This window comes from Achromobacter sp. SIMBA_011 (assembly GCF_046535435.1).
Taxonomy (GTDB): domain Bacteria; phylum Pseudomonadota; class Gammaproteobacteria; order Burkholderiales; family Burkholderiaceae_B; genus Achromobacter; species Achromobacter dolens.
Genome location: NZ_JAWRWN010000003.1, coordinates 225,657 through 337,495, shown reverse-complemented (window position 1 = coordinate 337,495; position 111,839 = coordinate 225,657). Strand labels below are relative to the sequence as shown.

At 66.7% G+C, this 111,839-nt stretch carries 109 protein-coding genes (1 of these 109 only partly in view); 76 read left to right on the top strand and 33 right to left on the bottom strand.

Annotation, left to right across the window (positions count from 1 at the left end; translation table 11 throughout):
- Window positions 1-10: 10 nt before the first annotated feature.
- Window positions 11-748, top strand: a complete 738-nt coding sequence (locus SB816_RS14655; RefSeq protein ID WP_410547217.1) for an IclR family transcriptional regulator — start codon at window positions 11-13, stop codon at window positions 746-748.
- Between the two features lie 79 nt (window positions 749-827).
- Here SB816_RS14655 and SB816_RS14650 read toward each other — a convergent pair whose 3' ends face one another.
- The 4 genes from SB816_RS14650 to SB816_RS14635 form a co-directional block, all read right to left on the bottom strand.
- Complete coding sequence (locus SB816_RS14650; protein WP_410547216.1) at window positions 828-1,994, bottom strand: acyl-CoA dehydrogenase family protein; 1,167 nt, start codon at window positions 1,992-1,994, stop codon at window positions 828-830.
- A complete protein-coding gene (locus SB816_RS14645; protein ID WP_054502831.1) occupies window positions 1,994-3,226 on the bottom strand; it encodes a CaiB/BaiF CoA transferase family protein in 1,233 nt (410 codons plus the stop codon). The genes SB816_RS14650 and SB816_RS14645 overlap by 1 nt, the downstream gene beginning before the upstream one ends.
- The gene (locus SB816_RS14640) at window positions 3,223-4,194 is read right to left on the bottom strand and encodes a Bug family tripartite tricarboxylate transporter substrate binding protein (protein ID WP_054502830.1); all 972 of its coding nucleotides are present in this window, start codon (window positions 4,192-4,194) and stop codon (window positions 3,223-3,225) included. Before SB816_RS14640 ends, SB816_RS14645 begins: the two co-directional genes overlap by 4 nt.
- Window positions 4,195-4,272: 78 nt before the next feature.
- Window positions 4,273-4,689, bottom strand: coding sequence for a cupin domain-containing protein (locus SB816_RS14635; protein WP_410547215.1), 417 nt, complete (start codon window positions 4,687-4,689; stop codon window positions 4,273-4,275).
- Between the two features lie 164 nt (window positions 4,690-4,853).
- Between SB816_RS14635 and folC the strand changes: the two genes are divergently transcribed.
- The 4 genes from folC to purF are packed head-to-tail and all read left to right on the top strand — an operon-like array spanning window position 4,854 to window position 9,070.
- Window positions 4,854-6,164: a bifunctional tetrahydrofolate synthase/dihydrofolate synthase gene (gene folC / locus SB816_RS14630; RefSeq protein ID WP_410547214.1), complete on the top strand. Its 1,311-nt coding sequence runs from the start codon at window positions 4,854-4,856 to the stop codon at window positions 6,162-6,164.
- A 21-nt stretch (window positions 6,165-6,185) separates the two neighbouring features.
- A complete protein-coding gene (locus SB816_RS14625) occupies window positions 6,186-7,031 on the top strand; it encodes an SPOR domain-containing protein (RefSeq protein ID WP_144658135.1) in 846 nt (281 codons plus the stop codon).
- The gene (locus SB816_RS14620) at window positions 7,031-7,519 is read left to right on the top strand and encodes a CvpA family protein (RefSeq protein ID WP_006385208.1); all 489 of its coding nucleotides are present in this window, start codon (window positions 7,031-7,033) and stop codon (window positions 7,517-7,519) included. Before SB816_RS14625 ends, SB816_RS14620 begins: the two co-directional genes overlap by 1 nt.
- Window positions 7,520-7,549: 30 nt before the next feature.
- Window positions 7,550-9,070 carry an amidophosphoribosyltransferase gene (purF, locus tag SB816_RS14615; protein ID WP_006385207.1) on the top strand — a complete coding sequence of 507 codons (1,521 nt, stop codon included), beginning with the start codon at window positions 7,550-7,552 and terminating at the stop codon, window positions 9,068-9,070.
- A gap of 265 nt (window positions 9,071-9,335) precedes the next feature.
- On the opposite strand, the gene SB816_RS14610 is transcribed toward purF, so the two are convergent.
- Entirely contained in the window at window positions 9,336-10,232 is an 897-nt protein-coding gene (locus tag SB816_RS14610) for an oxidoreductase (protein ID WP_410547213.1), read from the bottom strand.
- Window positions 10,233-10,307: 75 nt separating this feature from the next.
- Between SB816_RS14610 and SB816_RS14605 the strand changes: the two genes are divergently transcribed.
- From SB816_RS14605 to SB816_RS14575, 7 genes are all read left to right on the top strand, one after another.
- The gene (locus SB816_RS14605) at window positions 10,308-11,192 is read left to right on the top strand and encodes a MurR/RpiR family transcriptional regulator (protein ID WP_410547212.1); all 885 of its coding nucleotides are present in this window, start codon (window positions 10,308-10,310) and stop codon (window positions 11,190-11,192) included.
- A gap of 7 nt (window positions 11,193-11,199) precedes the next feature.
- Complete coding sequence (locus tag SB816_RS14600; RefSeq protein ID WP_175189840.1) at window positions 11,200-12,060, top strand: DMT family transporter; 861 nt, start codon at window positions 11,200-11,202, stop codon at window positions 12,058-12,060.
- 111 nt (window positions 12,061-12,171) lie between these two features.
- Window positions 12,172-13,104: a LysR family transcriptional regulator gene (locus SB816_RS14595; protein ID WP_054502824.1), complete on the top strand. Its 933-nt coding sequence runs from the start codon at window positions 12,172-12,174 to the stop codon at window positions 13,102-13,104.
- 241 nt (window positions 13,105-13,345) lie between these two features.
- Window positions 13,346-15,358, top strand: a complete 2,013-nt coding sequence (locus SB816_RS14590; protein ID WP_410547266.1) for an FUSC family protein — start codon at window positions 13,346-13,348, stop codon at window positions 15,356-15,358.
- Window positions 15,348-15,542, top strand: a complete 195-nt coding sequence (locus tag SB816_RS14585; protein ID WP_054502823.1) for a DUF1656 domain-containing protein — start codon at window positions 15,348-15,350, stop codon at window positions 15,540-15,542. Before SB816_RS14590 ends, SB816_RS14585 begins: the two co-directional genes overlap by 11 nt.
- Window positions 15,535-16,464, top strand: coding sequence for an HlyD family secretion protein (locus SB816_RS14580; RefSeq protein WP_054502822.1), 930 nt, complete (start codon window positions 15,535-15,537; stop codon window positions 16,462-16,464). The genes SB816_RS14585 and SB816_RS14580 overlap by 8 nt, the downstream gene beginning before the upstream one ends.
- 10 nt (window positions 16,465-16,474) lie before the next feature.
- A complete protein-coding gene (locus SB816_RS14575) occupies window positions 16,475-17,896 on the top strand; it encodes an efflux transporter outer membrane subunit (RefSeq protein WP_410547211.1) in 1,422 nt (473 codons plus the stop codon).
- Between the two features lie 32 nt (window positions 17,897-17,928).
- Here the strand turns inward: SB816_RS14575 and SB816_RS14570 are convergent, their stop codons facing one another.
- The 6 genes from SB816_RS14570 to map form a co-directional block, all read right to left on the bottom strand.
- Window positions 17,929-18,429, bottom strand: a complete 501-nt coding sequence (locus SB816_RS14570; RefSeq protein ID WP_054502820.1) for a M48 family metallopeptidase — start codon at window positions 18,427-18,429, stop codon at window positions 17,929-17,931.
- Window positions 18,430-18,433: 4 nt separating this feature from the next.
- A complete protein-coding gene (locus SB816_RS14565) occupies window positions 18,434-19,048 on the bottom strand; it encodes a nucleotidyltransferase family protein (RefSeq protein WP_231132846.1) in 615 nt (204 codons plus the stop codon).
- Window positions 19,035-19,517, bottom strand: coding sequence for a disulfide bond formation protein B (locus SB816_RS14560; RefSeq protein WP_054502818.1), 483 nt, complete (start codon window positions 19,515-19,517; stop codon window positions 19,035-19,037). Before SB816_RS14560 ends, SB816_RS14565 begins: the two co-directional genes overlap by 14 nt.
- Window positions 19,518-19,583: 66 nt before the next feature.
- Entirely contained in the window at window positions 19,584-20,297 is a 714-nt protein-coding gene (locus tag SB816_RS14555; RefSeq protein WP_054431130.1) for a MarC family protein, read from the bottom strand.
- Between the two features lie 75 nt (window positions 20,298-20,372).
- The gene (locus tag SB816_RS14550) at window positions 20,373-22,979 is read right to left on the bottom strand and encodes a [protein-PII] uridylyltransferase (RefSeq protein ID WP_054502817.1); all 2,607 of its coding nucleotides are present in this window, start codon (window positions 22,977-22,979) and stop codon (window positions 20,373-20,375) included.
- Between the two features lie 19 nt (window positions 22,980-22,998).
- On the bottom strand, window positions 22,999-23,820 hold the full coding sequence (map, locus tag SB816_RS14545; protein ID WP_054502816.1) for a type I methionyl aminopeptidase: 822 nt from the start codon (window positions 23,818-23,820) through the stop codon (window positions 22,999-23,001).
- 821 nt (window positions 23,821-24,641) lie between these two features.
- Here map and rpsB point away from each other — a divergent pair.
- From rpsB to SB816_RS14460, 17 genes are all read left to right on the top strand, one after another.
- Entirely contained in the window at window positions 24,642-25,391 is a 750-nt protein-coding gene (gene rpsB, locus SB816_RS14540) for a 30S ribosomal protein S2 (RefSeq protein WP_054502815.1), read from the top strand.
- A gap of 181 nt (window positions 25,392-25,572) precedes the next feature.
- A complete protein-coding gene (tsf, locus tag SB816_RS14535; protein ID WP_049074268.1) occupies window positions 25,573-26,451 on the top strand; it encodes a translation elongation factor Ts in 879 nt (292 codons plus the stop codon).
- Window positions 26,452-26,548: 97 nt separating this feature from the next.
- A complete protein-coding gene (pyrH, locus tag SB816_RS14530; protein ID WP_006394495.1) occupies window positions 26,549-27,265 on the top strand; it encodes a UMP kinase in 717 nt (238 codons plus the stop codon).
- Window positions 27,266-27,280: 15 nt separating this feature from the next.
- Window positions 27,281-27,841 carry a ribosome recycling factor gene (frr, locus tag SB816_RS14525; RefSeq protein WP_049074267.1) on the top strand — a complete coding sequence of 187 codons (561 nt, stop codon included), beginning with the start codon at window positions 27,281-27,283 and terminating at the stop codon, window positions 27,839-27,841.
- Between the two features lie 166 nt (window positions 27,842-28,007).
- On the top strand, window positions 28,008-28,772 hold the full coding sequence (uppS, locus tag SB816_RS14520; protein WP_054502814.1) for a polyprenyl diphosphate synthase: 765 nt from the start codon (window positions 28,008-28,010) through the stop codon (window positions 28,770-28,772).
- Window positions 28,773-28,836: 64 nt separating this feature from the next.
- The gene (locus tag SB816_RS14515; RefSeq protein WP_054502813.1) at window positions 28,837-29,694 is read left to right on the top strand and encodes a phosphatidate cytidylyltransferase; all 858 of its coding nucleotides are present in this window, start codon (window positions 28,837-28,839) and stop codon (window positions 29,692-29,694) included.
- Window positions 29,691-30,890 carry a 1-deoxy-D-xylulose-5-phosphate reductoisomerase gene (locus tag SB816_RS14510; RefSeq protein ID WP_054502812.1) on the top strand — a complete coding sequence of 400 codons (1,200 nt, stop codon included), beginning with the start codon at window positions 29,691-29,693 and terminating at the stop codon, window positions 30,888-30,890. The genes SB816_RS14515 and SB816_RS14510 overlap by 4 nt, the downstream gene beginning before the upstream one ends.
- Before the next feature lie 71 nt (window positions 30,891-30,961).
- A complete protein-coding gene (gene rseP / locus SB816_RS14505) occupies window positions 30,962-32,293 on the top strand; it encodes an RIP metalloprotease RseP (RefSeq protein ID WP_054502811.1) in 1,332 nt (443 codons plus the stop codon).
- 53 nt (window positions 32,294-32,346) lie between these two features.
- Window positions 32,347-34,692 carry an outer membrane protein assembly factor BamA gene (gene bamA, locus SB816_RS14500; RefSeq protein ID WP_054502810.1) on the top strand — a complete coding sequence of 782 codons (2,346 nt, stop codon included), beginning with the start codon at window positions 32,347-32,349 and terminating at the stop codon, window positions 34,690-34,692.
- Window positions 34,693-34,802: 110 nt separating this feature from the next.
- Complete coding sequence (locus tag SB816_RS14495) at window positions 34,803-35,363, top strand: OmpH family outer membrane protein (protein ID WP_054502809.1); 561 nt, start codon at window positions 34,803-34,805, stop codon at window positions 35,361-35,363.
- A gap of 14 nt (window positions 35,364-35,377) precedes the next feature.
- Window positions 35,378-36,475, top strand: a complete 1,098-nt coding sequence (gene lpxD / locus SB816_RS14490) for a UDP-3-O-(3-hydroxymyristoyl)glucosamine N-acyltransferase (protein WP_054502808.1) — start codon at window positions 35,378-35,380, stop codon at window positions 36,473-36,475.
- 71 nt (window positions 36,476-36,546) lie between these two features.
- A complete protein-coding gene (gene fabZ, locus SB816_RS14485) occupies window positions 36,547-37,002 on the top strand; it encodes a 3-hydroxyacyl-ACP dehydratase FabZ (protein WP_006385190.1) in 456 nt (151 codons plus the stop codon).
- Window positions 37,003-37,797: an acyl-ACP--UDP-N-acetylglucosamine O-acyltransferase gene (gene lpxA / locus SB816_RS14480; protein ID WP_054502807.1), complete on the top strand. Its 795-nt coding sequence runs from the start codon at window positions 37,003-37,005 to the stop codon at window positions 37,795-37,797.
- Window positions 37,794-38,990, top strand: coding sequence for a lipid-A-disaccharide synthase (gene lpxB, locus SB816_RS14475; protein WP_054502806.1), 1,197 nt, complete (start codon window positions 37,794-37,796; stop codon window positions 38,988-38,990). Before lpxA ends, lpxB begins: the two co-directional genes overlap by 4 nt.
- Window positions 38,977-39,585, top strand: a complete 609-nt coding sequence (gene rnhB / locus SB816_RS14470; RefSeq protein ID WP_054502805.1) for a ribonuclease HII — start codon at window positions 38,977-38,979, stop codon at window positions 39,583-39,585. Before lpxB ends, rnhB begins: the two co-directional genes overlap by 14 nt.
- Complete coding sequence (locus SB816_RS14465; protein WP_054502804.1) at window positions 39,582-40,370, top strand: TrmH family RNA methyltransferase; 789 nt, start codon at window positions 39,582-39,584, stop codon at window positions 40,368-40,370. Before rnhB ends, SB816_RS14465 begins: the two co-directional genes overlap by 4 nt.
- 82 nt (window positions 40,371-40,452) lie before the next feature.
- The gene (locus tag SB816_RS14460; RefSeq protein ID WP_054502803.1) at window positions 40,453-40,881 is read left to right on the top strand and encodes a hypothetical protein; all 429 of its coding nucleotides are present in this window, start codon (window positions 40,453-40,455) and stop codon (window positions 40,879-40,881) included.
- A 73-nt stretch (window positions 40,882-40,954) separates the two neighbouring features.
- Here the strand turns inward: SB816_RS14460 and SB816_RS14455 are convergent, their stop codons facing one another.
- Window positions 40,955-41,782, bottom strand: coding sequence for a pyruvate, water dikinase regulatory protein (locus SB816_RS14455; RefSeq protein ID WP_054502802.1), 828 nt, complete (start codon window positions 41,780-41,782; stop codon window positions 40,955-40,957).
- A gap of 192 nt (window positions 41,783-41,974) precedes the next feature.
- Between SB816_RS14455 and ppsA the strand changes: the two genes are divergently transcribed.
- Window positions 41,975-44,338 carry a phosphoenolpyruvate synthase gene (gene ppsA, locus SB816_RS14450; RefSeq protein ID WP_054502801.1) on the top strand — a complete coding sequence of 788 codons (2,364 nt, stop codon included), beginning with the start codon at window positions 41,975-41,977 and terminating at the stop codon, window positions 44,336-44,338.
- 187 nt (window positions 44,339-44,525) lie between these two features.
- Here the strand turns inward: ppsA and SB816_RS14445 are convergent, their stop codons facing one another.
- Complete coding sequence (locus tag SB816_RS14445) at window positions 44,526-45,368, bottom strand: bifunctional transcriptional activator/DNA repair enzyme AdaA (protein WP_410547210.1); 843 nt, start codon at window positions 45,366-45,368, stop codon at window positions 44,526-44,528.
- 111 nt (window positions 45,369-45,479) lie between these two features.
- Complete coding sequence (locus SB816_RS14440) at window positions 45,480-46,217, bottom strand: glutamine amidotransferase (RefSeq protein WP_410547209.1); 738 nt, start codon at window positions 46,215-46,217, stop codon at window positions 45,480-45,482.
- A 156-nt stretch (window positions 46,218-46,373) separates the two neighbouring features.
- Here SB816_RS14440 and SB816_RS14435 point away from each other — a divergent pair, with 156 nt between their 5' ends.
- The 3 genes from SB816_RS14435 (at window position 46,374) to SB816_RS14425 (ending at window position 49,108) form a co-directional block, all read left to right on the top strand.
- Complete coding sequence (locus SB816_RS14435) at window positions 46,374-46,814, top strand: NfeD family protein (RefSeq protein ID WP_006394517.1); 441 nt, start codon at window positions 46,374-46,376, stop codon at window positions 46,812-46,814.
- Window positions 46,815-46,964: 150 nt separating this feature from the next.
- Complete coding sequence (locus SB816_RS14430) at window positions 46,965-47,891, top strand: SPFH domain-containing protein (protein ID WP_006385179.1); 927 nt, start codon at window positions 46,965-46,967, stop codon at window positions 47,889-47,891.
- A 26-nt stretch (window positions 47,892-47,917) separates the two neighbouring features.
- Window positions 47,918-49,108, top strand: a complete 1,191-nt coding sequence (locus SB816_RS14425; protein WP_064524476.1) for a GGDEF domain-containing protein — start codon at window positions 47,918-47,920, stop codon at window positions 49,106-49,108.
- Between the two features lies 1 nt (window position 49,109).
- Here SB816_RS14425 and smpB read toward each other — a convergent pair whose 3' ends face one another.
- The gene (smpB, locus tag SB816_RS14420; RefSeq protein WP_006385177.1) at window positions 49,110-49,577 is read right to left on the bottom strand and encodes an SsrA-binding protein SmpB; all 468 of its coding nucleotides are present in this window, start codon (window positions 49,575-49,577) and stop codon (window positions 49,110-49,112) included.
- Window positions 49,578-49,681: 104 nt separating this feature from the next.
- On the opposite strand from smpB, the gene SB816_RS14415 reads away from it, so the two are divergent.
- From SB816_RS14415 to SB816_RS14375, 9 genes are all read left to right on the top strand, one after another.
- Window positions 49,682-50,116 (top strand): type II toxin-antitoxin system RatA family toxin, encoded by a 435-nt coding sequence (locus SB816_RS14415; RefSeq protein ID WP_006385176.1) that lies wholly within the window; start codon window positions 49,682-49,684, stop codon window positions 50,114-50,116.
- The gene (locus tag SB816_RS14410; protein WP_410547208.1) at window positions 50,106-50,453 is read left to right on the top strand and encodes an RnfH family protein; all 348 of its coding nucleotides are present in this window, start codon (window positions 50,106-50,108) and stop codon (window positions 50,451-50,453) included. Before SB816_RS14415 ends, SB816_RS14410 begins: the two co-directional genes overlap by 11 nt.
- A gap of 209 nt (window positions 50,454-50,662) precedes the next feature.
- A complete protein-coding gene (locus SB816_RS14405; protein WP_410547207.1) occupies window positions 50,663-51,817 on the top strand; it encodes an acyl-CoA dehydrogenase family protein in 1,155 nt (384 codons plus the stop codon).
- The gene (locus SB816_RS14400) at window positions 51,814-52,989 is read left to right on the top strand and encodes an enoyl-CoA hydratase/isomerase family protein (RefSeq protein ID WP_064524479.1); all 1,176 of its coding nucleotides are present in this window, start codon (window positions 51,814-51,816) and stop codon (window positions 52,987-52,989) included. The genes SB816_RS14405 and SB816_RS14400 overlap by 4 nt, the downstream gene beginning before the upstream one ends.
- A gap of 80 nt (window positions 52,990-53,069) precedes the next feature.
- Window positions 53,070-53,960: a 3-hydroxyisobutyrate dehydrogenase gene (gene mmsB, locus SB816_RS14395; RefSeq protein ID WP_372416292.1), complete on the top strand. Its 891-nt coding sequence runs from the start codon at window positions 53,070-53,072 to the stop codon at window positions 53,958-53,960.
- A gap of 1 nt (window position 53,961) precedes the next feature.
- Window positions 53,962-54,399, top strand: a complete 438-nt coding sequence (locus tag SB816_RS14390) for a PaaI family thioesterase (RefSeq protein WP_175167440.1) — start codon at window positions 53,962-53,964, stop codon at window positions 54,397-54,399.
- 58 nt (window positions 54,400-54,457) lie between these two features.
- The gene (locus SB816_RS14385; RefSeq protein ID WP_410547206.1) at window positions 54,458-55,147 is read left to right on the top strand and encodes a VIT family protein; all 690 of its coding nucleotides are present in this window, start codon (window positions 54,458-54,460) and stop codon (window positions 55,145-55,147) included.
- A 13-nt stretch (window positions 55,148-55,160) separates the two neighbouring features.
- Complete coding sequence (locus SB816_RS14380) at window positions 55,161-55,667, top strand: DUF523 domain-containing protein (protein WP_054502791.1); 507 nt, start codon at window positions 55,161-55,163, stop codon at window positions 55,665-55,667.
- Window positions 55,657-55,983, top strand: a complete 327-nt coding sequence (locus SB816_RS14375; RefSeq protein ID WP_054502790.1) for a hypothetical protein — start codon at window positions 55,657-55,659, stop codon at window positions 55,981-55,983. Before SB816_RS14380 ends, SB816_RS14375 begins: the two co-directional genes overlap by 11 nt.
- Before the next feature lie 99 nt (window positions 55,984-56,082).
- On the opposite strand, the gene SB816_RS14370 is transcribed toward SB816_RS14375, so the two are convergent.
- Entirely contained in the window at window positions 56,083-56,604 is a 522-nt protein-coding gene (locus tag SB816_RS14370) for a hypothetical protein (RefSeq protein WP_064524484.1), read from the bottom strand.
- Between the two features lie 114 nt (window positions 56,605-56,718).
- Window positions 56,719-57,189, bottom strand: coding sequence for a hypothetical protein (locus SB816_RS14365; RefSeq protein ID WP_064524485.1), 471 nt, complete (start codon window positions 57,187-57,189; stop codon window positions 56,719-56,721).
- A 103-nt stretch (window positions 57,190-57,292) separates the two neighbouring features.
- On the opposite strand from SB816_RS14365, the gene SB816_RS14360 reads away from it, so the two are divergent.
- Window positions 57,293-57,853, top strand: a complete 561-nt coding sequence (locus SB816_RS14360) for a TetR/AcrR family transcriptional regulator (RefSeq protein WP_231132919.1) — start codon at window positions 57,293-57,295, stop codon at window positions 57,851-57,853.
- Between the two features lie 61 nt (window positions 57,854-57,914).
- Here SB816_RS14360 and SB816_RS14355 read toward each other — a convergent pair whose 3' ends face one another.
- A complete protein-coding gene (locus tag SB816_RS14355) occupies window positions 57,915-58,934 on the bottom strand; it encodes a tripartite tricarboxylate transporter substrate-binding protein (RefSeq protein WP_054502786.1) in 1,020 nt (339 codons plus the stop codon).
- Between the two features lie 190 nt (window positions 58,935-59,124).
- On the opposite strand from SB816_RS14355, the gene SB816_RS14350 reads away from it, so the two are divergent.
- Window positions 59,125-60,183 (top strand): serine hydrolase domain-containing protein, encoded by a 1,059-nt coding sequence (locus SB816_RS14350; RefSeq protein WP_175189831.1) that lies wholly within the window; start codon window positions 59,125-59,127, stop codon window positions 60,181-60,183.
- A gap of 171 nt (window positions 60,184-60,354) precedes the next feature.
- A complete protein-coding gene (locus SB816_RS14345) occupies window positions 60,355-61,365 on the top strand; it encodes an aldo/keto reductase (protein ID WP_054502886.1) in 1,011 nt (336 codons plus the stop codon).
- A gap of 40 nt (window positions 61,366-61,405) precedes the next feature.
- Here the strand turns inward: SB816_RS14345 and SB816_RS14340 are convergent, their stop codons facing one another.
- Both SB816_RS14340 and SB816_RS14335 read right to left on the bottom strand, forming a co-directional pair.
- Window positions 61,406-62,740 (bottom strand): MFS transporter, encoded by a 1,335-nt coding sequence (locus SB816_RS14340; RefSeq protein WP_144658120.1) that lies wholly within the window; start codon window positions 62,738-62,740, stop codon window positions 61,406-61,408.
- Window positions 62,741-62,807: 67 nt separating this feature from the next.
- A complete protein-coding gene (locus SB816_RS14335; protein ID WP_410547205.1) occupies window positions 62,808-64,460 on the bottom strand; it encodes a GMC family oxidoreductase in 1,653 nt (550 codons plus the stop codon).
- A 205-nt stretch (window positions 64,461-64,665) separates the two neighbouring features.
- Between SB816_RS14335 and SB816_RS14330 the strand changes: the two genes are divergently transcribed.
- A complete protein-coding gene (locus tag SB816_RS14330; protein WP_054502782.1) occupies window positions 64,666-65,505 on the top strand; it encodes an IclR family transcriptional regulator in 840 nt (279 codons plus the stop codon).
- Between the two features lie 20 nt (window positions 65,506-65,525).
- On the opposite strand, the gene SB816_RS14325 is transcribed toward SB816_RS14330, so the two are convergent.
- From SB816_RS14325 to SB816_RS14315, 3 genes are read right to left on the bottom strand one after another with little or no spacing between them, the layout of a single operon-like run.
- On the bottom strand, window positions 65,526-66,827 hold the full coding sequence (locus SB816_RS14325; protein WP_410547204.1) for an MFS transporter: 1,302 nt from the start codon (window positions 66,825-66,827) through the stop codon (window positions 65,526-65,528).
- Window positions 66,824-67,846, bottom strand: a complete 1,023-nt coding sequence (locus SB816_RS14320) for a class I SAM-dependent methyltransferase (protein WP_144658119.1) — start codon at window positions 67,844-67,846, stop codon at window positions 66,824-66,826. The genes SB816_RS14325 and SB816_RS14320 overlap by 4 nt, the downstream gene beginning before the upstream one ends.
- A 22-nt stretch (window positions 67,847-67,868) precedes the next feature.
- Window positions 67,869-69,932 (bottom strand): TonB-dependent receptor, encoded by a 2,064-nt coding sequence (locus SB816_RS14315; RefSeq protein ID WP_410547203.1) that lies wholly within the window; start codon window positions 69,930-69,932, stop codon window positions 67,869-67,871.
- 211 nt (window positions 69,933-70,143) lie between these two features.
- On the opposite strand from SB816_RS14315, the gene SB816_RS14310 reads away from it, so the two are divergent.
- Window positions 70,144-71,064: a helix-turn-helix transcriptional regulator gene (locus SB816_RS14310; protein WP_410547202.1), complete on the top strand. Its 921-nt coding sequence runs from the start codon at window positions 70,144-70,146 to the stop codon at window positions 71,062-71,064.
- 36 nt (window positions 71,065-71,100) lie between these two features.
- Here the strand turns inward: SB816_RS14310 and SB816_RS14305 are convergent, their stop codons facing one another.
- The 3 genes from SB816_RS14305 to SB816_RS14295 form a co-directional block, all read right to left on the bottom strand.
- Window positions 71,101-72,276, bottom strand: a complete 1,176-nt coding sequence (locus SB816_RS14305; protein ID WP_410547201.1) for a low temperature requirement protein A — start codon at window positions 72,274-72,276, stop codon at window positions 71,101-71,103.
- Window positions 72,277-72,376: 100 nt separating this feature from the next.
- Window positions 72,377-73,822 (bottom strand): MFS transporter, encoded by a 1,446-nt coding sequence (locus SB816_RS14300; protein ID WP_410547200.1) that lies wholly within the window; start codon window positions 73,820-73,822, stop codon window positions 72,377-72,379.
- A 50-nt stretch (window positions 73,823-73,872) separates the two neighbouring features.
- Window positions 73,873-74,301 carry a VOC family protein gene (locus SB816_RS14295; protein WP_144658114.1) on the bottom strand — a complete coding sequence of 143 codons (429 nt, stop codon included), beginning with the start codon at window positions 74,299-74,301 and terminating at the stop codon, window positions 73,873-73,875.
- Window positions 74,302-74,565: 264 nt separating this feature from the next.
- Between SB816_RS14295 and SB816_RS14290 the strand changes: the two genes are divergently transcribed.
- The 11 genes from SB816_RS14290 to SB816_RS14240 all read left to right on the top strand — a co-directional run bounded on the left by SB816_RS14290 (window position 74,566) and on the right by SB816_RS14240 (window position 85,508).
- Window positions 74,566-75,456 carry a nitrilase family protein gene (locus SB816_RS14290; RefSeq protein WP_116792273.1) on the top strand — a complete coding sequence of 297 codons (891 nt, stop codon included), beginning with the start codon at window positions 74,566-74,568 and terminating at the stop codon, window positions 75,454-75,456.
- A 39-nt stretch (window positions 75,457-75,495) separates the two neighbouring features.
- Window positions 75,496-76,662 carry a substrate-binding protein gene (locus tag SB816_RS14285; RefSeq protein WP_410547199.1) on the top strand — a complete coding sequence of 389 codons (1,167 nt, stop codon included), beginning with the start codon at window positions 75,496-75,498 and terminating at the stop codon, window positions 76,660-76,662.
- Window positions 76,663-76,716: 54 nt separating this feature from the next.
- The gene (locus SB816_RS14280) at window positions 76,717-77,550 is read left to right on the top strand and encodes a branched-chain amino acid ABC transporter permease (protein WP_410547198.1); all 834 of its coding nucleotides are present in this window, start codon (window positions 76,717-76,719) and stop codon (window positions 77,548-77,550) included.
- Entirely contained in the window at window positions 77,543-79,444 is a 1,902-nt protein-coding gene (locus SB816_RS14275; RefSeq protein ID WP_336236128.1) for a branched-chain amino acid ABC transporter ATP-binding protein/permease, read from the top strand. Before SB816_RS14280 ends, SB816_RS14275 begins: the two co-directional genes overlap by 8 nt.
- On the top strand, window positions 79,441-80,151 hold the full coding sequence (locus SB816_RS14270; protein ID WP_026384366.1) for an ABC transporter ATP-binding protein: 711 nt from the start codon (window positions 79,441-79,443) through the stop codon (window positions 80,149-80,151). Before SB816_RS14275 ends, SB816_RS14270 begins: the two co-directional genes overlap by 4 nt.
- Window positions 80,152-80,204: 53 nt before the next feature.
- Complete coding sequence (locus SB816_RS14265; RefSeq protein WP_410547197.1) at window positions 80,205-81,365, top strand: transporter substrate-binding domain-containing protein; 1,161 nt, start codon at window positions 80,205-80,207, stop codon at window positions 81,363-81,365.
- A gap of 2 nt (window positions 81,366-81,367) precedes the next feature.
- Window positions 81,368-82,021: an ANTAR domain-containing response regulator gene (locus SB816_RS14260; RefSeq protein ID WP_372416324.1), complete on the top strand. Its 654-nt coding sequence runs from the start codon at window positions 81,368-81,370 to the stop codon at window positions 82,019-82,021.
- On the top strand, window positions 82,018-83,511 hold the full coding sequence (locus SB816_RS14255; RefSeq protein ID WP_410547196.1) for a M81 family metallopeptidase: 1,494 nt from the start codon (window positions 82,018-82,020) through the stop codon (window positions 83,509-83,511). Before SB816_RS14260 ends, SB816_RS14255 begins: the two co-directional genes overlap by 4 nt.
- 110 nt (window positions 83,512-83,621) lie before the next feature.
- Window positions 83,622-84,029 carry a carboxymuconolactone decarboxylase family protein gene (locus SB816_RS14250; RefSeq protein WP_026384362.1) on the top strand — a complete coding sequence of 136 codons (408 nt, stop codon included), beginning with the start codon at window positions 83,622-83,624 and terminating at the stop codon, window positions 84,027-84,029.
- A 9-nt stretch (window positions 84,030-84,038) separates the two neighbouring features.
- Window positions 84,039-84,647: an LON peptidase substrate-binding domain-containing protein gene (locus SB816_RS14245; RefSeq protein WP_372416329.1), complete on the top strand. Its 609-nt coding sequence runs from the start codon at window positions 84,039-84,041 to the stop codon at window positions 84,645-84,647.
- Between the two features lie 36 nt (window positions 84,648-84,683).
- Window positions 84,684-85,508, top strand: coding sequence for a hypothetical protein (locus SB816_RS14240; RefSeq protein ID WP_006386271.1), 825 nt, complete (start codon window positions 84,684-84,686; stop codon window positions 85,506-85,508).
- 24 nt (window positions 85,509-85,532) lie between these two features.
- Here the strand turns inward: SB816_RS14240 and SB816_RS14235 are convergent, their stop codons facing one another.
- Window positions 85,533-86,072: a hypothetical protein gene (locus SB816_RS14235; protein WP_343719080.1), complete on the bottom strand. Its 540-nt coding sequence runs from the start codon at window positions 86,070-86,072 to the stop codon at window positions 85,533-85,535.
- An 86-nt stretch (window positions 86,073-86,158) separates the two neighbouring features.
- Between SB816_RS14235 and SB816_RS14230 the strand changes: the two genes are divergently transcribed.
- From SB816_RS14230 to SB816_RS14200, 7 genes are all read left to right on the top strand, one after another.
- The gene (locus tag SB816_RS14230; RefSeq protein WP_410547195.1) at window positions 86,159-86,779 is read left to right on the top strand and encodes a hypothetical protein; all 621 of its coding nucleotides are present in this window, start codon (window positions 86,159-86,161) and stop codon (window positions 86,777-86,779) included.
- A gap of 101 nt (window positions 86,780-86,880) precedes the next feature.
- On the top strand, window positions 86,881-87,216 hold the full coding sequence (locus SB816_RS14225; RefSeq protein ID WP_410547194.1) for a Rap1a/Tai family immunity protein: 336 nt from the start codon (window positions 86,881-86,883) through the stop codon (window positions 87,214-87,216).
- Between the two features lie 243 nt (window positions 87,217-87,459).
- A complete protein-coding gene (locus SB816_RS14220; RefSeq protein ID WP_410547193.1) occupies window positions 87,460-89,082 on the top strand; it encodes a methyl-accepting chemotaxis protein in 1,623 nt (540 codons plus the stop codon).
- A 158-nt stretch (window positions 89,083-89,240) separates the two neighbouring features.
- On the top strand, window positions 89,241-89,810 hold the full coding sequence (locus SB816_RS14215) for a cysteine hydrolase family protein (RefSeq protein ID WP_241076779.1): 570 nt from the start codon (window positions 89,241-89,243) through the stop codon (window positions 89,808-89,810).
- Window positions 89,811-90,070: 260 nt separating this feature from the next.
- On the top strand, window positions 90,071-90,256 hold the full coding sequence (locus SB816_RS14210) for a hypothetical protein (protein ID WP_063568803.1): 186 nt from the start codon (window positions 90,071-90,073) through the stop codon (window positions 90,254-90,256).
- A 125-nt stretch (window positions 90,257-90,381) separates the two neighbouring features.
- Window positions 90,382-91,359: a cation diffusion facilitator family transporter gene (locus tag SB816_RS14205; protein ID WP_410547192.1), complete on the top strand. Its 978-nt coding sequence runs from the start codon at window positions 90,382-90,384 to the stop codon at window positions 91,357-91,359.
- Between the two features lie 24 nt (window positions 91,360-91,383).
- On the top strand, window positions 91,384-91,935 hold the full coding sequence (locus SB816_RS14200; RefSeq protein ID WP_410547191.1) for a cytochrome b: 552 nt from the start codon (window positions 91,384-91,386) through the stop codon (window positions 91,933-91,935).
- 69 nt (window positions 91,936-92,004) lie between these two features.
- On the opposite strand, the gene fabF is transcribed toward SB816_RS14200, so the two are convergent.
- Window positions 92,005-93,276: a beta-ketoacyl-ACP synthase II gene (gene fabF, locus SB816_RS14195; RefSeq protein ID WP_410547190.1), complete on the bottom strand. Its 1,272-nt coding sequence runs from the start codon at window positions 93,274-93,276 to the stop codon at window positions 92,005-92,007.
- Between the two features lie 107 nt (window positions 93,277-93,383).
- Here fabF and SB816_RS14190 point away from each other — a divergent pair, with 107 nt between their 5' ends.
- Together SB816_RS14190 and SB816_RS14185 are read left to right on the top strand one after the other, a co-directional pair.
- Window positions 93,384-93,965, top strand: a complete 582-nt coding sequence (locus SB816_RS14190) for a TetR/AcrR family transcriptional regulator (protein ID WP_410547189.1) — start codon at window positions 93,384-93,386, stop codon at window positions 93,963-93,965.
- A gap of 91 nt (window positions 93,966-94,056) precedes the next feature.
- Window positions 94,057-94,986 carry an AbiJ-NTD4 domain-containing protein gene (locus tag SB816_RS14185; protein ID WP_410547188.1) on the top strand — a complete coding sequence of 310 codons (930 nt, stop codon included), beginning with the start codon at window positions 94,057-94,059 and terminating at the stop codon, window positions 94,984-94,986.
- Window positions 94,987-95,352: 366 nt separating this feature from the next.
- On the opposite strand, the gene SB816_RS14180 is transcribed toward SB816_RS14185, so the two are convergent.
- The 3 genes from SB816_RS14180 to SB816_RS14170 all read right to left on the bottom strand — a co-directional run bounded on the left by SB816_RS14180 (window position 95,353) and on the right by SB816_RS14170 (window position 99,018).
- Complete coding sequence (locus tag SB816_RS14180; protein WP_410547187.1) at window positions 95,353-96,138, bottom strand: reverse transcriptase domain-containing protein; 786 nt, start codon at window positions 96,136-96,138, stop codon at window positions 95,353-95,355.
- A gap of 1,216 nt (window positions 96,139-97,354) precedes the next feature.
- A complete protein-coding gene (locus SB816_RS14175) occupies window positions 97,355-98,503 on the bottom strand; it encodes a hypothetical protein (RefSeq protein ID WP_410547186.1) in 1,149 nt (382 codons plus the stop codon).
- Window positions 98,485-99,018, bottom strand: a complete 534-nt coding sequence (locus tag SB816_RS14170) for a hypothetical protein (protein ID WP_410547185.1) — start codon at window positions 99,016-99,018, stop codon at window positions 98,485-98,487. Before SB816_RS14170 ends, SB816_RS14175 begins: the two co-directional genes overlap by 19 nt.
- 451 nt (window positions 99,019-99,469) lie before the next feature.
- On the opposite strand from SB816_RS14170, the gene SB816_RS14165 reads away from it, so the two are divergent.
- From SB816_RS14165 to SB816_RS14125, 9 genes are all read left to right on the top strand, one after another.
- A complete protein-coding gene (locus SB816_RS14165) occupies window positions 99,470-99,799 on the top strand; it encodes a hypothetical protein (RefSeq protein ID WP_410547184.1) in 330 nt (109 codons plus the stop codon).
- Between the two features lie 119 nt (window positions 99,800-99,918).
- Window positions 99,919-100,599: an RraA family protein gene (locus tag SB816_RS14160; RefSeq protein WP_410547183.1), complete on the top strand. Its 681-nt coding sequence runs from the start codon at window positions 99,919-99,921 to the stop codon at window positions 100,597-100,599.
- Window positions 100,596-101,849, top strand: a complete 1,254-nt coding sequence (locus SB816_RS14155) for an aminotransferase class I/II-fold pyridoxal phosphate-dependent enzyme (protein WP_410547182.1) — start codon at window positions 100,596-100,598, stop codon at window positions 101,847-101,849. Before SB816_RS14160 ends, SB816_RS14155 begins: the two co-directional genes overlap by 4 nt.
- A gap of 72 nt (window positions 101,850-101,921) precedes the next feature.
- Window positions 101,922-102,743, top strand: a complete 822-nt coding sequence (locus tag SB816_RS14150) for an ABC transporter substrate-binding protein (protein WP_063568650.1) — start codon at window positions 101,922-101,924, stop codon at window positions 102,741-102,743.
- A 16-nt stretch (window positions 102,744-102,759) separates the two neighbouring features.
- Complete coding sequence (locus SB816_RS14145) at window positions 102,760-103,449, top strand: amino acid ABC transporter permease (protein ID WP_410547181.1); 690 nt, start codon at window positions 102,760-102,762, stop codon at window positions 103,447-103,449.
- Window positions 103,442-104,131, top strand: a complete 690-nt coding sequence (locus SB816_RS14140; protein ID WP_410547180.1) for an amino acid ABC transporter permease — start codon at window positions 103,442-103,444, stop codon at window positions 104,129-104,131. The genes SB816_RS14145 and SB816_RS14140 overlap by 8 nt, the downstream gene beginning before the upstream one ends.
- A gap of 25 nt (window positions 104,132-104,156) precedes the next feature.
- Window positions 104,157-104,891 (top strand): amino acid ABC transporter ATP-binding protein, encoded by a 735-nt coding sequence (locus SB816_RS14135; RefSeq protein ID WP_054502760.1) that lies wholly within the window; start codon window positions 104,157-104,159, stop codon window positions 104,889-104,891.
- An 87-nt stretch (window positions 104,892-104,978) separates the two neighbouring features.
- Complete coding sequence (locus tag SB816_RS14130) at window positions 104,979-105,941, top strand: LysR family transcriptional regulator (RefSeq protein WP_410547179.1); 963 nt, start codon at window positions 104,979-104,981, stop codon at window positions 105,939-105,941.
- Window positions 105,942-106,473: 532 nt separating this feature from the next.
- A complete protein-coding gene (locus SB816_RS14125) occupies window positions 106,474-109,473 on the top strand; it encodes an autotransporter outer membrane beta-barrel domain-containing protein (protein WP_410547178.1) in 3,000 nt (999 codons plus the stop codon).
- Window positions 109,474-109,607: 134 nt separating this feature from the next.
- Here SB816_RS14125 and SB816_RS14120 read toward each other — a convergent pair whose 3' ends face one another.
- Both SB816_RS14120 and prs read right to left on the bottom strand, forming a co-directional pair.
- Window positions 109,608-111,299 (bottom strand): nicotinate phosphoribosyltransferase, encoded by a 1,692-nt coding sequence (locus SB816_RS14120; protein ID WP_410547177.1) that lies wholly within the window; start codon window positions 111,297-111,299, stop codon window positions 109,608-109,610.
- A gap of 20 nt (window positions 111,300-111,319) precedes the next feature.
- Window positions 111,320-111,839, bottom strand: partial view of a ribose-phosphate diphosphokinase gene (gene prs / locus SB816_RS14115; protein WP_144658096.1) — the 3' portion only. 323 nt of this gene lie beyond the right edge of the window; the window shows 520 of its 843 coding nt (coding positions 324-843); the start codon falls outside the window, past its right edge; its stop codon occupies window positions 111,320-111,322.

Sequence of the window (111,839 nt, the reverse complement as noted above, 5' to 3'; positions counted from 1 at the left end):
GGATCGGGCAATGAGTGTCAAGACGGCGTTGCGAGTCATCGAAATCATCGAAACCTATGCCCGGGAAAAGCGCGCACTGCCCCTGTCGGAACTGGCCCGGCTGCTGGACGTGCCGGTATCGAGCTGCCTGGCCCTGATCCGCACCCTGACCGGCCTGGGCTATCTCTACGAAACCGGCCGCCGCCAGGGCTACTACCCAACCGGGCGCCTGTTGGCGATGGCGCAACGCATCGCCGGCGCCGATCCGGTGCTGGACCGGGTCTATCCGAGCCTGGTTGAATTAAGGGACGCAACCCGGGAAACCGTCGTATTCGCCAAGTTGACGCAGGACGGCCGGGTGGTCTACCTGGACGTGCTGGATTCGCCGCACACGATCCGATACGCGCCGGTTGCCGGCGAGTTCAAGGACGTACACGCCAATTCGCTGGGCAAGGCGCTCATGTCCCTGATGGATGAGCCGGCCCGTGACGCGCTGCTCGGCAGCGGCCCCTTGACGCGCTACAACGAGCGCACGCTGGTTACGCGCGAAGCGGTGCTGCAGGATCTGACGCTGTCGCGCCAGCGCGGCTGGTTCATGAACAGCGGCGAGTCGATTCCCGACGTCGGCGCCATCGCCTGGCCGGTGACGCTCTCGGGCGAGCACTATGCCATCTCCGTGGGCGGCCCCATCTACCGGATCGAGCCGTGCCAGGAGGAATACGCCCGCATCCTGCGGGCGGCGTGCACCGGGCTGGAACAGCAGTCCTGAGAGGGCCCCGGGGGCGGCGCGCAAGGCGCGTGGCCCGGGCGGCCGGCGCGTCCGGCGTGCGCGCCGGCCAGCAGGGGCCTCAATAGGACTTGGGCAGGCCCAGCACCTTTTCCGCGATAAAGCACATGATCAGTTGCGGGCTGACCGGCGCGATGCGCGGGATGAAGCTCTCGCGCAGCAGGCGTTCCACGTGATATTCCTTGGCGTAGCCCATGCCGCCCAGCGTCATTACCGCGGTCTGGCAGGCGTTGTAGCCGGCCTCGGCCGCCAGGTACTTGGCGGCGTTGGCGCTGGGGCCGCAGGGCTGGCCGGCGTCATACAGGCTGGCGGCCTTGAACACCATCAGGTCGGCCGCCTCCAACTGCATCCAGGCCTGCGCCAGCGGGTGCTGGATGCCCTGGTTCTGGCCGATCGGCCGGCCGAATACATGGCGCTCGCCGGCGTAGCGCACCGCGCGCTCCAGGGCGGCGCGGCCGATGCCGACCGCCTCGGCCGCGATCAGGATGCGTTCCGGGTTCAGGCCATGCAGGATGTACTCGAAGCCGCGGCCTTCCTCGCCGATGCGGTCCGCCAGCGGGATCCGCAGGCCGTCGATGAACAGCATGTTCGAGTCCACCGCCTTGCGGCCCATCTTCTCGATTTCACGCACCTCGACCTTGCCGCGGTCCAGGTCGGTGTAGAACAGCGACAGGCCCTGCGTCGGCTTGGCCACCTCGGACAGCGGGGTGGTACGCGCCAGCAGCAGCATCTTGTCGGCCACCTGGGCGGTCGAGATCCAGATCTTGCGGCCATGCACCACGTACTCGTCGCCCTGGCGCACGGCGCGGGTGCCGAGCTTGGTGGTGTCCAGGCCGGCGTCGGGCTCGGTGACGGCGAAGCAGGCCTTCTGTTGACCGGCGATCAGCGGCGGCAGCCAGCGGGCGCGCTGCTCGTCGTTGCCGAACACGACCACGGGATTGAGGCCGAAGATGTTCATGTGCACGGCCGACGCGCCGGTGAAGCCCGCGCCCGAGGCGGCGATGGTCTGCATCATCAGCGCGGCCTCGGTCATGCCCAGGCCGGCGCCGCCATGCTCCGGCGGCATGGCGATGCCGAGCCAGCCGTCGCGCGCCAGGTCGGCGTGCAGGGGTTCGGGGAAGCCGCCGTCACGGTCGCGTTCCAGCCAGTATTCGTCGGGATAGCGGGCGCAGATGCGGGATACTGCGTCGCGCAGCGCCAATTGATCGGGGGTGAATGCAAAGTCCATCAGTCGGTTCCATCCTGGGTGATGCGATTGGCAAAGAGCGCGTCGATGCCGGCGGGGTCGTAGCCGGCCTCGGCCAGCACTTCGCGGCTGTGCTGGCCCAGCGTCGGCGCCGGGCGCCGGATGGCGGTCGGCGTGCCCTGGTAGCGGCCGAGGGGGGCGGGGGTGCGCAGGCGGCCCTCGGTCGGGTGCTGGTGGTCCTGCACGAAGCCGGTGGCGGCCAGGTGCTCGTCCTGCAGCAGGTCGTCGACCGTGTAGAGCTGCGATGCGGGGATGTCGGCGTCCGCCAGCTCGCGCAGCCAGTCCTGGCTGGCGCGGGTGCGGATCACGTCGGCGACGAAGGCGTAGACCTCGTCGATATGGGCGGCGCGGGCGCCGTGGGTGTGAAAGCGCGGATCCTGCGCCAGTTCCGGCTGGCCGATCAGCGCGAAGAAGTTGCGCCAGTGCTTGTCGTTGTAGATCAGCAGGCAGATGTAGCCGTCGGCGGTGGCGTAGGGCCGGCGGTGCGGCGCCAGCAACCGGGCGTAGCCGGTGGGGCCGAGCGGCGGTTCGAAGGTGGCGCCGCCCAGGTGGTCGCCCAGCACCAGGTGCGCCATGCCTTCGAACATCGGGATCTCGACCTGCTGGCCCTGGCCGCTGGCGCGGGCGTGCAGCACCGCCGACACCAGCGCGATGCCCACATGCAGGCCCACGGCGCGGTCGGCCAGCGTCAGCGGCGCGTAGCGCGGCACGTCGCCGCTCTGCTGCGCCGCCAGCGCGGCGATGCCGGTCTGGCCCTGGATCAGGTCATCGTAGGCAGGCCGGCCGGCGTAGGGGCCGGCCTCGCCGAAGCCGTAGGCGCCCAGGTAGACGATGCGCGGGTTGCGCGCCGCCACCGCCTCGTACGACAGGCCCAGGCGCGCCATGGCCTGGGGGCGGATGTTGTAGAGCAGGGCGTCGCAGGTCTCGGCCAAGCGCAGGCAGGCCTCGCGGCCTTCCGGCGTCTTCAGGTCCAGCACCACCGAGCGCTTGTTGCGGTTCAGGTGCAGGTACAGGTGGCCCATGCCCGGGTTGCGCATCGGGCCGACGGCCCGCATGTTGTCGCCGGCGGGCGACTCGACCTTGATGACGTCGGCGCCCAGGTCGGCCAGCACCTGGGTGGCGTAAGGACCCATCACAACCGAACTGAGGTCCAGGATGCGTACGCCGGACAGGGGGCCGGCGGCCTGCGGGGATGCGGCGGCGGACATTGTCATTGCTGCTCGATCCCCGCGTCGCGGATCAGTTTGCCCCACAGGTCGCGTTGCTCGCCGACGAACTGGCCGAAGGCCTCGGGCGAACTGGAAAACGCGTCAAAGCCCAGGCCCGCCAGGCGCTTGCGCACGTCTGGCTTGGCCACCACCTGCTTGATGGCGTCGTTGAGCTTGGCCACCACCTCGGGCGGCATTCCGGCCGGGCCGAAGTAGCCGTTCCACGAATTCAGGTCGAAGTCCGGCACGCCCGACTCGGCCATGGAAGGCAGGTCCGGCACGATCGCGCTGCGCTCGGCGGTGGACACCGCCAGCGCCCGCAACTGGCCCGACTGCACGAACGGCAGGCCGGACGCCAGGTCGGTGAACATGAAATCGACCTGGCCGCCGACTACGTCGGTCAGGCCTTGCGGCGTGCCTTTATAGGGCACGTGCAGGATGTCGATCTTGGCGCGGTTGGCCAGGGTGGCGCCGGCGACGATGCCGGTGCTGTTGCCGCTGGCGTAGGTGATGCGGCCGGGGTGCTGGCGCGCGTCGGCGACCAGGTCGGCCACGGTCTTCCACGGCCGCTTGGGATTGACGACGAGGATGAAGGGCAGGTTGCCGCCGCGCGCGATGGGGGTGAAATCCTTGACCGGATCGTAGGGGATGTTCTTCATCAGCCAGGGGGCGGCCGAATGCGAGGTATTGGTGGTCACGAACAGCGTGTAGCCGTCCGGCCTGGCGCGCGCCACGTAGCTGGCGGCGATGGTGGCGTTGGCGCCGGGCTTGTTCTCCACCACGATCTGCTGGCCCAGGATGGTCGACAGTTCGGCGCCGAAGATACGGCCGACCGCATCGGTGCCGGAGCCGGCGGGGAACGGCACGATCAGGGTGATGGGTTTGTTCGGATAGTCCGCGGCGTGTGCCGCTGGCAGGGCCAGGGCGATGGCGCCGCCGACCAGGGTGGCGCCCAGCAGGCGTAGTAGTCGCATGGTTTGTCTCCAGGGGGATGCGAAGCGGGCGCGGCTTCTGCGGCCGCTGCCCGGGATGGGCCGGTCTCCGTGGCGCCTTCAGGCGCCAGCGGTCGATGCGGGGAAACCGCGGATCACGCGGTCCGGGGATTCCTCGTAAGGCGGCGTGTAGATCACCAGCAGCCGCGCGGGCTCGTCGCTGGTCACGGTGAATACGTGCGGAATGTCCGGCGGGAAATAGCAGCAGTCGCCCGGGCTCATGTCGGCCCATTCGTCCCCGACCTGCGCGCGGGCGCTGCCCGACAGCAGGTAACAGACCTGCTCGATGCCCGGGTGGGCGTGCGGCAGCGCGCCCTGGCCTTTGTCGATCACGCCCAGCAGCACTTCCACGCCGCGCGAGCCCACCGTGTCGGGGCCGATCAGGCGGCGGTTGAGGGTGCCGGTATGGTTGGCCGGGTGGTAGCCGGGCACCTCGGCCTCGCGGACCAGCCAGGCGGGGGTTTTGCGCTGCGTCATGTCTCATCCTTGTTAGTTTTCATATGTGAATTCATTTTCATGTATGAGAAAAACATCGGCAAGCGGGTTTTCCCGGCGATCCCGCGGCGTCCCAGGGGGATTAGGGAAAACACCGGGCATGCGCTGCTAAAATCATGGGCTGTTCACCTTTGCGATCCCGCCTCATGCCTTCCGCACTCAAGCCCGCCGCCGGCGCCACCCTGTCCGATTGGCTGCAGTACCTGGAATCGATCCACGCCACCGCGATCGACATGGGCCTGGAGCGCGTGCGGGAAGTGGCTGCCCGGATGAACCTGGAACTGCCGGGCGTGAAGTTCGTGGTGGGCGGGACCAATGGCAAGGGCTCGACCTGCGCGATGCTGGAGTCGATCCTGCTGGCCGCGGGTTACAAGGTCGGGCTATACACCTCGCCGCACCTCATCGATTTCAACGAGCGCGCGCGCGTCAATGGGCAGATCGCCTCGGACGAGGCCCTGATCGAGCAGTTCATCGCGGTCGAGGCCGCGCGCGGCGAGACGTCCCTGACGTACTTCGAATTCACCACGCTGGCCATCCTGCGCCTGTTCTCGCAATCGCGGCTGGACGCGGTGGTGCTGGAAGTCGGCCTGGGCGGCCGCCTGGACGCCGTCAACATCATCGATGCCGACTGTGCCATCGTCACCAGCGTCGACCTGGACCACATCGAGTACCTGGGCGACACGCGCGAGAAGATCGGTTTCGAAAAGGCCCATATCTACCGCGCCGGCCGGCCGGCCATCTGTGCCGATCCGGTGCCGCCGCAGTCGCTGCTTGATTACGTCGAGCAGATCGGCGCCGACCTGTGGCTGTTCAGCCGCGACTACAACTATTCCGGCGACCGTCAGCAGTGGGCCTATGGCGGCCGCGAACAGCGCCGCAGCGCGCTGGCCTATCCCGCGCTGCGCGGCGCCAACCAGTTGCTGAACGCGTCGGCGGCCCTGGCCGCGCTGGAATCGGTGCGCGACCGCCTGCCGGTGCCGCAGCAGGCGGTGCGCCAGGGCCTGTTGCAGGCCTCGCTGCCCGGCCGTTTCCAGATCCTGCCGGGCCAACCCACGGTGATCCTGGACGTGGCGCACAACCCGCATGCGGCCGCGGTGCTGGCCCAGAACCTGGATAACATGGGTTTCCATCCGTATACCTACGCGGTGTTCGGCATGCTCAACGACAAGGACCTGGCGGGTGTGCTGGCCAAGATCGGCACGCGCATCGACCACTGGTTCTGCGCCGGCCTGCCGGGACCGCGCGGCGGCTCCGGCGAACACCTGGCCGAACGGGTCGCGGCCGGCCTGCCAGCCGCGCCCGCCGGGGCCGAGGCGCCGGGCGTCTCGGCCTACGCCGATCCCGCCCAGGCCTTTGCCGCGGCGCGCGAACGGGCAGGGGAGAATGATAGAATCGTGGTGTTCGGATCATTTCTCACCGTGGCCTCGGTTTTGCAGTCTCTGGGTCGCAAGGCGTAGGCAAGAGCGGCATAGGCAAACATGGGTTTTTTCAAACGCAAGGATCCTGCCGACCAGGCGCAACCCTCCAAGCGAGCGGCCGTGCCGAGCGAGGTTCAGGCGGCCGAGTTGCGCGGGCGCGCCCGTCGCCGGCTCGCGGGCGCCATCGCATTGGTGCTGGCGGCCGTCATCGTCCTGCCGATGGTGCTGGATTCCCAGCCGACGCCCGTGGCCGACAACATCCCCATCAAGGTGCCTGAACGCACCACGCCATTCCAGCCGCAGGTGAGCGAGCCGCAGGCGACCGCGCCCGCCGCGCCGGCGCAAGGCGCCACGCCCGGCGAGTCGTCCGGTGTCGCGACGCCGCCGCCTGTGACCTCGCCGCAAGCCGCCGCGCCGCAGGCCGCGACGCCGTCCACCACGACGCCGCCGCCGGTCACGACGCCGCCCGCCACGACCCCGCCCGCGGCCACGCCGCCCGCGACCGCCACGCCGCCGCGCACCCCGCCGCCCAAGCCCGAACCCAAGCCCGAGCCGAAGCCGGCCACGCCCAAGCCCGAGACCCGCTCGGACGACGGCGCCCGCGCCCTGGCGTTGCTCGAAGGCCGTTCCGCGCCCGCCGCGACGCCGGCGCCCAAGCCGCAGGCCGCCAAGGGCAATTTCGTGCTGCAGATCGCCGCCTACACGACGTCCGAGGACGCCCAGTCGCGGCGCAGCAAGCTGCATCAGGCGGGCGTCACCAACGCGTTCGTCGAGCAGGCTTCCATCGGGGGCAAGCAGCAGTACCGTCTGCGGGTGGGGCCGTTCCCCTCGCGCGAGGCGGCCCAGGCGGCCCAGGCGCGGTTGCGCACCCTGGGCTATGACAACGGTTTCATCGCCGCCCAGTAGTGACCGGCTTCGACTTCGTCGTGCTGGCCATCCTGGTGGTATCGGGTGTGCTGGGCCTGGTGCGCGGCCTGCTCAAGGAAGTGCTGTCGCTGGTCGCGTATCTGCTGGCCTTCGTGGCCGCGATCTGGTGGGGGCCCACGGTCTATACCTGGCTGGAGCCCTATATCGAAACAACGCTGCTGCGCATGGGTGTCTCGTACGCGGTGGTCTTCATTATCGTGCTGCTCGGCGTGGGGTTGGTCAACATGACGCTTGCCGCCTTGATCCGCAGCACCGGGCTGAGCCCGGCCGATCACGGCCTGGGCGGCATGTTCGGACTGGCCCGGGGGCTGCTCATCGTGCTGGCGCTGGTCGCCGCCGCCGGCTATACGCCGTTGCCGCAGGAGCCGTGGTGGCAGGACGCCATGTTTTCGCATTCGGCCATCGAGGCCATCAAACATATCAAGACGTGGCTGCCGCCGTCCCTGGCGACATGGCTGCCGTATTGATTAGCTTCACATCAACCAGGAAATCTCACCATGTGTGGAATCGTAGGGGTCATCGGGCGCGGGCCGGTCAACCAGCTGCTCTATGACAGCTTGCTGCTGTTGCAGCATCGCGGGCAGGATGCCGCGGGCATCGCGACGTCGCAAGGCAACCAGTTCAATATGTACAAGGCGCACGGCCTGGTGCGCGACGTATTCCGCACGCGCAACATGCGTGCCCTGCCGGGCACCTCGGGCGTGGGCCAGGTGCGTTATCCCACCGCCGGCTCCAGCGCCAGCGAGGAAGAGGCCCAGCCGTTCTACGTCAACGCCCCGTTCGGCATCATGTTCGCCCACAACGGCAACCTGACCAACTGGCGCGAGCTGCGTGAATCGCTCTACCGCGTCGACCGCCGCCACATCAACACCAATTCCGACTCGGAAGTGCTGCTGAACGTGCTGGCCCACGAGCTGCAATCGGCCGCCAGCGGCGTCTCGCTCGATGACGACGCCATGTTCCGCGCCGTCGCCGCCGTGCACAAGCGCGTGCGTGGCGCCTACGCCGTCGTGGCGCAGATTTCCGGTTACGGCCTGCTGGCGTTCCGCGATCCCAACGGCATCCGTCCGCTGTGCATCGGCCGCCAGGAAACCGACGAAGGCGTCGAGTGGATGGTGGCCTCGGAATCCGTGGCGCTGGAAGGCAGCGGTTTCGCCTTCGTGCGCGACGTCGAGCCGGGCGAAGCGGTGTTCGTCGACCTGGACGGCCGCTTCGTCAGCCGCCAGTGCGCCGACAATCCGCAACTAGTACCCTGCATCTTCGAATACGTCTACTTCGCCCGTCCCGATTCGCTGATCGACGGCGTGTCGGTGTACGACGCGCGCCTGCGCATGGGCGAGTACCTGGCCGACAAGGTCGCGCGCAACATGCGCCTGGGCGACATCGACGTGGTCATGCCGATCCCCGATTCCTCGCGTCCGGCCGCCATGCAACTGGCCGCGCGCCTGAACCTGGACTACCGCGAAGGCCTGATCAAGAACCGCTACGTCGGCCGCACCTTCATCATGCCCGGCCAGGCCGTGCGCCGTAAATCGGTGCGCCAGAAGCTCAATGCCATCGGCATGGAGTTCAAGGGCAAGAACGTGCTGCTGGTGGACGACTCCATCGTGCGCGGCACCACCAGCCGCGAGATCGTCGACATGGCGCGCGCCGCCGGCGCCAACAAGGTGTACTTCGCCTCGGCCGCGCCTCCGGTGCGCTTCCCCAACGTCTACGGCATCGACATGCCGACGCAGAGCGAACTGATCGCCACCGGCCGGAGCGACGAGGAAATCGCCCGCGCGATCGGCGCCGACAGCCTGGTCTACCAGGACCTGCACGACATGCAGCAGGCGGTGCGCGACCTCAACCCGAAGCTCTCGCGCTTCGAGGCGTCGTGCTTCGATGGCGAGTACATCACCGGCGACATCACCGCGGAATACCTGGCTCGCCTGGGCCAGTCGCGCGCGGAGTCGGGCGACGGCGAAGGCGCCAGCGGCCTGCAGTTCAACATGGGCTATGCCGCCAACGACGCCTGAGTTCGACGCGCTCCATGCCAAAGCCGCTCCCCGGGGAGCGGCTTTTTTTTGTTTCACGATGACGCTGTCATCGCGCGCCTGACGCGGCTGAGAAAACGCCGGTCAGCGGGCAGGCAGGCACCGGTCGCCAACAAATTTCATGCCGCCAGGGGATCACGCGTTCGATACTGCCGAACAGAGAGGCGATCGCCATGCCGGGCAAAGAAGACGCCTGCGCCAAGAGCGAGGAGGAAACCGAGCGATAGCGAGAGCATGGGCGGTAACGTCAGCCTGGGCCGTCGCTCGCGGCCGCGAGCAGCGGCACCAGGATGTCGCTGATCGGCGTCGGAACGCCATGAACCCGGCCGCGACGCGCGATGATGCCGTTGCGGATATCCCATTCCAGTGGCCGGCCTGCTTCCCGGTCAGTGAGGATGGAGGTGCCCATGTCGGCAGGGGCCAACTGGAATTTGCCTAGGATCTCTTGCGATACTTCCTCGCCGAGTTCAATGCCCTCTGCGCGTGCCACGGCCAGGCATTCGCGCAAATAGGTCAACGCCAGCCCGGCAATGTCGGCGCGGCTGAACATGCCCGAGCGACGATGCGTGAGCGCCATGAGGCCCGCCACCGCGTTCTGCAACAGCTTGCGCCAGGCGAGCGCGCTGAAGTTTTCCGCCAAGTCCACGGCGCACCGCGTGCCTTGCAGTGCCCGCGCCACGACACGCGCGGCAGCCGTGTCTGGCAGAGTCAGGCGTGCCTCGCCGCGCAGGCGGACCGAGCCATCGGATTGCGCTTGGGCCGGAAACCACACGACAGCGGGAACGATGTGCCCGCTTGGCACGTGTGAGCGAACCTTCTCCACCTGTTCGATCCCGTTCTGCAAGACGCACACCACGGTTTGCGGCCCGACCAGCGCGGCGAGCCAGTCTGCGGCCGCCTCGATCTGCGTGGCCTTGACTGCCAGAAACACAAGATCAGCCGGGCGAGTGATCTGCTTCGGACTCGTGCGAACCGGGCCGGGGACGCTGATGGAGCGGCCGTCTTCCAGCAGCGTCAGGTGATCGCGGGGAGTCCGTCCACACAGCAAGGGCGTGCAGTCGATCTCATGCAGCATCGCCGCGACCGTGGTGCCGATCGCACCGGGCCCCACGATGGCGACAGCAGTGTTGATTTCAGTGTTCATGAAAGCGGATTCCTTTAACGCCATCTGTGCATGGGGCCGTTGTGCCCCTCATGCGGTGCATGTAATATATTACCTATGAATAGAGATAATGGTAATTCTATTACGGAAGGCGAGCGCCGATTGCAGCAATGGATCGGCAGCATTCAAGCGCGAAGCGGCGACCTCGCCGCGAGCGAGGCGAAGGTTGTCGATCTGCTGCTCACCGATCCTTTGTTTGTTGGCGTCAGCACGACCGCTCAGGTTGCCGCCCAGGCCGGCGTTTCGCCGCCAACGGTGATCCGCGCGGCGCGTGCGCTTGGGTTCAGCGGCTTTGCCGAGCTGAAGATCGAGATAGCCCGTGCCCGCGGCACAGCCCGGTTCTTCGCTCCGCCCGAAGTGCTCAGCGCGGATGCGACGTCGGGCTCCGTGCTGGAAACCTCCATCCGTGCCGGCGCCGACGCACTCACTGCGCTGGGCGGGGCCATCGAACTCCCTGCGCTGGATAAGGCCGTGGGTTTGATCCAGCGCGCGCGGCAGGTCTTTGCGTTCGGTGCCGGCCCTTCCTCGACGGTGGCCGCCGATGCTGTTTTCCGTCTGCGCGCGGTCGGCGTGATGACGGTAGGCATCACCGATCACTTGTCGGCCATGATTGCGGCGCGGCTCCTGGGCGCCGAGGACGTCGTCATCGCCGTCAGTTCGACTGGCCGCACGTCATCCACGCTTGCCGTTGCCGATGCGGCGTCATCGGCCGGCGCCTCGCTGATTGCCATCACCAACCAGTACGACACGCCTTTGGCAGCCCTCGCGGACGTCGCGCTTGTCGTCGGCGGCGCGCCGCTACCGGCACAGATGGCCGCTGCGGCAAGCCGGTTGGCCCAACTCGTCGTGCTTGACGCGCTGGTCGCCACCCTCGCGCTGCGCGATCCAGATCGCAGCCGCCTGGCCGAGCGGGCAGGCATTGATCTGCCTGACATTTCCTGATGCCCTGATGCAGCCCGACACCATTGCCATGGTTCTTGCCGCAGCGGTAGCGCATGCGGTGTGGAACCTGGCGTCGAAGTACAAACAGGGGAACACCTTGCTGTTCGTCTGGGCGTACAGCTTCGCGTCGACACTGTTGTGGATCCCTATCGCGGTCGGTCTCATGGCGCACGGGCTGCGGACGATGGATGGGCAGCTCGCGATGGCCGCGGCTGTTTCGGCGGCATTGCACATCGCGTACTCGCTGACCTTGCAGGCCGGCTACGATCGCGCCGATCTTGGGGTGGTTTATCCGATCGCGCGTGGCACGGGGCCGGTGCTGACGATGCTGTTCGCGATTCTCGTTCTGGGCGAGCGGCTGAACGTCGTCGCGGTGTTCGGCGCGCTCCTGGTCGTTTCAGGCGTGCTTGTCGTCACTGGCAACCCATTCCGCAGCGGCAGTCCCCGTCCACTCCAGGGGATGCTCTGGGGGGCCGCCACGGGTGCCACCATCGCCAGCTACACCCTCTGGGACAGCTACGCGGTCACGTCACTGCATGTCGCGCCAGTGAGCTACTACGCGGGAACGCTTCTGCTGCAAAGCCTGGCTCTGACACCGGGCGCGCTGCGGCATCGGCGGCACATGCCCGCGGCACTTCGTGCCAATGCCGCGCCTATTCTCATTGTGGCTGTCTTCTCCCCACTGGCCTACATCCTGGTGCTGAACGCCATGCAGGCGGCTCCCATTGCGCTCGTCGCCCCCTTGCGCGAGTCGTCCATCATCGTCGGTTCCCTCTTCGCGTATCTGATCTTTCGTGAGGGCCATCTCGCGCGCCGCGTCGTGGGTGCGGGCATCGTGCTGATCGGAATCGTGGCGATCAGTCTGTAATGCCTGTTGTTCATCAGTTGATGATGAACGGAATACAGGCTTGCCGTTGAATGCTTCATTCGCTATTCGGAAGAGCCTATGATTGCATGAAGGTAAATCATAGGGCCAGCCATGTCGCGTCCTGATCTCAATCTCCTGCTGGCGCTGGATGCGCTGCTCGACGAGGGCAGCGTCATCGGTGCCGCGCGCCGCATGCATCTGAGCGCGCCAGCGATGAGCCGCACCTTGGGCCGTATCCGTGAGGCGTTGGGCGACCCGGTGTTCGTCCAGGTCGGCCGCAAGCTCATACCCACGCCCAAGGCTCTGGCAATGCGTGAGCAGGTGCGGCTGGCGGTCGAACAGGCCTCGCAGGTGTTCGCTGCCGATGCCGAGATCGACCTGAAATCGCTGGATCGGCGTTTCAGCGTCCGCGCCACCGATGAGTTCGTGAGCATCCATCTGGGTCATCTCCTGGATGCAATGGCACGGGACATGCCGCGGGCGATGCTGCGCTTTTCGCCAGAGGAGGACGATGTGGACGAGGAGGCGCTGCGCAGCGGCCGCATCGACCTGTTCATCAGCGCCTCGCGCAAGCTCGGACCGGAAATTCGGGTTCAAGCCCTGTTCACCACGACGTTCGTGGGCGTCGCGCGCGTCAATCATCCCATCTTCGACGAAGAAATCACGCCCGAGCGCCTCACGCGCTGGGAGCACATCAACGTGTCGCGGCGTGGCAAGGCCGCCGGGCCGGTCGATGCCGCACTGGAGGCGCAGGGGCTGCGCCGACACGTCGCCCTGGTGCTGCCCAATCCGTACACGGCGCTGTTCGCATTGCAAGATTCGGATCTGCTGTTGCCGTTGCCCCGGCATCTGGCCAGTACCGCGCTGTCGGCGGGCTTGCGTATTCGCGTGTTCGACCTGCCGACACCGCTGGAAACGGTGCTGCTGACCCAGGCCTGGCACCCGCGCCTTGAAGGCGATCCGGCCCATCAATGGCTGCGGCAGACCATCCATACGCTTTGCAACGAGGACCACGCGCAGGCCGCCAAGCGCGTCAAGCCCTGACCAAGCGCCGCGCTATGCGTGCGTTTTGAGCAATCATCCGAGTGCAATAAATTCACTTTTAGCAATGCTCAGCCTTGCCTACAGTGACGCGTATTGATCACTGTGGAAGGGTTGCATCGTGCATTCGGCTAACGTGCCTGACGCGGATTCAGGCGCCTCTTTACGCCGCTCTCGGCTTCGGGAGGGCTTGACGCATGGCCTGCCTTATCTCGATCTGACCACCCCGCGGGCGACCTATGTGATGCGTTCGCTCCTGGCCGCCTGCCTGGCCTTGGTGGTGGCCTATCTGCTGGAACTGCACGCGCCCTACGCGGCGGCTTCCAGCGTGCTGCTGGTCATCAACCCCGTCCAGGGAGGCGTGATGGGCAGGGGGGTGTGGCGCGTACTGGGCACGCTGATCGGCATGCTGGCGGCCTTCGTGCTGATGAGCGCCTTCGGCCAGATGCCCTGGCTGTTCCTGCTCGGTTTCGGCCTGTGGCTGGGGGTGTGCGTGGTGGGCATGACCCTGCTGCGTCATTTCCGGGCCTATGGCGCCGCGCTGGCGGGCTATACCGTGGGCCTGGCGGCCTACGGCGCCATGCAGCACCCGGAGCGCACCTTCGACCAAGTAATGGGACGCGGGGCATCCGTGATGATCGGCGTGGTCTGCCTGGCGCTGGTCTCGGCTCTCTTCAGCAGCCGCAGCGTGCACAGCCGCCTGGCCGCGGCGCTCGACCGTCTTGCGGTCGCCACGGCGGGAGTGCTTGCGACGCATCACCAGGCCATTCAAGGCAGCGACGCCGCAGAGGCCAAGCCCCTCGATGCCGGACGGCGCTCTCTCATCACCGAGGTCTATGGCGTGGACGATCTGCTGGCGCTGGGCAAGGCCGAATCCGCCGACCTGGCCCATCGTGCCGGCACGGTGCGGCAGGTAATGGTGTCGTTGTTTTCCGCTCTTGTGGGAGGTGCGCCGCCCCTGAGCGGGCAAAGCGCCAGTCTCGCTGCACTGAGAGCGTTGCGGCCGGACTGGGAAAGGGCATGGCGGGAGGTGGGCCAGTCGCTGGCGCAGGAGCCTGGCTCGGCCGGAAGAGCGCGTGCCATCCGGCTGTTGACCGACCTGCGCGCCCGGCTGGTGGCCGCGCTCACCGCCACCTCGTTCGACGACGCCTCCGAGCAGGCCACACTAATGATCGCGGGCGATCGCTTGCTCGAGCAACTCGACGATTACCAGCAAGCCCTCGAAGGCAACGAGCGTTTCCACCAACCCAGGCCGACGGCGGCGCGCGTGTCCGTGCCATTCCACCGCGACACGGTGGCAGCCCTTCAGAACGGCGTACGCGCTTTGTTGACCGTGCTGATGGGCGGCGCCTTCTGGATCGCCACCGGCTGGACGGAAGGCAACATGATGCTGGCGGGGTTGGCGGCGGCCTGCGCGCTGCTGTCCACCGCGCCCAATCCCGCGCTGGGTGCGGTCGAATTCATCAAGGGCACGGTGGCCGCCGTGGCGATGGCCTTCCTGTGCACCTTCATCGTGCTGCCTCACATCTCGGGCCTGCCGCTGCTGCTGGTGATCCTGAGCCTGTTCTGGCTGCCCGGTGTGTATGCCACCACGATGCCGCGCCATGCCTTGGCGGGCGTGGCCTACCTGGTGGCGTTCACGACGCTGGCGGCGGCTGACAACCCGATGCGCTACGACTTTGCGCTGTTCCTCAATGGTGCCGTCGCCTGGGTCCTGGCGACGTGTTTCACGCTGCTGGGCTTCAGGATCGTGCTGCCGCGCAACGGGGCTCGCGACGTCACGCGCCTGCGCCAGCGCATCCGCGACGCGGCGCTGGGCGCCTTGGGCGGCGACCCGGCAGACGCGTCGGCCTGGCAATGGCGCCAGCAGCATCGCATCGCGCAACTCGGCGCCTTGCTCAAAACGCAGCCGCAGGCGATGGATCGTGCTATTGCCCGGGCGCTGACCAGCCTGCATCTGGGCCGGGAAGTCCTGCGCCTGCGACGCTGGCTTGGCCAGGCGCCCCAGGACGCCGAGTGGGCGCGCTTGGCGGCACGCGCGCTGCGCCATATGCGCCAGCGGGCCGGTGATCCGCTGCGGGCCGCGCGCCATGCCCGCCGCGCGGCGGCCTCCTTGGCGCGTTTGCCGGCGCGGTCCGGCGCCTCGATGGATGACGCGCGGCGCGTGACAGCCGTGCTGCTCGACATCGCCGCGCTGCTGGAGCGCCATGCAAACGACGCTCAGTCCCCCTCTGGAGGCCAAACCCATGCTCAGTGAATTCTCGTTGGCGGGCATCTACCTGCCGCCCTTCTTTGCCTACGCCTGCCTGGCTCTGCCGATCTATCTGGGCCTTCGGTTCGTGCTGGCGCGCAGCGGGATGCTGCGCTGGGTGTGGCATCCAGGCCTGTTCGAGTTCGCCCTTTCCCTTTGCCTTGTTTCCCTGTTGGTGCTTTATGTCTGAACGTTCATTTCCCGCCCGGGGCCTGCTGCGGGCAGGACTCACTCTCGCAGTGGTCGTTGCCGCGGGGTTCCTGGTCAGCGCGCTGTGGCGTGCCTACGTCGTCGCCCCATGGACCCGCGATGGCCGCGTCAGCGCGCAGATCGTGCGCATCGCTCCCGAAGTGTCAGGCACCGTCGCCGAAGTCTCGGTCGCGGACGACCAATACGTCAATCGGGGTGAGGTGCTCTATCGCATCGACAATGCCAGCTTCACGCTGGAATTGGCCCAGGCCGAGGCGCGGCTGGCAGCGGCCGAGGCATCCCTGCGCCAGAAAACCGAGGAGGCGCGGCGGCGCCGGGGCATGGAAAGCCTGGTGCCTGCCGAGGACATCCAGCGGGCGAATCAGGCCGTTGCCATTGCCCAGGCCGAACTGCGCGGTGCGCGGGTCGCCGTGGACAGGGCGAAGCTGGATCTGGCGCGTACCGAACTGCGTGCGCCGACCGATGGCTACGTCACGCGCCTGCGCTTGAACAAGGGCGACTACGCCGTGGCGGGCCAGCCGAACCTCGCCCTGATCGACGCCCACAGCTTCTGGATCACCGGCTATTTCGAGGAAACCAAGCTGCGCGGCATCCAGCCCGGCGCGGCAGCGCGCATCCGCCTGATGGGCTTCGACCAGGTATTGCCAGGGCGGGTAGCCAGCATCGGGCGTGGCATCGCCGATAGCAACCAGCAGGCCGACGCACAGGGTCTGCCGAGTGTGGAGCCCAGCTTCAGTTGGGTCCGGCTGGCGCAGCGCATTCCCGTGCGCGTCGAGTTCGAGCATGTCCCGCGCGAGGTCGTGCTGGCCGCCGGCATGACCGGCAGCATTGAGGTCACGCCTTCCGCAGGCACGCCGGTCCCGCAGGGCCGGCTGATTTCGCTGCTGCACCGCTGGATGTGAGGACAAAGCCATGCATGCACCCGTCCCTCGCACGCCGCCGCGCCTTCGACAGGCAATGCTGGCCTCGCTGTTGGCGGCCCTGACCGGCTGCACCGCCGTGGGTCCGGACTACCACCCGCCGGTGCTGGACGTGCCCAAGCACTGGATCGAGGCCGACGCCGCCATGTCCGATGGCGACCATGATGGCCTGCGTTCCTGGTGGCGCGCCTTCCAGGATCCCTTGCTCGACCGCCTGGTCGATCAGGCCCTGACACATAACCAGGACCTGGATATTGCCTTGGCGCGCCTGCGTCAGGCCCGCGCCGAACGCGTGCAGATCGCCTCGGCCGCCATGCCTGAAATCTCGGTCGGCGCCGCCGGCGAGGCCGTGCGCGGCAGCAAGGCGCTCGGCGCGCAGCCCGGCGGGCAGGCACGAACCTGGCGCCTGGGATTCGATGCCAGTTGGGAGCTGGACCTATTCGGCGGCACGCGCCGGGCGGTCGAGGCCGCCGATGCCGGCATCCAGGCGCTGGCGGAGGACCATCGCGCGCTGCAAGTGAGCCTGGTGGCCGAACTGGCATCCGATTACGCCGGGCTGCGCGCCGCGCAACTGCGTTTGGCCATCGCGCAGGACAATATCCGCACGTTGGCCGAAGCCGAGCGCTTGGCCGAATGGGCGCACCGCAGCGGCCTGGGCACGCTGGCCGACGTCACCCAGGCCCGCGCCGAGCGCGAAGCGGCCGAGGCGCTACCACCTCTGCTGGATGCGGACATCGCCCGTTTCAGCCATGCCATCGGTGTGCTGACGGGCGGATTTCCCGGCGATTGGCATGCCGACCTCGCAACGCCCGCGCCCGTTTTGCCCATGCCGAAAGACTTGCCGCTGTCACTGCCTTCGGACCTCATTCGCCAACGCCCCGACCTGCGTGCGGACGAACGACGCCTTGCCGCCGCCACCGCGCAGATCGGCGTGGCCGAGGCCGCGCGCTTTCCCTCGTTCCGCATTCCCCTGGGGTTCGGCACCACCGCCAGCGTTATCCACGACCTGTTCTCGGGCGCCAGCCTGGCGTGGTCGGCGGCGATGCAAGGCAGCCAGTCCCTCTTCGACGCCGGCCGCGCGAAGGCAGGCGTGACGGCGGCGCAGGCCAACGCCGACGCCGTGCGGCGCGTCTACGAGCGGGACGTGCGTGCGGCCTTGCGTGACGTGGAAGACGCCTTGACGGCATGGACCAGCGAGCGCCAGCGGCAAGCCGCGTTGCAGAAGGCCGCAGCCGATAGCCAACAGGCCCTGCAACAGGCGACCCGGCTCTATGCGCGTGGGTTAAGCGCCTACCTGCCGGTGCTGCTGGCCCAGCGCAGCCTGAACCAGGCGCGCGAGTCGCTTGCCCTCAGTCAACTGGCGCAGTTGCAAGCAGGCATTGCCTTGTACAAGGCGCTGGGCGCGGGAGGGTAGGGCACGGCATTGCTGCCTCATTCTTGCTGGCCTCACCACAGGCTCTCGCCGCTGGCCTCCAGGTGGGTCAGGTACAGCCGCAGGTCGAATTCATACTGGTGATACTGCGGCTCCATCAAGCGGCACAGGTTGTAGAAGGCCTTGTTGTGGTCCTTCTCCTTCAGGTGCGCCAGTTCGTGCACCGTGATCATCTTCAGGAATTCCTCCGGCACCGTCTTGAACAGCGTGGCCACGCGGATCTCGTGCTTGGCCTTGAGCTTGCCGCCCTGGACCCGCGAGATGAACGTATGCTGGCCCAGGGCGTGCTGGATCACGTGGATCTTGCTGTCGAAGGCGATCTTGCTGAGCGGCGCGCCGTTGCGGATGTAGGTGTTCTTCAGGTCCACCACGTAGTCGTACAGCGCCTTGTCGGTGCGCACGCCATGCGCGCCGGCGGGATAGCGGGCCCGCAACGCCGGCCCGAGCTTGCCCTGGTCGAGCAGCGCGCGAGCCTGTGCCAGCAGCGTTTCCGGATAGCCGGTCAGGTATTTCATCGCGTCAGGAAAGAGGCAGGTGCCGCACACGCAGGCGCGGCCATTTTTCGGTGTAGCGCTTGGCCCGCAGCCGTTGGGTGTAGAGGGCGGGGTCGCGCAGTCCGGGGCTGGGCCGCAGCACCAGGTCGAACAGGTCCTCCAGGCCGTGCGGCGCCAGGATGCGCAGGTGATCGCCGGCGTCCAGCGATACGCCGATACAGGTGGCGGTCTCCGGCCAGGTGGCGATGCCGGCCGCCAGCGACGCCAGCGGGGGCGGCGCAATGCCGCCGTCGCGGCGCCACAGGTGGACCCGCGCCTGGTTCACCACCTCCCAGGGCGCGTCCGGCGCGGCGCCGCGCAGGCGGTGCGCGATAGCGGCCTCTCGCTCCGCCGTCAGATCCGCGGCGTCGAAATAGACGAAGTCCACATCCGCGGGCGCATGACTGTCCGGCGGCAGGTCGTGCAGATGGTTCCAGACCAGCGTGCGGACCACGCCCGCCCCCAGGCACCATTCGGCCAGGCCGCAATCACGCGCGGCGCGCAGCCACCGCATCAGCGGTGCGTGATCGCGGACCAGGGCGCGCAGGCGTTCGGCGTGGGGCGCTTCCAATGGCGAGGCGTGCGGCTCAGGCGCGGCCACGGCCGAACGCCGCGGCCAGCGCCATGACCAGCAGGATCACGAACAGCGCCAGGCTCCACAGCGCATACTCGATGCCCAGCACCGGCACGACCGCGTCCATGCAGGTGGCGTAGATGCCGAACAGCCACGGCACGCTGCCGTCCAGGCCGATGCCGGTCATGAAGCGGTCGGCGAAAGTCTGGTCGCACGACAGCATCTTGGCGGCCACGGTGTACTGGTACCAGGCCGCGGCGATGCCGCTGATCGACAGCAGGGCGGCCAGGGACGCGCAGATGCGCGTCAGCGCGCGGCCGCCGCCGAAACCGCCGATCAGGGCGATGACGCCGATCACCAGGTAGATCAGGCGCTGCATCACGCACCAGGCGCAAGGCGGCATGTCGAAGACGTACTGGGAAATCAGGGCGATGCCGACGGCGCCGAAGCTGAAAAGGGCGATCAGGCGGAGCAGGCGTTCTGAACGAGAAGTCATGGTTGTTGCAAGGTAAGGGGTTCGCGGGGCGGGGCCCCGGGGGATGGCCGGTCCGGCCGCCAGGCGTTAGGCCTTGGGAATCGGAATTGGTTGCATGACCTGCTGCAATACCCCCAGCAGCAGCTCGCGCGAGCCTTCCCAGAAGATCTGCACGCCCAGGCACAGCATGATGAAGGCCGACATGCGCATGAAAACGGCGGTGCCATTATCGCCCAGCCGGTGCAGCATCTGCGCCGCAAAGCGCAGGCAGACGTACAAGGTCAGCGAAACGACCACGATGCCGGGAATCGAACCCCCCAGGCGCAGCAGGCTCAGCACGTGGTTCTGGTCGCGCAGCGACACGCCTACCGTGATGGCCGCGGCGATCGAGCCGGGACCGCAACTGATGGGAAAGGTCAGCGGGTAGAAAGCGCGCGCCTTGGCCATTTCCGGGGTGAAGGATTCGGCCATGCGGGCCACGCGCTCGGTGTCGGCATCGGGGGAATTGACCAGGCGCCAGGCGCTGGCGATGACCAGCATGCCGCCGCCCACCCGCACGATCGACAGCGAAATGCCGAAAAAGCTCAACAGCACGTTGCCGGCGACCATGGCGACGATGAGCATCAGGCCGACGTTGACGGCGACGCGCTTGGCCAGCACCGTGCGGGTGGCGGACGAGGCGCCTTCGGTCAGGGACAGGAAGATGGGCGCGATCGCCGGCGGGTTCAGAAACGGCAGCAGCGTCGCCAGCGCGAAAAAGAAGCTGGTTCCCAGCACCCGCAGGTATTCGTTTAGCTCCATCGCACGGTATCGCCAAGCCGAAAACCGGATTGTATGCGGTCGGCGGCTGTCTGGCGATGGGGCGCCGGTCCGGCTTCAGGCGGCCTGTTGCCGGACCTCGTCGCCGGCCAGCGCATCGAGGATGTCGCGCTCGAACTGCATCTGGCTGCGCGGCCGCGTCAGCGTCGCGCCATCGACGATGAAGACGTCTTCCACGCGGTCGCCCAGCGTCATGATCTTGGCCATCAGCAGGTTCACTTCATGCTGGGCGAAGACCCGCGCCAGGGCGTGCAGCAGGCCGGGGCGGTCGGTCGCGGTGACCGACAGGCGCCACGAGGTGCTGCGCTCGTCCGGCTGCAGCTCGGCCTGCGGCATGATCGGGAACACCCGCGACATGCGCGACTGGCGGCCGCGGCCGTAGTAGCCGCCGCGGGCGGCGGGGGCCTGGGCGGCCGTCTTGGCGTCCTTCAGGCGCTCGGCCAGCTCGTGCTCGACCAGCGTGGCCTGCGCGCGCAGGTCGCTGGCGCCTTCGGGCAGCAGCACGATGAAGCTGTCCAGCGCCCAGCCGTGGCGGGTGGTGTGGATGCGGGCGTCCTGCACCGACAGCGACTTGGCGTCGAAGTAGCCGCAGATGGCCACGAACAGGTCGGGCACGTCGCGCGTGTAGACCATGATCTGCAGGCCTTCGCCCTGTTCGGTGGGGCGGGCGCGCACCACCGCGTGGGCCGGCGCCACCTGGTGGTACAGGTGGCGCGTATGCCAGGCGATATCGGAGGCGTCGTGGCGCAGGAAGTAGGCCACGTCGAGCTGGCTCCAGAACGCTTCGCGCGCGTCGTCGCGCAGGCCCGCCAGGCGGGTCAGGCGCGCGGCCTCCTCGCGGCGTTCGGTCAGGACGGTGTGGGCGTCGGCATGGGCGCCGCCCAGCGCGGCCAGGGTCAGCTTGTACAGGTCCTCGAGCAGCTTGCCCTTCCAGGCGTTCCAGACCTTGGGACTGGTGCCGCGGATATCGGCCACTGTCAGCAGGTATAGCGCGGTCAGGTGGCGTTCGTCCTTGACCGTGGCGGCGAAGTCCTGGATCACGGCGGGATCGGACAGGTCGCGCTTTTGCGCCACGGCCGACATCAGCAGGTGCTGGCGCACCAGGAATTCAACCAGCTTGGCGTCTTCCGGCTCCATGCCATGGTCGTGGGCGAACTTGCGCACCTCGCGCGCGCCCAGCTCGGAGTGGTCGCCGCCGCGGCCCTTGGCGATGTCATGGAACAGCGCCGCGACGTACAGCAGCCAATGGCGGTCCAGGCCGGCGATCAGTTGGCTGGCCAGCGGATATTCCTGGGCGTGCTCGGGCATGGTGAAGCGGCGCAGGTTGCGCACCACCGCCAGCGTGTGCTGGTCCACCGTGTAGGCGTGGAACAGGTCGTGCTGCATCTGGCCGACGATGCGGCGGAATACCGGCAGGTAACGCGGCAGGATGTTCAGCATGGTCATGCGGCGCAGCTCGTGCACGACGCCGCGCGGCTGCTGCAGGATCTGCAGGAACAGCTTGCGGTTGACCGGGTTGCGGCGGAACTGCGCGTCGATGCGATGGCGCGAGTGCCAGATGGCGCGCAGTGTGCGCGCCGACATGCCGGTCAGCTCGGGATGCTGCTGCATCACCAGGAAGGCGCGCAGCAACAGCGTCGGGTTGCGCTCGAAGCCGTCGTCGCGAATGATGTCGAGGCGGTCGCGCAGGTTGCGGAAATCGTCGTCGATGTCGCGCGCATCGCTGTCGGGGCGCGGGAACAGGCGTTCCTCGATGTTCTGCACCAGGATGCCGTTGAGCTGCGTCACCAGGCGCGCGGCCCAGTAGTAGCGCTGCATCAGCAGTTCGCTGCCGCGCCGGGTGGCCGTGGCGTGGATGCCGTAGACCTCGGCCAGGGCCGGCTGCAGGTCGAACAGCACGCGGTCCTCGCGCCGCTTGGCCAGCAGGTGCAATTCGATGCGCAGGCGCTTGAAAGCCTGTTCCGCCTTGCGCAGGTCGCGCGCCTCGGACGGGGTCAGCAGACCGGCCTGCGCCACCGCGCGCCAGTTCTCGCCGAAGCCGGCCGCGCGCGCCATCCACAGGATCACCTGCAGGTCGCGCAGGCCGCCGGGCGATTCCTTGCAATTGGGTTCGAGCGCATAGGGCGTGTCCTGGTAGCGCGCGTGGCGCTGCTGCATCTCGACGCGCTTGGCGCGAAAGAACGCGCGCGCGTCCAGTCGCGACTGGGTGGCGGCCTCGAACTTTTTCATCAGCGCGCGGCTGCCGGCCAGCCAGCGCGATTCCAGCAGCGCGGTTTCCACCGTGATGTCGGCGTCGGCCTCGCGCTCGCAGTCCTCGATGGTGCGCACGCTGTGGCCGGGCTCCAGGCCCAGGTCCCAGAGCGAGGCGACCAGTTGCTCGATGGCGGATTCGTCGTCGGCGGTGGGGGCGTGCGGCAGCAGGATCAGCAGGTCGACGTCCGAGTGCGGATACAGTTCTCCGCGGCCGTAGCCGCCCACCGCGGCCAGCGTGGCGCCGGCGGGCAGGGGATAGTGCTTGACCAGGTCGCGCAGCGCCGCGTCCACGATGCGGCGCAGTTCGCCCAGCAACGTGTCGGGGCGTTCGTGCTCGCGGAACTGGGCCACCGCGGCGCGCCGGGATTCCTGGATGCGTTCGCGCAGGGTGCTGAGAATGTCGGCGGTCATGGTGGCGGACGGGCCGGGGTCAGACGGCGGGGATGACGATCGGTTCGGTGATGAAGGCAGGCGGCTTGGGCATGCCGGGCGACAGGGTCAGGACCTCGTAGCCGGTGTCGGTGACGCACACAGCATGCTCCCATTGCGCCGACAGGCTGTGGTCGCGCGTCACGACCGTCCAGCCGTCGGACAACTGGCGGATCTCGCGGCGGCCGGCGTTGATCATGGGCTCGATAGTGAACAGCATACCCGTCACCAATTTCACTCCGGTGCCCGGCTTGCCGTAGTGCAGCACTTGCGGGTCTTCGTGAAAGCGCTGGCCGATGCCGTGGCCGCAGAACTCGCGCACCACCGAAAAGCCGTTGGACTCGGCATGCTTCTGGATGGCGTTGCCGATGTCGCCTAATGTGGCCCCGTTTTTGACCTGCTGGATGCCTTTCCACATGCACTCGAAGGTGATGTCGGTCAGGCGGCGCGACAGGATCGACTGCTCGCCCACGGCGTACATGCGGCTGGTGTCGCCGAACCAGCCGTCCTTGATGATGGTGACGTCGATGTTGAGGGAGTCCCCGTTTTTCAAGGCCTTGTCGCCCGGGATGCCGTGGCACACCTGGTGATTGACCGAGGTGCAGATGGCGCCAGGGAAGGGCGGGTAGCCGGGCGGGGCATAGCCCACCGTGGCGGACTTCACCTTGAGTTCGTCGGTCAGGTATTCCAGGCAGAGGCGGTCCAGTTCCCCGGTGGTGACGCCAGGCTTGACGTAGGGGGTGATGAAATCGAGGACTTTGGCGGCGTCCTGGCAGGCCGCGCGCATCTTGGCCAGGTCGGCCGGATTGGTAATGGTGCCCATGGAATGACTGACGAATCTCGCTTGAATGTCTGCTTGAAAGAATAGTAGAATTATAGGCTTCCCTAAAATTTTGGGGAGCAATCTGGGTAGCGGCAAGCGCCGATCCCGGCGGGTGGGGATGGAATCTTCCAGGCCACCCGGTTGGTTGTCTGATTTGGTACGTTGGGCCACACCGCTTCTTGTGAGATCGGTGGCGGGCTTCGGAGTTTCATCGCAAGCGAAGGTTGTGGTGGGGGTTCGGGCCAGTCGCCAGGTTCCGGGAAGCACGGCGGCACAGCGGACGAGAGCAGGCGGCGGGCCGGGGCGGGCGGGGGGCTTGCATCGACACAGGCCGGGGCGCTGAGTGCTCGCAAGCCCGGTCACGTTTTCGAGCAGCGATGCAGGTTCAAGGTGGCTGCCGGCTTAAGTTCTTGGAAGGTTTCCAGTTCCTGGAGGTTTTCCTGAAGAGCCGCCCCCGGCGACTGATGCGCGCAATGGTTGAAAAGCCATGGCGCGAATGAACTGGATTTCGCTGCCAACAAAACAGGTCCGGGTGCGCTGGAAGAAACTGCCAGGAATTTCCTGGCGGGTCGGACGGCGCGATGCGTGCAAGCGGCGCCAGGCGCTTCGTCGTGGCGGCCGTCTGGGTTTATCGCGGCAGCGTGGCAGCAAGGCGCGCAGGGTACATGCCCGGCACGTCGGAGTAGTGCGGCAGTGATCGGCCGGCCCGGTTAAAATTCTGTTCATCCCGCAGGTGCGGGAAATCGCGCGCAACACCACCCAGGGTGTCAGCCACAGGCTGATGCAGGTGCGGCGCAAGAAATCAACCCTTGGAGAAAGTTATGTCTTTGATGCGCGAAATGCTGGAAGCGGGTGTCCACTTCGGTCACCAGACCCGCTACTGGAACCCCAAGATGGCCCCCTTTATCTTCGGCCATCGCAACAAGATTCACATCATCAACCTGGAAAAGACGGTTGATAAGTACCAGGAAGCCACCAAGTTCGTGAAGCAGCTTGCTGCTCGCGGTGGCAACATCCTGTTCGTCGGCACCAAGCGCGCCGCCCGTGAGCTGGTCGCCGCCGAAGCCGCCCGTTGCGGCATGCCCTACGTCGATGCCCGCTGGCTCGGCGGCATGCTGACCAACTTCAAGACGGTCAAGACCTCGGTCAAGCGCCTGAAGGACATGGAAGCCGTGGTCGCCGAAGGCGGCGCCGAGCGCATGATCAAGAAGGAAGGCCTGCTGTTCCAGCGCGAACTGGAAAAGCTGAACAAGTCGATCGGCGGCATCAAGGACATGAACGGCCTGCCCGATGCCATGTTCGTGATCGACGTCGGCTACCACAAGATCGCCATCGCCGAAGCCAAGACCCTGGGCATCCCCGTGGTCGCCGTGGTTGACACCAACCACTCGCCCGACGGCATCGACTACGTGATCCCCGGCAACGACGACTCGGCCAAGGCCATCGCGCTGTACGCCAAGGGCATCGCCGACGCCGTGCTGGAAGGCCGCGAACAGAACCTGAACGGTCTGGTCGAGGAAATCGGCGAAGGCCAGGAAGAGTTCGTCGAAGTGCAGGACAACCAGGCCTAAGCCTGCTGTCATGTCCGGCGGTTAGTGTCAGGGGGCGGTCGCGGAATGCGGCGTGCCCCCGCCTCGCCGGCAGTGCGAAGGCGGACTCCCGCCTTCCTCATCCGCAGCTTGCGGACGTCTCATCGAATCACACCAATGCCCCGGCCCGCCGGGGCATGTCTTAGCAAAATTTGGAGCTAACATGGCTGAAATTACCGCCGCCCTGGTCAAGGAACTGCGCGAAAAGACCGATGCGCCCATGATGGAGTGCAAGAAGGCCCTGACGGAAGCCGAAGGCGACCTGGCCCGCGCTGAAGAGATCCTGCGCGTCAAGCTGGGCAACAAGGCCAGCAAGGCTGCCGCTCGCGTCACGGCCGAAGGCCTGATCGGCCTGTTCATCTCGGCCGACGCCAAGCAAGGCGCCGTCATCGAAGTGAACTGCGAAACCGACTTCGTTGCCAAGAACGACGACTTCGTCGCCTTCGTCAACAAGCTGGCCGAGCTGGTCGCCACCCAGAACCCCGCCGACGTGGCCGCCCTGTCGGCGCTGCCCTACGGCGACGGCACCATCGAATCGACCCGTACCGCCCTGATCGGCAAGATCGGCGAAAACATCTCGATCCGCCGCTTCGAGCGCATCCAGACCCCGAACGCGCTGGCCAGCTACGTGCACGGCGGCAAGATCGGCGTGCTGGTGGAATACGCCGGCGCCGAGGAAGTGGGCAAGGACCTGGCGATGCACATCGCCGCGACCAAGCCGAAGGCCCTGAACGCCGACGGCGTGAACCCGGCCGACATCGCCGCCGAACGCTCGGTCGCCGAGCAGAAGGCCGCCGAATCGGGCAAGCCGGCTGAAATCGTCGCCAAGATGGTCGAAGGCTCGGTGCAGAAGTTCCTGAAGGAAGTCACGCTGCTGTCGCAACCTTTCGTCAAGGACGACAAGAACACCGTCGAACAGATGCTCAAGGCCAAGGGCGCCTCGATCACCAAGTTCGTGCTGTTCGTCGTCGGCGAAGGTATCGAGAAGAAGACCAGCGACTTCGCCGCTGAGGTTGCCGCCGCCGCCGCCGGCCGCGCCTGATCTCGGGGTAGTCCTTACAGGCCGGCGCTAGATATTTTCTAGTCCGGCCTATTTCTTGTCTTACACTTTCGTCGGAATGTTCTTCGGGATATCACCTATGAGCAGCAGATCATACAAACGGGTTCTTCTCAAACTTTCCGGCGAGGCGCTGATGGGCGACGATGCATTCGGCATCAATCGCGCCACCATCGTCCGCATGACCGATGAGATCGCCGAAGTCGCCGCCACTGGCGTCGAGCTGGCCATCGTCATCGGCGGTGGCAACATCTTCCGTGGCGTCGCCCCGGGTGCGCAGGGCATGGACCGCGCCACCGCCGACTACATGGGCATGATGGCCACCATCATGAACGCGCTTGCCCTGCAGGACGCGCTCAAGCACAAGGGTATCGACACCCGCGTGCAGTCGGCCCTGAACATCGACCAGGTCGTCGAACCGTACATCCGCCCCAAGGCCCTGCGTTACCTCGAAGAAGGCAAGGTCGTCATCTTCGCCGCGGGCACCGGCAACCCCTTCTTCACGACCGACACCGCGGCCGCCCTGCGTGGCGCCGAGATCGGCGCGGAGATCGTGCTGAAGGCCACCAAGGTCGACGGCATCTACAGCGCGGATCCCAACAAGGATCCTTCCGCCACGCGCTACGCGCGCATCAGCTTCGACGAGGCCATCGTCCGCCGCCTGGAAGTCATGGACGCCACGGCGTTCGCCCTGTGCCGCGACCAGAAGCTGCCGATCAAGGTGTTTTCGATCAATAAGTCGGGCGCGCTCAAGCGCGTCGTCAGCGGCGAAGACGAAGGCACGTTGGTACACGTTTAAAGAAAAGGAAAATCCATGAGCGTCGCAGAAATCCGCAAATCCGCCGAAGCCAGGATGGCCAAGTCGCTTGACACGCTCAAGACCAACCTGGCCAAGATCCGCACGGGCCGCGCCCACACCGGCATCCTGGACCACGTGCAGGTCGAGTACTACGGTTCGCCCGTGCCGATCAGCCAGGTCGGCAACGTGAACCTGATCGACGCGCGCACCATCAGCGTCCAGCCCTACGAAAAGAGCATGGCCGCCGCGATCGAGAAGGCCATCCGCGAATCGGACCTGGGCCTGAACCCCATGTCCATGGGCGATACCATCCGCGTGCCGATGCCGGCCCTGACCGAAGAGCGCCGCCGCGACCTGACCAAGGTCGTGCGCAGCGAAGGCGAGGACGCCAAGGTGGCCGTGCGCAATCTGCGCCGCGAAGCCAACGACACCTTGAAGAAGCTGGTCAAGGACAAGGAAATCTCCGAGGACGACGAGCGTCGCGCCCAGGACGACGTCCAGAAGCTGACCGACCGCAACGTGGCCGACATCGACAAGATGGTTGCCCAAAAAGAAGCGGAAATCATGACCGTATAATCCTTGCAGAGCCGGAGCGGGCAGCAAGCCGCCCCGGCCCCAGGATTTTTGCCTTCGCGCCGTCCTATCCATTGCTTCGCAGCACACTGACGCAGCGGTGGATCGACGGCGCGGGTTTTTCCCCGTATTCCCTGTTTTACGCCGGTCGACGGCGCTCCCCAGACCCATGGCAACCAGTTCTACCCAGGCGGTTCCCGATACCCGCGACATCCCGGAGCACGTGGCCATCATCATGGATGGCAACGGCAGATGGGCGACGCGGCGGCTGTTGCCACGCACGGCCGGGCATGCCAAGGGGGTGCAGGCGGTGCGCCGCGTGGTCGAGGCCTGCGGCCGCGCGGGGGTGCGCTACCTGACGCTGTTCGCCTTCAGTTCCGAGAACTGGCGCCGGCCTGCCGAGGAGGTGTCGCTGCTGATGCGCCTGTTCGTGCAGGCGCTGGAGCGCGAAGTCGGCAAGCTGGAAGAGCAGGGCGTGCGCCTGCACGTCATCGGCGATCTGTCCGCGTTCGAGCCGCGCCTGCAGGAACTGATCTTCGCCGCCCAGGCGCGCACCGCCCACAATGACCGCCTGCACCTGACGGTGGCCGCCAACTACGGCGGTCGCTGGGACATCCTGCAGGCCACCCGCGCGATGCTGGCGGCCGAGCCCGAGCTGGCGGCGCATCCGGAGCGGGTCGACGAAGAGCGCCTGGCGCGGCATCTTTCCATGTCCTGGGCGCCCGAGCCCGACCTGTTCATCCGCACCGGCGGCGAGCAGCGCATTTCCAATTTCCTGATCTGGCAGATGGCGTACGCGGAGTTCTATTTCACGGACCGCTACTGGCCGGATTTCGGCGCCGACGAACTGCGCCAGGCATTTGACTGGTACCGGACGCGCGAGCGCCGCTTCGGCCGCACCAGCGCCCAGCTCACCGAAACCGGCGAAAAATAGTCCGGCCGCGGCTCGCCGTGCCCCGCGCGCGGCGGCTGTGGGTCGACCCGAGGAGATCGTCACCATGTTGGGCCAGCGTATCGTTACCGCCATCGTCCTGCTCGCCGTCCTGGCGGCTGCAATGATGAGCGCCAATCCCTGGTGGTTCGTGGCGTTGCTCGCGCTGGCGGCGGCCTGCGCCAATTGGGAGTGGCTGCGCCTGACGCTGCCGCAACCGCCGTCGTCCGTGATCGCCGCGGGCATTCCCGTCCTGTTGTTCGCGGCCATGCTGGCCCTGGCGTCGGCCTGGTTGTCGGGCCAGCGCGACGGCATCGCGGATCCGTCCTGGATCCTGCGCTACGCCGCGCCGCTGGTTGCCGTGGTCTGGCTGTTCGGGGCCACCGCCGCCGTGGTGCGCGGCCGATCCGACGCGGCGCCGGCGAATCTGGGGTGGTCGCTGTTTTCGGTCCCCGCCGCGTTCACCGCCTGGGCGGTGCTGGCCCAGATGTTCATGGCGCGCGGCGCCGCCTTCGTGGTGTCGTTGCTGGCCCTGGTCTGGGTCGCCGATATCGCTGCCTATTTCGCCGGCCGCGCATTCGGCAAGCGTAAACTGGCGCCGCGGGTCAGCCCGGGCAAGACGGTGGCCGGCGCGGTCGCCGGCGTGCTGGGCGCCGTCATCTGGATCGGCCTGTCGAGCCTGTGGGACGGCACGTTCGGCCATGCGCTGGTGGCGCACTGGTCGTTCTGGCTGGCGCTGCCGATCGCGGCGTTGCTGGGCGTGCTATCCATCATCGGCGACCTGTTCGAGTCGTTGCTCAAGCGCCGCGCGGGCCGCAAGGATTCCAGCGCGCTGCTGCCGGGGCACGGCGGGGTCTATGACCGTATCGACGCGATCCTGCCGGTCGCGCCGTTGGCGCTAATCTTGTCTGGAGTGTTGTTTTGACGGCTTTTCAACGCGTCGTGGTGCTGGGATCGACCGGCTCGATTGGCGAGAGCACGCTGGACGTGATCGCTCGCCATCCGGATCGCCTGGCGGTGTATGCCCTGTCTGCCTACAGCCGCATGGAACGGCTGGCCGAGCAGGCGTTGGCCAGCCGCGCCGCGGTGGTCGTGGTGCCCGATGCCAAGGCGCGTGACAAATTCGTGGCGGCCTGGCCGGCCGGGCAGGCCGCGCCGGAAATCCGGATCGGCGCGCAGGCCCTGGCCGATACGGCGGCGGATGCGCAGTGCGACGCCGTCATGGCGGCCATCGTCGGCGCTGCCGGCCTGCCCGCGGCCTTGGCCGCGGCGCGTGCCGGCAAGCGGGTCTTGCTGGCCAACAAGGAAGCGCTGGTTGCCGCCGGCTCGCTGTTCATGCAGGCAATTCGCGACAACGGCGCCGAATTGCTCCCCATCGACAGCGAACACAATGCGATTTTCCAGTGTCTGCCCCATGGCGGCCGGGCCGGGGCGCCCGATGCGCCGGCGCCGGGCGTGCGCCGACTGCTGCTGACCGCCTCCGGCGGCCCGTTCCGGGGCCGCGACCTGGAGGACCTGCACGAGGTGACGCCGGCGCAGGCCTGCGCCCATCCCAACTGGAGCATGGGCCGCAAGATCTCGGTCGATTCCGCCACCATGCTGAACAAAGGCCTGGAGGTGATCGAGGCGCACTGGCTGTTTGCCATGCCGGCCGACCGCATCGAGGTCGTGGTGCATCCGCAGAGCGTGATTCACTCCATGGTTGAATACGACGACGGCTCGATCCTGGCGCAATTGGGCCAGCCCGACATGCGCACGCCGATCTCCTACGGCCTGGGCTTTCCCGAGCGCCTGGACAGCGGCGTGGGGCCGCTGGACCTGACCCGTCTGGGTCGGCTCGATTTCGAAAAGCCGGACCTGGCGCGATTCCCGTGCCTGGCGCTGGCGTTCGAGGCGCTGCGTGCCGGGCAGGGCGCCTGCATCGCCCTGAACGCGGCCAATGAGGTAGCCGTGGACGCCTTCCTGGCGGGCCGTCTGGGGTATACCTGGATACCGCGGGTTATCGAGGCGACCCTGGAGTGGCAGGGGGGGCAATCATCTGTTACGCTCAATAGTCTTGACGATGTGCTGGCGCTGGATGCCGCCGCGCGCGTTTACGCCGGCAATCTCGGCCTGGCGTGATGGCGCATGGATCGTTCCCCGGACCGTGCGCCGTTTTTCCCGTGCGTTGATTCCTTGATTTCCTGACCCCGATGCTTTTCACCCTGCTGGCCTTTGCCGTTGCGCTTGGCTCCCTGATCATTTTCCATGAGTTGGGGCACTATTGGGTGGCGCGGCTGTGCGGCGTCAAGGTGCTGCGCTTTTCGGTCGGCTTCGGCAAGGTGGTCCTGCGCCGCACCGATCGCCATGGCACCGAATGGGCCCTGTCGGCCTTGCCCCTGGGCGGCTATGTCAAGATGCAGGACGATGCCCCGGCGGGCGCCAGCCCGGCCGAAGCGGCAGGCGCCTTCAACAACAAATCGGTCGGCAAGCGCATCGCGATCGTTGCCGCCGGTCCCATTTTCAATCTCATCCTCGCGGTCTTCCTGTATGCCGGCCTGAACATGGCGGGCACCGAGGAGCCGGTGGCTGTCATCGCCCAACCCGCTGCCGATACGCCCGCGGCGCGCGCCGGGTTGGTGGCGGGCGACCGCATCCTGGCCATCGACGGCCAGGAGGTCGCGTCGTGGTCGGACGCCCGCTGGCGCCTGATGGACGTGATGGCCACGGGTGGCCGCACCCAGATCGAAGTCGGCACCCCCGGTGGTGCATCGCAGCAACGGGAACTGACCCTGCCGGCCAACGCCATGGATCCGGCCGGCGGCGATCCGCTGCTGGCCGCCGGCATCCGCCTGGCCCAACCCAAGCCCGCCGTGCGCGTCGTCAACGATGGCGGCGAAGGGCAGGCGGCCGGCCTGCGCGCGGGCGACCTGATCCTGGCCGTCGATGGCCAGCCCACGCCGGACACCGGCGCGCTGGTAAAGCAGATCCAGGACAGCGCGGGCAAGACGCTGGCCCTGACGGTGGCGCGCGATGGCGCCCAGATTTCCGTGAATGTCACGCCGCGCGCCGAAACGGTCAACGGCCAGGTCATCGGCCGGCTCGGCGTCCAGCTAGGCGGCGACGTGCCCATGGTGACGGTGCGCTACGGCGTCTTCGACAGCCTCTGGCGCGGCGCCGTCCGCACCTGGGACACCGCCCTGTTTTCGCTGCGCATGATGGGCCGCATGGTCACGGGGGACGTTTCCTGGCGCAATGTCAGCGGCCCGGTCACGATCGCCGATTATGCCGGCCAGACCGCCCGCATCGGCATTGTTGCGTATATCGCCTATATCGCGTTGATCAGCATCAGCCTGGGCGTACTAAATTTGCTGCCCATTCCTATGCTGGACGGTGGCCATCTGCTGTACTATCTCGTCGAAATTGTGCGGGGCAGTCCGCCGCCCGCACGGTGGATCGATATCGGACAGCGCGCAGGCATTGGTTTATTGGCAAGCCTGATGGGGCTTGCGTTGTTCAATGATTTCACGCGCTTGTTCACTTAAGCGCCAATTAGCATAAAATCCCCCGCCATTTGCACGACCGAGGATACTCAAGGATGTCTTTTCGCCGGATGTTTCATCACAAAAAGGGTGTACTGCCGGGCGTAGTGCCGAGTCTGATCGCCGCATTGCTGCTGCCAGGCATGGCTCACGCCTTCGACCCTTTTGTCGTGCGGGATATCCGCGTAGAGGGGATCCAGCGAACCGACGCCGGCACCGTCTTCGGTTATCTGCCCGTCAAGGTCGGTGAGAAATTCACCGAGGAAGAGGCCACCGAGGCCGTTCGACGCCTGTACGGCACGGGATTTTTCACCGACGTGCAGATCCAGACCGACAATAATGTCGTGGTCGTGGTGGTCCAGGAGCGTCCGACGATTGCATCCGTGAATTTCAACGGCATGCGTGAGTTCGATTCCAAGGCCATTACCAAGTCGCTGGGGCAGGTGGGTTTCGCCGAAGGCCGGATTTTCGACCGCTCGATGCTCGAGCGCGCTGAATACGAACTCAAGCAGCAGTATCTGTCCAAGGGCAAGTACGGCGTCGAGGTCACCTCCACCGTCACGCCGCTGCCGCGCAACCGCGTTGGCGTGAGCTTCGACGTGTTCGAAGGCTCGGTCGCCCGCATCCAGGAAATCCGCTTCGTCGGCAACAAGGCCTTCTCGGAAAGCGACCTGCTCGACGAATTCAAGCTGACCACGCCGGGCTGGCTGACCTGGTACACCGATACCGACAAGTACTCGCGGGAAAAGCTCGAAGGCGACCTCGAACGCCTGCGTTCGTTCTACCTGGACCGCGGCTACCTGGAATTCACGGTCGAGCCGCCCCAGGTGACGATCTCGCCCGACCGCAAGGACATCCGCATCACCATCACGGTCCATGAAGGCGAGCCGTACAAGGTGCGCAGCGTCAAGCTGGCGGGCAATCTGATCGGCCTGGACCAGGAAATCAACAACCTGGTCAAGATCAAGCCCGACGAAACGTTCTCGGCGGCCAAGGCCAACGATTCGGCCAAGGCCATCACCGACTACCTGGGTGAACTGGGCTACGCCTTCGCCAACGTCAACCCGAACCCGCAGCTCGACCGCGCCAAGCACGAGGCCGACCTGACGTTCTACGTCGATCCGAGCCGCCGCGTTTACGTGCGCCGCATCCAGATCGGCGGCAACACCCGCACGCGCGACGAAGTCGTGCGCCGCGAAATGCGCCAGCAGGAAGCCGCCTGGTACGACGCCAAGGACATCAAGACCTCGCGCGACCGCGTCGACCGCCTGGGCTACTTCAGCGACGTCAACGTCAAGACCGATCCGGTGCCGGGCTCGCCCGACCAGGTCGACGTCAACGTCGACGTGAAGGAAAAGCCCACCGGCATGATCAACCTGGGCGTGGGCTACGGTTCGTCCGAAAAGGCGATCCTGTCGGCCGGCATCAGCGAAGACAACGTGTTCGGCAGCGGCACCAACCTCACGCTGCAACTGAACACCAGCAAGAGCAACCGCGCGGTGGTGCTGTCGCACACCGACCCGTACTGGACCAAGGACGGCATCAGCCGCACCACGTCCGCTTACTACCGCGTGACCGAGCCCTGGAACAACAACGACGGCGACTACCGCGTCAAGTCCATGGGCCTGGGCATGAACTTCGGCGTGCCGATCTCCGAGTACGACCGGATCTTCCTGGGCGCCAACCTCGAGCGCAACCAGATCGATCTGTTCTCGAATTCGCCGCTGGCCTACCGCAAGTTCGTCGACCAGTACGGCGATGCGACCAACTCGGTGATCTTCACCGCCGGCTGGTCCAACGACACCCGCGACAGCGCCCTGGCGCCGACCAAGGGTTCGTACACCCGCTTGAAGAGCGACTTCTCGACGGTCGACCTGAAGTACTACATGCTCACCGGTCAGCAGCAGTACTTCATCCCGCTGGGCAATTCGTACACCCTGGCGCTGAACGGCATGGTCGACTGGGGCCAGAGCTACGGCGGCAAGGACTACCCGATCATCAAGGACGTGTACGCCGGCGGTATTGGCACGGTGCGCGGCTACGAAGGTTCGTCGCTGGGTCCGCGCGATCCGGTCACGGGCGACTACCTGGGCGGTTCGCGCCGCATCGTGGCGAACGCGCAGTTGTACCTGCCGTTCCCGGGCGCGTCCAAGGACCGCACGCTGCGCTGGTTCATCTTCAGCGATGCGGGCCAGGTGGGCGCGGGCAGCGGCCTGTCGTGCACCAACGGCAAGCCGGGCAGCGAGGTCGACGATCCTTGCGGCTGGCGTTTCTCGGCGGGTATCGGCCTGTCGTGGCAGTCGCCGATGGGCCCGCTGCAACTGTCGTACGCGCGTCCGCTCAATGCCAAGCCGGGCGACGACAAGCAGAGCTTCCAGTTCCAGATCGGAACCGGGTTCTAAGCGCTGGCGTTACGCTTGAAAACAAGGGAGAGGCCTCCTGGCCCGGCTCCCTTGTCGTTTAGTGGCACAATACATACTTTGGCTTTGCCTTACTGGAAGGTGAGATTTTCATGATGTCTGACTTCGCACTTAAATCATCGAATTCGCCGCGCGTTAATCGTCGTGGCAAGCTGGGCGGCTCCATTGCCCTGGTGGGTGCGCTCATTCTCGGTTCCGTCGCGGCGGTGCCCGCTCAGGCTCAGAACACCAAGATCGGCTTCGTCAACACCGAGCGGATCCTGCGTGAATCCGGTCCGGCCAAGACGGCGCAAAGCAAGATCGAAGCCGAATTCAAGAAGCGTGACGACGAACTGCAGCGTCTGAACTCCAGCCTGCGTTCGCAAGCCGAGAAGTTCGACAAGGACGCGCCCGTGCTGTCCGAGTCCGACCGCGTCAAGCGCCAGCGGGAGCTGTCGAACCTGGATACCGACCTGCAGCGCAAGCGCCGCGAATTCCAGGAAGACTTCAACCGCCGCCGCAACGAAGAGTTTTCCAGCATCGTGACGAAGGCCAACGAGGCTATCAAGCGCATCGCTGAACAGGAAAACTACGACCTGATCATCCAGGACGCCGTCACGGTCAACCCGCGCATCGACATCACCGACAAGGTGATCCAGAGCCTGGGCAAGTAAGCTGCAGTCGCCGTATGCCGGTTCTACTGGATCTTGCCCGCGCGCCGACGCTCGAAGCGCTGTTGAGCGCCGCCAATACCCAGGGCATGGACTGGCGCATCAGCGCGCCCGCCGGCGCAGACCCCTTGCGGGTCTGCGGCATCGGCACCCTGGCTTCGGCCAGCGGCCATGAGATCAGTTTCCTGGCCAATCCCAAGTACCAGAGCCAGCTCGCCGCCACGCAGGCGGGGGCGGTGATCGTGTCGGCCGACGTGGCCGAGACGCTGGAAGCCGCCGGCGCCGATCGGCCGCGTTTCACGCTGGTCGTCTGCAAGCATCCGTATCTGCTTTACGCTCGCGTGGCGCAGTGGTTCGACGCCGCGCGGCGTCCGGCCCTGCCCGCGTCCACGCATCCCTCGGCCGTGGTCGCGCCTGATGCGCACATCGAGGAAGACGTGCGTATCGGTCCGAATTGCGTGATCGAATCGGGCGCGCGCATCGGCCGCGGCAGCGTGCTGGGCGCTGGCTGTGTCATCGGCGTTGGCTCGTCGATCGGCCCGGACAGCCGCCTGCATGCGCATGTCACGCTGTACGAAGGCGTCAAGATCGGCGCGCGCGCCATCATCCACAGCGGCGCGGTGCTCGGCGCAGACGGCTTCGGTTTCGCGCCGGATCCGTCGCTGGGCAAGGGCGCCTGGGGCAAGATTCCCCAGTTGGGCGGGGTGACGGTGGGCGACGACGTCGAAATCGGGGCCAATACGACCATCGACCGCGGCGCGCTCGAAGACACCGTCGTGGGCAATGGCGTCAAGCTCGACAACCAGATCATGGTGGCCCACAACTGCCGTATCGGCGCCTACACCGCGATCGCGGCGTGCGTCGGCGTGGCGGGGTCCACGACCATCGGCGAGCGCTGCACCATCGGCGGCGCGGCCATGCTGTCAGGGCACCTGACGCTGGGCGACGACGTACACATTTCGGGCGGCACCGCGGTGACGTCCAATATTTCCAAGCCTGGCCGCTATACCGGGGTGTACCCGTATGCGGAACATGGCGAATGGCAGCGCAACGCCGCCGTGATACAACAGTTGGCGCAATTGCGCCGCCGCTTGCGGACGCTGGAAAAAGACTAGGGCGCCGCCATGCCGCCCTGGCGCTCGCGGCGCCGACAGATTTAATTCATTACGCAGGAATTCACAGAAAAATGGAACTCGACATCAAGGGGATCATGGAGAGGCTGCCGCATCGTTACCCGATGCTGCTGATTGATCGCGTCGTCGAAATGGTGCCCGGCAAATCCATCGTCGCCATCAAGAACGTCTCGATCAATGAACCGTTTTTCAACGGCCACTTTCCCCACCATCCGGTGATGCCGGGCGTGCTCATCGTGGAAGCCATGGCCCAGGCTTCGGCGTTGTTCTCGTTCACCGACGAGAACGGCGGCCTGAAGTGCGAAGGCGCCAAGACGGCGTACTACCTGGTGGGCATCGACGGCGCGCGTTTCCGCCGCCCGGTGGTGCCGGGCGACCAGTTGCGCATCGAGGTCGAAGCCGAGCGCCTGAGCCGCAGCATCTGTAAATACCAAGCGCGTGCCACGGTGGACGGGCAGGAAGTGGCGTCGGCCAAGCTCATGTGCGCGATCCGCAGCCTGGAAGAGTAAATGGCAGGAAACATCCATCCTACCGCCGTCGTCGATCCGGCGGCGAAAATCGACCCCAGCGTGGTCATCGGCGCGTTCTGCGTCGTGGGCCCCGATGTGACGATCGGCGCCGGCACCGAGCTCGGCCCGTATTGCATGGTCGATGGCGTGACCACCATCGGACGCGACAACCGCTTCTATCGGTATTGCTCGATCGGCGGGATGCCGCAGGACAAGAAGTACAAGGGCGAGCCGACCCGGCTGATCATCGGCGACCGCAACACGGTGCGCGAATTCGTCACGCTGAACACCGGCACGGTGCAGGATGGCGGCGCCACCACGCTGGGCGATGACAACTGGATCATGGCCTACGTGCACATCGCGCACGATTGCCACGTGGGCAACAACACCATCCTGGCCAACTCCGTGCAACTGGGCGGCCACGTCCATGTGGGTGACTGGGCCATCGTGGGCGGCCTGACCGGCGTGCACCAGTTCTCGCGCATCGGCGCGCACAGCATGACCGGCGGCAACAGCTCGCTGATGCAGGACACGCCGCCGTTCGTGCTGGCCGCGGGCAATCCATGCCGGCCGGTCGGCATCAACGTCGAAGGCCTGAAGCGCCGCGGATTCACGCCCGCCCAGGTGTCGGCGCTGCGCGACGCCTACAAGATCATCTATCGCCGCGGCTTGCCGCTGGACACGGCCCGGGCCGAACTGCGCGCCCGCCAGCAGGCCGAGCCCGAAGTCGCCGAGCATCTGCAGACGCTGCTGGATTTCCTCGACGTCGCGTCGCGCGGCATCATCCGTCCATGAACATGCGGATCGGCATGGTGGCCGGCGAGCCCTCGGGCGATCTGCTGGCCGGCCGCATCATTGCCGGTCTGCAGCAGCGCGCCCCGGGCGTGCTGTGCGAGGGCATCGGCGGCCCGCAGATGCAGGCCCGCGATTTCGATACCTGGCATCCGATGCATGCGCTGACGGTGTTCGGCTACGTCGACGCGCTCAAGCGTCTGCCCAGTCTGCTGCGCACCTATCGCGACGTGTCGCGTCGCTGGCTGGCCGAGCCGCCGTCGGTGTTCGTCGGCATCGACGCGCCCGATTTCAACCTGCGTTTGGAACACCAACTGCGCCAGGCCGGCACGCCGACCGTCCATTTCGTCGGCCCCTCGATCTGGGCCTGGCGCTACGATCGCATCCACAAGATCCGCGAATCGGTGTCGCACATGCTGGTGCTGTTCCCGTTCGAGGAAGAGATCTACCGCAAGGAAGGCATTCCGGTCACCTATGTCGGCCATCCGCTGGCCGGCGCGGTGCCGATGCAGCCGGACCGCGCGGCGGCGCGCGCGCGGCTGGGCATCGACCAGGACGCGCGCGTGCTGGCGATCCTGCCGGGTAGCCGTTCGTCCGAGATTCGCCTGCTGGCGCCGCGCTTCCTGCAGGCCGCGCAGATGCTGCAGAAGCGCGATCCGGCGCTGCAATGCGTGGTGCCGATGGTCAACGACCAGCGCCGCGCCGAATTCCAGGCGATCCTGGCCAAGTATCCCGTGCCGGGGTTGCGCTGCGTCACCGCGCAGGATCTGCACGGCGCGGATGGCGATCGCCAGGCGCCAGTGGCATGGTCGGTGATGGAAGCCAGCACCGCGGTGCTGGTGGCCAGCGGCACCGCCACCCTGGAAACCGCGCTGTACAAGCGGCCCATGGTGATTTCCTACGTGCTGTCGCCGCTCATGCGTCGCATCATGGCCTGGAAGTCCGGCCAGGAACGGCCCTATCTGCCGTGGGTGGGGCTGCCCAACGTGCTGCTGCGCGACTTCGCGGTGCCCGAGCTGTTGCAGGACGACGCCACGCCCGAGAAGCTGGCCGAGGCCACCTGGGCGGCGTTGACCGACGAGGCCTTGGCGGCGCGTATCGAGGCCCGCTTCACGGCGCTGCACCAGGAGCTGCTGCGCGACACGCCGGCGCTCGCGGCCCAGGCGATCCTGGAGGTGGCCGGTGGAGCAGCCTGACCTGTTTGCCGCGCCGGCGCAGCCGGCCCTGGTGACGGCCGGCGTCGATGAAGCCGGCCGCGGTCCGCTGGCGGGCGCGGTATACGCGGCCGCCGTGATCCTGGATCCGGCGCGGCCCATCGACGGCCTGGCCGACTCCAAGGTGCTGAAGGCCGCCACGCGCGAGGCGCTTGCCCTCGAGATCCAGGCGCATGCGCTGGCCTGGTGCGTGGCCAGCGCCAGCGTGGCCGAAATCGACAGCCTGAACATCCTGCGCGCCACCCTGCTGGCGATGCGCCGCGCCGTCGAGGGCCTGTCGACGGCGCCTCAGTTGGCGCTGGTGGATGGCAACCAGGCCCCCAAGCTGGGTTGCACGGTGCAGACGGTGATCAAGGGCGATGCCCTGGTGCCGGCGATCTCCGCCGCGTCGATCCTGGCCAAGACCGCGCGCGACGCGGATCTGCTGCGCCTGCATGCGCTGTACCCGCAGTATGCGTTCGACCAGCACAAGGGCTATGGCACCGCCTTGCACTTGCAGATGCTGCGCGAGCACGGTCCCTGTGTCGAGCACCGCCGCAGTTTCGCGCCCATCAAGGCCTTCGGCCTGGTCTCATGAAACACATCAGTTCCCGCGACAATCCCGCGGTCAAGGCGCTGGTCAAGCTCGCCGGCACCGCGGGCAAGCGCGGCGCGCCCGTGCTGCTGGACGGCGTGCACCTGTGCCAGGCGTGGTTGCAGCACCATGGCGCGCCGGATCAGGCCATCTTCGACGTCGACCGCCTGTCGCAGCCCGATATCGCGGCGCTGGCGGCCGCCGTGCCGGAGGCCCGCTGCCTGGCGCTGGACGCGCGCCTGATGCAGGCGCTGGCCAGCGTGGAAAGCGGGCAGGGCGTGGCCTTCGTGGTGACGCCGCCGTTGCCGTCCCTGCCCGAGGCGGTGGACGAGAATTGCGTGCTGTTCGATCGCATCCAGGACCCGGGCAATGTCGGCACCTTGCTGCGCACCTGTGCCGCGGCCGGGGTCAAGCGCGTGTTCCTGGCCACAGGCACGGCCGCCGCGTGGTCGCCCAAGGTGTTGCGCAGCGGCCAGGGCGCGCATTTCGCGCTGGCGATCCACGAGCACGTGGACCTGCAGGCGCTGCTGCCCCGGTTGCGCGTGCCGCTGGTGGCGACCGCGCTGGAAGGCGCCCAGGATCTGTACGCCGGGCGTCTGCCCGAGCGTTGCGCCTGGGTCTTCGGCCATGAGGGCCAGGGCGTCGCGGCCGAGTTGCTGGCGGCGGCGCGGCTCAGGCTGCGCATTCCCCACGACATGGCCGCGGTCGAGTCGCTCAATGTGGGCGCCGCCGCCGCCATCTGCCTGTTCGAGCAGCGCCGCCAGGCGCTGGCGGACGCGGCGCGCTGATTCTGCATTGGTGCGTGTCTGACCCGCCAGGCGGCCGCCGGGCCGGCATATACTCGACGCTTTGCCGCTCCCTAGGTGTTCCATGGCGTCATTGCCGGTCGCTCACTCCCTGCCAGGCCGCGCCCGCTGCCAGTCATTGCTTGCCGCCTGCCTGTGCGCGCTGGCGCTGGGCGGATGCGCCTCGGGCGCACCGCAACGGGTCAGTCTGGTGCCGGTCGACATGACCGAATCGGCCGGCCGGCTGCAATTGTCGCGTGAGGTGGTGGCGAAGCTGCCCAACGACGCCGCCGTGACGCTGCCTTCCGGCTCGCAATGGCGGCGGGCCGGCGCCATCGTGCAAGGCGACGTGTTCCGGCCGCTGGGCGGTCCGTTCGCGATTGCCTTGCCGCGCCGCACGGACGCCTATCTGGTGGCCTCGTCCGGCAAGCTGGTGGGGTTCTACCTGCCGGCCGACAGCAGTTACATCGAGCTGTCCCGCCCCGTCGTCCTGCCTGGAGCGGTGCGGCAGTGACGGCCCGCGCGGCCGGCGATCGCCGGTTGCGCGACGGAGGGGGGCCGGCGCCCATAGCCGGACCCTGTCATTTTCAGCCGCGATCCAGGCCGACTTCCTGCAGCACCGTGGTCGAGATCTCCTCGATCGACTTGGTGGTGGTGGACAGCCAGGAGATACCCTCGCGGCGCATCATGCGCTCGGCCTCGGCCACTTCATAGCGGCACTGCTCCAGTTGCGCGTAGCGGCTGTTGGGACGGCGTTCGTTGCGCACCTCGGCCAAGCGCTCGGGCTGGATCGACAGGCCGAACAGCTTGGCGCGGTGCGGCGCGATGGTCGAGGGCAGGGTGCCGCGCTCGAAATCGTCCGGCGTCAGGGGGAAGTTGGCGGCCTTGATGGCGTACTGCATGGCCAGGTACAGGCTGGTCGGAGTCTTGCCGCAGCGCGACACGCCCACCAGGATGACGTCGGCCTGGTCGAGCTGGTTGACGAACTGGCCGTCGTCGTGCGCCAGGCTGAAGTTGATGGCGTCGATCCGGTTGCGGTACTTTTCCGAATTGGCCTGCATGTGCGAGCGGCCGATGGAATGGCTGGATTTGAGCCCCAGCGCCTGCTCGATGTGGCTGACGAAGGTGCCGAACAGGTCGAGGAAAATGCCGTTCGCCTGGCGAACACGGGCGAGGATGTCGGGATTGACCAGGGTGCTGAAGACGATCGGCGGCACCCCGGCTTCCTGGGCGCTGCGGTCGATGCGCATGGCCACTTCGGCGGCTTTTTCCAGCGTGTCGACAAACGGCAGCCGCACCGGCTTGAAATCGACTTGTTCGAACTGGGAAAGCACCGACTGGCTGAAGGTTTCCGCGGTGATACCGGTACTGTCGGAAACGATGTATACCGTGCGTACGATCGGGGTAGATGTCATATGTAAAAATTCCAACCAGGCGGATGGCCGGATGTGCTCCTCCGAGTACAATCAGGCCCCTATAAGTCACCCCAAGGGCGGTCCAAGGCCAGTTTGGTCAGCGCAGGCGGATCGGCGAAATCCGGGCGGTAAGCCGGCGTCGAATCTGCATTGACCAAACTCGCTTTCATTCCATTGTAAAAGGTGACTTCAATGTCGTACGTTGTTTTGTTCGAGCAGCTCCGCATGACGGACGTGGACTCGGTAGGAGGCAAGAACGCATCATTAGGCGAAATGATCAGCCAGTTGTCTGGCGCGGGTGTCCGCGTGCCGGGCGGCTTTGCCACGACCGCTGACGCCTTCCGCGACTTTCTCAAGGCCTCGGGCCTGGACAAGCGCATCGCCGAACGCCTGACCACGCTGAACCCCGAAGACGTGCGCGAGCTGGCCAACGCCGGCGCGCAGATCCGTCAATGGATCGTCGAAGCGCCGTTCTCGGCCGAATTCGAAGCGCAGATCCGCGAGGCCTTCGCCAAGCTCGACGCCGATGGCAAGGGCTCGTTCGCCGTGCGCTCGTCCGCCACCGCCGAAGACCTGCCCGACGCCTCGTTCGCCGGCCAGCAGGAAACCTTCCTGAACGTGGTCGGCATCGACGACGTGCTGGACAAGATCCGCCACGTGTTCGCCTCGCTCTACAACGACCGCGCCATCTCCTACCGCGTGCACAAGGGCTATGCCCACGCCGATGTGGCCCTGTCGGCCGGCATCCAGCGCATGGTGCGTTCGGACAAGGGCAGCGCCGGCGTGATGTTCACCATCGACACCGAATCGGGCTTCCAGGACGTGGTGTTCATCACCTCGTCGTACGGCCTGGGCGAAACCGTGGTGCAGGGCGCCGTCAACCCCGACGAGTTCTACGTCTTCAAGCCCACGCTGGCCCAGGGCCATTTCCCCATCGTCGGCCGCCGCATCGGTTCCAAGCTGATCAAGATGGAGTTCGACCCCGAGCGTCCGGAAGGCCGCGCCGTGCGCACGGTCGACGTGCCGGTGTCCGAGCGCAACCGCTACTCGCTGACCGACGACGAGGTCATCGAGCTGGCCCGCTACGCCGTCATCATCGAGAAGCACTATGGCCGCCCGATGGACATCGAGTGGGGCCGCGACGGCGTCGACGGCAAGATCTACATCCTGCAGGCGCGTCCGGAAACGGTGAAGTCGCAGCAGGGCGCCAACGACGTGCAGCAGCGCTACCGCCTGAAGGCCACCGGCCAGGTCCTGATCACCGGCCGCGCCATTGGCCAGAAGATCGGCTCGGGCCCGGTGCGCGTGGTCGGCGACATCTCCGACATGGACAAGGTGCAGCCCGGCGACGTGCTGGTCACCGACATGACCGACCCCAACTGGGAACCCGTCATGAAGCGCGCCTCGGCGATCGTGACCAACCGTGGCGGCCGTACCTGCCACGCGGCCATCATCGCGCGCGAACTCGGCATTCCGGCCGTGGTGGGTTGCGGCAACGCTACCGACGTGCTGAAGGAAGGCCAGGCCGTGACCGTGTCGTGCGCCGAGGGCGACGAAGGCCGCATCTATGACGGCCTGATCGAGACCGAAGTCGAGGAAGTGCGCCGCGGCGAGATGCCGGCCATCGATCTCAAGATCATGATGAACGTGGGCAACCCCCAGTTGGCGTTCGACTTCGCCCAGATCCCCAACGGCGGCGTCGGCCTGGCGCGCCTGGAATTCATCATCAACAACAACATCGGCATTCACCCGAAGGCGGTGCTGGACTACCCGAACGTCGACGGCGAGCTGAAGAAGGCCGTGGAATCGGCCGCCCGCGGCCATGCCAGCCCGCGCGCCTTCTTCGTCGAGAAGATGGCCGAAGGCGTGGCCACCATCGCGGCGGCCTTCTACCCGAAGCCCGTGATCGTGCGCATGTCGGACTTCAAGTCCAACGAGTACCGCAAGCTGGTCGGCGGTTCGCGCTACGAGCCCGAGGAAGAGAACCCGATGCTGGGCTTCCGCGGCGCCTCGCGCTACATCGCCGACGACTTCGCCGAGTGCTTCCGCATGGAATGCGAAGCGCTCAAGAAGGTGCGCGATGACATGGGCCTCACCAACGTCGAGATCATGGTGCCGTTCGTGCGCACCCTGGGCCAGGCGGAAAAGGTGGTCAACCTGCTCGCCAAGCACGGCCTGGCGCGCGGCGAGAACGGCCTGAAGCTGATCATGATGTGCGAAGTGCCGTCCAACGCCATCCTGGCCGACGAGTTCCTGCAGTACTTCGACGGCTTCTCGATCGGTTCGAACGACATGACCCAGTTGACCCTGGGCCTGGACCGCGACTCCGGCATGGAACTGCTGGCGGCCGATTTCGACGAACGCGACGACGCCGTCAAGTTCATGCTGCGCCGCGCGATCAAGGCTTGCCTGGCCGCCAACAAGTACGTCGGCATCTGCGGCCAGGGCCCCAGCGATCACCCGGACTTCGCGCAGTGGCTCAAGGACGAAGGCATCCTGTCGATGTCGCTGAACCCGGACACGGTGGTCGACACCTGGCAGCGCCTGGCGAAGTAATCGCCGGTCCGCATGCAAAAAGGCCCGCGCCAGGGATGGCGCGGGTTTTTTTTTGCCATCCGGCCGTCCCAAGGTGAAAACGTCGCTTCGGGTACGGCGGCGCGTGCGAGGCTTGCGCCTGGCGCGCGCGGCGTTGGAAGAGGAGGGCGCCGCGGCCGACCGCGCCGCGTGGGGGCGCGCCCTGGACTCAGGCCGCCTTGGCCTCGCGCTCGATCAGTTCGCGCTTGCGTTCGATGCCCCAGCGGTAGCCGGCCAGCGAGCCGTCGGTGCGCACCACGCGGTGGCAGGGAATCGCCAGCGCGATGTTGTTGGTGGCGCAGGCGCGCGCCACCGCGCGCACCGAGCGCGGCGAGCCGATGCGTTCGGCGATGTCGGTGTAGGTGGCGGTGGTGCCGACGGGGATCTCGCGCAGCGCTTCCCAGACGCGGCGCTGGAACGCGGTGCCGCGCACGTCCAGCGGCAGGTGCAGGCCCACCGCGGGGTTCTCGACGAAACCGACCACCGCCGCTATCCATTGCTCGAATTCGCGGTCGGCGCCGATCAGCCGGGCGGCCTTGAAGCGGTCCTGCAGGTTGCGCACCAGTTGTTCGGGGTCTTCGTGCAGCGCGATTTCGCAGATGCCGGTGTCGCTGGCCGCCACCAGCAGGGCGCCCAGCGCGCACTGGCCCACGGCGAAGCGGATTTCGACGCCTTCGCCGTCCTTGCGGAAGGCGGTGGGCGTCATGCCGAGGATGGCAGGCGCCGCCTCGTAGAAGCGGCCGCTGGAGTTGAAGCCGGCGCCGTACATGGCGTCGGTGACGCTGGCGCTCTGGCGCAGTTGCTGGCGGGCGCGGTCGGCGCGCAGCGCGTTGGCGTAGGCCTTGGGCGTGATGCCGGTGGCCGCCTTGAAGATGCGGTGGAAATGGAAGCGGCTCATGCCGGCCTGTTCGGCCAGCGTGTTCAGGTCCGGCGGCTGCTCGGCCTCCAGCGCCCGGCAGGCGCGTTCGACGGCGGCGGCGTGCTGTTTGCTCAAGGGGGCGGCGTGGGTCATGTCGGGCTCCGGGGGCGCGCCGGTTTGCGCGCTTTCGACCATGTTCTCAAAGGCCTGCCCGCGCCGCACTCCGGTTGTTGCCGGGGGCGGCCTGCTCCCCTGGCCGGGGCCTCAGGCGGGCGCGTAGGCGTCCAGGAAGCGGCGCACCAGTTCGCCCGACACCGGGGTGGCGCGCACGTTGGCGGACAGGCCGGGCACATCGAGGTTTTCGGCGGCGTAGCGGCGGCCGAAGCGTTCGAGATGGGCGCGCACGAAATCGGGGCCGAATTCGGGGTGGAACTGGGTCGAGAAGACGTTGCGGCCGATGCGGATCATCTGGTGCGGGTCCAGGTCGGAACGCGCCAGCACGGCGGCGCCGGGCGGCAACTGCAGCACGGTCTGCGCATGCAGCATCTGGGCCGGGAAGGTGGGCGGCAGGCCGGCCAGCAGTTTGTCGCCAGCGGCGGCGGGCAGCAGTTCGACCGTCTGGGTGCCGACTTCGCGGCCGGCGGGGTTGTAGCCCACCTTGCCGCCCAGGGCGTGCGCCAGGAGCTGGTGGCCGTAGCAGATGCCGAACATCGGCAGGCCGACCGCGGCGGCTTCGCGCAGCCAGGCGGCGGTGTCTTCGCTCCAGGGTTCCAGGTCGGTGACCATGGCCGGCGACCCGGTGATCAGGGCGGCGCGGTACTGGTCCGGCGCGCGCGGCCGTTCGCCGGCGTGGACGGCGACCACTTCGAGGGCGTCGGGCGCCAGGCCGGAGGCCCGCGCCAACTGTTCGGCATAGCCGCCGAACTGGCTCTTGAGCGTATCGTCCGGGTCGCCCGTGTGCAGGATGAGGACGGGACGGGCGGGGGAGATTGCAGCGGTCATTGGGGGTGTATGCGTGGTAAATGCCAGCGGCCGGGGACGGCAGCCAGCGCACATCATAATCCAGGCGATTGTCCGAGGTGGGCGGGGGCGTCACCGCGGCGTCATGGAAATACGTACAATCCGCTGACCGACTCATCCTTTCAGGCAAACGTAACTATGTGGATTTGGTTAGGGCTGGCCGCGCTGGCGCTCATCGGCGAACTGGCGACAGGAACCTTCTACCTGCTATTGGTGGCGCTGGGATTGGCCGCGGGCGGCGTCGCCGCCTGGCTGCTGGCGGGCCTGGAATGGCAACTGGTGGCGTGTGGCGTCGTGCTGCTGCTGGGCCTGCTGGTGCTGCGCAAGACGCGCGTCCTGAAAAAGCGCGAGGTCGACGCCTCGCGCAACGCCGACGTCAACCTGGACATCGGCCAGACCGTCAAGGTGGAAGCCTGGAGCCAGGACGGCACCGCGCGCGTCTGGTACCGCGGCGCGCACTGGCAGGCGGAACTGGCCGAGGGACAGCCGGCCCACGGCGGCGAACACATCATCACCGAAATGCGCGGCACGCGCCTGGTCCTGACTCCGAAGGGGGACGCGACCGGCGCCACGCGCTAGGGCGTGGCGGCGTGGAAGGCTCCGTGCTTTTGCGCGCCGGCCCGTTCCAAGGCAGGACCCGGACCCGCGCAGACGGGCCGGCCGCAGCAGGCGCCCTGGCTATCGCGGGCAGGCGCGTCACCGCATTCACCCCAGAAGAGGCACTACACCATGATGGACACTTCCACTATCGTCCTGCTCGTTATCGTCGCACTGGCGATCCTGATCGTCATCAAGGCGATCGCCATCGTCCCCCAGCAGCACGCCTGGGTGGTCGAGCGTCTGGGCAAGTTCGACCGCGTACTGTCGCCGGGCGCCGGCTTCGTGATCCCGTTCATCGAGCGCGTGTCGTACAAGCATTCGCTCAAGGAAATCCCGCTGGACGTGCCGAGCCAGGTCTGCATCACGCGCGACAACACCCAACTGCAGGTGGACGGCGTGCTTTACTTCCAGGTGACCGACCCGATGCGCGCGTCGTACGGTTCGTCCAATTACATCTCGGCCATCACGCAACTGGCGCAGACCACGCTGCGCTCGGTGATCGGCAAGATGGAACTGGACCGCACCTTCGAGGAACGCGACGCCATCAACAGCACCATCGTGTCGTCGCTGGACGAGGCGGCGCTGAACTGGGGCGTGAAGGTGCTGCGCTATGAGATCAAGGACCTGACCCCGCCCAACGAGATCCTGCGCTCGATGCAGGCGCAGATCACTGCCGAGCGCGAGAAGCGCGCGCTGATCGCGGCCTCGGAAGGCCGCCGCCAGGAACAGATCAACATCGCCACGGGCGAACGCGAAGCGGCCATCGCCCGTTCGGAAGGCGAGAAGCAGGCCCAGATCAACCAGGCGCAGGGCGAGGCCGCGGCGGTGCTGGCGATCGCCGAAGCCACCGCCAAGGCCATCACGCAGGTGGCCGACGCCGTGCGCCAGCCCGGCGGCATGGAAGCGGTCAACCTGAAGGTGGCCGAGCGCTACGTCGAGGCCTTCGGCAACGTGGCCAAGGAAGGCAACACGCTGATCCTGCCGGCCAACCTGTCGGACGTGGGCGGCATGATTGCCTCGGCCATGACCATCGTCAAGTCCACCCGCAATAGCTGAACCGCGCGCCGCGAGGCGCTTCGCCCATGATCGCTCCCGTCCATTTGCTGTCGATCGCAGTACTGACGGGAGTGCTATCGCTGTGTGTCCTGGGGTCCCTGGCGCGCAGCGGCATGGCCGGGATCCGCGAAACCATACGCGCCAACCTGCTCACGCTGTTGGCGTTTTTTCTGTTCGGGCTGCAGGCCACCGAGGCGCCGCGCTGGCTGTCGATCGTGCTGCCCAATGTGCTGATCGGCCTGGCGCTGTGCGCCTACTACACCGGGATCCGGCGCCTGCTGGGGCAGCGGGTGCCGCGCCACCTGATGGGGCTGGCCTGCGGCGCGGCCTGGTTGGTGCTGGCGGGATATACCTACCTGGACAACCAGGTGGCGCCCCGCATCGTGGCCATGTCGACGCTGCAGATGGGCTTCATGTTCGCGGTGGCGGCGGCGGTGTGGCGGGGACTGCCCGCCAACCGTTCGCGCTACAGCTATTACTTCGTCTGGTCGGTGGCGATGATATCCGGCCTGACCTGCGCGCTGCGGTCGGTGCTGTTCGCGTCCGGCGTGGCCCGGGCCGATTTCCTGCTGCAGCCAACCAACTGGAACATTGTGTTCATGACGCTGGGCGTGCTGGCGATGCCCTGCCTGACGCTGGGCACCATCATGATCATCCACGACCGCATGCTGGCCGATCGCGAGCATGAGGCCAGCACCGATTTCCTGACAGGGTTGATGTCGCGCAAGGCATGGTGGCTGCAGGCGGAGCGCTTTTGCGCCCAGGCGCTGCGCACGCGGCGGCCATTGTCCCTGATGCTGCTGGATATCGACCACTTCAAGCGGATCAACGATACGCACGGCCATGCCGCCGGCGACGCGGTGCTGCGCCATTTCGGCCTGCTGGCCACGGCCACGTTGCGAACCGGCGATCATGTCGGCCGGGTGGGGGGCGAGGAATTCAGCGTGCTGTTCGCCGATTTGCGCAGCGACGCCGTGATGGACGTGGCGCAGCGCTTGCTCGACTCGGTGCAGCGCACGCCCTGCGCCCATGGCGGCAGCGTGATTGCCTATACGTTCAGCGCCGGGGTGGCGGAGTGGGTGCCGGGCGAGAACCTGCAGGCCTTTTTTGAGCGCGCCGACCGCATGCTGTACGCGGCCAAGCAGGGCGGCCGCAACCGGGTGCTGGGGCCGGGCATGCAGCCGGCCGAGCGCGTGCCGCTGCCGGCGGCCGCGTGATTCAACTGTCTTTGCGCGACGCCCGCGTGTCGTGCTTCATGATGCGCTCCTTCTCGCGCTGCCAGTCCTTCTCGCGTGCGGTGTCGCGCTTGTCAAAGAGCTTCTTGCCGCGGCCCAGCGCGAAGTCGAGCTTGATGCGGCCGTTCTTGTAGTGCAGGTTGAGCGGCACCAGCGTGTAGCCGCGCTGCTCGACCTTGCCGATCAGCTTGCTGATTTCCTCGGCCTTGAGCAGCAGCTTGCGGGTGCGCATGGCGTCCGGGTGGATGTGCGTGGACGCGGTGGGCAGGGGGCTGACGTGCATGCCCAGAAGGAACAGTTCGCCATCGCGCACGATGACGTAGCTTTCCTTGAGCTGCACGCGGCCATCGCGGATCGCCTTGACTTCCCAGCCCTGGAGAACCAGGCCGGCTTCGTAGCGGTCTTCGATGAAATAGTCGTGCGTGGCCTTGCGGTTATCGATAATGCTCATCTTGTGGGGCCCAATATGCCCGTTTGTTCTTCGTTTGTGCTCGTTTGCGCCCCGGCGGCGCAGTGCCGGTAAAATCCTATCATTCTAGCCATTTGCGATAGTCGATGCACAAAGTACAGCGATCCGTCCTGGTGCCCTACAGCGCCGCCCAGATGTTCGACCTGGTCGCCGACGTGGAAAAGTACCCCGAGTTCATGCCGTGGTGTGGCGGCGCCGAGGTGCAGACGCGCGACGAGCACGGCATGCAGGCGTCCATCCTGATCAGTTTCGCGGGTATGAAGCAGCGCTTCACCACGCGCAACCGGCACGTCTACCCCGACCGCATCGACCTGGAACTGGTCGATGGCCCTTTTTCCAGCCTGGTGGGGCACTGGGAGTTCCAGCCGTTGGCCGAGGATGCCTGCAAGGTGCTGTTCACCATGGAATACGCCTTTTCCAACCGGGCGCTGGAGATGGTGGTGGGGCCGGTGTTCAACCGCATCGCCACCAGCTTCATCGATTCCTTCACCAAGCGCGCGCAGGCCAAGTATGGGGAATGAGCCGTCTGCCGACGGGCAGATCGCCGTGTCGGTCTGCTATGCCCTGTCGGCCCAGGTCTGGCTGCGCGAGGTGCGGCTGCCGGCCGGCGCGACCGTGGCGGACGCCCTGCGCGCCAGCGGCTTCGCCCTGGCCTTCCCGGTGGTCCAGCCCTGGGAGCGGGGCGTGGGCGTGTTCGGCCGCGCGGTCGAGGCCGCCACGCCGCTGGCGGACGGCGACCGGGTGGAGATCTACCGCGGGCTGAGCTTCGATCCCAAGGAATCGCGCCGCCGCCGCGCCGAGCACCGGCGCGCCAGGACCGCTCGCAACGGCCGCGTGCGTCCGGCCGGATTGCTGTAGCAGTCGGCCCCGGGGCGCGCGCCGCCGGAGCCCGGCGGGCTGCCGCCACATTGTCATCATCAGGACAAATCACGCCGGCCCTTCCGGCGTAACATTGACGGCGCCGCACCCTTACGTTTACGTCAACGTCATGTCAAAATGATCCGGCTGACGTTCACGAGACGGCAGCAACGCCAACAGACAATACCGATGACATCAGGAGACAGGCTGTGGACTTGGAACTGACCGACGAGCAGCGCGCGTTCGCGCAGGCCGCGCGCGACTATGCCGAGGGCGAACTGGCGCCCCATGCGGCGCAGTGGGATGCCGAGGGCATCTTCCCCAAGGAGGCGTTCGCGCGCGCCGGCGAGATGGGCTTCTGCGCCATCTATGCCAGCGAGGACATCGGCGGCCTGGGGCTGCCGCGCCTGGACGCCACCCTGGTGTTCGAGGAAATGGCCGCCGTCGATCCGTCGACCACCGCGTTCCTGACGATCCACAACATGGCCACCTGGATGGTCGGCAAGTGGGGCCAGCCGGCCCTGCGCGAGGCCTGGGGGCCGCTGCTGGCCAGCGGCCAGAAGCTGGCCTCGTACTGCCTGACCGAACCGGGCGCCGGCTCCGACGCCGCGTCGCTGTCGACCCGGGCGCAGCGCCAGGGCGACCACTACCTGCTCAATGGCGCCAAGGCCTTCATTTCGGGCGGCGGCGATACCGACCTGCTGGTGGTGATGGCGCGCAGCGACGGCGAGGGCGCGGGCGGCATCAGCGCCTTTGCCGTGCCCGCCGACAGCGAGGGCATCAGCTACGGCCGCAAGGAAGAGAAGATGGGCTGGAACAGCCAGTCCACCCGTCCGATTGTGTTCGAGAACGTGCGTGTGCCCGCCGGCAACCTGCTGGGCGAGGAGGGCGAGGGCTTCAAGATCGCCATGAAGGGCCTGGACGGCGGCCGCATCAATATCGGCACCTGCTCGGTGGGCGCGGCCCAGGGCGCGCTGGACGCGGCCCGCCGCTACATGGACGAGCGGCGCCAGTTCAACCGCCGCCTGGCGGAATTCCAGGCGCTGCAATTCAAGCTGGCGGACATGGCCACCCACCTGGTGGCGGCGCGCCAGATGGTGCGGCTGGCGGCCTGCAAGCTGGACGCCGGCGCGCCCGACGCGGCCACCTACTGCGCGATGGCCAAGCGCTTTGCCACCGACATGGGCTTCCAGATCTGCCTGGACGCCCAGCAGATCCACGGCGGCTATGGCTACCTGCGGGACTATCCCTTGGAGCGTCTGGTGCGCGATACTCGCGTACATCAGATTCTGGAGGGGACAAACGAGATCATGCGCGTGATCATCGCCCGCCAATTGTTGGAAAAAGGAGCCGACATAAGATGAATGCACCGGTGCTGTTCGAAGAAAGGGCCGCCGCCAATGGAATGCGCTTCGGGATCGCGACGCTGAATTCGCCGCAGACCCTGAACGGGCTGTCGCTGGAGATGGTCGACCTGCTGGCAGAGCGCCTGGACGCCTGGGCGCGCGATCCGGCGGTGGCGCTGGTGGTGCTTCAGGGCGCGGGCGAGAAGGCCTTCTGCGCCGGCGGCGACCTGCATGGCCTGTACCGCAGCATGACCGAGAACGCCGGCAAGGGCGCGTGGGGCAATGCCTACGCGCGCCGTTTTTTCGAGCATGAATACCGCCTGGACTACCGCATCCACAGCTACCCCAAGCCGGTGCTGTGCTGGGGCCACGGCATCGTCATGGGCGGCGGCATCGGCCTGATGATGGGCGCCAGCCACCGCGTGGTCAGCGAGACCTCGCGCCTGGCGATGCCGGAAATCTCCATCGGCCTGTTTCCCGATGTCGGCGGTAGCTGGCTGCTGAACCGCATGCCGGGCCGCATCGGGGTGTTCCTGGCGCTGACCGGCGCGCAGATCAATACCGCCGACGCGTTTTTCGCCGGCCTGGCGGACTTCCGCCTGAACCACGAAGACTGGCCCAAGCTGCTGGCTTCGCTGGAGGAACAGCCCTGGGCCGGCCAGGCCGCAGGCGGCGCGGAGGATGCGATCCCGCCGCGCTCGATCAACGACGGCCTGTTGCGCCGGGCGCTGACGGCGCTCGAACCGCAGACGCCGCTGGAGGGCGGTCACCTGCGCCAGCACTCGTTCATGATCAACAGCCTGTGCAGCGGCAACCGCCTGGACGAGATCTACGAGGAACTGGCCGGACTGAAGGACCATGCCGACCCGTGGCTGGCGCGCGCCGCCGCCACCATGCTGGCCGGGTCGCCCGGCTCACTGCGGCTGTCGTTCGCGCTGCAGCAGCGCATGCGGCTGCGGTCGCTGGACGATGTGTTCCGCGCGGAGTACATCGCCGCGCTCCATTGCACCGCGCATGGCGATTTCGCCGAGGGCATCCGCGCGCTGCTGATCGACAAGGACAAGACGCCGCGCTGGAACCCCGCGGTGCTGGACATGGCCACCGAGGCCTGGGTGCAGAAGTTCTTCGACGAGCCCTGGCCCGAGGGCCAGCCGCATCCGCTGGACGACCTGGGCAAGGAAGGCCGCTGACGTCCGCCGCGGAGCGGGCCGGCATCGCGTCGCAACACTGATTTCATACCTACAGCAATAGCAACAGGAGACAGGACATCATGAGCAGTATCGCGTTTATCGGTTTGGGCAACATGGGCGCGCCCATGGCATTGAATCTGGTCAAGGCCGGCCACAGCCTGACGGTGTTCGACCTGGTGCCGGCGGCGGTCAAGGTGCTGACCGATGCGGGCGCCAAGGCTGCGGCCTCGGCCGCCGAGGCGGTCAAGGGGGTCGAGGTGGTGATCTCGATGCTGCCGGCCAGCAAACACGTCGAAGGCCTGTACCTGGACCAGGACCTGCTGGGCAAGATTGCGTCCAGCGCGCTTGTGATCGAGTGCAGCACCATCGCGCCGGACTCGGCCCGCAAGGTGGCGCAGGCCGCCGAGGTGCGCGGCATCGCCATGATCGACGCGCCGGTCTCGGGCGGCACCGGCGGCGCGGCCGCGGGCACGCTGACCTTCATCGTCGGCGGCCAGCCCGCCGCGCTGGAGCGCGCCCGTCCGGTGCTGGAGAAGATGGGCAAGAACATCTTCCACGCCGGGCCCGCGGGCGCCGGCCAGGTCGCCAAGATCTGCAACAACATGCTGCTCGGCATCCTCATGGCCGGCACCTCCGAGGCGCTGGCGCTGGGCGTGGCCAACGGCCTCGATCCCAAGGTGCTGTCGGACATCATCGCCAAGAGCTCTGGCCGCAACTGGGCCACCGAGCTGTACAACCCGTGGCCCGGCGTGATGGAACACGCCCCGGCCTCCAAGGGCTATGCCGGCGGCTTCGGCGTCGACCTGATGCTCAAGGACCTGGGCCTGGCGGCCGAGGCGGCGCTGTCGGCGCGCGCCTCGATCCCGCTGGGGGAACTGGCGCGCAACCTGTATTCGCTGCACAGCGCGGGCGGCTCGGGCCGGCTGGACTTCTCCAGCATCGTCAACCTGGTCAAGCGCGACCAGGACTGACATGGCCGCGCCCGCCACTTGCGCCGATCCGGCCGGGCGGGTCCAGGCGAGCTTCGAGCGGCAGAGCATCATGCGGCTGCTCGGCGCGAGCCTGGACGTGGTCGAGCCGGGCAGGGTGGACATCGTGCTGCCGTACCGCGCCGATCTGTGCCAGCAGAACGGTTTCCTGCACGCCGGCATCTCCACCACCATCGCCGATTCGGCCGGCGGCTATGCCGCCTTCAGCCTGTTCCACCCGGGCGAGGACGTGTTGACCTCGGAGTTCAAGATGAACTTCCTGGCGCCCGCCAAGGGCGAGCGCTACGTGGCCAGCGGCCGCGTGGTCAAGCCGGGCAAGCGCCTGTCGATCTGCCAGGTCGAAGTGCATGCCTACGAGGGCGAACAGGCCACGCTTTGCGTGATAGGCTTGCTCACCGCGGTGCGCGTGACGCCGCGTTGAGCCGCTGGCGGCGGCCGTCCGCCGCCAGCCTTGTCGCGCCTTGAACGGGTCCACGGCAATGCCTTCCAAAGAACATCACCGGATTTTCCGCAGCAACTGGCTGCGCGCCGCGGTGCTCGGCGCCAACGACGGCATCGTCTCCACCGCGAGCCTCATCACCGGCGTCGCGGCCGCCCAGGCCTCGCACGAGGCGGTGCTGACCTCGGGCCTGGCCGGCCTGGTGGCCGGGGCGCTGTCGATGGCGGCGGGTGAATACGTCTCGGTGCGGTCGCAATCCGATATCGAGGCCGCCGACCTGCGCATGGAGCAGCGTTCGCTCAGGCGCAACTCGGGCGAAGAGCTCGAGGAACTGGTCGAGATCTACGTCGGCCGCGGGCTGTCGCGGGACCTGGCCGAGCAGGTCGCGCGGCAACTGACGCGCCACGACGCGCTTGACGCGCATGCGCGCGACGAACTCGGCATCTCGATCCACAATCGCGCCCGGCCGGTGCAGGCGGCGGTGGCCTCGGCCGCCTCGTTCGCCGGCGGCGCCGCGTTGCCGCTTGCGGTGGCCGCGGTGGTGCCGTTGCCGCAGCTTATCGGCTGGGTGATCGGCGCGTCCGTGGCCTGTCTGGCCTGTCTGGGGGCCCTGGCGGCTGGCGCCGGGGGCGCGCCCAAGGGGCCGGCGGCGGTGCGGGTGACGATATTGGGCGCGCTGGCGATGGCGGTGACGGCTGGCGTCGGCGCCTTGTTCGGCACCGTGGTCTAGGGGTTTCCCGCTCATGCAATACGTCCTGGTCAGCGCCTGTCTGTTGGGCCACCCCGTGCGCTACGACGGCCGCTCGGCGCCGCGAGGCCACGCGATCCTGGCGCGCTGGCTCGATGAAGGCCGGGTCGTGCCAGTCTGTCCGGAGGTGGCGGGTGGCATGCCGATTCCGCGCCCGCCCGCCGAGATCGAGCCGGGCGCCAATGCCGCTGACGTGCTGGGCGGCCGCGCCCGCGTGATGGCGGTGTCGGGCGAGGATGCCACCGTGCCGTTCCTGCGCGGCGCGCACCTGGCGCTGGCCGCTGCGCGCGAGCGCGGCATCCGCATTGCGGTGCTCAAGGAGGGCAGTCCGTCCTGCGGCAGCGGGTATGTCTACGACGGCAGCTTTTCGGGGCAGCGGCGGCCGGGCGTGGGCGTGACCGCGCAATTGCTGGCCGATGCCGGGGTGCGCGTGTTCAGCGAAGGGCAATGGGCGGACGCCGCTGCCTGCCTGGCGCGCCTGGAGGCGGGGCATGGGCTTTAACGTCGGCGACTGGCTGGTCCTGGTAGCCGTGGCGGCCGGCGTACTGTCGGCCTGGCGGCTGATCGCGGGCACCGGCCGCGGGCGCCTGCTGGCGCGGGCCGGGGCGGTGGTGTCGTTGGCGCTGTCGGCGTTCTTCTTCTGGCTCTGGTACGCGCAGTACCTGAAGTGGGATTTCAACGAGCTGGGCCGCTACTACGATCCGGTCGATGGGGTTGTCTACACCGACAGCGGCTTCGTCTGGGTGCTGCCGGCCGCGCTGGCCCTGTTGGCCGGGGCGTTTTTCGCCTGGCGCGGATGGGGCGGCGGGCGCGGTTGAGGGGCGCCATGCACGCGGGCGTCAACGGCCGTGAAAACAACAGGGAGGAGGCCCTGGCGGGGCTCCTCCCTGGCTGACGCGCCGTGGGCGCGATGGTCGTCAGTTGGCCCGGTAACCGCGGCTGTTCATGCAGGAATCCAGCGCGCGGTTGTAGGTGTCCACCATGACCTGGGTGGTCCATTGCGAAATGGTTGCCGGGTCGTAGCCGCTCTGGTTCATGGCCCAGCGCTGGCAGTCGGCCGAGGCGCTGGCCTGCGCCCGGTTGACCGGAGGGGCCGGTTCGTACTGCACCGGAGCGTATTGTGCCGGGGCCTGGTAGACGGGCGGCGCTTCATAGACAGGCGGCGCCTCGTACACGGGCGCCGTGTACACCGGGGGCGGGTAGTAGGCCACGCCCGGGGCGTAGACGCCGGTCTGTACGTAGCTCGGTCCGGAGTTATTGGCCGCCAGGATCAGCCCGGTGGCCGCGAGCGCAAACGCGCCACCAATCCACCAGCCGTTGCCGCCGCCACCGCCGTGGTGATGGTGATAGCCGCCACGATACCCGCCCGCCAGCGCGGGGGAACTTGCCAAGGCCAATGCCAGCGCGACGCCGACCATACGACCTGTAAACCGCTTCATGATCTTGCTCCTGAGCCGTCGGACGTCCACGTGCTGCGGCGGCCGACGATACCGTACTGTAACGCCGAGGCGACGCAATAGTTGTGTCAAGAATTACGAAGATTTCAAGTGATTTCAGGGGCTTGTGCGGGTCTCGCGCATGAACGGCGAACCATTGGGGTTGTCGCAGGTTTGCGACACACCGGCCTTGAGCCGGACGACCGCCTTGGCGTCGAAGGCCTCGGCATTGCGGTCGTGGGTGGCGTAAGTCTCGTAGCCGGCCTTTTCGACGCACCAGTTCCAGAAGAACTGTTCCGAGCCATGGATCGCCAGCACCTCCACCCGCCATTCATGGCGCGCATCGAAGTCCGCTCGGCCGTCGGCGCCGGTGCGCTGTTCGACTCGGTATCGGTCGTAGCCATAGGGGTAGGCGCCGGCGATCAGCACCACGCGGGCGCCGGCCAGTGGTTGCCCGGCTTCGTCCTGCACAGCGATGGCCGCACGCGGCTGCAGGGTCTTGTAAGTGGGGTAAGGTACACAGCCCGCCAGGGCCGGCAGGAGCACGGCGGCGCAGAAAGCGTGCAGCGGGCGCGATAGTCGGCGCATCAGGATCCTATGTATGCAGGAATGTATGGCAAAAAAGCCGGAATGAGAGTATTTTCACGCGATGACGACGGCAATACCCCCATCTGTACCGCAAGAAAAGCGTTTGACGAAAGGTGAGCGCACCCGGTTGCAACTGCTGGAAGTGGCGGCGGCGGAGTTCGCCGAGCGCGGTTTCCAGCACACCCGGATCAGCGATATTGTTGCCCGCGCGGGGGTGACGCAACCCGTTTTTTACCAGTATTTCGCCAGCAAGCAGGCGGCGTACGATGAGCTCGTGGGCATGTTCGCGCAGCGGTTGCGGCAGGAGGTCTGCCAGGCGCGGCTGTCCGACGACCAGGACCTGCCGGTCGAGGTGCGGGTGCGCCGCGGCGTCAGCAATTGGCTGGCGATCCTGCAAGAGGATCCCAACCTGACGCGCATCGGTTTTTTCCAGGTCGATGCGGCCGAGGCGCTCAAGGACGAGCTGGTCGAGATGATTTCCGAGAACGTGCGCATCGACCAGCGCGCGGGCGTGTTCCGCAAGGACATTCCGCCGGAATGGCTGTCGCACGCGTTCATGGGGGTGATCGAGCGCTTCACGCGCCGCGAGCCCAATGCCGAAGAGCGCGAGGCGCTGGCCGATTTCATCACGGATATGTTCCTGGAAGGCGTGCGCCAGCGCTAGCCGGCGTATCCCGGCCGAGCGGCCGCTGCCGGCGGCCTGCCGGGAACATCTTTCGTTCCGCCTATTCGACGCGGGCGCCGGAGGCGGCTACCAGGCCGCCTGTGGCCTCCCAGTCCGCTTTCAGCAACTGCTGGAATTGCGCGGGCGATTTGGCTTCGGCTTCGACGCCCAGCGCCGCCAGGCGCGCCTGTACTTTGGGATCGGACAGCGCCTGGTTGACGGCGGCGTTGATGCGGTCGCGTTCGGCCGGGGCGATGCCCGCCGGCGCCAGCAATCCGAGCCACGAATCGAAGGCAAACCCGGGCAGGCCGCTCTCGGCCACGGTCGGCAGGTCGGGGGCGAAGCGCGAGCGCTGCTTGCCGGTGTAAGCCAGGAAGGTCACGCGCGGATCGTTGCGGTAGCCGGTGACGCCGATGGTGGCGGCGGTGACGGCCTGCACCCGGCCGGCCAGCAGCTCGGTCACGGCGTCGCCGGTGGACTTCATCGGGATGTGCTGCATCCGCGCGCCGGCGGCGGCCAGCAGCGAGGCCATGCCCAGGTGCGAGGCGCTGCCGTTGCCGGCCGAGGCGTAGTCGTAGGCGTCGGGCTTGGCCTTGACGGCCTGGATGAATTCGGCGGTGTTGGCCACCTTCAGCGTCGAGGACGCCAGCAGGATGTAGCCGGTGTTGCCCAGGTAGGCGACGCCGGTGAAATCCTTGTAGGGGTCGTAGCTCAGGTTCTTGTACAGGTAGCCGGCGATGTGGTGGCTGGCGGCGGCCAGCACCAGCGTGTTGCCGTCGGGAGCCGCGCGCGCCACTTGCGCGGTGCCGACGGTGCCACCGGCGCCGGCGCGGTTCTCGACCACGATGGACGCATCCAGGGCGCGGCCGAGTTCGTCGCTGATGGCGCGGGCGATGGTGTCCTGCACCGCGCCGGTGCCGTACGGCACGACGATGCGCACGACGCGCGATTCGGCGTGCGCGGCGCCGCTGCAGGCGGCCAGCGCCAGCAAGGCGGCGCCGAGACGGACACGGGCGCCGCGCAGGGCCGGCAAGGTCGCGCGGGCGGCGCGCTCGGCGATAGAGATGAAGCGATCAGGCATGAGGCGGAAAATGTCATCGAGGGATGCGGGGCGTTGGACTCTACCGTTCGCGGCGGCGCGCGCCAACGATTGATTCCCGAGTTGCTTATTGCCCGTGGCCATAACGCGCGGACGGGCGCTGCGGCGCGGCCGGGTGGATATACTCGCTAGCGCCATCAGCCAACACCCGACGACGACACAAGGGAAAACAATGAACGCGCTCATGCAGCAGGCGATCCAGTTCGCCAACGACCACGAAACCGCCTGGGACCGCAGCGTCAACGGGGTCTTCGGCGTGCACCAGAACGATCCGCCGCCCTGGAACCGCCTGCTGGGCCCGCTGCACGACCGGGGCCCGGTGTCGGGCGTGGTGCTGCGCGAGGGCCGCGAGATCGCCGCGTGGGGCGATCCCGACCGCGCCGACCTGACCTTCAGCGTGGCCAAGCTGTACCTGGCGATCCTGGCCGGGTTGGCGCACGACCGCGGCCTGCTGCCGGACGTCGACGAGCCGGTGGGCAAGCGCGTGCCCGGCATCGGCTTCGATCATGGACGCAACGCCGACATCACCTGGCGCCATCTGCTGCAGCAGACCAGCGAATGGGAAGGCGAGCGCTTCGGCGTCTCCGACCAGGCCGACCGCTATCGCGCCGTCACCTTCGGCGTGCCGCCCGACGGCAAAAAGGGCGAGGCCCGTCCCTTGCAGGCGCCGGGCACGTACTGGGAATACAACGACGTGCGCATCAACCAACTGTCGTATGCGCTGCTGCACTTGTTCCGCAGGCCCTTGCCCGAGGTGTTCCGCGAGGCCGTCACGCGGCCGCTGGGCGCCAGCGAGAACTGGCAGTGGGTCGGCTACGACAACGCCTGGGTCGAGATCGACGGCCAGCGCATGCCGTCGGTGCCGGGCGGCTCGCACTGGGGCGGCGGCATGTCGATCAGCGCCCGCGACCAGGCGCTGATCGGCCAGATGCTGCTGAACCAGGGCCGCGCGGCCGACGGCCGCCAGGTGCTGTCGCCGGAATGGATCGACGCCATGCGCCAGCCCTGCGCGATCGCGCCGTACTATGGCTACCTCATCTGGCTGAACCACGAGGGCCGCGTGTTTCCGAGCGTGCCAGCGTCCAGTTTCTTCGGCGTGGGCGCGGGCAGTTCGTTCACCTGGGTCGAGCCCGAACGCAAACTGGTGGCGATCGTGCGCTGGCTCGATTCGGCGCACGCGGACGCGCTGTTCGGCAGGATCCTGGCGGCGGTGGACGCCCAGCCGGCCTGACACGCCGCCGGCGCGTCGCCGGTGGAGTCCCTGCCCGGGGCAGGGATTTTCAGCGGCATGCCGGCCGGCTTCTGGCAACATGACCCTTTGCCCCGCCGCGCCCCGGGCGCGCCGCACCGCTTCCTGTTTCGCTTCCCCCGCGCACCCCGCGCGCCGACCAAGGATTTCGCCATGAACTACCGCCGTCTCGGATCAAGCAACCTTCGCGTATCGCCCCTGTGCCTGGGCACCATGATGTTCGGCGAGCAGACGCCCGATGACGAGGCCGCGCGCATCGTCGCTTCCGCGCGCGACCACGGCCTGAATTTCATCGACACCGCCGACGTCTACAACGACGGCCGTTCCGAGCAAGTGGTGGGCAAGCTGCTGCAAGGGCAGCGCCACGACTGGGTGCTGGCCAGCAAGATCGGCAACGTGGTGGGCAAGGGCCCGAACCAGTCGCACTATTCGCGCCAGTGGCTGATCCGCGGCGTGGAGCAGAGCCTGGCGCGGCTGGGCACGGATTTCCTGGACATCCTGTACCTGCACCGCGACTACCACGAGGAAAACCTGGAAGAAGCGCTGTGGGCGCTGGGCGACCTGATCCGCGCCGGCAAGCTGCGCAGCTTCGGGCTGTCGAACTTCCGCGGCTGGCGCATCGCCGAAACCCTGCGCCTGTGCGAAAAACTGGGCGTGCCGCAGCCGGTGGTGTGCCAGCCGTACTACAACATGCTCAATCGCGGCCCCGAGGTCGAGATCCTGCCGGCCTGCCAGCACTACGGCCTGGGCGTGGTGCCGTACAGCCCGATCGCGCGCGGCGTGCTCACCGGCAAGTACCTGCCGGGCCAGGCGCCGGCCGCCGACACCCGCGCCGGGCGCGGCGACCGCCGCATCCTGGCCACCGAGTTCCGGGAAGAGTCGTTGCGGATCGCGCAGCGGCTGGTCGAGCACAGCGCTACCCGCGGCGTGCAGCCGGGCCATTTCGCCACCGCCTGGGTGCTGGCCAATCCGATCGTCACCGGCGTCATCGCCGGCCCGCGCACGCTGGCGCAAATGGACGATTACTACGCCGCGCTGGACGTCACCATCACGCCCGAGGACGAGGCGCTGGTGGATAGCTGGGTCACGCCGGGCCACGCCTCGACCCACGGCTACAACGATCCCAACTATCCGTTCCACGGCCGTCCGGTCACAGTGGCCTGACGGCGGGCAGGGGCGGCGCGTGGCGCCGCCCGCGCGCCGGTTAGGCCTTGCGCAGGGTCGCGCTGGCCGGCGGGGCCAGCCCGTCCTGCGCCGCGGTGCGCCCGCCGCGCCCGATCAGCCAGGCGCACAACGCCGACACCACGCCCGAGAACAGCACGTACAGGCAGATCAGCCACGGCTGGCCATTGCCGGTCTTGAGCAGCGCGGTGGCGATGATCGGCGTGATGCCCGAGGCGAAGATGCCCGAGAACTGGTAGACGAACGAGATGCCGGTGTAGCGCACCTTGGCGTCGAACAGCTCGCAGAACAGCGCGGCCTCCGGCCCGTAGACGGCGGCGTAGAAGATGCCGAACGGAATGATGATGGCCAGCCACACCAGCATCACGCTGCCCTGGCTGTTGAGCATCAGCCAGAAGCCGGGGAAGGCGGCCACCGCCGTGACCAGCGAGCCCCAGAAATACACCCGCGTGCGCCCGATGCGGTCGGACAGCCGGCCGAAGTAGGGGATGGTGAAGCACATCACCAGCGCCGCCGCCATCACCCCGGTCAGCGCTTCCGTGCGCGTGATCTGCAATGTCTGGGTCAGGTACGAGATCGAGAACACGCCGAAAACGTTGAAGAACACGCCGTCGATGTAGCGCGCGCCCATGCCCTTGGCGACGTTGCCGGGATAGCGGCGGATCATGTCCATGAACGGAATGCGGCTTTCGGCGTTGTCGCGCTTGACCGCGGTGAACTCGGGCGTTTCCTTGATGTTCAGGCGGATGTACATGCCGACCCCGACCATCGCGGCCGACGCCAGGAATGCCAGGCGCCAGCCCCAGGCCATGAACTGCGCGTCGGTCAGCAACGTCGACAGCAGCGCCACCGTGCCGGACGCCAGGCACAGGCCGATCGCCAGGCCGATCTGCGGCAGCGACGCATAGAAGCCCTTCTTGTCGGGCGGGGCGTATTCGTAGGCCATCAGCACCGCGCCGCCCCATTCGCCGCCCAGCCCGATGCCCTGGAACACGCGCAACAGCAGCAGCAGGATCGGCGCCCAGAGGCCGATGCTGTCATAGGTGGGCACCAGGCCGATCAGGAAGGTCGACACGCCCATGATCATCAGCGTCACCACCAGCATGCTCTTTCGGCCGATGCGGTCGCCGAAATGCCCGAACACCAGCCCGCCCAGCGGCCGGGTGATGAAGCCCACCGCAAAGGTGGTGTAGGCCAGCATGGTCGAGATGAGCGGGTCGCCGGTGGGGAAGTACAGCTTGTTGAACACGATGCCGGCGACTACGCCGTACAGGAAGAAGTCGTACCACTCGATGGTGGCGCCGATCAGCGACGCGGCGACGACTTTTCTCACCGCGGTTTCGTTCTGCTTGGCCATGCCTGTCTCCTTTGGGGAAGCGGGCGGCGCTCTGCGGCGCCGCTCCGCGGGTTGCGGTCAGCTCATGTCATGCCGCCTGTTGCAATGCCGGTTGCGCCTGCGCGCGCGGCCGCGCCGCGTGCAGGTCCTGCAGGATGAAGTCGGCCGCGCGCTCGGCCAGCATCACCACCGGCACGTTGGTGTTGCCCGAGACCAGCGTCGGCATGATGGAGCAATCCACCACCCGCAGCCCGCTCACGCCGTGCACCCGCAGGCGCTCGTCGACCACGGCCATGGGGTCCTCGCGCGGCCCCATTTTTGCGGTGCCCGACGGGTGGAAGATGGTGGCGCCGTACTCGCGGCAGAAGTGCAGGATCTCGTCGTCGCTCCGCACCTCGGGCCCGGGCCGGAATTCGCGCTTCATCAGGCCGGCCAGCGGTTCGGTGGCGGCCAGCCGGCGCGCGTACTTGACCGCCGCCACCGTCATGCGCCGGTCCAGCTCGGTGGACAGGTAGTTGGGCTGCATGGCGGGCGCCTCGAACGGATCGGCACTGCGCAGCCGCACCGTGCCGCGCGAGGACGGCCGCAATTGGCACACCGAATAGGTGCAGCCTGAGAACGGATGCACCTTGCCGCCGGCCATGTCGGCCGACAGCGTGGCGAAATGGAACTGGGTGTCGGGCGTGGCGCTGGCCGGATCGACGCGGCAGAACAGGCCGCCCTGGTTGATGCCCACCGCCAGCGGCCCGCCGCGGAACAGCAGCCATTGCAGCCCCATCGCGGCGCGGCCGTGCAGCGTGCGCAGTTGGTCGTTGGTGGTGATGGGGCGGCGCGTCTCGTAGATGAGGCGGATCTGCAGGTGGTCCTGCAGGTTCTCGCCCACGCCGGGCAGGTCGCGCACCACGCCGATGCCGAAGCGGCGCAGCAACGCGGCCGGCCCTACGCCCGACAGTTGCAGCAGTTGCGGCGATTGCAGCGCGCCGGCGCACAGGATCACCTCGCGGCGGGCGCGCAGCGTGCGCACCTGGCCGTCCTGGCGGTAGCGCACGCCGCAGGCGCGGCTGCCCTCGAACAGCACCGCCATCGTGTGCGCGCCGGTCTCGACACGCAGGTTGGCGCGGCCGCGCGCCGGGCGCAGATAGGCCACCGCGGTGGAGCAACGGCGGCCATTGCGGGTGGTGAGCTGGTAGTAGCCCACTCCTTCCTGGTCGCCGTTGTTGAAGTCGGTCACGTGTGGCAGGCCGAGCGCGCGCGCCGCGCCGATCAGGCCTTCGACCAGCGGGTGCGGCGTCTTGATGGAGGTGGCGTTCAGGGGGCCTTCGGTGCCGCGCGTGGCGCCCGGGCCGAGGTCGTTGTTCTCGAGCTTGCGGAAGTAGGGTAGGCATTCCTCCCAGCTCCAGGCCGGGTTGCCGGCGGCGACCCAGGCATCGTAGTCCTGGCGCTGGCCGCGGATGTAGATCAGGCCGTTGATGGCGCTGGAACCGCCCAGCGTGCGGCCGCGCGGCCAGTAGATGCGGCGGTCCAGCATGTTGGGGTCGGGCTCGGTGTAGTAGCCCCAGTTCAGCACCTTGTGAAACATGGTCTTGCCGTAGCCGATGGGGATGTGGATCCACGGCGAGCGGTCCGGCGGTCCCGCCTCCAGCAGGCACACGCTGTGCTGGCCATTGGCGCTCAAGCGGTTCGCCAGCACGCAGCCGGCGGAACCGGCCCCCACCACGATGTAGTCCACGGCATCGGACATGTCTGTTTCCTCCTTGGCCTGGCCGTGCCGTGACGCGGGGAGTCCCTCGTCCGGACGGCGCGTTTACCCTGCTTGCCGCATCGCCGCGCACTTATATACTGGCCTGATGCGAGGGGGGCGCGGCGACGCGCAAAGGTTCCGTATCTGTGGCGATTCTAGGAAGCCGCCACGGGAAAGAAAGCGCGGCAAGCGCGGGAACGGCGAAATGGCACAGAACATGGATCTTCGGTTTCAAAATCGCAGTGCAGCATCGGCGCGGAGGCACGACGCCGACGAGCCGCAGGATGCCTCGCGTTCGCTGCGCGCGCTGCTGGTGCTGGACTACCTGGCCCGCGCCCAGCATCCGCCCACGCTGGCGCAACTGGCGCAGCGCCTGGACATGCCCAAGTCCACCTTGATGCGTTTGCTGGCGGCCATGCAGCGCGCCGGTTTTGTCGCCGCCACGCCCACTGAAAACGGCTTCGTGCCGGGGCCGCAGGCCACCGCGCTGGCGCTGGCGACGCTGCACGCCTCGGCCTTCACGCGCGCCTGCCGCGCGGTGCTGGCGCAACTGGTCGGCAAGCTGGGTGAAACCTGCAATCTCACCGCGCCCGACGGCGACCAGGTGATCTACATGGAGCGGGTCGAGACCACCGAACCGCTGCGCCTGTTCTTCGCGGTCGGCAGCCACGTGCCGATGCATTGCACCGCCAGCGGCAAGCTGTTCCTGGCGTCGATGAACCGGCTCGAACGCGGCCGGGTGCTGGCGCGCCTGCCGCTGACGCGCAACACGCCGCGCACGCTGACCGATCCGGCGCGGCTGGAAGACGAACTGGAACGGTTGGCCGCGCGCGGCATCGGCATCGACAACGAGGAGTTCGTGCGCGGCATGAGCGCGGTGGCGGTGCCGGTGCGCGACGCGCAGGACCGCGTGGTGGCGGCGGTGGCGTGCCATGCGCCCACCGCGCGGCTGATGCTCGACGACCTGCTGCGCGCGGTGCCGGTCTTGCAGGGCGCGGCGCAGTCCATGAGCGCGGTGCTGGCGGGGCACCGGCCGGGCGGTTGAGGGCGCCGCGCCGCGAACCCCTAGCCCGGCAGCGCGGCCGCCCGCCGCCAAGCCAGCGCCAGCACCGCCGCCGCGCCTGTCGTCAGCGCCGCCAGCATCGCGACCGGTCCGGCCATGTCGAGCAGGATCCCGGCCGCCAGCGGCGCGGCGATGCGCGTCAGTGCGAACACGCTGGACTGGATGCCGTAGTCCAGCGCCTGCAGGCCCGGCCTGGCATGCGACATCATCAGGCCGAACGCCAGGGCGGCGGTGGCGCCCATGGCCGCGGCCACCATCATGGCGCAGGCCGCCAGCACGGCCGGTGCCGCGTTCAGGCCGATTGCCAGCGTCAACGCCAGCAACGCGGCGGCCCCGGCGCCGGCATGCAGCCGCACCGCGCGGCCCGCGCGCAGGCGCTTGAGCAGCCGCGCGCCCGCGATGCTGGCCACGGCGCCCACCGCGCCGCCCGCGACGCCGACCAGCCACGCCACGCGTTGCGGCGCCAGCCCCTGGTCCAGCAGCAGCGGCTTCAGATAGAACCAGCCGGCGCCGATGAAGGGGAACAGCAGGGCCAGCAGCGGCAGCCAGCGGCGGCTGGCGGGCAGGCGCAGGTAAGCGATGGCGTGGCGCGTGGTCGAGGTGGTGTCGGCGGCTTGCGGAGGCGAGCGGGGTTGCCCCTTTGTGTCATCCAGTGTCGCCGCGTCGTTCGTGTTGAGGTGTTCGTCGCGCGAGGCAATCGCGCCGTCGTCGGCTCGCCCGGCATCCATGCTCTCCCGCAGCAGCAGGGTCAGCGCCGCGCCCAGCGCCAGCGCGCCCGCCATGATCAGGAACGGCGCCTGCCAGCCCCAGCGCGCCTGCGCCAGCAGCATCAGGCCGCCGCCGGCGATGGCGCCCAGGCACAGCGCCATCGAGCGGATGCCGCCCGCCGAGGCGCGGCCGGCCGCAGGCAGCACGCGGATCGCCAGCGCGTTGACGGGCACGTCGGCCCAGGTGCCGGCGAGCGCGGCGGCGGCCGCCAGCGCGAACAGCGTGACGCCGTCATTCAGCAGGTCGCGCCAGCCCAGCGCCAGCAGCACGGCGGCGTAGGCCAGCAGCAGCGCCACCGTCCAGCGCCGGTAGCCGCACTGGCCCGCGCCGCGCCGGTCCAGCGGCATCGCCAGCAGGAACTTGAACACCGTCGGCAGGCTGGCCAGTTGGAACAGGCCTAGGGCGGTGCCGGACCAGCCGTGCTGGCGCAGCACCAGCGGCAGGCCCAGCCACAGATAGACGCCCGGCGCGGTCAGCGCCAGGTTGAGCCAGCCGAACAGGGCCTGGGCCAGGCCGTGGCGCAGGCGCGGCGTCATGGCGCGGTCCGGCGCGCCGACAGCACATGCAGCGGCGCCAGCGGAAAGCGGTCGGAATCGAAGCCGCGCACGTCGGCGAAGCCGGCGGCGCGCAGCGCTTGCGCCAACTGGCCCTGGCGCGTCACGCGCCGCCCCAGCAGCAGCATCGGCAGGTAATAGCGCAACACGCGCGCGGCGGCGTCGGCGTCGTCCGGGACCTCGGCATGCGCCATCACCAGCAGCCCGCCCGGTGCTAGGGCGTCGTGCATCTTGCGGATCGTGGCGGCGGCGTCGGGCACGAAATGCAGCACCGACGAGCACCAGATCAGGTCGTAGCCGGCGCCGATATCGGCCGTGGCCAGGTCGCCGCCCACCGCCACCATGCGCGCCGCCAGCCCGGCGGCGGCGATGTTCTCGCGCGCCACGGCGGCGGTCTCGGGCCAGTCGAACACCACGCCGCTGGCCTGCGGGCGGTCCTGCACCAGCGCGATGCCGATGAGGCCCGGACCGCCGCCCAGGTCGAGGATGCGGCGCGCCGCGTCGGCGCCGGGCACGCAGGCGACCGCCTCGCGCGCCGCCGCCACGGCCAGGGCGCGTTGCTCCTGGCCGATCTGCACGCGCGCCGCGTTGGCCCAGGCGCCGGCCTCGGACGGGGCGGCGGGTGTTGCGGCGGGATCCTGGCGCAACCGTTGCATCAACTGCTCGCCGGACTGCGCCAGCGCGCGGCGCCGGTAGCGCCAGGCGTCGCCGCAGTAGTGGGGCCGTCCCGCCACGAAGTGGTCGCGCGCGGTGACCCCGCAGCGGTAGAGCGGCGGCTCGCCGGCGATGCGGTGCAGCAGGCGCAGGCTCCACAGCAGGTCCAGCAGGTGCTCGGCGGCGGCGGGGCGCAGCGCCAGCGCCTGCGCGACGTGCGCGGCGCTGGCCGGCGCGACCAGGTGCGCGAACAGGTCCAGTTCCAGGGCGGCGTCGAGCGCGGCGGTTTCGACCGGCGCGGCGGCCAGGTCCCAATAGCGTTGCAGGGGCAGGGGGGAAGTCGGCATGGCGGGTTCCTTGTGTTGACGATCAAAGGCGCCAGGTCAGGCGCAGGCCAACTTCGCGCGGCGGGCTGTAGACGGTGACGATGCCGTTCTGGTAGCCCACCGCGTCGTAGCGGCGGTTGGCGAGGTTGTTGACGTAGGCGGCGATTTCCACCTGTCGAACGGTGACGCCGGCGGCCAGGTTGACCAGCGCGTAGCCGTTGCGGCGGTAGCGGTTGGCGGCGTCCAGGTAGACCGGGCCGGTGCCGCTGAGCGAGGCCTGCGCGTACCAGCCGGCGGGGGCGTCGTAGCGCGCGGTCAGGTGGCCGTTCAGGCGCGGCGCGAACGGGTTCTGGTTGCCGCTGTAGTCGTTGGCGCCGTCGCGGAAGTGGCTGAAGCGGGTGCGGTTCAGGCCCAATCCGGTCTGCAACGACCAGCCCCGGCCCAGCAGGTATTCGAGCTCGAATTCCGCCCCGATCGAACGCGCCGACGCGGCGTTGGTGACGTACACCAGGCCCGGCAGCGGCATCTGCTGCACCTGCATGTTGTCGACCGTCATCACGTAGAAGGCGGCGGCGTAGCGCAGGCGGTTGCTGGGCAGCCAGCCCTTGGCGCCGATCTCGTACGCGCGCAGCGTTTCCGGCTGGTAGGCGGCGTAGTCCGCCGCTGGCGAAAACACGTTGTAGCCGCCGGCGCGAAAGCCATCCGCGACCGAGGCATAGACCTGCTGGCGCGGCGCGAAGGCGTATTGCAGCGCCAGCTTGGGCGTGACGCGGGTCCAGTCGGCGCGGCGCGCGCTGTCGCCTTGCGGCGTGAAGCGCACGGCGTCGCGCTCGACGCGGGCGCCGGCCTCCAGGGTCCAGCGCTCGGCCAGCGGCACGCTCCAGTGGGTGAAGGCGGCGCCGGACTGGCCGCGCAGCCGCACCACGCTTTCGGTCAGGCCGCGCGGCATCTTCTGGGTGTTGCGCAGGTTATGGTCGTCGCCGTCGGCGTACAGCCCCGCGAGCCAGTGGGCGCGGCCGAGCGCGCCCTCCAGCCGCAGCTCCTGCGACAGATTGCGGAAATGGTGGTCGCGGGCGATGTGCAGCAGGTCGGCGGGCTGGAAATCGGTGTCCTGCTGCACGCGGTCGCGCAGATCGTTCCAGGCCGTCACCGACGTCAGGCGCAGGCCGTCGTCCAGGTCGTGGCGCAGCGACAGCGACGCGCTGCGGCCGATGGACCGGTTCCAGCTCGGCGTGCCGGACGCCACGGTGGCGCGCGAGGCCGTGGGCGAGCCCCACAGCGCGGCGCCGTCGCGGTAGTTGATCTGCGCATAGCGCAAGGTGGCGTCGGTGCGCGCCGACGGCGTCCAGCGCAGCGCCAGCTTGCCGTTGCGCAGTTCGCGGTCGTCCTCGCGCCGGCCCGTGTAGGTGTTGTCGATGAAGCCGTTCTGGCCGCGCCAGGCGCCGGCCACGCTGGCGTAGAGCGTGTCGTCGATGATCGGCCCGCTCAGGTCGAAGCGCAGCATGCGCAGGTCGCGGCTGCCTACGGTGGTCGAGACGCTGCCGCGCAGGCTGTCGCCCGGCTGGCGGGTATGGACGTTGATGACGCCGGCTTCCGCGTTGCGGCCATAGAGCGCCGATTGCGGGCCGCGCAGCACTTCGACGCGGTCGATGTCCAGCAACTGGTCGTCGAAGCCCTGCGCCATCAGCGTGGGCACGCCGTCCACCACCAGCAGGGTCGAGGTCGAGAACGAAAAGAAATTGGCCGACAGGCCGCGCATCACGGCCGCATTGACGCCGGCCTGGCCGAACGGCTGGAACGTCAGCCCGGGCGTGATGCGCTGCAGGCCCTCCAGGTCGACGACGCCCTGGCTGTCGAGCATGTCACCGTCGAACACCGACAGGCTGCCGGGCAGCGATTCGAGGGCGCGTTCCTGCTTGTCGGCGGTGACGGTGATGGCGGGCAGTTGCGCGGCGGCGGCAACCGGCGTTGACGCGGCGGAAGGCGCGGAAGAATGCGGGGAGGCGGGCGCCGCCGAAGGCACGGCGGGCTGCGCCAGCGCGGCGGGCGTGGCGCAAAGCCACAGCACAACCCAGGCGGCGCGAGGGTGGGGAAGAGGGCGATTCATCGGGATTCCTGTGCAAGCAGTCACGGCGGCCGAACGCGCGGCGCCGTCCCGAAGATGGTATTTCTTTATGCGAACGCCTATCATTAGCATTCATATGCGAACCGGATGGATTCGTATGCATGCCGGCGCAGCCGCGCCTGAGCCGATTTCAGGCACCCGTCCCGGCGCCATCCCGGTTCCGTCCCGCCACCCGTCACCTCCCGTCGAAACCATGTCCCTGCGCATCTCCGCCACGCTCGCCCAACCCGGTCCGGCCGTCCGTCCCGGCTGGTCGCGGCTGGCGCTGCCGGCGGATCTGGGCGAGTGCGTGGCCGACCGCCTGGACCTGGGCGAGGGCCTGGCCCTGGTGCATTCGCAATACACCCCCGTGCGCGACCTGATCGAGGAGAATGCTGCCGAGCACGGCGGGCGCACGCTGGTCATCACGCTGGCGCTGCGCGGCGCGTCGGCCTATCGCGGCGCGGACGGCGCCGAGCTGGATTTCCGCGGCGGCCAGACCACGGTGACGGCGTTTCGCCGTCACCTGGGCGAGCGCCGCTACCTGGGCGGCAGCACCGTCTCGCAACTGCGCCTGCTGGTGGGCGAGGCGGCGCTGTGCCGCTACGCCGGCCATGCCCAGGCCGAGGCGCTGTTCGGCGCTGGCGGTCTGCGGCGGCTGGCGCAGGGCCGCACCAGCGCCGACCTGGCCGCCGTCGCGGCCGAGCTGGCGCGGGCCAGCGACCCGCTGGACATCCACATCAAGGCATTGACCCTGTTGTCACGCCAGTTGCGCGCGCTGGCGCCGGCGCCAGCGGCGGGCCGGTTCAGCCAGGCCGACATTGCCCGGCTGGAGCGGGCCCATGCGCTGATGCGCGAACAGATGGATCGCGAACTGACGGTGCAATACCTGTGCCTGGCGACCGGGTTGAATGAATTCAAGCTCAAGCAGGGCTTTCGCGCGTTGTACGGCAACAGCCCGATGCGGCTGCTGACCGAGATGCGCATGCGCCGCGCCTGGGAGTTGCTGGAGACCGGCTGCCAGGTGGCGCAGGCGGCTTACCGGGTCGGCTACCGCCACCCGGCCAATTTCAGCGCTGCGTTTACCCGTTTCCATGGCCGCGCGCCGAAGTCGGTGTTCGGCAAGCGGCGTTGATGCGGCGCGCAACGATGCCGTTGGCCCCTGGCCGCTCTAGTGCGCCACTCGCATCCGCCGCCGCGACACGCTTTCCCACCCGGCCACCAGCATCATGATCAGCGTCGTCAGGCCGCCCACCATCAGGTTGTCGGTGACGAACGCGATCGGCGCCAGGATGGCCAGCAGCGCGAGGCCCACCACATGTGACAGCGGGAAGCGGCCATACACCACTGTCTTGTAGATGCCGTTGCCCAGCAGGTACAACGCCGGGCCGCCGAGCAGCGCGGCGGCCGCCGCCGTGACGATGCGGCCGTCCGGGTGCAGGATGACCAGTTCGTTGGCCACTGCCGAGACGATCACGCCCGCGATCAGGATCACGTGCACGTAATGGAAGTAGGCCCCGACCCGGCCCGGATCGGCGTGGTGCGCGATGGCCTCGCTGCCGTCCTTGCTGCTGGTGTCGAAATACACCCACCACATCGCCGCCGTGCCCAGGAACGCGGCCAGCAGCGCGATCAGGGTAGGGATGTCCCAGTGCGGATGCTCGCCCAGCGTCGCGCCGGTGATCAGCAGCGTCTCGCCCAGGGCCACGATCACGAACAACTGGCAGCGCTCGGCCAGGTGGCCGCCCTCGATGGTCCATTCGCGGGTGGTGGAACGGCCCAGGCCCGGCAGCCAGAAGCCGGCCATGGGCGAAAAATACTCGCAGGCCACCGCCACGATCCACAACGCCAGCCGCGTGTCGCCCGAGGCCAATCCGCCGGCGATCCAGAACACCGCCGAAATGCACAGCCAGCCCAGCATGCGGCGGAAATTCGGCGCCAGCGGATGCGACGGCCCCAGGTGCAGCACCACGAACAGCGTGCGGCCCACCTGGATCAGCACGTAGCAGATCGCGAAGATCAGCCCCTTTTCGCCGAAGGCGCCGGGCAGCACGGCGGCGGCCACCAGCCCTAGCAGCATCACGCCGAACAGCATCAGCCGCATCGGTAGCGCGTCGGGATCGAACCAGTTGGTGACCCAGCAGGTGTATTGCCAGCCCAGCCACACCGCGAACCACAGCACCAGCGTGTGCACCGCGCCCATCAGGGTCAGGTCGTGCAGCAGGCTGTGGGATAGTTGAGTGACCGCGAAGACGTAGACCAGGTCGAAGAACAGCTCGACGAAGGTGACACGGGCCTCATGGCCGTCGCGGTGACGCAGCAGATGGGCGCTGGCGAGAAATGGCATGGCGGCGCTTCTTGTCCGGTGGAGGGGGCGTCGCCAGATTACTCCCGGCCTTGCCGTCCAATCGTAAAGAATTCAAAAGACGTGGCGCGCCCGCGACGCCTCAGTGGCCGGCCGGCGCGTCGCCGTGTCCGCCCAGCTCGCGGTTGCGCGAGCGCACCAGCGCGGCGGCCAGCGCCGCCGCCACGGCCGCGATCACCGCGCCCGCCAGGAAGGTCACGCGGTAGCCGCCCGCCAGCGCCGCCACCGGGGCCGCGCCGGCGCCGGCCAGCGCCGCCGTGCGCGCCGCGGCCAGGCTGGCCAGCACCGCCAGCCCCAGCGCGCCGCCCATCATGAAGGCGGTGTTGACCACGCCGGACGCCAGGCCCGACTGGCTCGGCTCGACGTCGCTCATGGCGGCCAGCAGCATCGGGTTGAAGGCGATGCCCGCGCCCAGGCCCAGCAGCAGCATGCCGGGCAGCACGTCCGCCGCGAAGTGGCCGTCGACCGGGGCGCGCGCGAACAGCGCCAGCCCCAGCGCCGCCAACAGCAGCCCGGTGGCCAGCGGCCCGCGGATGCCAAAACGCATCACCAGCTTGGCCGACAGCCCCAGCGAGAACGCCGCCATGATCAGGTTGGCGGGCAGGAACGCCAGCCCCACCTGCATGGCGTCATAGCCCAGCACCAACTGCATGTACAGGGCCGAGACGAAGAACCACGCGAACATGCCCGCGGCCCACAGCACGCCGACCACGTTGGCGGTGGCCACGTTGCGCAGGCGGAACAGCGCCAGCGGCATCAGCGGTTCGGCCACGCGCGCCTCGATCGCCAGGAACAGCGCCATCAGCAGCGCGGCCGCGCCCAGCAGGCCGAGCGACTGCGCCGAGGTCCAGCCGGCCTCGTTGCCGTTGACCACGGCGTACACCGCCAGCATCAGCGACGCGGTGACCGTCAGCGCGCCGGCCACGTCCAGCTTGCCGCCACCGGCCGCGCCGCGCGCCGCCGGCAGCAGCCGCAGGCACAGCGCGTAGACGGCCACGCCGATCGGAATGTTGACCAGGAAGATCCAGTGCCACGACAGCTTGCTGGTCAGCAGCCCGCCCAGCAGCACGCCCAGGCTGCCGCCGCCCGCACAGACGAAGCCGTACACGCCCATGGCGCGGGCGCGTTCGCCGGCCTCGGTGAACAGGTTCATGATGAGCGACAGCGACACCGCCGACACCACCGCGCCGCCCAGCCCCTGGGCCGCGCGCGCGGCGATCAGCAGCCCCTGGCCCCGCGCCAGCCCACAGGCCAGCGAGGCCACCGTGAACAGCACCAGGCCCGCCAGGAACATGCGCCGGTGGCCGAGCAGATCGCCCAGCCGCCCGCCCAGCAGCAGGAAGCCGCCGAAGGTCAGCATGTAGGCGTTCACCACCCACACCAGCGAGGTTTCGGTGAAATGCAGGTCTTCGCGGATCGAGGGCAGGGCGACGTTGACGATGGTGGTGTCCAGCACGATCATCAAGACGCCCAGGCATAGCACGATCAGTGCCCACCAGCGTTGCCTGCCCTGTATGCCATGCGTCATGGATGTCTCGCTCCATCCGCTTGTGGCGGATTCGGTTGTCAGTGGGGTTGTCAGTGGCTGAGCCGCCCGCCGCTGATCATCCACCGCGTGTCGTAGCGGTCGATCAGCGCGCCATAGGCTTCGGCCCAGAAGGTTTTCTGGAGCGGCATGGTAACGCTGCCGCCCTCTGCCAACAGATCGAACACGCGTTGCGCGTCCGAGACCGTGGGGTAGGCCAGTGACAGCGCCATGCCCTGCTTGCCGGGGTAGGGATGGCCGGCGGTGGCGTCGCTGGCCATCAGCACCTGTTCGTCCAGCGCCAGGCGGGCGTACATGATGCGTTCGGATTCTTCGGTCGACAGCGCCGGCATGGCGGCATCGGCGGGCGCATCCGCGTAGCGCACCATGGCCTCGACGCGGCCGCCCAGCACGCGCTCGTAGAAACGCATGGCCTCGGCGCAGTTGCCGTCGAAACTGAGGTAGGCGGAAAGTTGGGGCATGGCGGGTTCCTCCTTGATGGCCGACCCTGATTCTCGCACCCATGGCGCCGTCCGGGAAACCTCTTATTGCCGCCGGTCCGCGCGCATCCCTATGATTCGCCACAGGATCAGGACTGATCCGCACGCGCCGGCACGGCTTGGCGCGGCAGTGCCCCGCAGCAATGATTGCTGCCCGAACCTTCGTCTGGCTATAGAAGCCCCCGACTCACACGCGATGCGTGGTCGGGGGCTTTTTTGTTTTCCGAAACGTTGCAGGGAGATCGCATGCAAGTATCACCGCCGCCGGACGCCGCCGCGTCCGCGATCCACGTGGCCAGTGTGCAGACGGCCCCCGTCATGGGCGAGGTTGCCGCCAACGTGGCCCGTTCCATCGAACTGGTCGAGCAGGCCGCCGCGCAGGGCGCGCGGCTGGTGGTGCTGCCCGAACTGGCCAACACCGGCTACGTGTTCGCCAGCCGCCAGGAGGCCCACGCCCTGGCCGAAAGCGTGCCCGACGGCCCCAGCTCGCAGGCCTGGATCGCGCTGGCGCAACGCCTGGGCATCTACCTGGTGGCCGGCATCGCCGAGCGCAGCGGCGGCAGGCTGTACAACGCCGCCATCATCGCCGGCCCCGACGGCTACCTGGGCACCTACCGCAAGCTGCACCTGTGGGGCGACGAGAACCTGTTCTTCGAGCCGGGCGACCTGGGCCTGCCGGTGTTCCATACCGAATTCGGCCGGCTGGGCGTGGCGATCTGCTACGACGGCTGGTTCCCCGAGGTCTACCGCCTGCTGGCGCTGCGCGGCGCCGACATCGTCGCGGTGCCGACCAACTGGGTGCCGATGCCCGGGCAGACGCCCGACGGCCCGGCCATGGCGCACGCGCTGGCGGCGGCCGGCGCCCACAGCAACGGCCTGACGCTGGTGTGCGCCGACCGGGTCGGCGTCGAGCGCGGCCAGCCCTTCGTCGGCCGCAGCCTGATCGTCGGCTCGCAGGGCTGGACCGTGGCCGGCCCCGCCAGCCACGACCGCGAAGAGGTGCTGGTGGCGCCGGTGGACCTGGCCGCCTCGCGCCGCGCGCGGCAATTGAACGACTTCAACCACGTGCTGCGCGATCGGCGCCGCGACCTTTACGACGAACTGCTGGGCGCCGCCGAGGCGCCGCGGCAGCGTTGACTACAACGGCGGACAGCCGGCCCCCAAGGAGAAATCCCCATGAAAAAACCCACTTGCAGCTTCCTCATCCGACTTTCCTTCATCGCCGCGCTGACCGGCGCGGCGGGCGCGCACGCCGCCGACCCTTTGCGCATCGGCGTGCCGGTCGGCCTGTCCGGCGCCAACAGCGTGGTCGCGCCCGGCGTGGTGCAGGCCTCGCAACTGGCCGCCGATGAAATCAACGCCGCCGGCGGCATCCTCGGCCGCCAGGTGGTGCTGGAGATCGCCGACGACGCCTCGGGCGCGGTCGGCGCGCAGAAGGCCTACGACACGCTGGTGTTCCAGAAGAAGGTGGACGCCATCATCGCCATGGAAACCAGCGCGGCGCGCAACGCCGCGCTGCCCATCGTCTCGCGCGGCAAGGTGCCGTACATCTACACCTCGTTCTACGAAGGCCGCTCGTGCAACCGCTGGATGCACGTCAACGGCTGGGTGCCCGAGCAGCAGGTGGCGCCGGTGGTGGACCACTTCATGAAGGAACGCGGCGCCAAGACCTTCTTCCTGGTCGGCAGCGACTACGCCTTCGGCCGCGGCATGCTCAAGTTCACCCGCGAATACATCGAGAAGCAGGGCGGGCGCGTGGTGGGCGAGGAATACCTGCCCATCGACGGCTCCGACTGGACGCCGGTGGTCTCGAAGATCCGCTCGGCCAACCCGGACGCGCTGATCAGCTCCACCGCCGGCGGCGGACCCAACGTCAGCCTGGCCAAGCAGGTCAAGGCGGCCGGCCTGAACATGCCCTACGGCAACCTGGCGATCGACGAAGCCACCGCCAAGACCATGGGCGACACGGCGGTCGGCATGTACCTGTCGGCCTCGTACCTGACCAGCATCGATACGCCGCAGAACCGCAAGTTCCTCGACGGCCTGAAGGCCAAGTTCGGCGCCGACGCCAAGACCGCCAACGAGTTCTCGGGCCCGCAGTACGAAGCCTTCTTCCTGTACAAGGCGGCGGTCGAGAAGGCCGGCAGCCTCGATCCGCAGAAGGTGGTGCAGGCGCTGAGCGAAGTGTCGTTCGACGGCCCGCGCGGCCCGGTCAAGATGGACCGCCAGCGCCACGCCGCCCTGACCATGCGGCTGGGCCAGGTGCAGCCGGACGGCTCCATCAAGATCCTGCAGACCTTCGACCAGGTCGATCCGGGCGCGCAATGCCCCGACCTGAAGTAACGCGGTAAGCCACCCCTGCGCGCCGCCGGTTCGCTGGCGGCGCAGGAGAACACAATGGGTTTGATGCTGGACATCCTGAGCACGGCCGCCATGCTGTTCATCGTGACGGCCGGGCTGATGATCATTTTCGGCGTGATGAAGATCGTCAATTTCGCCCACGGCGCCATCATCACACTGGGCAGCTACGCCGCCCTGGTGGTGACGCGGCTGGGGCTGGACCCGTGGCTGGCGCTGCCGTGCGCGCTGGCGGCGGGGGGGCTGGTGGGCATGCTGGTCGAGCGCCTGATCGTGCAGCCGCTGTACAAGCGGCCGCTGGACGCTATCCTGGCGACCTGGGGCCTGGGCATCGTGATCGGCCAACTCATCACCATGGCCTTCGGCCGCGAGGTGCAGTTCGCCGATGCGCCGATCCAGGGCGCGGTGCCGTTCCTGGGCACCGAATACTCGGCCTATCGGCTGTTCCTGGTGCCGGGCGCGCTGCTGCTGTACGTGGCGCTGACGCTGCTGCTGAACGGCACGCGCTTTGGCGTGCGGACCCGCGCCGTCATCATGAACGAGGACCTGGCGCGCGGCCTGGGCATCAACGCCGAACGCATCCGCTTCACGACCTTCGCGCTCGGCGCGGGGCTGGGGGCGCTGGCCGGCGCGCTCATCACGCCGCTGTCCAGCGTCGATCCGAACATGGGGCTGCCGTGGCTGGTCAGCGCCTTCATGCTGGTGATGGTGTCGGGCAACTCGATCACCGCGCTGCTCCTGACCTGCCTGGTCTATGGCGCCTGCCAGGTGCTGGTGGGCGTGTTCATCAGCCCGATCCTGGGCGGCGTCACCATCGCGGTGCTTGCGGCCCTGACCCTGCGCCTGCGTCCCAAAGGATTCGCCCATGACTGATTCGTCCCTTGCGCAACCGGCGCTGGCGACCCGCGCCGACCCGCGCCGCGCCGCCCGCGGGCGCGACCTGCTGTGGCTGGCCATCGCCTGCCTGGCGCTGACCGTGGCCGGCCCCTGGCTGTTCGACACCTACCTGCTGAACGTGCTCATCAAGGCGCTGTTCTTCGCCGTGGCGGCGGTCACGGTCGATATCCTGTGGGGCTACACCGGCTACCTGACCTTCGGACAGTCGGCCTTCTTCGGGGTCGGCGCCTATGCCGCCGGACTGGCCTTCACGCACTACGGCTTCTCGCCGGGCATCGCGCTCGCGGCCGCGCTGGTGGCGGTGGGCGCGGCGATGCTGCTGGCGCTGGCCACCGGCTGGCTGTCGTTCTATCGCGGCGCCTCGCCGTTCTTCGCCACCGTGATCTCGCTGGTATTGCCCATCGTGCTGACCCAGGTGGCGCTGTCGGGCGGCACCTACACCGGTTCGTCGTCCGGCCTGACCGGCTACGACACCTTCGACCTGTCGCTGGAGGCCTGGTACGTCATCGCCGCCGGCGGCCTGTCGATCGTGGCGCTGCTGGCCTGGGTCGCGGTGCGCAGCGACGGCGGCCGCATCCTGGCCGCGCTGCGCGACAACGAGGGCCGCTGCAGCTACCTGGGCCTGAACACCGCGCACTGGCGCATCGCGCTGCTGGTGGTGTGCGGCGCGGTCGCCAGCCTGGCGGGCTTCGGCTACGGCGCCTTCAGCGGCGTGGTGGCGCCGGAACTGACCGGCTTCGTGTTCGGCACCGAACTCATCATCTGGGTGGCGCTGGGCGGACGCGGCACGGTCTGGGGGCCGGTCCTGGGCGCCGTGCTGATCAACGTGGCCGGCTCGTACCTCAGCGGCAACATGCCGTTCCTGTACCAATTGGTGCTGGGCGTGACCTTCATCCTGGTGATCCTGCTGCTGCCGCGCGGGCTGCTGCCGTTACTGCTGGCGCCGTGGCGCCGCCGGCGGCCGGCGCCGGTGCCGGAATTGGTGGCGCGCGCGCCGGCCCAGGCCGCCGCCGAAAGCGGCCTGGGCCTGGCCGGCGTGGCCAAGCGCTTCGGCAGCCTCAAGGTGCTGGAAGGCATCGACCTGCGGGCGCGCGGCGGCGAACTGCTGGGCCTGATCGGTCCCAACGGCGCCGGCAAGACCACGCTGATGCGCTGCATCGCCGACGGCGCCGAGCGCAGCGAGGGCACGGTCGAACTCTGCGGCCACGCCGTCAGGCGCGACGGGCCGGAGCAGTGCGTGCGCTACGGCCTGGGCCGCAAGTTCCAGAACGCCAACATCTTCGACACGCTGACCGTGGCCGAAAGCCTGCGCATCGCCACCACGCTGCGCGAGCGCCCGTCATGGCGACGCCGCGCGCCCGTCTTGGCGCTGCCGGCCTACGCGCTGGAGGTGCTGCGCATGACCGGCCTGGACCAGCAACTCGACCGCGTGGCGCGCGACCTGTCGCATGGCCAGCAGCAGGCGCTGGAACTGGCCATGGTGCTGGCGCTGGAGCCGCGCGTGGTGCTGCTGGACGAACCCACTGCGGGTCTCAGCAAGGACGAACGCGCCCGCATCGGCCAGGTGCTGTCGGCCCTGGCCCATACCCACGGCCTGTGCTGCCTGCTGGTCGAGCACGACCTGGACTTCGTGGCCGAGGTGGCCACCCGCATCATCGTGCTGCACCAGGGCCGCATCGTCATGGACGGCAGCTTCCGCGAAGTAGCCGAATCCGAACTGGTGCGCACCATCTACGCCGGCAATGCGCCGGCCGCGAACAAGACCGCGCAAGCCACCCGGCAAGCTAGTCGGCAAGCCACTGAGCCACCCGCGCAGCAAGGCGCCCAATCCGCAACCCCGTCCATCCCGCCCGAAGGAGCCCAACCATGAACGCCGCCCCGGCCTTGCGCCTGGAAAACGTCGCCAGCGGCTACAAAGGCGCCGTAGTGCTGAACGACATCTCGCTGTCGGTGGCCGGCGGCGCCTGCGTGGCGCTGCTGGGCAAGAACGGCATGGGCAAGAGCACGCTGCTCAAGACGGTCATGGGCTACCTGCCCAAGCTGCGCGGCACCGTCAGCCTGGGCGGCGTCGACGCCACCCGCCTGCGGCCGCACGAAGTCGCGCGCCGCGGCGTGGCCTACGCGGCGCAGGACCAGCCGCTGTTCCCCGACCTGAACATCCGCGACAACCTGCGCCTGGGCCTGCCCAACGACCGCCTGTTCGACGAACGCTTCGGCGAGATCGCCGACCTGTTCCCGGTCTTCGCCAGCCGCCTGCGCCAGCATGCGGGCACCCTGTCGGGCGGCGAGCAGAAGATGCTGCTGGTGGCGCGCGGCCTGATGCAGCGGCCGGCCCTGTTGCTGCTGGACGAGATCACCGAAGGCCTGCAGCCCTCGGTGATCGAGCGGCTGGGCCGGGCGCTCAACTGGGAACGCGAGCGGCGCGGCACCTCCATGTTCATCGTCGAACAGAACGTGGCCTTCGCGCTGGACGTGGCCGACCGCTACCTGGTGCTCAAGCAGGGCGCCATCGTCGACCAGGGCGAGGCTGGCGCGCCCGGGGCCGCCGGCCATATCATGGACCACTTGAAGGTATGAACCGTCCCGGCGCCCGCGGCGCGCCGGCCACGATCTTGCAGAAGGAAGCCCCTATGACCTCCCGCACTGACAGGGACGCCGCCACGCCGGGATGGCGCATCGGCGTGCTGTATTCGCGCAGCGGCGTGACCGGCACCACCGAATCGCAGCACTTCTTCGGCACCGTGCTGGCGGTCGAGGAAATCAACGCGCTCGGCGGCGTGCTGGGCCGGCCGCTGGAACCGGTGGTCTACGACCCGCGCAGCGACGCCGAGGAATACCGCCGCCTGGCCGCGCGGCTGCTGCTGGACGACGAGGTCAACGTGATCTTCGGCGGCTGCACTTCGCACTGCCGCAAGGCCATGCTGCCGGTGGTCGAGCGCAACAACGCGCTGCTCTGGTATGCCTCGGTCTACGAAGGCTTCGAGTATTCGCCCAACATCATCTACACCGGCGCCGCGCCCAACCAGGGCAGCATGCAACTGGCCGCCTACCTGATCCAGCACTGCGGCAAGCGCATCTTCCTGGTCGGCGCCGACTACATCTACCCGCGCGAAACCAACCGCATCATGCGCGACACCGTCGAGGAGCATGGCGGCGAGATCCTCGACGAAACCTACCTGCCGCTGGGCTGCGACGAAGGCGAGATCATCGACGTGGTGCGCGACATCCGCCGCATCAGGCCGGATGTGGTGTTCTCCACCCTGATCGGCGACGACGCCCAGCGCTTCTACCGCCGCTACCACGCCGCCTGCGAGGCCGACCCGGGCGCGCCGCACATCCCCATCGCCAGCCTCACCATGGCCGAATCCGAGGTGGCCGAGATCGGCCCGGCCCTGTGCGCCGGCCACATCACCGCCGCCACCTACTTCAATACCGTCGATTCGTCCGCCAACGCCCATTTCCTGGAGCGCTGGCGCGCCCGCTTCGGCGACCGCCCGGCCAGCGTCTACGCCGAGGCCTGCTACAGCCAGATGCACCTGTTCGCGCGCGCCCTGCAGCGCGCCGGCAGCCTGGACACGCGCAAGCTGGCGCAGGCGGTGCACCAGGTGGGTTTCGACGCGCCCGGCGGCCGCCTGACCATCCTGGCCGAAAACAACCACAGCGTGCTGACCCCGCGCATCGGCGTGTGCCGCGCCGACGGCCGTTTCGACATCGTCTGGGCCAGCGGCGAACCGGTCAAGCCGGACCCCTACCTGACGGCCTTCGGTCTCGATGAGTTCTGGTTGGCGTGATCATGGACCATAGCCTCCGCCGCCTTTACGAAGACCTGCGCAGCGTGGCCGTCGCCGTGGCCTATCCGCCCGGCGAAGACCGCGACCTGCTGGTCGAACAGCTCAAGCGCATCGGCTGCCGCATCCACCTGGTCTGGCCGTTCCCCGACAAACCGCCGGCGGGCGCCGACGTGGTGTTCTTCCAGGTCTCGCAATGCGGCCAGAACTCGTTCGCGTGGTCCGCCAGCGAGGTCGACGCCACCCTGATCGCGCTATCCGAATACGAAACCCCCACCACCTTGAAGCAACTGCTCAAGACCAACGCCCACGGCGTGCTGACGCGGCCGTTCCGCTCGGCCGGCATCCTCAGCACCCTGGTGCTGGCGCGCTCGGCCAAGCAGTTCCAGACGCGCCAGCAGAACAAGATCGACAAGCTGGAAAGCACCATCAAGGCGCGCCGCGTGATCGAAAAGGCGATCCGCGTGCTGATGGACCACCAGCGCCTGGACGAGCGCGCCGCCTACGAACACATGCGGACCCGCGCCACCGGCCTGCGGGTCAGCGTGGCCGAGGTCGCCGCCATGATCGTCGAGGCCAGCGAAGCCATGGAAAAACTGGGCCTGGGCGGCGCGCGCCCCGACCCGCAGAACAACAGCAGCAACGGAGGCAAGGCATGAAAGTCATGATCGCCCGCATGAACCACGAGACCAACACCTTTTCGCCGGTGCCCACGCCGCTGTCCGCCTTCGGCAACGACGGCCCCACCTACGACCGCGCCGCCTACGAAGAGAACCACGGCAAGCGCACCGCCATGTCCGCCTTCATCGATCTGGCCGAGGCGCGTGGCGCCACGCTGGTCACGCCGGTGTCGGCCACCGCCTATCCCAGCGGCCGCGTCGACGGCCAGGCCTATCGTGAACTGTGCGACCGCATCGTCGCCGCCGCCGCCGGCTGCGATGCGCTGCTGCTGGACCTGCACGGCGCCATGGCCGTCGAAACCACCGACGACGGCGAAGGCGACCTGCTCGAACGCCTGCGCCAGCAAGCCCCCGGCGTGCCGATCGCCGTCGCCCTGGACCTGCACGGCAACGTCACCCAGAAGATGATCGACAACGCCGACGTCATCGTCAGCTTCAAGACCTACCCGCACGTCGACATGTACGAAACCGGCGAGCACGCCGGCCGCCTCCTGTTCGACTGGCTCGCGGGTGGCCCGCGCCCGCGCCTGGCCTGGCGCCGCCTGCCGCTCATGAGCCACACCCTGCGCAGCAACACCGCCGAAGGCGCCATGCGCCGCGCCGTGCAGGCCGCGCGCGGCGCCGAGGCCGGCGGCATGCTGGCCGTGTCGGTGCTGGCCGGCTTCGCCCTGGCCGACATCCCCGACCCGTGCCTGAGCGTGGTGGTGGTCGCCGCCGGCGACGCCGAGGCCGCCGAGCGCGTCGCCGCGGGCCTGGCCGCCGCCATCTGGGACGACCGCGACGGCTTCGTCTACGAAGCCGAACCCCTGGCCGCCTCGCTCGAACGCGCCGCCGCCCTGGCGCGCGGCGCCGACCGTCCCGTGCTGCTGCTGGACCACGGCGACAACTGCATGTCCGGCGGCACCTGCGACACGATGGACGTGCTGGTCGCCGCCGTCGACGCCGGCCTGACGGGCATCGTCGCCGGCCTGTACTGCGACCCCGAAGCGGTCGCCGCCATGATCGCGGCCGGGCATGGCGCCCGGGTCGAACTGCCGGTCGGCAACAAGCTGCCCATCCCCGCCATCGGCCGGCCCGCCGCGCCGGTGACGCTGACCGGCGTGGTGCGCGCCATCACCGACGGCAGCTACGTCATCACCGGCCCCACCTACACCGGCCAGACCGCCTGCATGGGCCGCAGCGCCGTGCTGGACATCGGCGCCGCGCAACTGGTCATCACCGAACGCACCCACGAACCCTGGGACCTGGGCGTTTTCGAGAGCCTGGGCATCGACCCGCGCGCCGCCCGCTTCATCCTGGTCAAGTCGCGCATGTACTGCCGCCCGGTGTTCGTGCCCATCTCGTGCGCGCTGATCGAATGCGACAGCCCCGGCGTCACCAGCTCGGACTTCTCGCTATTCCCGTACCAGCGGCGCAACCGGCCGCGCTATCCGCTCGATCCGTTCAAGCCGGCGCAGATGTCGGCGTAGGGTGGGGCGGATGTCGCCCCGCGCCTTGAACCGCGCCGGGCTTTCCAGTTCAATGGGACATTGCGCGGGCGGCACGCCGCCGCCCGGCCCCTTACCCGTTGGAGTGGCATATGGCTACGGTGCATCTGCTGTCGGATGAAGAAGCGCGCAGGATCCCCGAGGCGTGGGCGGTGTTCGAAGACATCCGCGCCACCCGCAAGTCGGATTTCGTCAACAATTTCTGGCGCGCCCTGGCCAACGATCCGCCCCAGCTCAAGCGGGTCTGGGAGCAGCTCAAGCAGGTCATGATGGCCGACGGGGAAATCCCGCCCCTGGTGCGCGAGATGATCTACATCGCGGTATCGACGGCCAACGGCTGCAGCTACTGTATCCATTCCCACACCGCCGCCGCCCGCGCCAAGGGCATGACCGACGGCCAGCACGCCGAACTGCTCGCCGTCATCGGCATGGCCGCCCAGACCAACGCGCTGGTCACCGCCATGCAGGTGCCCGTCGACGACGCCTTCACCGTGAAGTAGGGCGCCGCCATGGCGACCGTTCCGCTGTTCCCGCTGTCCAACGCGCTGTTCCCCGCCGGCGTGCTGCACCTGCGCATCTTCGAAGTGCGCTACCTGGACATGATCCGCCGCTGCATCGCCGACGGCACCGAGTTCGGCGTGGTCGCGCTGCTGTCCGGCAACGAGGTCCGCTCGCCCGAAGGCCAGGAGGTCCTGGCCGACACCGGCACCCTGGCCCGCGTCGACGCCTGGGACGCGCCCATGCCCGCCTTGCTGCAACTGCGCTGCGTAGGGACGAGCCGCTTCCGCCTGGTCTCCAGCCAACTGGCAAAATACGGTCTTTGGATGGGCGAAATCGAACCCATCCCCGACGACCCGCCGCTGCCCGTGCCGGCGCCGCTGCAACCCTGCGCCGACGCCCTGGGCAGGCTGGTGGCCCAATGGCAGCAGGAAGGCGTGCCCGCCGACCGCATGCCGGTGGCGCCGCCGTACCGGCTGGATGAATGCGCCTGGGTGGCAGACCGCTGGTGCGAACTGCTGCCGCTGCCGGCGGCCGACAAGACCCGGCTGCTGGCGCTGACGGACCCCCGCGTTCGCCTGGAGGCCGTGCGCATCGCGCTGGAAGGGCCGCAGGCCTAGCCAGCTCGGGCGGCGCTTGAATGTTTTTTGGACACCATGGATATCAGGATTGACGAAGGCCTGCGCGCCTATATTGACCCCTTGACCGACGACGAGCGCGAGGCGCTCGAACGCAGCCTGCTGGCCGAAGGCTGCCGCGACGCATTGGTGCTGTGGGGCGACCTGCTGATCGACGGCCACAACCGCTACGCGCTGTGCATGAAGCACGGCATTCCGTTCGAAACGCGCCAGAACACCTCGTTCAAGTCGATGGACGACGTGCACCTGTGGATGATCGAGAACCACCTCGGCCGGCGCAGCGTGTCGGATTTCCAGCGCGGGGTGCTGGCGCTGCGCAAGAAAGAGATCCTGCAATCCCGCAGCGTGCCGCCGTGGGAAGACGACGGCAGCACGCCGCCGCCTGAACCGCCGCCCATCCCGCCGGCCGCCGCGCTGAGCCGTCAGGCGCTGGCGCGCGAGGCGCGCATCAGCAGCAACACGCTGGGGCAGATCGAGAAGATCCAGAAAGCCGCCGCGCCGGAACTGGTGCGGGCGGTGAAGGATGGGGCGATCTCCATCAACGCCGCGGCGGCCGTGGCGACGTTGCCGCCCGAGCGGCAGGCCGCGGCGGTGGCGGGCGGCAGAAAGGAATTGCAGCAGGCGGCGCGCGAAGTGCGCCAGGCCAAGGCGCCGCCACCGAAAGAGGCGGTGCCGGATATTCCGATCGAGAATATCGCGGATTTGCCGGCGGAGGTGGCGCGGCTACGGGAGTTGCTGGCGCGGCTGACGGACGAGCGGGATCAGTTGAAGAAGAAGGTGATGCATCTGACGGTGGCGCTGGCCGAGGCCAGGAATGCGTCGGCGGGGGCAGGGGACGATTGACGGGCGCATATTAATTATTCGCGGCTAGAACTTATCAAACACGACGACCATCCTATGCCCCAGGACTTTTCCCAGTTCCAGGGCAAGTGCGTCCCCTACGCCAGGACCATCGAACCCAAACGCGAGGTTTCCCAATCCCCATGCGAGCGGCAAGAATCGCCATTGATTGATACTGTCCGAGTGTCGACAGCTTGGGCACTCGAGCGCGCCAAGTTCGCCCGAATACCAGGCGGAAATCATTTTTCTCCAAGGGAGAGAAGCTGCGTCATGCTCTACCGCGCAGCATGGGCAGCGCAGCCCCTCGACGCTTTGCGGTCCGGCGTTGTAGACACGGCGCCCCACGATTGCCCCTATCCCGTTATTGCTGTGCTCGTTTACCCAATCGGTCCATCGAGCGATGCCCGGGCCAGGCGCGTGACTGACAGGTGAAAAGGCGACCTCGGCAATAGTGGAACGAACAGCAATGCCCATTGCTTCCATCCAACGCATGCCGCTGTCGGCGAAGGCGGGTGCGTCTTCAAGGGTGACATCGAGATCGACGATGTAGATCGGGGAGTCGCTCATTGGTTGCAATCTTGTCGAGAATTGGCCTGACAGCCCTTATTTGGTAAAAGCAAAGTTGATCAGAACCTGAGGAATCGTTGGCTGCCATGTCCGAACCCTATTCCGCCTTTCTCAACCTCCAGATGCCCCGCGAGAATCTTGCCAGATGGCTCGCGGCCCCGGCGCCTGCGGCATCAAGATGGTCGGACTGGCGTTCCATCGGCGGCCAGTGGTATCTCTCCGAAGGCAAGGATCTGGCTGCCTCCAGCAATCAGGATCTGGGCAGGCTCATTGCGGAATGCGACGCCATGCTGGCTCGCCATCCGGACAACCGCGCGGCGCTGGCGGCCATCCTGGCATCCGCGGAGGCCGAGAACATCAAAGTGGCGGCCTACGATCGTAAAGGAACGCGCTTCGTTGCAGGCTCGCTGACCTATTCCGAAAACCTCTACGACCTCATCGTCTTTTTTTCGATAGCGCGCGGAGCGGCCGATTTTCTCGAGGCGGATGGCCGTGGCCTTGCGGTGGTTCACGACTATCTCTGGGGCGAGGAAGACGAACGAAAAACGGTGGCGGCGCTGGAACTCGCCGCAAACGGCGGCTCCGTATTCCTGGCGTCCGAAGCACTCGGCCAAGCCGCAGGCGCATTCGAGGCCATGGTGGACGCGATGCTGGAAGGCCAAGAGGACCCGGCGTTCCACCCGCGCAATCAACTCGACCATCTCTGAGACCGGACCTGCGTCCAGCAGGGACAACGCGTACACACGACAGGGCCGCCAGGCGGGCCAAAGAGGCAGAATTTCCAATGCGATTGCTACCACTGGTTATCATGCTGTCCGCTTGCGCGGTCTGCCAGGCGCAGGGAACCAGGACCTGGCACTTTACTGGCGCCGAGCTGGCCGCGGCCCTTGAAGGCCGGATGCCCTCGGAGTTCCGCGATGCATCGCTTCGCCGCCAATTTGCTTCCTCCTATGCGCAGGCCTACGTCGTCGGCATCGCCGACCAGACACAAGGCACGGTCTGGTGCGCCCCTACCGGCGTCCTTCCTCACGAATTGAAAGACAGGGTGTACAGCTACTTGTCCAAGCTGCCGGCGAGCCGTCTCGCGGAAAATGCCGGCCCGCTGGTGAGCGAGGCGCTCCAGCAGTCTTTCGCTTGCCGGTAGGGTTCATTTCCGCGAATACGCCTTCCGGCGACACTTAGCGGGGAAGGGCCGCGGGCCTTCTGCCGCCCGCACGGGCGTAGGAAAAAGCAAAAAGGCGTGCGGCCGCCCCGAATACCGAAGCGGCTGGCAGCCACAGAAAATTCCGCCCCGCCATGCGAAATCGCAAGCTTCCATTACAAAATCATTGCTATATGTGACATGAAATCTAAACTAGGGGTTTTCCCTTTGTCGTAATACAAATTCATGCGCTCGCGTCTCACTCTTGGCAACCTTTCCATTGGCACCCGGCTGACGCTGGGCTTCGGCACCGTACTTGTCCTGCTACTGGCGCTCACTGGCCTGTCGCAATACGAGCTGTCCCACATCGGCGGCATCAACCGGGCGATCACAGAACAGACTTGGGCCGAGGCAAGCGCCATCAACAGGATTGACGTGACGACGCGGGCCAATGCGCGCGCGAACCTCGAGTTGATCGTCAATACCGATCCCCGCGCCGCTGAAACGCTGTTTGCCCGCATCGACACCAATCGGAAGGTGATTGACCAGGCGCTGGAGACCCTGCGGCCGTTGTTCAGCACCGAAGACGAACGTCAGCGACTGCGGCTATTGGAAGACGTGCGCGGCCGCTACGTGAAGTCATTCCAGGGCGTGGGCGCGCTCCTCAAGCGTGGCGAGCGCGACGCCGCCCGCCAGCGCTTGCTGGAAGAGACCCTTCCGCTTCTGGACAGCCTGCAAGACCACATCATCGAGATTTCGCGGATTCAAGCGGCCGAGATGGCGGACGCCAGCGCCGACAGCCGGGAGGTCATCGACAACGCGGGCATGTTGAACCTGGTCCTGTCGGGCCTGGCCGTCGTGCTGGGCGGCCTGTTCGCGTGGCGGGTGTCCAAGTCGATCACGGCGCCGCTTGCCCAGGCCGTGTCGGTGGCGGAGACCGTGGCGCGTGGCGATCTGGGGCAACCCATCCACGCCGTCACCCGCGATGAAACCGGTCGGTTGCTGCGTGCGCTGCACGATATGCAGGACAAGCTGGCCGGCGCGGTTCGCACCATTCGCGCCGGGTCCGAAACCATCTCCAGCGCCGCGGGGCAGATCGCGGCCGGCAACGCGGACTTGTCCAGCCGGACCGAAGAACAGGCCGCGTCGCTGGAAGAAACCGCCGCATCGATGGAAGAACTGGCGTCGACCGTCAAGCAGAATGCCGACAACGCGCGCCAGGCCAATCAACTGGCGGCAAGCGCCTCCGAAGTCGCCCAGCGCGGCGGCGCCGTCGTGTCGGCGGTGGTGAGCACGATGGGCGATATTTCCGCCAGCTCGCGCAAGATTTCCGAGATTGTCTCGGTCATCGACGGGATCGCATTCCAGACCAACATCCTGGCGCTGAACGCCGCCGTTGAAGCGGCCCGGGCGGGCGAGCAGGGCAAGGGCTTCGCGGTGGTCGCGGGCGAGGTGCGGTCGTTGGCGCAACGCAGCGCGCAGGCCGCGCGCGAGGTCAAGACGCTGATCGAAGCGTCCGTCAGCAAGGTGGCCGAGGGCGCGGGCCACGCGGAAAACGCGGGCACCACGATGCAGGAGGTGGTCGCCTCGGTCAAGCGCGTGACGGACATCATGGGCGAGATCGCCGCGGCATCGCAGGAACAGGCCACCGGCATCGAGCAGGTCAACCGCGCGGTGTCGCAGATGGACGAAGTGACCCAGCAGAACGCCGCGCTGGTCGAAGAAGCCGCGGCCGCGGCGGGCTCGATGCAGGACCAGGCGCATGCATTGGTGGGGGCGGTGGGTGTGTTCCGCTTGCGCGAGGATGCCGCGCGGCGCGAGGACATCGGCGCCCGGCCGCGCGAGCGCGGCGCGCTGATGTTGACCTGATCGCCCGACGAAGGCCCTGGACTTTGCGCCCAAAGCCGTTGGGCGCGTCCGAAGGGCCGCACGGCGACCGTGGTTGGCCTGCGGTATAGTCGGCGTCGCTCGGCTTTTCGGCCCCGTCTCGACCCGCCAAACGATTCGAAAATCCCCGGCCTGTCCACATGCGCTCCCCACTTGCCCCACGCGGCGCCGTCCTTCTGCTGATCGATCTGCAGTGCGCGATCGACCATCCCAGTTGGGGCGAGCGCAACAATCCCGATGCCGAGCGCCAGGTCGGTCGGCTCCTCGCCCATTGGCGCGCCCAGGGGTGGCCGGTCTGGCACGTCCGGCATGACTCCACGGATCCCGCGTCTCACTATCGGCCGGGCCAGCCAGGGCATGCCTTCAAGCCGGAAACAGCGCCCATCGCGGGGGAAGCGATCATTCCCAAGCAGACGAACAGCGCGTTTATCGGCACCGACCTGGAAAAGCGGCTGCGCGCCCATGGCCACGACACGTTGGTCGTGGCGGGCGTCATCACGAACAATTCCGTCGAGGCGACGGTGCGCATGGCTGGCAACCTTGGCTTGCAGGCGTGGCTCGTGGCCGACGGCTGTTTCACCTTCGCCCGGACCGACTGGAATGGGGCGGCGCGAAGCGCCGAGGATGTCCACGCCATGTCGCTCGCCAACCTGGACGGCGAGTACTGCACCGTCGTCACCGCGGATGCGCTGTTACGCGCTCTGCGCTGAACGCAGTTGCCGCCCTGGGCAGCGCACCATGTCTGGTTCGAGTCGCCGCTTTTCGCCGCGCGGCCCAAATGTATGGATTTTTAAGCCATGTTTGGCTCATAAAAAACATACATAGCGAATCATTCAAGAGTTTGTATGGATTCGGCGGTAGAATTTGACGCTTGAGGGAGCAGGGCGCTCACCGCGCTGAATCGGGCTGATACGTTTCGTGGTTCTCGCGTCCGTCGCCCGTTTGGCTTTGCCCGGCCCACGCGCAGTAAATGCAGCTGCCGCAGCAGCGTTTTGAGGAAATGATGAATTTTTGGGTCCCTGTAATCTTCGGTACGTTCAAGATCCTCGTGTTGGGCACGGGCATGTTTCTCGCCATCAAGTCGCACCACGAAGGCGCCAAAAAGGACAAGGAAAAGATGAAGAAAGAGAAAGAGAAGGAGATGAGCGCAACGTAGGGCAGGCTTCGTTGCGACCGGGGGCGGCGCCCGGTTTCTCCACGTTCATCATCCGTTCAGGGTTCGGTGCTTATGCTCCAGCCCGCATGCCGCAAGGCTAGATTGCAAGAACGGGAGCATGAACCATGACCGCCTTTCCGCCTCCGCTGGAAGACCCGGAGGACGATGAACACAGCCCGGCCGAACGCGCCGCCGCCGCCGCCCGCAGCACCTGGGTGAGCGTGGGCGTGAACGTGGTGCTCGCCACCGCGCAGATCATCATCGGCATTTTCTCGAAGTCCCAAGGCCTGATCGCGGACGGTATTCATTCCTCTTCCGATCTGATCGCCGACTTCATCGTGCTGCTGGCCAACCGGCATGGCCAGAAAGCAGCCGACGCGGACCACCACTATGGCCATTATCGCTACGAGACCGCGGCGTCCCTGGCGCTGGGCGTCTTGTTGCTGCTGGTCGGTTGCGGCATGCTGTGGTCCGCCGTGACCAAGCTGGAGCAGCCCGACGCGATCCCGCAGGTCCACCTCGTCGCGCTGTGGGTGGCCTGTGCCGCCCTGGTCATCAAAGAGACCCTGTTCCGCTACATGCTTGCCGTGGCCAAGCGCGTGAAGTCCAGCATGCTGGTGGCCAACGCCTGGCATGCGCGCTCCGACGCGGCCTCGTCGCTGGTGGTGGGCCTGGGCATCATCGGCAACCTGCTGGGCTACCCGATACTGGACCCCATCGCCGCGGCCATCGTGGGCTTCATGGTGGCCCGAATGGGCTGGAGCTTCGGCTGGGACGCCTTGCACGACCTGCTGGACCGCGCCATCGACGAAGGCGAAGCCGCCGCGATCCAGCGCACCTTGCTGGACACCCCGGGTATTCAAGGCGTGCATGATCTACGCACCCGAAAAATGGGGGATATGATCGTCGTTGACGCTCACCTGGAAATCGACGCCGGGCTGACTGTCGACGAAGGCCACAAGATCGCCGTGCAAGCGCGCCAGCGCGTCATGCAGCGGCATCGTGTATTGAACGTGATGACCCATGTTGATCCCTGGAGACCTCCCGACGCGCCCACGCAGGGCGCCGAGGGCAGGGCGATTATCGAACCAGGCTGTCCGTAGGCGTTTTGACGACAAGGAAGAAACATGAAAATCAAGAACTCCGATACTCAGTACGCAGGCCTCGTGATCACCATGCACTGGCTCATGCTCGTGGTCCTGGCATTGGTCTACGCCTGTATGGAATTGCGCGGGCTGGCCACCAAAGGCACCGATCTGTACAACAACGTCAAGGCCCTGCATTTCTCGCTGGGGCTGTGCGTGATCGGGTTGGTGGTTTTGCGGGTGGTTATCCGGGTGGCTTCGGGCCCGGCGCCTGGCGTGCGGCCGCCGATGCCGAGGTGGCAGGATGTGCTTTCACGGGTGATGCATTACGCGTTGTATGCGTTCATGATCGTCACGCCGATTTTGGGGTGGTTGACGCTCAGCGCGGGCGGGAAGGTGATTCCGTTGTTTGGGGTGGAGGTTCCGGCGCTGGTCAGCCCGGACAAAGCCCTGGCCGATCAGGTCAAGGAATTGCATGAAACCTTGGCCACGGTGGGCTACTTCCTGGTGGGGCTGCATGCCGCCGCGGCGCTGTTGCATCACTATGTGTTTCGGGACAACACGCTGGTGCGGATGTTGCCGGGGAGGCGCTGAGCTCTCTTGGGGCGGGAGCGCGGGGCGGGCGTGATCCAGGGCAGAAGCGCCTCACCCGCGAGGCAGGGCTCAGGCTGAAAATCGCTTGAGAACCAATGACGCATTGACGCCACCGAAACCAAATCCGTTGAGCATGGCATGCTCCATGGCATGAGCGCGCGCACTTCCAGCGATCAGGTCCAGGCCGTCTGCCAACGGATCTGGATGTTCCAGGTTGAGCACGTGTGGCGCAATCTGGTCACGCAAGGCCAATATAGTGAAAATCGCGGCGGCCGCGCCAGCGGCTCCCAGCATGTGGCCCATGGCGGATTTCGTGGCCGTAATGGAGGGGCCAGAGCCTGCTCCAAACACTTGGCGAATGGCCGCCAGCTCTCCTCGGTCACCGACAAGCGTGGATGTCGCATGAGCATTCAGATGTTGAATGTCATGGGGTTGCAACCGCGCCTGCCGCAACGCCGCGCGCATCGATCGGGCGGCGCCGGAACCATCTTCCGGCCCGGAAGTGACGTGATAGGCATCGGCGGAAGTGCCGTAGCCTACGACTTCCGCCAGCGGCTTGGCACCGCGAGCCAACGCATGATCCAGCCCCTCCAGCACCAATAGCCCCGCGCCTTCGGCCATGACAAAGCCGTCCCGGGCCAGGTCAAACGGGCGGGAAGCCTTCGCGGGCTCGCTGTCGCAGTGGGTCTTCACCGCCTTAGCCGCCGCAAAGCTGCCTAGCGCCACTTTGTCGATGGTGGCTTCGCTACCGCCGCAGAGCGCCATGTCGGCTTCGTCATTCCGAATCAGGCGCGCCGCATCGCCAATGGCCTGGATGCTGGCGGCACAGGCTGTCACTGGCGCTCCCAACGGACCCTTTAGCTGGTGCCTGATCGACACTTGTCCCGCCGCCAGATTGGCCAGGAAAGCCGGCACGGTGAAAGGCGACAAGCGCTGCGGCCCCTTGCCATCCGTGGTTCGCACAGCTTCGACAATGGTGCTGAAACCGCCCACGCCAGAGCCGATGATGGTTGCCGCGCGCTCCTGCTGCTCGGCGGTTGGATGGCGCCACTGTGCGTGTGCCAGGGCCTGATCCGCCGCGCCCAATGCGAATGCGATGAAGCGGTCCATGCGGCGTAGCTCTTTTGCCGGGATGACGGCTTCGGCGCGCCATCCGGCTCGCGGATCCTCCTCCTGGCTTGGCACCCGGCCAGCGATGGAAACGCCGGTGCCTTCGCCAACCGCCGCATCCAAGGCGCGTATTCCGGACTGGCCCGCCAGCAAGCGTTGCCAGGCCAGCTCCACATTGCATCCGAGAGGGGACACCAAGCCCAGACCGGTGATGACTACCCGACGTTCCATACCGCACCTTCCGCAATTGAACCCAGCCCTTGCGACGGGCTGAGAGTAATATTATTGATGATGATCGTAATCATAAATCAATTTTGATGAGGGGTATCATCTAACCTATGAAAGTCAGCAAAGCACAGGCCGCCAAGAACCGCGAAGGAATCGTGGACGCCGCCGCGCGCCTCTATCGAGAAAAGGGCCTGGATGGCGTGGGCCTGGCCGAGATCACCCGCGAGGCGGGGTTGACCCATGGCGGGCTTTACCGGCACTTCGAGTCCCGGGATGCCCTCGCTCGCGAGGCATGCACGCGCGCGTTTGAGTGGACGATTACGCCGCAAGAGGGATCGGAGTCCCCGGAGGCGGATGGCGCATCTGCGGGCGGACTCCGCGCACTGGTGTATGGGTATCTTTCCCCGTTCCACCGCGATCACCCCGGAGAGGGTTGCCCTGTTGCCGCACTGGTGGCAGACGTTGCCAGGGCAGGGCCGGAAATGTCAGAGGTTTTTGCGCAGGGGGTGGAACGCAACTTTCAACGCTTCATGGGCGAGCTTCAGGGGGATGACCCGGCCAGACGCGCGCAGGCCATCGTGACCCTTAGCAGCATGGTTGGTGCGTTGATCCTCGCCCGCGCCACGGCGGCGGGCAACCCGACGCTTTCCGAAGAAATTTTGGCAACTGTGCGGAGGCAGTTGGGCGGATAGTTTTATTCTGGCGGTTGCTCTGACTCAGCTCGCCCGAGCTAGCGCTATTCGAACCAGTTCACAATCTCCAAAGCATTAATAATGTGTATCCATGCTTGGCCACCGAGACATGATCCAAACTTCACCGATCCCCTTTTCCGCGCGGACTAATCAATCGCATCGGCAAGTCGATGCTGACTTTCCAGACACAGCTAGGGCAGGCCTACTTCATCTATTAGCCGACCTTGTCGAAAGAAGGTATGTGGCTGACTGGGTCGTAATAGCTCGCGAGCTTCACCGGACCGGTCGATTTGAGCTTGTGTCGTATGACACTTCCTCGGTGTCAAGTCTTAAGCAGGCGCAGGCTAACGCCACTTCAGCGCTGCAGAAGCTAGAATGGCCAAAGATCTACGACTTCTGTGAGCGTCTGTATTCTCGACTTCCAAATCAGGTTGGATGGGAGGACGGCTACGGCAATTACACTGAGGAGATCTCACGTGCTGATTCGCAAGCCTACATAGCTGCTGAACTACAGCGACTCTTTCTTGAAGAATCGCTCGCTTACGAGTTTACCGATGGCGCAGTTCGGCGAAGAGGGCGGAAGCACACTGTAGAGCTATCGTCAAAAGCTCACGTAGTACTGGGTGCAGTGGAATTGATCAGTGCGCGTCAGCATTTCGAGAAGGCGCGGCAGTTCTTCCAGCACCCTACCAAGCCAGATTTCGAGAATGCGGTCAAGGAAGCAGTATGTGCGGTTGAGGCAACCGGCAAGGTGCTTTTTCCAATGGCAAAGGCGTCGACACTGGGAGATTTGATCAAATGGTTCGGAACGACGGACGTTGTGTCGGTTCCGAAGGCACTCATACAAACACTCACGGGCATTTACGCCTTCCGAAGTGGGGCTGAAGGAGTGGCTCATGGGGCCACCACGGGAGGGAAGGTCTCTGCTGACATCACTGAGTACGTTCTAGCTGTGTGCGCGTCACAAATAATTTTCTTGGTGGATCTCGCAAATAGCCTTGAGGGAGATGTGCCGTTTTAGGTCTGCAACGCCATCCACTAGACCGCGAGAGCCTCAACAAACCGCCTGGCGCCTCTAAAACACGTTCCCGGGCCGGAAGCGCCCAGTCACCCGCGTTGGCTCGCGGCCAAGAAGAGACACGCACCTTGAATTGGGGCAAGCGCACAAAGAATAGCCGCTTTTATGGCCGGGAATGTCTGCCCCAGGTCGGAAGTGGGCGTCAGGCCTGATCTGCTGTCGGCCAAAGACCAGGCAGTCCGCCGAAGTGGATGTCTTTTCAGTTTGAGCACAGATTGCGTTGCCAGTACCTGCGCCAATTCTTCGCAACTTGGTCGAGTAGCGCGTCAGACTCGGATGTGTCGTCCGCGTAAGCCTGCGTCAGCAGGGTTAGGGATGAGCGTCCATGACCTCAAAGAACGTAGCTTGAGCGGCGTTGATTGAGCGGATGTATCTCAACATCCCTTCTTTTTGATGGTCGGATGTCGCCTGGAGATAGGCATCAACAAATAACCCCATTCTTTCTGAAGAAATGGTGAGGTTCCCTTGGGATAGGTGTATGTTGAACGACAATATCTGTTCACCGGGCGGCTGTGTCTTGCTCGTACTGACTTTCCAGCCAGACCTATCTGCAGCCGCTTTGATACTTTCAAATTCCTGTTGAAGACGATATGGGTCGCTACCGGAGAGAATGATGTCATCGACGTAGACGCTTACGGTAATGTCTGGTTTGGAGGCCAATTCATGCAGTACTCGTCCTAGCGCGCTTTGGTCAAGGCACACGGAGGCAATAATCGGGGACTGGACGAAGCCGAAAGGTAAGATGTACTGGGAATCTACATCGCCAACTAATCGGATCACTGAATCGCGGGCGAACTCGCGTGCGACCTCATACCCAAAGTACTGCTTCAGCGCTCGGGTCACTCTGCTGAGATTAATGCTTGTGAAGAAGCTCTCTATGTCTACACAGCAAAAATGGGTGTTGGCCAAATGTTGTTTAATGGCTCGAACGTGGCCGCCGTGGTGACAATGGTAGAAGTATGCAGGAGCTTGCCACTTTTCTTTGATTTTCGAGGTGATACGTTCGCCTCGCTCTCGTGACTCTGCGGACGGCACAAACACCCATTTGCCAGGAGCAAGCTCAAACCGCTCCTCCCACAACTCATGAAAGGCCATGTCTTCTATGCCATGATGGTGGGTAGTTAAACGCCGTGCTGCAAAGCTGCCAGATCTCGTTTACCAGCCTTGCGGCCAGAATCGAGACATGCAGGACTCTGCAGACTAGGCGATAAGTTTTGTCTTTTGACATAGTTATCGTCCTCCATCTCAAGCCCGGCAAACCTAGCGCAAAGCGCACGACTTTAACCAATTCAATACCATGAGAGGACCCCATGGCGATAAGTCATATCACGGAGTGACAATGAGATTATGGGGATGATAGGCGCACAAATGTAAGCCTAATGCCGGGCGGATGAAGATTAGCATATGTTTCGGTCGCGCGTGCGCGCTGATGGTTCTGGTTCGCCATGAAGATCGACTGCGTCATCCTAGACGGCTGCGCTGCTTTGGGTTCGCCTCTCGCTCATCCTTGACGGGCCGTGGCCGCATTGCGTGTCGCTGACGTCTCGCGCGTGCCGGCGGTACTTGCCAGCCCCAGACTGTTGAGAGAGCGGGTCGGGATATCACGCTTCGACCCTACAAACCACTTTTTATCAACAAGTGGCGCTATGGCCACGAAACTACGGATAGGCCCCGTACGGAAGCACTTTCGCCAGCATTCGGCTAACGTCACGTACACGTGCTGCGGGGCTGATCGGCGACCAACGAACTTTCATTATCGGTGCCTCCGAATTACGCACATGGTTTCCACTCGCTTGTCAAATTCTCTCCAGAACGCCTAGCAGCCCCTCTACGACGTCTGAACCAAAAATATCGTCATCGTCACGATAGTGGCTAGGCCACAAAAGCATGGCCCGCACCCACTCCGGGTCGAAATTTTTGATGAAATGTTGAATGGCGGAAGCTGCGGTCGGCATTTTTTTTGGCGGGTAGGGATGCAGCGGCCAGCGAAGCACCAACGCCCATCGACCATCTTGCTCTTTGTATTTCCAATAAATTCGCCTAGCGTTTCTCCACCCTCATGAGGCGAAGTCAGACGCAGATATAGCCGACGCTCGCCACTGAGCCGGACGACGTCACGAAGCCTCCGCGCTTTAGGTATTTCCCCATTATTTCCGAGCCGAGGATCATTAAACATTGACCGTAGCAAAGTGTTCTTTCCGAAATTCTGAGGCGCTACCACAAACAACGCCCGCTCTAGGTATGTTGACATCAAATTCCTATTTGTGACCTGGCGCAGCGCAATGACCGTATCCTCTGAGTTTCGAATGTGCTACTGGTTCAAGAACCGGATCGCGTTTCGGCAGTCCTCCAGGGAGCCAGATACTCCATGTTCCGCGGCAACTCGCCGAAGTAGATCGTCCATTTCGAGGGACAACGAGAGCAACCCTCGCCACTTCGCAGGCGTGTCGATTATGCGCCTGGAGCCATCTGGCACCATCAGAGTTTCTGCGTATTCGTTGTTTCGAGCCAAGACGTCAAGATGGCGTTGGGCCTCCGCCAATATCATAAGCTCGAAGTATTGGCCAAAAGCCAGATTGCCAACATCGGCGTGATACATCATCGAGGCGATGTCGAAGCTAGGGAGCGAGATCGCATTCCCCTCCGACTCAGCGTCGGCCTTTACACTTTTACATAGGCGAATCGCCTTCCGCAGACCTCCGCCGACGTTGTTGCATTTATCGATGATCCTTCTGATATGCAAAAACGGAAAGTTAGTCAGTGAGATCCCTGCCTTCTTGTCGAGAATTTGAATGCCTCGATCTGATTCCGTTCTATTGGCTTGGTAGTCATTAGTGTCATACCAGTGGGCTGGTACAACGTCTACCATCCGAGGTAGGGAGCCTCCATGGATCTTGACAGCTTTCGCACCCGTTGTATCGACGATTGCTTGGGGAAACGCGAGAGGCAGCTCGATCTCTATCTGCTTGCGAAGCGTTTGAAGCACTGAGAGGGAATTTTTGGATGTATTCAAGTAATAGCCGGCCTGGCTTTGCACTCCAGATGTGCTGTAGACCAAGAAACCTGTGTCAATTGTCAACAGATCAACGTCACTTACTCTACGGATATGAACGTCCAGCGGTACTGAACCCTGAAGGCGGAACTCCGCGTCTATTCCCGCTTTGCCAAGTCTGGAACGAAGCTGATTTCCGATTCGTTCCGCGGTTTCTACACTCACTCGTGTGTAAGTGGCGCTAACGGGCTGCATGGCACCCAACGCATACAGAGTGTGCTTGCTGTCGATGCTTGCGCGCTTCTCCCACGATTCTTGGATAGTTTGCGTGCCAGTGCCTAACGCCTTACTCAAAATTTCATTCTGGACTGCGCTGTCCATGGTCAAACGATCAGATCCATCGCGTCGAGCGCGCAGTTGCGCGAGGCGTTTGTCGATATCGGTCGCCATCAGATCCTCTTGGTCCATTTCATAACGCCGAAGGTCATACGACCTCGCCCCGTAAAATACTCGCCCTCGGCAGACCGTAAGTTTTTTGCAATCGTCATAACGGAGCACCCTGTGTGAGTCTTCAGTTCAACGGCCTTCGGCCGTGGATCGTTTCGGTAGTGATAGAGCAGGACGAATCCATCGACGGTGTCGTGTGCTAGCGCGGCAGAGATGCTGCTCGATCCGGACGTTTGAGTCGCCAGCCGAATTCTCAACTTGTCCCACGACTGAACAATGACTACTTCGGCCGACCACTCGAACTTCGTCGATCCGTCAGCGGCGATCGTTTTACCCTGGCAATCCCAGGTGCCCGAAATGTCGGGCACTTTAAGCAGTAGGCCAACACCGGGCCACTTCCAGGCCCATTTGTTTAGGACCCAATACAGAACGCCAAAGACCGCGCCGGCGCCTACCAGGGAGAGCAGTGTCGGGGGAACGTTGGCGTTCCAGCCAAGTTGCTTTGCCAAGTCAACTGTGTACAGAACGGCAAACACAAGTGTTCCCGAGATGGCACTGGCAGCGAGACTCAGAAGCCGCCCAACGCTTGACCGATTTGCTCCACCCATTACTGAGTATTCATGCTCTTGTGGTGCGACCATGCTGTACCTTTTTATGATGCAGACGCCAACAAACGGCTCGATGCAATCTCAGTCAGTTACTTCTTTCAATATATTTTATCTATTCCGAATATCTGAAGGCAATTTGGGGGCGGGATGAATCCTGCGGGGCTTGGAACTGAAGGTGTGGGGGCGACCGGTATGGGTCGAAAGTGACCATTGACGCTACTACCAATGGCGAAATTGCCCCTCTTGCGTCCAACATGCCACCATGTCGCCATACACTCATGACCATCACCTCTCCCGGTGCCGGTTTGGAAGCCGGAAAGCTATAGGCGTAGACAGCCGCAACGGTTCGCGGCTTAACTCCTATAGGAGGCAGTCCCTCATGCTGCACCCCCTCACTCAAAACCCCTGGCAAATCGACACCGACCGCGAATCCGGCCCCGTCTCCCTTTCCCACCTCCACCAACTAGACCGCACCCGCTACGCCATCCAGACCATCGCCCGCATGGTCGGCAACAGCGCGTCCGAACCCGACGCCACCGGCTCCCCACCTTTGGACCCCTGGGCAGTCACCGCCCTGATGGGCGGCGTCGAAAGCCTCTGCGAGCACCTAGGCACCCTGACCGAAGCCATGCTCGACCAGGCCCTGCAACCCGACGACGACAGGAAAGCCCCCAGCCCCACCCACAACGCTCCCCCCGCGATCCAATAACATCCACGAAAATAATTCCTACATAACCGGGAATTTATATCGTTTTGAGGATCGCCCCGCGAGGCCTTGTAATGAGTGTTCGCTTATTGCCGTTCACGCCTTCAAGAAAATTCCTCGCTATGAATCCCATCGGATACCGCATTCTTCCCCGGCCCGCGCCGGCCGTCGCCGCTGACGTGCTGGCCGGTTTTGCCGCCATTGGTTCGGCCCAGATCAGCGATTGCATGAACCGCCTGTACGGCGTCAGCGGGCTGCGTCCGCTGCACGCCGGCAACCAGCGCACGGTTGGCCTGGCGCTGACCGTGAAGACGCGGCCGGGCGATAACCTGATGATCCACAAGGCGATTTCGCTGGGTGGCGCGGGTGACGTGATCGTGGTCGATGGCGCTGGCGATACCAGCAATGCGCTGGTCGGCGAGTTGATGATGATGGACGCGCAGGGGCGCGGCATCGCCGGGTTCGTGATCGACGGCGCGGTGCGTGACCTGGATGTGTTCGCGCAGGGGCAGTTCGGCTGCTTTGCGCGCGCGGTGTCGCACAAGGGGCCGTACAAGGATGGTCCGGGCGAGATCAATGTGCCGGTGTCGGTGGGCGGCCAGGTGGTCAACCCGGGTGATGTGGTGGTCGGCGATGCCGACGGCGTGGTGGTGATTCCCGCCGAGCATGCCGCGGCGGTGCTGGCGCTGGCGACCAAGAAGGAAGCCGACGAGGCGGTGGCCAAGGAGAAGCTGCGCGCCGGCACCTACACCAAGCCCTGGCTGGAGAAGACGCTGGCCGAGAAGACGGGAGCCACGAAGTGAACCAAACCCCGACGCAAACCCAGGCTCAGACTCAGCCCCCGCAAGCCGCCAGCATCGTCGCCGACCGCATCAAGCGCATCAAGCTGTCGCCCAGCGTGGCGGCGCGCGCCATCATCGCCGAGCTGCGCGAGCAGGGCCGGCGCATCATCGACCTGACGATCGGCGAGCCGGATTTCTCGACGCCGGAGCATATTCGCCAGGCGGCCACGGCCGCGATGAACCGGGGTGAGACCAAGTATCCGCCGGCCCAGGGCACGGTGGCGCTGCGCAAGGCGGCGCGGACGCATCTGCTGGAAGCGACCGGCGTCGATTACCCGGCGGCGCGCATCATTGTCAGCACGGGCGCCAAGCAGGTGATTTTCAACGGGCTGGCGGCGACGCTGAACGAGGGCGACGAGGTGCTGATTCCGGCGCCGTTCTGGGTGTCGTATCCGGACATGGTGCTGGTCAACGGCGGGGTGCCGGTGACGGTGCCGACCTCGCCGGCCACGGATTACAAGCTGACGCCCGAGGCGCTGGAGCGCGCCATCACGCCGCGCACCAAGTGGCTGATGATGAACGCGCCCAGCAATCCGACGGGCTCGGTCTACACTGCCGACGAGCTGCGCGGGCTGACCGCGGTGCTCGAGCGTCATCCGCATGTCTGGCTGATGACGGACGATATTTATGCGCGGCTGAACTTCACTGACGCGCCGACGGTGCATCCGTTGCAGGTGGCGCCGGCGCTGGCGGCGCGCACGCTGGTGGTCAATGGCGTGTCCAAGGCCTATGCGATGACGGGCTGGCGTATCGGTTACGGCGCCGGGCCGGACGAGCTGATCAAGGCGATGGCGATTCTGCAGTCGCAGAGCACGTCGGGCGCGTCGTCGGTGAGCCAGGCGGCGGCGCTGGAGGCGCTGTCGGGGCCGCAGGACTGCGTGACGGAGTTCGCCCGCGTTTTCCGCGAGCGCCGCGATCTGGCGGTGGCGGAGCTGTCCGGCACGCCGGGGCTGGCGATCGTGATGCCGCAGGGCGCGTTCTACGTGTTTCCGGATTGCTCGGGGCTGCTGGGCAAGCGCACGCCGGCAGGCGTCGAGATCCGCAGCGATACCGACCTGACGCATTACCTGCTGCGCGAGGCTGGCGTGGCGGTGATCGACGGTCATGCCTATGGCGCGCCGGGCACGTTCCGGCTGTCGTTCGCGGCGTCGCTGGACGATATCCGGCAGGGCTGCGCGGGCATCCGCGAGGCCTGCGCCAAGCTCGTCTAGTTGTTCCCGGGCCCGCCAACGAGCGGGCCGGTTCCGTTTTTCTGTTCAAACCACAACACAAGGGGAATCACCATGAAACGCCATTCACTTATCGCCGCCTGCCTGGGCCTGGCCGCGTTGTCGCTGGGCGCTGGCGCCCGCGCCGACCAGGTCGCGGACATCAAGGCCCGCGGCGAATTGATCTGCGGCACGCTGGGCACGTCGCAGCCGTTCAGCTTCCAGGACGCGACGACGCGCCAGTTGGTGGGCTATGACGTGGACGTGTGCAAGCTGGTGGCCGACAAGCTGGGCGTGAAGATCAGCTACAAGCTGCTGTCGGTGGCGGCGCGCGTGCCGGAGCTGAACGAGGGTCGCGTCGACATCCTGGCGGCGAACCTGGGCTATTCGCCGGACCGCGCCCAGCAGATCGCTTTCAGCCACGCGTACTACGTCAGCCCGCAGAAGCTGCTGGTGCGCAAGGATTCGGGGCTGGACACGATCGAGTCGCTGAACGGCCGCCGCGTTGGCGCGACCAAGGGTTCCAGTTCGGAGCGCGAGATCAAGCGCATTCTCGATAAGTCGCAGGTGATCGGCTACGGCGACAGCTCGGCCACGTATCTGGCCCTGCAGCAGAAGAAGGTGGACGCGCAGTTCGCGTCCGAGCTGGTGCTGGTGCGCCTGGTGCTGCAGAGCCCGCCGACGGCGCCGGTCAGCGTGATCGCCAAGTCGGTGTTCGACGAGCCGTGGGGCCTGGGCGTGCGCAAGTCGGAGCCGGGCATGCTGGCGGTGGTGAACCAGGCGCTGGACGAGGCGGAAAGCTCGGGCGTGGCCGCGCAGTTGTTCGACAAGTGGTTTGGCGCGCAGACGCCGTACAAGCTCGAGCGCGGTTTCAAGATCGGCCCCATCGCGGGCTGAACGCCGGTACCGCGCAATGAGCCTACTTGACGCTTCGCAATACCAGTTGCTGGCCAGCGGCATGGTGGTGACGCTGCAGTTGTTCCTGGTGTCCTGGGTGATGGCGTTCACGATCGCGGTGACGCTGGTCGTGGTGCGCGCCACCAACCTGGCGCCGTGCCGCTGGCTGGTCGACGCCTATGTGGAATACCACCGCAACGTGCCGCTGCTGGTGCAGGTGCTGTTCTGGTACTTCGGCATGCCCGAGCTGCTGCCGGAGGGTTTCCGGATGTGGCTGTACCAGCACAACGCCGAGATGTCGCTGGCGGCGATCGCGCTGGCGCTGGGGTCGGCCGCCTATATCGCCGAGGACATCCGCAGCGGGCTGCGCGCCATTCCCAGCACGCAGTTCGAGGCGGCCCGGGCGCTGGGCGCCAGCTACCTGCAATGCATGCGCTTCGTGATCGTGCCGCAGGCGGTGCGGATTTCCATTCCGCCGCTGGTGGGCCGCGCCTTGCTGCTGTTCAAGAACACCAGCGTGGCCATGGCCATCGGCGTGATGGAGCTGACCTACCAGGCGCGCGAGATCGAGAACGAGACCTACCGCACCTTCGCCACGTTTGGCGCGGCGACCCTCATGTATCTGCTGGGATCCTTCCTCATCATGCTGATCGGCTCGCGCATCTATGCGCGCTACCGCCTGAACCGGGGAGGCCACGGTGCTTGATCTCCTGTCGCAATACTGGCCGACGCTGCTGGTCGGCCAATACCCCAATGGGCCGCTCGGCGGCCTGGCGCTGACGCTGATCCTGGCGTTGTGCGGCCTGGCGCTGTCGCTGCCGCTGGCGCTGGCCATCGCGCTGGCGCGGGTCAGTCCGTTTGGCTGGCTGCGCGTGGCCAGCAAGACGCTGGTCAACGTGGTGCGCGGCATGCCGCTGCTGATGCTGATCTTCTGGGCGTACTTCGTCATTCCGAAGCTGACGGGGCAGGTGATCAGCGGCTTCTGGACGCTGATCGCGGCGCTGGTGGTGTACGAGAGCGCCTATCTGTCGGAGGTGATCCGCTCGGGCATCGAGGCGGTGCCGCGCGGCCAGATCGAGGCCTCGCGCTCGCTGGGCGTGGGCTACTGGACGACGATGCGCCGGGTGGTGCTGCCGCAGGCGCTGTTCAACGTGCTGCCCAGCATGACCAGCCAGTTCGTCTCGACCATCAAGGAGACCTCGCTGGGGTATGTGATCAGCGTGAACGAACTGACGTTCGCCGCCAACCAGGTCAACAACCTGGTGCTGACCAAGCCGCTGCAGGTGTTCGGCGTCCTGGCCATCATCTATTTCCTGGTGTGCTTCAGCCTGAGCCGCGGCCTGTCCTGGCTGGACCTGCGCATCCGCCGCCAGCGCGCCATGGCCTAGGGCCAGGCGCTTATCGGAATTCATCATGATCAAGCTTGAGAAAGTCAACAAATGGTACGGCGTGCATCACGTCCTGAAGGACGTGGACCTGTCGGTCGCGCGCGGCGAGGTGCTGGTGGTGTGCGGGCCGTCGGGCTCGGGCAAGTCCACCATGATCCGCACCATCAACCGCCTGGAACCCATCGAGAAGGGCCGCATCCTGATCGACGACGCCGACATCTACGGCAAGGGCGTCAACCTGAACGCGCTGCGCCAGAAGATCGGTTTCGTGTTCCAGCAGTTCAACCTGTTTCCGCACATGAGCGTGCTGGACAACGTGGTGTTCGCGCCGGTCAACATCCGCAAGCAGCCGCGCAAGCAGGCCACCGAGCTGGCGCGCCAGCTATTGGCGCGGGTGGGGCTGGAGCACAAGATCGACGCCTATCCCGGTTCGCTGTCGGGCGGCCAGCAGCAGCGCGTGGCGATCGCCCGCGCGCTGGCGCTGCAACCGCCGGTGATGCTGTTCGACGAGCCCACCAGCGCGCTCGACCCGGAGATGGTGGGCGAGGTGCTGCAGGTGATGAAGGGCCTGGCCAAGGACGGCATGACCATGGTCTGCGTGACGCACGAGATGGGTTTCGCGCGGGACGTATGCGACCGGGTGGTGTTCATGGATGCGGGCGAGATCCTGGAGGTGGATACGCCGGAGCGCTTCTTCAGCGCGCCGCGGCATCCGCGGGCGCAGCGGTTTCTGGCGGATATCCTGCATCCGCGGGGGTAGTGCGGGCGCGGAGCTTGCCGTCGGCGTTCCTTGTGGACCGGACGGCGCGCAGCCGCGCGCCTGTCGACGATAATGTGAGGGTTCTTCATGCATTTCACGTCCACCGCCGCGATGTACACCCTCAAACAGTTGGAGGCGTTCTACTGGAGCTCGGAACTGGGCAGCTTCAGCGCGTCCTCGCGCAAGCTGCACACCACCCAGTCGGCGGTCGCCAAGCGGGTAGGGGAACTCGAAGCCTTCGCCGGTGCGCCGCTGTTCGAGCGCCGCGCCAAGAAGCTGGTGCTGACGGCCCAGGGCCGCAAGCTGTTCGAGCTGGCGCGCGAGATGCTGGACCTGAACAGCCGCATCGTGCAGAACATGGCCGACCCGGCCAGTTTCGAGGGCGTGGTGCGGCTGGGCGTGACCGAGCTGGTCGGCATGACCTGGCTGGCGCGGCTGGTCAACCAGATCAGCCTGCGCTATCCCAAGGTGCAGTTGATGCCCGAGATCGATGGCGGCATCACGCTGTATGAGCGGCTGGAGCAGGATCAGTTGGACCTGGCCATCATGCCGGGACCGTTCTGGAGCTATCAATACGACTGCGTCCACCTGGGCGCGGTGACCAACGTCTGGATGGCCAGCCCGTCGCTGGACATCGATTTCTCGGCAAGGCTGGCGCCGCAGGACCTGGCGCCGTACCCGGTGATCTCACAGCCGACCAATTCGGCGCTGTCGCATCTATACGATGCCTGGTTCGCCGAGCAGGGCCTGTCGGTCAAGCGGGTGCTGACCTGCAACAGCCTGGGCATGATGGCGCAGCTGACCATGCTGGGATTGGGCATCAGCTATCTGCCGGGAGCGTATTTCGCGCCGCTGGTCGAGCGCGGGGCGCTGTGCCAGTTGGATGTCCAGCCGGATCTGCCGACGATCAATTACTACGCGGTGCACAAGAAGAGCATCGTCAATCCGGTGGTGTCGCGGGTGATCGATATTGCGCGGGAAGAATGCGCGTTCGAGGTGGCGGGGGCGTTCCTGCCGCATGTGCCGCCGGCGGTGGGGGCGGGGAAATAATGGTCTGTGAAAACACCAGGTTTTGGATGGGATAGTGGCACTCTCCCTATTGCGGCGTGGATGTTTTCCGCTCCCGGGGGAAGCGCCTGGATTATTCCTGGAATCGAGTGCAAAGGCGACTGAATCAGTATGCGGGCTGCCGGTCTGTTTTAAAAAGTCGTCGCCGTCACATGTTTTTAGAGGATTAACAGGGCGCACTAACATTAATGGGGCCTTAGCGGCATTTTCGCCACGTCTTGCTTACGCCGCGAAGCGATAGTCTATTTTTTGCGACTAAAAACCCGGGTGTGTGCTAGGATTTTTTCCCAAATCAGAGATATTGCCAGTTTCATCAAGTCTTGCCGTGTGAGTTTTGTCTCGCAACTTCGGGAGAATGGTCATGAAACGCTGGTTAGTATCAGGATCATCGGGTCCGCGGCGCTCGGCGCTGCGTTGGTTATACCCCCTGGCAACGACGGGGTCATTATTACCCGCGGCAACCTACGTTTGTGCCCAGACAGTCGGACCGGGAACGATAGGAACGCCCGTCAACGTGGGCAGCGGCACCACCACCGTGGTGGGCGGCACCACGATCACCACCGCAGGGACGACGTCGTCCGTGACGGGCGGGACGTTGATTGTCGATCCCGCGGCCGGGTCGAGCCCCGGGCCGGTGTCATTTTCCGCAAGCAACTTCAATGCATTCGCCATCTACGCCACGGGCGGTACGATCAGCTTTCGAAGCGGCGCAACGCCCGGCGTCACCACCTCCCTCACGACCACGGGCAATGCGTCGGCCGCGCTGTGGACACGAAATACCGGGGTATCGGCGGTCTCCACCGGCGGCCTGAATATCCATACCACTGGCGGCTACGGCATTGTTGGCGGTCTGCCCGTCGGTTCCTACGGCGCGGTCGCCAGCCACAACAGCAGTATTTCCCTGACGGGGGCCAATATCCTCACCGAAGGCCTGGGCGCGTCGGGCGCTTATGCCTTCGGCAGTCGAGTGACGCTCAATAACGTCGCCATCCAGACACGTGGCAATGCTTATCGGGATGGCACCGGCACCTATGGCGCCTATGGGGCGCTTGCCAACGCATTGAATGGCGTGCGCGGCAGTTTATTGATCACGGGCGGTACGATCTCCACCGCCGGCGACGTGGCCTATGGCGTCGGTTCCATCGGCTCGGATGCCACCGTCAATGGCACCACCATCACCACGACGGGAGCCAGCGGCAGCGGCCTGTTCGCGAACGCCGCCGCGATCAACGCATCCAATGTCACGGTGACCGCGTCCGGCGCGTCGGCCTACGGCGTCTATGCGGTCATGGGGTCGACCATCACGCTGCAAAATGCACGAGTGACCACGCAGGGCGTCTCGGGATACAACCTGCTCAGTTATGGCGCGAATTCCCGCGTGATCGGCACCAACGTTACGGCCATATCCACGCAAGATAATGCTCCCGGCGCGACGGCATGGGGGACGACGGCCACTGACAACGTGGCACTGAGCCTGACCGGCGGCTCCATCCAGACGCAGGGCACCAATTCCCACGGCCTTTACGCCCGCGGCGCCAGGGCGGCGATTTCGGTGGACGGCACGTCGGTCAGCACCTCCGGCCAGGGCGCCTTCGCCGCGCGGGTCATCAACGGCGCCCTGACCGCGAACAATGCCACATTGCTGGCGAGCGGCCCTACCGCGGTTGGCCTCGGGCTGAACAGCGATGCGGGAATCACGGCTACCGCGACCTTGACGGGCGGCACGCTGACCAGCGCGCAATCCGATGCCATCGCGGTCAATGGGGGCGCTGCGCAAGTCACGTTGACAGGTACGCAAGTCACGGGCGCACCCCGATGGCTGCGCGTCATCGGGGGACCGACGCTTGTCGCCAACCCGCTGGCGGCGCCCGATGCGATTACGGCTTCCGGGGTCAACTCGCCCGACCTGTCGGGCGTGAGCGTCTCGATCCTGGCCGGCGGCCTGATCGCGCCGGCAGCCGGCCCGGTGAGCGTGGCGACGATCGACGCGTCGGGCGCCACGCTCAATGGCTCCGCGCTGACCGAGGCCGGCGCGACGTCCACGGTTTCACTGAATAGCGGCTCGGTGTGGAACATGTCCGGGAATTCCAACGTCACCACCCTGAGCAACAACGCCAGCCAGATTCTCTTTACGCCGCCCTCGGCAGGCAGCTTCAAGACCCTGACCGCGGTCAACTACTCCGGCTCCGGCGGCGGCCTGATCGGCTTGAACACCTACCTTGGGGACGATAGCTCCCCCTCGGACCGGCTGGTGATAGACGGCGGCGCCGCGACGGGGGCCACGGGCTTGCGCATCGCCAATGCCGGCGGTCCGGGCGCGTTGACCACGGCCGCCGGCATCAAGGTCGTCGATGCCATCAATGGGGCCACGACCCAGTCGTCCGCATTTTCCCTGTCCGGACGCGCCGTCGCGGGTCCCTACGAATATCGGTTGTACCGGGGCTCTCCCGCGTCGCCCGCCGATCAAAGCTGGTACTTGCGGTCGGAAAAGGAACCGGAGCCGCCCGTGCCGCCGGCGCCGCCAGCACCTCCCGGACCCACTCCCGACCCCGAGCCGTTGTATCGACCCGAGGTCGCCGCCTACCTGGCCAACCAGCGCCTGGTCGGACAGATGTTCGTGCAAAGCATGCATGATCGGCTGGGAGAACCTCAGTTCATCGAATCGCAGCAGTTCCCAACGGACGAGCGCAAGCGCAAGGCGCTCTGGTTGCGCGCGGTGGGAAAGTGGGAGGGGACCCACAGCCGCGACGGCAACTTCGACGTCAGCACCGATCTGTTCCTGCTGCAGGGCGGCGGCGACCTCGCGCAATGGAAGCTCTTTTCAGAGACTGATCGTTTGCATGTGGGCGCCATGCTCGGTTACGGGACGGCCGACAGCACGGCCCGCGCCGACGGCAACCCATACAAGGCAAAAGGCCGCGTCAATGGCTACAGCGCGGGCGTCTACGGCACGTGGTTTCAGAACGACGAAACCAAACTGGGCGCCTATGTGGACACGTGGTTCCAATATGGCTGGTTCAACAACCGGGTGCAGGGAAGCGAGTTGCCCCGCGTCGACTATGACTCCCAGGCGTGGGCGGTGTCAGCGGAGGCCGGCTACGCATTCAAGCTGCGCGAAAACTGGATGCTGGAGCCGCAGGCTCAAGTGATCTATGTCGACGCCAACACCGACAGCATCACGGAGCAGAACGGCACCCGGGTGAATCGTGCCGATTCCAATGGAACCATTACCCGGCTGGGCGTGCGCACGTTCACCACGCTCGACCTGGGCAATAACCGCAAGGCCCAGCCGTTCGCGACCTTGAATTGGTGGCACAGCAGCGTCGACAGCTCCGTGTCTTTCAATCAACTGCCCGTGGGGGGGCTGTATCCCAAGGATCGATATGAATTGAAATTGGGCGTTCATGCCGACTTCACAAAGGGCTGGACGGGGTGGGTCAACGCTTCCGGCAGTTGGGGCGCGCAAGACTACCACCAGTACGTGGGGCGGATCGGCGTGAAGTACACGTGGTGATGTGCGAACCCTCCCTTCGTTGACGTAAGCTCGCCAGGAATTATTGTTATGCCCTCCAGCAGGCGCTCCTGGCATGGAGGGGATCGGGCTTACCGATGCGGCGCGCCGCAGTGGACGCGCCGCCGCCTATCCTTTCAACGCCGTCCCCATTCAATGCTCCCCGGCTCCGGACAAACCCACGACCCCTGCAACCGTTCCCGGATCTGCGCCAGATCCTGCTCCACCAGCAGAACCCCATCCCGGAACACCGGCACCAGCGCGCCGCCGGCCGCCTGCTCCGGCGTCTGCTGGTCGTGCAACACATACCCCGTCGCTGTCTCATCGACCCGCAGCAAGCCCTTGGCCGACCGCTTCACGCCGGAGTCGGTGACCGGGTCCTTCACCAGTTCCTGCGGCTCGCCATTGACCTCGGCATACGTCGCCTTCAGCGCCCAACCGAAGCTGTCGCGGGTCAGGTATTGATAGGTGTACGAGCCAATGCCAAGCACAACGTTGCCCGACGCGAATCCCTTTCTTTCCAGCCGCACCAGGATGTCGCGGCCACGCGCCAGGGTGATCGAATCTCCGTAGATCAGGCCGACGTGCGGGTCCAGCAGCTTGTAGCCGCGCTCGGTGACGACGCCGCCGAAGATGTTCCACAGGCATTGCACCGCGCCGTTGACTTCGGCCTCGCGCAGCGCCTGGCTGGCGCGGGCGTCGTCGTCCAGGCGCCAGTAGCGGCCAGTCTCGATATCCCGCACCGCTTCGAAGCCGTCGCGGCGGGCGGCGGCCAGGGCCGCGGCGTCTTCCACACTGGGTATGTCGGTGCAGAAGTAGCCCGTCAGGATCTTCACGGGATCACCCGAGTCCGGGCGGAACACGACCTTGGCGTTGCCGAAGGGATCAGGCTGGCGCGCCAGGATTTCCGACTTCAATGCGGCGGCGAAGTCGGTGACCACTTGCCAGAAATCCCAGGTGTCCGACACCACCGACACGATGCCGGCCGGATAGACCTGCGTGACCAGGCGGCGGATGGTCTCGATTTCGCCTTCCTTGCTGCCCAGGCACATGACCGAGTGTTCGGTCGCGGGCACCGAGCCGCCGACCAGTTCGCGGTCCGAGTCGGCGCCGTACAGGTCTTCCAAATAGTCGATGGCGGGGATGGTGTCGGTGCCGGTGAACGACAGCAGGTGGCCGGCGCCGCTCTTGCGGGCGTCGTACAGGCCGGCCATGCCGCGCATCGAGAAGTCGTGGCCCTGCCAGTTGACGAAGTCCATCGGGCTGCCGGTCAGGCGGGCGAAGTAGGTCAGGAGCTTGCGGTATTCGAAGGCGATGGTGGCCACGGTGGACGGCTTCCACGATTCGCAACTGAACAGCGTTTCGATGTAGGTGACCAGCCAGGCGAATTCCGGCCTGGTGTTGACGAAGGTGACGGGCGGCACGCGGATGTCGACGCGGGCGCCTTCGGGCAGGGAACGGATTTCCAGCGGCAGATAGCCCAGGTCATACAGCGCCTGCAGGTGATCGAGGGTGACCGCGCCCTTGCCCAGCGCGTTGTCGACGCGGCGCTGGTACTGGCGCACGGCGGCGCCGGCGGGCTTGCCGAAGAATTCGCGGTTGAACAGGTCGATCAGGATTTCCTTGATGAAGCCTTGCAGGCCGAACCAGACGATCTTGTTGTCGAACAGTTCGGGCAGCACCGGCGCCAGCCGGGCCGAGCGCGGGGTGAAGTTGGCCAGGATCTTGTTGGTGCCCCTGGGGTACTGGAAGGGGTGGCCGGTCTTGTAGAAGTCGGCCTGCAGCAAGGGGTTGATGCCGTTCTTGGTGGCGGGGACGGGGGCATTCATGATGGAGTCCTTCTTCGTGCTCAGTTGTTGGGGGTGACGACCACGGGCGCGCCGGCGCCTTCGCTGGCGGTCCAGTCATAGGCGGTGTAGATCCCGGCGTAGCGGGCATTCAGTTCGACGAAGCCTTTGCTGAAAAGGCCGTGGGTGACGTACAGATAGAGCGGCTGGTCGGTCTTGCCGCGCAGGGCGGCGGCCAGTTCCAGAAAGGTGCGGCCGCCGTCGCAGATGTCGTCGACCACCAGCACCGGTTGCGCGGGGATGTCGTCGGGCACGCGGGTTTCGGTGATGCGGCCGGTTTGCGGGTCGCGGACTTTTTCGGCGTAGCGCACGTCGGCCACGCCCAGCTTTTTGGCCAGGGCCTGCACGCGCTTGCGGGCGCCGGCGTCGGGCGCCATCAGGGTGACGCCGTTGGCAAAGGCGGGGTTGGCCAGCGCGTTCTTCAGGAAGGCGGCGGCGTCGATGACGCGGACGCGTTGCAGCAGGGCGGGGGTGACGTCGCTGTGCGGTTCGACCACGGTGACGGTGGCGTATTGCTGGTCG

Excerpts from the sequence above, each read along its gene's own strand:
- SB816_RS14180 (WP_410547187.1), bottom strand. The coding sequence starts at position 96,138 with ATGGCCTTTCATGAGTTGTGGGAGGAGCGGTTTGAGCTTGCTCCTGGC.
- SB816_RS14200 (WP_410547191.1), top strand. The coding sequence starts at position 91,384 with ATGAAAATCAAGAACTCCGATACTCAGTACGCAGGCCTCGTGATCACC.
- SB816_RS14560 (WP_054502818.1), bottom strand. The coding sequence starts at position 19,517 with ATGACTTCTCGTTCAGAACGCCTGCTCCGCCTGATCGCCCTTTTCAGC.
- SB816_RS14210 (WP_063568803.1), top strand. The coding sequence starts at position 90,071 with ATGCAGCTGCCGCAGCAGCGTTTTGAGGAAATGATGAATTTTTGGGTC.
- SB816_RS14515 (WP_054502813.1), top strand. The coding sequence starts at position 28,837 with ATGTTGGGCCAGCGTATCGTTACCGCCATCGTCCTGCTCGCCGTCCTG.
- SB816_RS14350 (WP_175189831.1), top strand. The coding sequence starts at position 59,125 with ATGAACGCGCTCATGCAGCAGGCGATCCAGTTCGCCAACGACCACGAA.
- purF (WP_006385207.1), top strand. The coding sequence starts at position 7,550 with ATGTGTGGAATCGTAGGGGTCATCGGGCGCGGGCCGGTCAACCAGCTG.
- SB816_RS14415 (WP_006385176.1), top strand. The coding sequence starts at position 49,682 with ATGCACAAAGTACAGCGATCCGTCCTGGTGCCCTACAGCGCCGCCCAG.
- SB816_RS14335 (WP_410547205.1), bottom strand. The coding sequence starts at position 64,460 with ATGTCCGATGCCGTGGACTACATCGTGGTGGGGGCCGGTTCCGCCGGC.
- SB816_RS14355 (WP_054502786.1), bottom strand. The coding sequence starts at position 58,934 with ATGCCTGATCGCTTCATCTCTATCGCCGAGCGCGCCGCCCGCGCGACC.
- SB816_RS14455 (WP_054502802.1), bottom strand. The coding sequence starts at position 41,782 with ATGACATCTACCCCGATCGTACGCACGGTATACATCGTTTCCGACAGT.
- SB816_RS14550 (WP_054502817.1), bottom strand. The coding sequence starts at position 22,979 with ATGACCGCCGACATTCTCAGCACCCTGCGCGAACGCATCCAGGAATCC.
- SB816_RS14145 (WP_410547181.1), top strand. The coding sequence starts at position 102,760 with ATGAGCCTACTTGACGCTTCGCAATACCAGTTGCTGGCCAGCGGCATG.
- SB816_RS14260 (WP_372416324.1), top strand. The coding sequence starts at position 81,368 with ATGGACCATAGCCTCCGCCGCCTTTACGAAGACCTGCGCAGCGTGGCC.
- SB816_RS14130 (WP_410547179.1), top strand. The coding sequence starts at position 104,979 with ATGCATTTCACGTCCACCGCCGCGATGTACACCCTCAAACAGTTGGAG.
- SB816_RS14575 (WP_410547211.1), top strand. The coding sequence starts at position 16,475 with ATGCATGCACCCGTCCCTCGCACGCCGCCGCGCCTTCGACAGGCAATG.
- SB816_RS14290 (WP_116792273.1), top strand. The coding sequence starts at position 74,566 with ATGCAAGTATCACCGCCGCCGGACGCCGCCGCGTCCGCGATCCACGTG.
- SB816_RS14175 (WP_410547186.1), bottom strand. The coding sequence starts at position 98,503 with ATGGACCAAGAGGATCTGATGGCGACCGATATCGACAAACGCCTCGCG.
- SB816_RS14135 (WP_054502760.1), top strand. The coding sequence starts at position 104,157 with ATGATCAAGCTTGAGAAAGTCAACAAATGGTACGGCGTGCATCACGTC.
- SB816_RS14330 (WP_054502782.1), top strand. The coding sequence starts at position 64,666 with ATGGCACAGAACATGGATCTTCGGTTTCAAAATCGCAGTGCAGCATCG.
- SB816_RS14235 (WP_343719080.1), bottom strand. The coding sequence starts at position 86,072 with ATGAGCGACTCCCCGATCTACATCGTCGATCTCGATGTCACCCTTGAA.
- SB816_RS14205 (WP_410547192.1), top strand. The coding sequence starts at position 90,382 with ATGACCGCCTTTCCGCCTCCGCTGGAAGACCCGGAGGACGATGAACAC.
- SB816_RS14300 (WP_410547200.1), bottom strand. The coding sequence starts at position 73,822 with ATGACGCATGGCATACAGGGCAGGCAACGCTGGTGGGCACTGATCGTG.
- uppS (WP_054502814.1), top strand. The coding sequence starts at position 28,008 with ATGGCAACCAGTTCTACCCAGGCGGTTCCCGATACCCGCGACATCCCG.
- SB816_RS14580 (WP_054502822.1), top strand. The coding sequence starts at position 15,535 with ATGTCTGAACGTTCATTTCCCGCCCGGGGCCTGCTGCGGGCAGGACTC.
- smpB (WP_006385177.1), bottom strand. The coding sequence starts at position 49,577 with ATGAGCATTATCGATAACCGCAAGGCCACGCACGACTATTTCATCGAA.
- SB816_RS14445 (WP_410547210.1), bottom strand. The coding sequence starts at position 45,368 with ATGACCCACGCCGCCCCCTTGAGCAAACAGCACGCCGCCGCCGTCGAA.
- SB816_RS14285 (WP_410547199.1), top strand. The coding sequence starts at position 75,496 with ATGAAAAAACCCACTTGCAGCTTCCTCATCCGACTTTCCTTCATCGCC.
- SB816_RS14160 (WP_410547183.1), top strand. The coding sequence starts at position 99,919 with ATGAATCCCATCGGATACCGCATTCTTCCCCGGCCCGCGCCGGCCGTC.
- SB816_RS14245 (WP_372416329.1), top strand. The coding sequence starts at position 84,039 with ATGGCGACCGTTCCGCTGTTCCCGCTGTCCAACGCGCTGTTCCCCGCC.
- SB816_RS14645 (WP_054502831.1), bottom strand. The coding sequence starts at position 3,226 with ATGACAATGTCCGCCGCCGCATCCCCGCAGGCCGCCGGCCCCCTGTCC.
- SB816_RS14320 (WP_144658119.1), bottom strand. The coding sequence starts at position 67,846 with ATGCCGACTTCCCCCCTGCCCCTGCAACGCTATTGGGACCTGGCCGCC.
- SB816_RS14595 (WP_054502824.1), top strand. The coding sequence starts at position 12,172 with ATGTCGCGTCCTGATCTCAATCTCCTGCTGGCGCTGGATGCGCTGCTC.
- SB816_RS14555 (WP_054431130.1), bottom strand. The coding sequence starts at position 20,297 with ATGGAGCTAAACGAATACCTGCGGGTGCTGGGAACCAGCTTCTTTTTC.
- SB816_RS14280 (WP_410547198.1), top strand. The coding sequence starts at position 76,717 with ATGGGTTTGATGCTGGACATCCTGAGCACGGCCGCCATGCTGTTCATC.
- bamA (WP_054502810.1), top strand. The coding sequence starts at position 32,347 with ATGTCTTTTCGCCGGATGTTTCATCACAAAAAGGGTGTACTGCCGGGC.
- SB816_RS14250 (WP_026384362.1), top strand. The coding sequence starts at position 83,622 with ATGGCTACGGTGCATCTGCTGTCGGATGAAGAAGCGCGCAGGATCCCC.
- SB816_RS14610 (WP_410547213.1), bottom strand. The coding sequence starts at position 10,232 with ATGAACACTGAAATCAACACTGCTGTCGCCATCGTGGGGCCCGGTGCG.
- SB816_RS14255 (WP_410547196.1), top strand. The coding sequence starts at position 82,018 with ATGAAAGTCATGATCGCCCGCATGAACCACGAGACCAACACCTTTTCG.
- SB816_RS14600 (WP_175189840.1), top strand. The coding sequence starts at position 11,200 with ATGCAGCCCGACACCATTGCCATGGTTCTTGCCGCAGCGGTAGCGCAT.
- SB816_RS14370 (WP_064524484.1), bottom strand. The coding sequence starts at position 56,604 with ATGAAGCGGTTTACAGGTCGTATGGTCGGCGTCGCGCTGGCATTGGCC.
- SB816_RS14270 (WP_026384366.1), top strand. The coding sequence starts at position 79,441 with ATGAACGCCGCCCCGGCCTTGCGCCTGGAAAACGTCGCCAGCGGCTAC.
- SB816_RS14385 (WP_410547206.1), top strand. The coding sequence starts at position 54,458 with ATGCCTTCCAAAGAACATCACCGGATTTTCCGCAGCAACTGGCTGCGC.
- SB816_RS14430 (WP_006385179.1), top strand. The coding sequence starts at position 46,965 with ATGATGGACACTTCCACTATCGTCCTGCTCGTTATCGTCGCACTGGCG.
- SB816_RS14410 (WP_410547208.1), top strand. The coding sequence starts at position 50,106 with ATGGGGAATGAGCCGTCTGCCGACGGGCAGATCGCCGTGTCGGTCTGC.
- SB816_RS14325 (WP_410547204.1), bottom strand. The coding sequence starts at position 66,827 with ATGACGCCGCGCCTGCGCCACGGCCTGGCCCAGGCCCTGTTCGGCTGG.
- SB816_RS14390 (WP_175167440.1), top strand. The coding sequence starts at position 53,962 with ATGGCCGCGCCCGCCACTTGCGCCGATCCGGCCGGGCGGGTCCAGGCG.
- lpxD (WP_054502808.1), top strand. The coding sequence starts at position 35,378 with ATGCCGGTTCTACTGGATCTTGCCCGCGCGCCGACGCTCGAAGCGCTG.
- mmsB (WP_372416292.1), top strand. The coding sequence starts at position 53,070 with ATGAGCAGTATCGCGTTTATCGGTTTGGGCAACATGGGCGCGCCCATG.
- SB816_RS14460 (WP_054502803.1), top strand. The coding sequence starts at position 40,453 with ATGGCGTCATTGCCGGTCGCTCACTCCCTGCCAGGCCGCGCCCGCTGC.
- pyrH (WP_006394495.1), top strand. The coding sequence starts at position 26,549 with ATGAGCAGCAGATCATACAAACGGGTTCTTCTCAAACTTTCCGGCGAG.
- SB816_RS14340 (WP_144658120.1), bottom strand. The coding sequence starts at position 62,740 with ATGGCCAAGCAGAACGAAACCGCGGTGAGAAAAGTCGTCGCCGCGTCG.
- SB816_RS14635 (WP_410547215.1), bottom strand. The coding sequence starts at position 4,689 with ATGACGCAGCGCAAAACCCCCGCCTGGCTGGTCCGCGAGGCCGAGGTG.
- tsf (WP_049074268.1), top strand. The coding sequence starts at position 25,573 with ATGGCTGAAATTACCGCCGCCCTGGTCAAGGAACTGCGCGAAAAGACC.
- SB816_RS14225 (WP_410547194.1), top strand. The coding sequence starts at position 86,881 with ATGCTGTCCGCTTGCGCGGTCTGCCAGGCGCAGGGAACCAGGACCTGG.
- lpxB (WP_054502806.1), top strand. The coding sequence starts at position 37,794 with ATGAACATGCGGATCGGCATGGTGGCCGGCGAGCCCTCGGGCGATCTG.
- rpsB (WP_054502815.1), top strand. The coding sequence starts at position 24,642 with ATGTCTTTGATGCGCGAAATGCTGGAAGCGGGTGTCCACTTCGGTCAC.
- SB816_RS14315 (WP_410547203.1), bottom strand. The coding sequence starts at position 69,932 with ATGAATCGCCCTCTTCCCCACCCTCGCGCCGCCTGGGTTGTGCTGTGG.
- SB816_RS14295 (WP_144658114.1), bottom strand. The coding sequence starts at position 74,301 with ATGCCCCAACTTTCCGCCTACCTCAGTTTCGACGGCAACTGCGCCGAG.
- frr (WP_049074267.1), top strand. The coding sequence starts at position 27,281 with ATGAGCGTCGCAGAAATCCGCAAATCCGCCGAAGCCAGGATGGCCAAG.
- SB816_RS14655 (WP_410547217.1), top strand. The coding sequence starts at position 11 with ATGAGTGTCAAGACGGCGTTGCGAGTCATCGAAATCATCGAAACCTAT.
- SB816_RS14275 (WP_336236128.1), top strand. The coding sequence starts at position 77,543 with ATGACTGATTCGTCCCTTGCGCAACCGGCGCTGGCGACCCGCGCCGAC.
- SB816_RS14310 (WP_410547202.1), top strand. The coding sequence starts at position 70,144 with ATGTCCCTGCGCATCTCCGCCACGCTCGCCCAACCCGGTCCGGCCGTC.
- fabZ (WP_006385190.1), top strand. The coding sequence starts at position 36,547 with ATGGAACTCGACATCAAGGGGATCATGGAGAGGCTGCCGCATCGTTAC.
- SB816_RS14400 (WP_064524479.1), top strand. The coding sequence starts at position 51,814 with ATGAATGCACCGGTGCTGTTCGAAGAAAGGGCCGCCGCCAATGGAATG.
- SB816_RS14215 (WP_241076779.1), top strand. The coding sequence starts at position 89,241 with ATGCGCTCCCCACTTGCCCCACGCGGCGCCGTCCTTCTGCTGATCGAT.
- SB816_RS14220 (WP_410547193.1), top strand. The coding sequence starts at position 87,460 with ATGCGCTCGCGTCTCACTCTTGGCAACCTTTCCATTGGCACCCGGCTG.
- SB816_RS14465 (WP_054502804.1), top strand. The coding sequence starts at position 39,582 with ATGAAACACATCAGTTCCCGCGACAATCCCGCGGTCAAGGCGCTGGTC.
- SB816_RS14605 (WP_410547212.1), top strand. The coding sequence starts at position 10,308 with ATGAATAGAGATAATGGTAATTCTATTACGGAAGGCGAGCGCCGATTG.
- SB816_RS14495 (WP_054502809.1), top strand. The coding sequence starts at position 34,803 with ATGATGTCTGACTTCGCACTTAAATCATCGAATTCGCCGCGCGTTAAT.
- SB816_RS14185 (WP_410547188.1), top strand. The coding sequence starts at position 94,057 with ATGCTTGGCCACCGAGACATGATCCAAACTTCACCGATCCCCTTTTCC.
- SB816_RS14380 (WP_054502791.1), top strand. The coding sequence starts at position 55,161 with ATGCAATACGTCCTGGTCAGCGCCTGTCTGTTGGGCCACCCCGTGCGC.
- SB816_RS14165 (WP_410547184.1), top strand. The coding sequence starts at position 99,470 with ATGCTGCACCCCCTCACTCAAAACCCCTGGCAAATCGACACCGACCGC.
- SB816_RS14150 (WP_063568650.1), top strand. The coding sequence starts at position 101,922 with ATGAAACGCCATTCACTTATCGCCGCCTGCCTGGGCCTGGCCGCGTTG.
- SB816_RS14305 (WP_410547201.1), bottom strand. The coding sequence starts at position 72,276 with ATGCCATTTCTCGCCAGCGCCCATCTGCTGCGTCACCGCGACGGCCAT.
- rseP (WP_054502811.1), top strand. The coding sequence starts at position 30,962 with ATGCTTTTCACCCTGCTGGCCTTTGCCGTTGCGCTTGGCTCCCTGATC.
- SB816_RS14345 (WP_054502886.1), top strand. The coding sequence starts at position 60,355 with ATGAACTACCGCCGTCTCGGATCAAGCAACCTTCGCGTATCGCCCCTG.
- SB816_RS14440 (WP_410547209.1), bottom strand. The coding sequence starts at position 46,217 with ATGACCGCTGCAATCTCCCCCGCCCGTCCCGTCCTCATCCTGCACACG.
- SB816_RS14365 (WP_064524485.1), bottom strand. The coding sequence starts at position 57,189 with ATGCGCCGACTATCGCGCCCGCTGCACGCTTTCTGCGCCGCCGTGCTC.
- ppsA (WP_054502801.1), top strand. The coding sequence starts at position 41,975 with ATGTCGTACGTTGTTTTGTTCGAGCAGCTCCGCATGACGGACGTGGAC.
- SB816_RS14650 (WP_410547216.1), bottom strand. The coding sequence starts at position 1,994 with ATGGACTTTGCATTCACCCCCGATCAATTGGCGCTGCGCGACGCAGTA.
- SB816_RS14570 (WP_054502820.1), bottom strand. The coding sequence starts at position 18,429 with ATGAAATACCTGACCGGCTATCCGGAAACGCTGCTGGCACAGGCTCGC.
- SB816_RS14240 (WP_006386271.1), top strand. The coding sequence starts at position 84,684 with ATGGATATCAGGATTGACGAAGGCCTGCGCGCCTATATTGACCCCTTG.
- SB816_RS14425 (WP_064524476.1), top strand. The coding sequence starts at position 47,918 with ATGATCGCTCCCGTCCATTTGCTGTCGATCGCAGTACTGACGGGAGTG.
- SB816_RS14190 (WP_410547189.1), top strand. The coding sequence starts at position 93,384 with ATGAAAGTCAGCAAAGCACAGGCCGCCAAGAACCGCGAAGGAATCGTG.
- SB816_RS14585 (WP_054502823.1), top strand. The coding sequence starts at position 15,348 with ATGCTCAGTGAATTCTCGTTGGCGGGCATCTACCTGCCGCCCTTCTTT.
- SB816_RS14230 (WP_410547195.1), top strand. The coding sequence starts at position 86,159 with ATGTCCGAACCCTATTCCGCCTTTCTCAACCTCCAGATGCCCCGCGAG.
- SB816_RS14590 (WP_410547266.1), top strand. The coding sequence starts at position 13,346 with ATGCGTTCGCTCCTGGCCGCCTGCCTGGCCTTGGTGGTGGCCTATCTG.
- SB816_RS14640 (WP_054502830.1), bottom strand. The coding sequence starts at position 4,194 with ATGCGACTACTACGCCTGCTGGGCGCCACCCTGGTCGGCGGCGCCATC.
- lpxA (WP_054502807.1), top strand. The coding sequence starts at position 37,003 with ATGGCAGGAAACATCCATCCTACCGCCGTCGTCGATCCGGCGGCGAAA.
- SB816_RS14435 (WP_006394517.1), top strand. The coding sequence starts at position 46,374 with ATGTGGATTTGGTTAGGGCTGGCCGCGCTGGCGCTCATCGGCGAACTG.
- fabF (WP_410547190.1), bottom strand. The coding sequence starts at position 93,276 with ATGGAACGTCGGGTAGTCATCACCGGTCTGGGCTTGGTGTCCCCTCTC.
- map (WP_054502816.1), bottom strand. The coding sequence starts at position 23,820 with ATGGGCACCATTACCAATCCGGCCGACCTGGCCAAGATGCGCGCGGCC.
- folC (WP_410547214.1), top strand. The coding sequence starts at position 4,854 with ATGCCTTCCGCACTCAAGCCCGCCGCCGGCGCCACCCTGTCCGATTGG.
- SB816_RS14375 (WP_054502790.1), top strand. The coding sequence starts at position 55,657 with ATGGGCTTTAACGTCGGCGACTGGCTGGTCCTGGTAGCCGTGGCGGCC.
- SB816_RS14120 (WP_410547177.1), bottom strand. The coding sequence starts at position 111,299 with ATGAATGCCCCCGTCCCCGCCACCAAGAACGGCATCAACCCCTTGCTG.
- SB816_RS14625 (WP_144658135.1), top strand. The coding sequence starts at position 6,186 with ATGGGTTTTTTCAAACGCAAGGATCCTGCCGACCAGGCGCAACCCTCC.
- SB816_RS14265 (WP_410547197.1), top strand. The coding sequence starts at position 80,205 with ATGACCTCCCGCACTGACAGGGACGCCGCCACGCCGGGATGGCGCATC.